The sequence below is a fragment of the Sphingomonas sp. CFBP 13728 genome, from assembly GCF_014841895.1.
GTDB lineage: Bacteria > Pseudomonadota > Alphaproteobacteria > Sphingomonadales > Sphingomonadaceae > Sphingomonas.
In genome coordinates, this window is sequence record NZ_JACYUS010000003.1 from 399376 (window position 1) to 511812 (window position 112437).

Consider the following 112437-nt stretch of genomic DNA (forward strand, 5'->3'; position numbering starts at 1 on the left):
TTCGACGGTGTGGGGAAAGGGACGACGCCCATCAGTTATCCACCATCATGCGCGGTCGCGGCGGTCCTCTGGATGCTCGTCGGCGAGCAGCGCGTCGAGCCGCTTGCGCATCGTCTCCAGCTCGCAACGCATGATCTCCATCTTCTGCGTCGCGGGATCGAACATCTCGCTGCACGGCGTCCCGTAAGGCACGAAGCGCGGCACCTCGGGTGCGTTGCCGCCCTCGATCGTCGTCGCGCGCGCAGGAATACCGACGACCGTCGTGCCCGCAGGCACGTCGCGCGTGACGACCGCGTTGGCGCCAACGCGCGAGCGCTTGCCGAGGGTGATCGGGCCGAGCACCTGCGCGCCCGAGCCGATGATCGCGCCGTCGGAGATGGTCGGATGGCGCTTGCCCTGCACGCCGTTGTCGGGGCTGGTGCCACCGAGCGTGACGCACTGGTAGATCGTCACGTCGTCGCCGATCTCCGCGGTCTCGCCGATCACGACGAAGCCGTGGTCGATGAAGAAATTGCGGCCGATCGTCGCGCCCGGATGGATGTCGATCGCGGTCGTGAAGCGCGACCAGTGGTTGACGCAGCGCGCGAGGAAATAGAGTTTCGCCTTGTACAGGCGGTGCGCGATGCGGTGATAGCCGAGCGCCCAGACGCCCGGGTACAGCATGATTTCGGCGCGCGAATGCGGGGCGGGATCGCGGGCGCGGATCGAATCCAGATAGGCCAGTAATCCGCTCGACATCCGCAGTCCCCTTCGCGATTTCCGTATCTAGGGTATCGAACGACCGATTTCTAGAACCGCGCGCATGGGCGCCTCACCCCGTCAGGATCGGGGTAAAGCCTATCTTTGTTGTGGGATAAGCCCGCGCGTTGCACTCTGCGCGCGATATTGAGGGGATGCCGATGTTCGACCTGACGACCTTGAGCTTCGAGACGCTGTTGCCGTTCATCCTGGTCGGGTTCGCCGCGCAGATCGTCGATGGCGCGCTGGGGATGGCGTTCGGGGTGATTTCGAACACTCTGCTGCTGTGGGTCGGCGTGCCACCGGCCGCGGCGTCGGCGGGCGTGCATACCGTCGAGACCTTCACGACCGCGGTGTCGGGCATCAGCCATGTGCTGCACAAGAACGTCAACTGGACGCTGTTTCTGCGGTTGATGATCCCGGGCGTCATCGGCGGCGTGCTGGGCGCGTACGTGCTGTCTAACATCGACGCGAGCACGGCGAAACCGTTCATCCTCACGTATCTGACGTCGATCGGCGTGTATCTGCTGTACCGCGGGCTGCGCTATCCGCCGAAGCAGAAAGAGCCGAAGATCGTCGAGCCGCTCGGGCTGGTCGGCGGGTTTCTCGATGCCGCGGGCGGTGGCGGCTGGGGGCCGGTGGTGACGTCGAACCTGCTGGTGCAGGGCGCAAGCCCACGGACCACGATCGGGACGGTGAACACGGCCGAGTTCTTCCTGACCGCGACGATCTCGGCGACGTTCATTACCCAGCTTGGCTGGGCGGCGTTCACGCAGGCGACCGTAGGTCTGCTGATTGGCGGCGTCATGGCCGCCCCGTTCGGGGCGATGCTGGCGAAGCGCGTTCCGGCGAAGACGCTGATGGTGCTCGTCGGCGTGATCCTGACGATCACGAGCCTCTTCGGCCTGTACCGCGCGATCTGGCACTGACCAAACTCCCCTCCCGCTTACGGGAGGGGGCGGGGGAGGGCGTGCCAAATATGACGCCGTGCTTGAGGCCAGCCCCTCCCCTAACCGCTCCCGCAAGCGGGAGGGGGACAGAAGGTCACAGCGTCGCGTGGACCGTCGCGACCGCGGCCATCACCGCGCCGATCCGCACCGACGTCTGGATCGCCTCCGCCGTAACGCCGGCCTTCTTCAAAATCTGCTCGTGGCTGTCGATGCACATGCCGCAGCCGTTCATCGCCGACACGGCAAGGCTGAACAGCTCGAAATCGACCTTGTCGATGCCGGGCTGGCCGATCACGTTCATCCGCAGCTTGGCGGGCATGTTGCGGTATTCCTGGTTGCCGGCAAGGTGCGTGAACCGGTAATAGACGTTGTTCATCGCCATCACCGCAGCCGCCGCACGCGCTGCGTTCGCGGCCTCGGGCGAGAGCTTCGGCGCGCATTCGGCCTCGGCGGCTTCGACCAGCGGCTTGTAGCCCGAGCCGTGTGCGCAGGTCAGCAGCAGGCCGTATTTGCGCTGGTCGGTGAGATGTGTCTCGTTCAGCAGCGAGCCGACGTTGAGGCGGATGTCCTTGGCGTAGTCCGGGAGTGTCCCGGCGAATTCCTTGAGCGACATATCTTACTTCCTTCTGCTCCCCTTCCGCCTGCGGGAGGGGTCGGGGGAGGGACTGGAGACAAAAAGAGAGGGCGGCCCGTATGGACACGCCCTCCCCCAACCCCTCCCGTGAACGGGAGGGGAGTTTCAGTTACGCAGCGAGCTGGAGGACGTCGTCGCCCTTGTTCCAGTTGCACGGGCAGAGCTCGTCGGTCTGCAGCGCGTCGAGCACGCGGAGCGTCTCGGCGGGGTTGCGGCCGACGTTCAGGCCGTTGACCTGGACCGCCTGGATGACGTTGTCGGGATCGATGATGAAGGTCGCACGGAACGCGACATGCTCGTTCTTGTCGACGATGCCGAGCGCGTCGGCGAGCTTTGCGCCGTTATCCGCCAGCCACGGGAAGTCCGCGGCGGCAAGGTCCGCGTCCGACTTGCGCCAGGCGAGGTGGACGTGCGCGGTGTCGGTCGACGCGCCGATCAGCACGGCGTCGCGGTCCTCGAAATCGCCGCGGATGTCGCTGTAGCCGACGATCTCGGTCGGGCACACGAACGTGAAGTCCTTCGGCCAGTAGAACAGCACCTTCCACTTGCCGGGATATGCCGTCGTCAGGTCGAGCGTCTCGCCGGCGGGCAGCGCTGCGGTGCCCTGCTGGACGGGAATGGTCATCAATGGGAACTGGTCGCCGATGGTCAACATGATGGAAGCCTCCTGGAAATAAACTTGGCTCCAAGCATCCTCAAAGGCAGCGGTTGTCCCGCTCGGTCGTTGTGCAATGCGGTATATGGGGGCTGGTGTAATCGATCCAACGCTCTATTTATCATCTGATGATCGATAGAGGCGATTAATGGCTGCGACCTACCTACCTACGTTGAAACAGTTGCAATATCTTGTTGCGCTGAAGGACCACGGCCATTTCGGACGTGCCGCGGAGGCGTGTTTCGTGACGCAATCGACGCTGTCGGCGGGCCTGCGCGAGCTCGAAACGCTGATCGGCGTGGTGCTGGTCGAGCGGACCCGTCGAGTCGTGCGGTTCACGCCGCTGGGCGACGGGATCGCCGACAAGGCGCGGCGCGTGCTGCGCGAGGCGGAGGAACTGGGCGACATGGCGCGTGCCGCCGGCCAGCCGCTTTCGGGCGACATGCGGATGAGCGTGATCCCAACGATCGCGCCGTTCATGCTGCCGAGGATACTGCCTCGGTTGCGGAAGGACTATCCGGACCTGAAGCTGTTCCTGCGCGAGGAGCCCAGCGGTCCGGCATGCGAGGGACTGCACAACGGCCGCACCGACTGCGTGCTGCTCGCCCTCCCCTATGCGTGCGGCGAGGTGACGTCGGAGACGCTGTTCGAGGATCGCCTGTTCGTCGCCTATCCGTCTGGCGAAGAGCCGACCGCGCTGCCTGCGATCCCGGCCTCGGCGATCGACGAGACGCGATTGCTGTTGCTCGAGGACGGACACTGCCTGAAGGATCATGCGCTCGGCGCGTGCAACCGGCCGGAGTTGCGCGCGGAGGCGACGATGCTCGGCACGTCGTTGCACACGATCGTGCAGATGGTCGACAACGGGCTCGGCATCACGATGCTACCCGAGATGGCGCTGAAGGCCGGCATCCTCGACAACACCAACATCACCGCCCGCCCGCTCGACGAGATCAACGCGGTGCGCAAGATCGCGCTCGTATGGCGCCGGGCGAGCCCGCGCGAGAAGGACTTCCGGTTGATGGCGAAGGCGCTGGCCGACGTTCAGTAACCGGCTCCGCTCGGCGCGGGATTGGCACGGATGCGCAACCAACTCCGCGTTCGATCGTATGGTTCGCGAGTTCCCGCTGGAGACCCGATGATGTCGAAGACGCTTCCGCTACTGCTGATCACGAGCGCACTGGCGCTCGCTGCGTGCAGTAGCAAATCGAAGGACGACGTGGCCAGTGCGTCGACCACGCCCGCCAATCCCGCGCTTGCCGTGCCGAATGGCCCGCCCGCAGTCGCCAATCCAACCGTCGGCGGCGTGCCGATGATGGCGACGCGGACGATCGTCGACAACGCGTCGGCCGCACCGAACCTGTCGACGCTGGTCGCCGCGGTGAAGGCCGCCGGCCTCGTCGGGACGCTGTCTGGCCCCGGCCCGTTCACGGTATTCGCGCCGACCAACGACGCCTTCGGACGCCTCGCGCCGGGCATGGTCGACACGCTGTTGAAGCCCGAGAATAAGGCATCGTTGACCAAGGTTTTGACGTATCACGTCGTACCGGGCGTCATCACCGCGGACGATTTGCGCCAGCGGATCACCGCTGGTGGCGGCACTGCGACCTTGACCACGGTCGAGGGCGATCCGATCACCGCGACGCTGGTCGGCGCAGTGATCGCGCTCACCGACGTCAACGGTAACAAGAGTTACGTCGAGACCGCAGATGTGCGTCAGTCGAACGGCGTCGTGCACGTCGTAAACGGCGTGATCGTGCCAAAACTAAGCTAGTTTGCAGGCCGTCAGGCTCAGTTCATCGCAGCGATGCGACGCTTTGTCTGCAAAATGATTGAGCCGGATTTACGCACTACCCAAATCTTTCCGTTCGAGTTTCGCAAGTCCCATTCACAATCTCTGGAGTCGCAGATGACTGTCAAGACCAACCTCATGATCGCAGCCGCATCAAGCCTGCTCCTCGCCACCGGTGCGACCGCACAGACGACCGCCCCGCAGACCGCAGCCCCGACCACGCCAGCAACGCCGGGCACGACCGCTGTGCCAGCCGCGCCGGCCTCCGCCGCTACCACGACGATCGCCGCTGCGCTGCCGACGCTGCCGAACCGCGCGACACTGGCCAAGCTGGTGACCGCCGCGAAGTTGCAGACGACGCTTGCGGGCCCTGGCCCGTACACGCTGTTCGCGCCCAGCGACGAAGCGTTCACTCGCCTGCCGGCCGGTGCGCTCGACACGCTGCTCAAGCCCGAGTCGTCGCCGACGCTCGCCACGATCATCAAGTATCACGTTGTTGCAGGCGCGATCACGGCGGAACAGCTGAAGGCACAAATCACCGCAGGCGGTGGTAAGGCCACGCTGACCACGCTTGCCGGCCAGCCGCTGGTCGCATCGCTCGAGGCGAACGGCAACATCGCGCTGACCGATACCGCCGGGATCAAGTCGTTCGTCGACACTGCGGACATCAAGGAGACGAACGGCGTCGTTCATCTCACCAATGGCATGAGCGTCCCGAAGCTCGGCTAATATGATTGCGGGCCGCGATCTCCAGTGAGGTCGCGGCCCGCTTCTTGTTTCCTCGCGAAGCCGGGAAATCGGACCTTCGCTAAGAGCCCGACTTATCCCAGCGAGCAGCGGCGGCGTGATCGTTATCCCGCGCTTCGACCCAGCTAACCTCGACCCCACGCGTTTCGCGCTTCCAGAACGGAGCGTCGGTCTTCAGCCGGTCGATCAAGTACGCGCAGGCCTCCAGAGCGGCGCCACGATGTGCCGCCGTCGCCGCAACGAACACGATCCGCTCTCCCGGATGCATCGGTCCGACACGGTGCACGATGATCGCGGCACTCAGCGACCAACGCTCGATCGCGCCCTCGGCGACATTGAGCAACGCCGCCTCTGTCGCACCGGGATAATGTTCGAGCTCGAGCGTCCCCACGCCGTCGTCAGCACGCACCAGCCCGGTGAACGTCGCCACCGCGCCCGCCCCTGCCGCCTCAGCGCGCGTCATCTCCGCGGCGATATCGATCGGCGATTGCTGGACCGAGATGTGGATCATCCGCCGGTCACCGGTGGGAAGATCGCGATCTCCTGTGCGCGACCGATCGGCGTATCGAGTGGCACGAAATCCTGATCGATCGCCGCGCGCAACCGCGATCGGTTCTCGAAAGCCCCCGCATGCGCCGGGCTGGTCTCGGCCAACCAATCGACCAGGTCCGCCACCGTCACGACGCTCGCCGGCGGTTCGACCGACTCTTCACCCGTGCCGATACGCTCGCGCACCCAGGCGAAATACACCATCCGTATCGTCATGATCAGTCCATGTGCTTCAGGCCGACGCGGAGATAATCCCATCCAGTCAGCAACGTAAGGACGGCCGCACCCCACAGCGCGACGATGCCGACGGTATGCACCCAGACCATCTCGGGCACCGACCCGCCAAGGATGATCCCGCCGAGCGACACAAGCTGCAGCGTCGTCTTCCACTTGGCAAGCTGCGACACCGGCACCGAAACCTGCACCTGCGCCAGAAACTCGCGCAGGCCGGACACAGCGATCTCGCGCAGCAGGATCACGAGCGCGGCGATAACATGGATGCCGGCGATATCGCGCGTGCCGACCAGGATCAGGATCACCGCGGCGACCATAATCTTGTCGGCGATCGGATCGAGAAAAATCCCCAATCGCGACACCGCGCCGCTCGACCGCGCGAGGTATCCGTCGAAATAATCGGTGATGCCCATCAGGCAATACAGCACGAAGGCGATGCCGTACCCAGCCTCCCAGTCGGGCCACCACAGGAACCAGACCAGCAGGGGTACCGCGACGATCCGCGACAATGTCAGGAGGTTAGGCAAGCTCAGCACCCACTACCTCTATACCGGTCGGTCGCGAGGCGAAACCGGTTTAACGTTGGCGTGCGGATGACGCTCGGCTAAGGGTTCGACATATTACTGCAACGATCAGGGCTATTTCCCGTCATGCTCAATGCCCTCGGGTTGCTGAAGCAACGTCGCTTCCTGCCCCTGTTCACCACGCAGTTTCTCGGCGCGTTCAACGATAATCTGTTCAAGACCTCGATGGTCCTGTTCGCGACCTATGCCGTCTTCAACGATCCGAAGATGGAGGCCAATTTCAACGCGCTGGCGACGGGACTCGGCATCCTGCCGTTCTTCCTGCTGTCCGCGCTCGCCGGGCAATTGGCGGACAGTCACGACAAGGCGCGGATCATCCGGATCGTGAAGACGGTCGAGATCGGCATCATGCTGCTCGGCGCGACCGGGCTGATGGTCGCACGCGCAGGGCACCCGTCGCTGGGGATCGGGCTGATGCTCGGCGCCGTGCTGTGCCTCGGCGTGCACTCGACGTTCTTCGGGCCGATCAAATATGCGATCCTGCCGCAGCACCTGAAACCGTGCGACGTGCTCGGCGGCACGGGCCTCGTGGAGGCCGGGACGTATCTCGCGATCCTGCTGGGCACGGTGACGGCAGGCTGGATCCCGATCGAGGGTGCGGCTGCCAGCGTCTTGATCGTTGCCGTGATCGGCTGGTTCTCCGGCCGCCAGGTGCCGCCGGCACCGCGCGAAGGCCCGCCGCTGAAGCTCGACTACAACCCGTTCACCGCATCGTGGCGGCTGATCAGCGCGACGCTGCACATCCCGCGGCTGTTCCTGGCGATCGTCGCGATCAGCTTCTTCTGGACGATCGGCGCGGTGCTGATCATCGTCTTCCCGCCGCTGGTCAAGAACGTGCTGACCGCCGACGAGCGAGTCGCGAGCTTCGTGATCGCGGTGTTCTCGGTCGGGGTCGCGATCGGATCGGTGGTGATCAACTCGATGCTGCGCGGGCGAATTTCCGCGAAGTTCTCGCCCGCGTCGGTGATCGCGATGGGCGGCTTCGTCGTGCTGTTCTCGTTCCTCGCGCGCAACTGGACGCCTGCGGCTCCGGGGCATTATTACGATTGGGCCGGCTTCATCCATCAGCCCGGAGCGATCCCCGTGCTGGCGACGCTGCTGGCGATCGCGATCACCGGCGGGATGTTCGTCGTGCCGCTCTATGCGTTCCTCACGACGACCGTCGAGAAGGACCAGACCGCGCGCACCGTAGCGGCGAACAATGTCGTCAATTCGGGCGCGATGACGGTCGGCTCGATCCTCGTCATCGGCATCACCGCGATGGGCGTGACGCCGGAGGATATGCTGTTCCTCGTGGCGGCGATGTGCCTCGTCTCGGCATGGCTAGCGCAGAAGCTGCACCGGGCCTGCGACGACGACGCGATCGGGTGCTTGCCGACGCTTCGAGGTTAAGTCTGCTCCCCCGCCAAGGGGAGAATTACGCCGGGCGCTCTCAGAAAATGAAGCTGTAGAAGCACGTGAAAAACGCCGCGAAGCTCAGCAGGAACAGCTTCACGTCCTGGTCGTCGTTCTTCGTGTTCGCGATCACCGGCGGCGGTAACGAACGGCGCAGCGGATGGCGGGCGGCTTCGTTGGATAGGACTAGGCGTCTGGTCATGATGCAAACGTTAACGTCGCGTTTACCAATTCGACCAGTGGCAAAAGTGGTTAAGCTGGCGGCGTCCGGCAATGGGACAGAAATGGCCCCGCGGTAACGGTCCGAAAACTCTCCGCTGCGCCGCTATCCTTGCGTAAAAACCGGGTATAAGCTCGTCGTTTTCCCCGCGTTTCTGCGGGCGCAAGGACCCTGACCATCGAGCAGATCGGCGCACTTCCCTATGTAATCGACGAGGCCGGACATGCGCGCGTGATGCTGATCACGTCGCGCGATACCGGTCGCTGGGTGATCCCCAAGGGCAACCCCATCGTAGGTCTCGCGAGCCACGAGGCCGCCGCGCAGGAGGCCTATGAGGAGGCCGGCATTCGCGGCATCCCCTGCCCCTCGCCTGTCGGGCAATTCGCGTACCGAAAACGCCGTCGCACCGGCCGTTACCGCGACATGATCGTCACCGTGTTTCCGCTCGCTTTCGTCGAGCAGGTCGACGACTGGCCCGAACGTCATCAGCGCGACACCCGCTGGTTTACGCTTGATCGCGCGGCGGAGGCTGTCAATGAGCCCGGCCTGAAGGCGCTGATCGCTGCTTTCCGTGAGCCGCCAATCCCGGCGTCGCTCGCGCAACGTATCTTACCCGTCGTGCGCGGAAGCGCGAAAAGGAGAATTCCGATGCTGGGCTGGTTCCAGTCGCTGATGCCGAAGCAGGGACGGTTCTTCGAACTGTTCGACGCGCATGCCGCGACCCTGGTCGCCGGCGCCGATGCGCTTGCACGGCTACTCCACGGCGAAGGCTCGATCGAGGGTCAGATCGCCGAGATCGTCAAGCGCGAGCACGAGGCCGACGATATCACGCGCGAGGTCCTGCAAGACGTCCGCCGCGTGTTCGTGACGCCGTTCGACCGCAGCGCGATCACCGACCTGATCGGCGTGATGGACGACGCGATCGACCAGATGAACGGCACCGCCAACGCGATCGCGCTGTACGAGGTGACCGAGTTCTCGGCCGAGATGCGCGACATGGCCGGCATCATCGTCGAGGCCGCACGGATCACCGCGGAGGCGATCCCGCTGCTCCGCTCGCTCGGCACCAACGCAGGCCGGTTGCACGACCTGACCGCACGGCTGATCCAGATCGAGGGCCATGCCGACGACATCCACGATACGGGTCTGCGCGCGCTGTTCCAGGCCTCGAAGATCAGTGCGGATCCGATGACGTTCATCATCAACCGCGAGATCTACAGCAGCCTGGAAAAGATCGTCGACCGCTTCGAGGACGTCGCGAACGAGATCCAGGGGCTGGTCATCGACCATGCTTGATGTGTCGCTTGAGCCCGCGACCTCCCGCAGAGCTCCCCCCCGGCGAAGGCCGGGGCCCAATTGGGGGACGGCAATAACGAAGGACCGGGCGCCGTTATTGCGACCTCTCCAATTGGACCCCGGCCTTCGCCGGGGGGGTGAAGCGGCAGCGGATAGGGCAGCAGTCGCATGATCCTCTCCCTCCCGCTCCTCATCGGCCTTATCGGCATCGCGCTGCTGTTCGACTTCCTGAACGGCCTCCACGACGCCGCGAACTCGATCGCCACGGTCGTCTCCACGCGTGTCCTCAAACCCCAATACGCAGTCCTCTGGGCAGCCTTCTTCAACTTCATCGCGTTCGCCGTCTTCGGCCTCCACGTCGCGCAGACCGTCGGCACCGGCATCGTCCAGGCGCACGTCATCGACGCGCAGGTGATCTTCGCCGCGCTGATGGGCGCGATCGCGTGGAACGTCATCACCTGGGTGCTCGGCATCCCGTCGAGCAGCAGCCACGCGCTGATCGGCGGGCTGCTGGGCGCCGGCATCGCCAAGATCGGCTTCGGCGCGATCGTCTGGAGCGGCGTCATCAAGACCGTGCTCGCGATCTTCGCCTCGCCCGCGATCGGCCTGATGCTCGCGCTCGTGCTGGTGCTCATCGTTGCGTGGACGAGCCTAAAGCTCACCCCGCTCGGCGTCGACAAGCGTTTCCGCAAGCTCCAGCTGATCTCCGCCGCGCTCTATTCGCTCGGCCACGGCGGCAACGACGCGCAGAAGACGATGGGGATCATCGCCGTCCTGCTCTATTCGCAGGGTCTGCTCGGGGGTGAGTTCCACGTCCCGCTCTGGGTCGTCCTATCCTGCCAGGCGGCGATGGCGCTCGGCACGCTGTCAGGTGGCTGGCGGATCGTCCACACGATGGGCTCGAAGATCACGCGCCTTACCCCCGCACAAGGCTTCTGCGCGGAGACCGGCGGCGCGATCACGCTGTTCGCCGCGACGTTCTGGGGCATTCCCGTATCGTCGACGCACACCATCACCGGCTCGATCGTCGGCGTCGGCGCCGCGCGGAGGTTGTCCGCCGTCCGCTGGAACGTCGCCAGCAACATCGTCGTAGCCTGGACGCTCACTTTGCCCGCCGCGGGGCTGATCGGCGCCGGCACGTACTGGCTCGTCGGACTGTTCGTCTAAGCCGGAAATAGTTGAGGCTGGTCCGCCGCCGCTCCGTCATCGTATCGGAGCGGCGGCGTTCTTGCTCGTCCGTACGCCGCTCCACCCGAAACAGAGGACGGCGTATTCGCGGGACGGCTTACTTGATCCCGCCGCCCTGCAACGGCGCGACCGCGTCCTTGCCGAACTTCATGATCAGCTCGCCGATCTCGCGCGCTTGGCTCATGCTCCGCTGGCTCTGTTCGCGCAGATAATCACCCTGGATCTTCATCACCTGGGTCAGGTCGCTGGCGCTCGCCGCCTCGCGCATCGCCGCGAAGGCCTCGCGCGCATTCTGCTCGGCCTGGTCAATCATCGCCTTGCCGATCGTCGCGCCGCCCTCGGCGATCTTGCCGCCGGATTCCTTAATAGCCTCGCCCGCGCGCCGCGCCGGATCGACCACCTTCTCCGAGAACGCATCGCGCGCCTTCCCGGCATTCTCGCGCATCGTGTCCGCCGCGCCCTTCGCCGCATCCGCTGCGCGGTCGGTCGCCGCCTTGCTCGCGTTCGCACCATCATCGACTGCCTGCTTGAAGTCGTCCGCCACCATCTCTCTCCTGTGTTGCACTATCGGTCGTGGTTTTAACCGGCATACCCGGCTTTGGTTGCAGCCGCTCCGGTCAGCGGATCGCCGTGATCGACACGGACAGTTCGGCCGTCTTCGCCCCCGATAGCTGCAACGCATAGCGCCCCGCCGGCAACGCGAAGTCGACCATCTTCTTGACCGGCGAACAGACCGGTCCATGCGCGTGCGCGGTCGACGTCAGCACCTTGCGCGACTGGACGACATCGATCCACGCCGCTCCGCCAAGCGCCACGCGGTATGTTCCCGCCTTCGCGACGCCGAACCGGACGACGCCGGAAAACGTGTCAGCCGGGGGTGTCTTCGCCGGCGTGACCTCGAACGAAACCCCAGCCGACGGCTTCAACGCCAGCCGACCCACCGGGCTGATCGGAAGCACCCCGCCCGGCGCGACCGAAGCCGGCTTGCTCCATCCCGCGAACTCGGTCGCAACGGTAGCCGGGCACGACGGAGCCGCCGCCTGCTGTGCCGCGACTCTATCCGCGGAAACAAACATCACAGTCGCTACCAACGCCCAGCCTGCCATCGTCGTCCGCATATCCGCCTCCATTATCAGAACCATGATGCGCGCAATGTGGCGGGTTGCCTACCGTCGAAAGCTGCAGAGTAGCTGGCGCAACGACACCGGTCAGGCATCGCCAGCTTGCACGCGCGCGCATTACTCACGATAGGTCGCGCGGCTTTTACGAGGAACGTCCATGCGCATCACGATGATCGGTTCTGGCTATGTCGGCCTGGTGTCCGGCGCCTGCTTTTCGGATTTCGGCCATGACGTGATCTGCGTCGACAAGGACCAGTCGAAGATCGACGCACTGCTCGCCGGTCGCATGCCGATCTTCGAGCCCGGTCTCGACCAGCTCGTCGCGTCGAACGTCGCCGCAGGCCGGCTGACCTTTACCACTGATCTCGCCAGCGCGGTCGCAGGCGCCGATGCGATCTTCATCGCGGTCGGCACGCCGTCGCGGCGCGGCGATGGCCATGCCGACCTCAGCTACGTGTTCGCCGCGACCGAGGAGATCGCCGCGGCGGTCACCGGACCGACCGTCGTCGTAACCAAGTCGACCGTCCCCGTCGGCACCGGCGACCGCGTCGAGGCGATCTTCCGCGAGAAGCGTGCGGACGTCGACGTGGCGGTCGTCTCGAACCCCGAATTCCTCCGCGAAGGCGCCGCGATCGGCGACTTCAAGCGCCCCGACCGCATCGTCATCGGCACCGAGGACGAGCGCGCCAAGCAGGTCATGCGCGACGTCTATCGGCCGCTCTACCTCAACGAATCGCCGATCCTGTTCGTCGGTCGCCGCACGTCCGAGCTGATCAAATACGCCGCCAACGCGTTCCTCGCGACCAAGATCACCTTCATCAACGAGATCGCCGACCTGTGCGAGGCGGTCGGCGCGGACGTGCAGGACGTGTCGCGCGGGATCGGGCTCGACAACCGGATCGGCAAGAAATTCCTCCACGCCGGGCCGGGCTATGGCGGCTCGTGCTTCCCCAAGGACACGCTGGCGCTGCTCAAGACCGCCGAGGATTACGACACCCCGGTCCATATCGTCGAAGCCGTCGTGAAGGTGAACGACAGCCGCAAGCGCGCGATGGGCCGGAAAGTCCTGCACGCACTCGGCGACAATCCGCGCGGCAAGACGGTCGCGCTGCTCGGCCTCACGTTCAAGCCTAACACCGACGACATGCGCGACGCCCCTAGTCTCGCGATCGCGACCGCGCTTGCGGACGCCGGCGTGACGGTCCGCACGCACGATCCCGAAGGCATGGCGCCCGCCAAGGCGATGATGCCCGACCTCGTCTACTGCACGGATGCCTATGACGCCGCGGAGGGTGCCGACGCAGTCGTGATCGTGACCGAATGGGATGCCTATCGCGCGCTCGACCTCGCGCGGTTGAAGCGCGTGATGGCCGGGCCGGTGATGGTCGACCTCCGCAACGTCTATCAGCGCGCGGACGTCGAACAGGCCGGGTTCGCCTACACCGCGGTCGGTCGGTGAGCGTCCCCGGCAACATATTCCAGTCACTGGACCTTTTGCGCGCTCTCACTATATACCGAACGGTATGAATAGGCTTTGCACGCTCACCGCCCCTAAGGGCCGCCCCCGCGAGTTCGATCTCGACGAAGCGCTGGCGGGTGCGCTGCGCGTGTTCTGGCGCAACGGGTATGAGGGTGCATCGATGGCGGAACTGACCGCCGAGATGAAGATCACCAAGCCCAGCCTGTATGCCGCGTTCGGTAACAAGGAGGCGCTGTTCCACAAGGCGCTCGACCTCTACGAACGCGAGAAGCTCGCGTACATGACGTATGCGCTGGATGCGCCGACCGCGCGTGCCGTAGCGGAAAACCTGTTGCGCGGTGCGCTCCAGATGCAATCCAGCACATGCGATCCCAAGGGTTGCCTCAGCGTCATCAGCAGCGTCGCGTGCAGCCCGGAAGCCGAGCCGATCAAGGCCGAGGTGGCGAAGCGCCGCGCGTCGTCCCAGGCTGCCTTGATCCGCAGGTTCGACGAAGCCAAGGCCGCGGGCGAATTTCCCGAGGGCCTCGAGTCGGACGCGCTGATGCGGTATCTGTTCGCGATCATGCAGGGTCTGACGATCCAGAGCGGATCGGGTGCGACCTGCGCCGAACTGAACCAGCTCGTCGAGACCGCCATGTCGGTGTGGCCGACCAAATAGGCGAGCCGAGACCGGTAAAATTGTCACGCATCGCGATGCGCTGAAATTTAAAATACCGGCCGGTACAAAAGTCTGTTGACTAGATGAACGTCAGGTTTATATACCGACTGGTATCGAAGCTCTCTCCTACTTCGGATGGGGCAGCCGGGGACACCAACCCATGACCACGGTTCAAACCTAAGACGGCTTCGGCCTGATTTTCGACAATTCCAAGCGGGCAAGCGCGGCACGGTGATGTGCCGGCAACGACCGCGCACGCCTCGCGACCAGCTGACGTCGGTGGACCGTCCACCGACGAAGGCCAGCGCTTGCCCAAGATCAAAAGGGGGACAATCCCATGGCTTATCTCGACCTCGACAACATGTTCGCTTCGCCCGTCACCAGCCGCGTCCAGGCCGTGGCAGCCCCTGCCCCGACCAGCTTTTCTGCGCTGGAATGGAGCGTCATCGCGCTCGCCAAGCGCGATACGTTGCGCAGCCTGTCCGGCCCGAGCCGCATGTCGCGGGCGATGGGCAGCCTGTTCGGCCTGAGCACCGCATCGCGGCTCGCCGACCCCCGGCTCGAAGCGTTGCGGCGGATGGCGGTGTACGCCTGGCGTCGCGGCTTCGCGCTGCCGATGGCCGAGATCCAGGGCTTCCTCGCCGCCGGCTTTGCGGAGGCTCAGATCGAAACGCTCGTCGAGAGCGTGACCGGCATGCGCGTCGGCATCCAGCAGAAGCGGAGCATCGCAGCGTGAAAAAACTTACCACGATCACGGCTGCGAACGACGCCGACGTCGTCGCGTCGCCGCCCGCGGACCGTCACCGACGGCCGGCATGGCAGCGCGGCGCGATGGTACTCGTGCCGATCGCGCTGCTCGGTGCGGTCGGCGTTAAGCTGTTCGACCATCCCGACGCGGCGATGGCGGCACCCCCGCCCGCCTCCGTCACGGTCGCGTCGCCGCTCGTCCGGCAGGTCAGCGAGTGGGACGATTATGTCGGCCGGTTCGCACCGAGCCGCACCGTCGAGATCCGTCCGCGCGTCGCGGGCGAAGTCACCGGCATTCATTTCCGCGACGGCGAAATCGTCAGCAAGGGGCAATTGCTCTTCACGATCGATTCCCGTCCGTTCGCGGCTGCTCTGGCCGAGGCGCACGCCAACGTTGCGAGCGCCCGCAGCGCTCTGTCGCTCGCCCGCACCGATCTTGGTCGCGCCCAGCGACTGGTCGCTGACGAAGCGGTCTCCGCAGGCGAAGTCGACGCCCTGCGCGGCCGGCTCGAAGCAGCCCAGGCTGCACTCGCCGCGGCACAGGCTCGCGAGCGCGCCCGTGCCTTGGACGTCGGTTTCACGCAGGTTCGCGCCCCGATCGGCGGTCGGATTTCCGATCGTCGCGTCGATGCGGGCAACCAGGTTGCGGGCGGCGAAGGTACCGGCGGCACGGTGCTGACGACGATCAACGCGCTCGACCCGATCTACTTCACGTTCGACGGCTCCGAGGCGCTGTATCTCAAGACGCAGCGCGCACGTCAGCCCGGCGCCACGCCAGCGGCGGTCGAGATCCAGTTGCAGGACGAGACCGAGCATCGCTGGAAGGGCAAGCTCGACTTCACCGACAACGGCCTCGACCAGCGCTCGGGGACGATCCGCGGTCGCGCGGTGCTCGCCAACCCGGGCTATTTCCTGACGCCGGGGATGTTCGGCAACATGCGCCTCGCAAGTGCGGGGACGCGGCAGGCGCTGCTGGTGCCCGACGATGCGGTGCAGACCGATCAGGCGCGGAAGGTTCTGCTGACGATCGATGCGAAGAACGTCGTGAGCCAGAAGCCGGTCGAACTCGGGCCGGTGGTCGATGGCCTGCGGATCGTGCGCTCGGGGATCGGGCCGAACGATCGGATCATCATCCAGGGTACGCAGATGGCGATGCCGGGCGCCACGGTTGCGCCGAAGGTCGGCCGGATCGTGGTTGCCTCGGGTACGAGTGCGCCGGCGTCGGTCCAGCCGATCTCTGGTGAGGCCACGCTCGCCAAGTAACATCGTTACCCCGACCAAAATTCCGTCATCCTGACGAACGTCAGGACCCAGAGTTCGAGACGTCCCGCTGAGTAACCCTGGGTCCTGACTTTCGTCAGGATGACGGGGCGTGCGCGGACGGATCGCCCCTCTACCGAGGAAATTTCCCATGCGCTTCTCGCGCTTCTTCATCACCCGGCCGATCTTCGCGGGCGTGATCGCGGTGATCATCACGATCGTCGGTGCGATCGCCTACATGACGCTGCCGGTGTCGCAATATCCCGACATCGTCCCCCCCACCGTCACCGTCAGCGCGACCTATCCCGGCGCCTCCGCCGAGACGGTCGCCGAGACCGTCGCCGCGCCGATCGAGCAGGAGATCAACGGCGTCGACAACATGCTGTACCAGTCGTCGCAATCGACCGGGGACGGCAAGGTCACGATCACCGTCACCTTCAAGATCGGCACCAATCTCGACGCCGCGCAGGTGCTCGTCCAGAACCGCGTCGCCGTCGCCGTCCCGCGCCTGCCCGAGGACGTCCAGCGTCTCGGCGTCGTCACGCGAAAGACGTCGCCCGACTTCCTGATGGTGGTGAACCTCGTCTCGCCCGACAACTCGCTCGATCGCGGCTATATCTCCAACTACGCGCTGACGCAGGTCCGCGATCGCCTCAGCCGCATCGACGGCGTCGGCGACGTGCAGCTGTTCGGCGCACGCGATTACTCCATGCGCATCTGGATCGATCCCGGCCGCGCCGCCGCGCTAGACCTCACCGCCGGCGAGATCGTCGCCGCGTTGCGTGCGCAGAACGTCCAGGTCGCCGCGGGTACGCTCGGCCAGCCGCCCTATGACAAGGGCAACAGCGCGTTCCAGCTCAACGTCGAGACGCAGGGCCGCCTGACCGATCCCAAGCAGTTCGCCGACGTCGTCATCCGCACCGACGCACAAGGCCGCCAGGTCCGCGTCTCGGACGTCGCCCGCGTCGAACTCGGCGCGCAGGATTATGGCGCGAATACCTATCTCAGCGGCAAGCCCACGGTCATCGCCGCGGTCTTCCAGCGTCCCGGCTCGAACGCACTCGGCGCGGCACAAGCCGTCACCGCCGAGATGGAAAGCATGTCGAAGCGCTTCCCCAAGGGCCTCGAATACAAGGTCATCTACAACCCGACCGAGTTCATCGCGCAGTCGATCGACGCGGTGAAGCACACACTCTTCGAGGCGATGGTCCTCGTGGTACTGGTGATCCTCGTATTCCTGCAGAAGTGGCGCGCGGCGATCATCCCGATCGTGGCGATCCCGGTCTCGCTGATCGGTACCTTCGCGGTGCTCGCCGCCGCCGGGTACAGCCTCAACAACTTGTCGCTGTTCGGCCTCGTCCTCGCGATCGGGATCGTCGTCGACGACGCGATCGTCGTGGTCGAGAATGTCGAGCGCAACCTCGAACACGGGCTCTCCCCCTTGGAGGCGGCGCGCACGTCGATGGACGAAGTGTCCGGCGCGCTCGTCGCGATCGTGCTCGTGCTGTGCGCGGTGTTCATCCCGACCGTGTTCCTCACCGGGCTGTCAGGCGCGTTCTACCGCCAGTTCGCGGTGACGATCTCGACCGCGACGATCATCTCGCTGCTGATCTCGCTGACGCTGTCGCCAGCGCTCGCCGCGATGCTGCTCAAGCCGACCGCCCCTGCGGACTCCGGCAACCGCCTGACCCGCACGGTGCGACGCGCCGGCGACGCCTTCAACCGCGGGTTCGAGCGGATGAGCGAGAGCTATGCCCGCCTCACCGCGCGCCTAGTCACCGCGCCGCGCCGGATGATGATCGCCTATGCCGCGCTGATCGCGGTCACCGTCGGCGTGTTCACGATCACCCCGTCGGGCTTCGTTCCCGCACAGGACCAGGGCTACTTCCTGACCGTCATCCAGCTTCCGCCCGGCTCGTCGGTCGAGCGCACCGACGCGGTCATGCAGAAGGTCGCGAAACGCATCCTGCCGCTCGCCGGCGTCAAGGGCGCGGTCATGCTCGCGGGCTTCGATGGTCCTTCGCAGACGCTCGCCCCCAACTCGGCGGCCGCGTACATCCCGCTGAAGAGCTTCGAGGAACGCAAGAAGCTCGGCGTCACGCTCGCCAGCATCATGGCGGAATCGCAAAAGGCGACCGGCGACATCACCGAAGCGCGGCTGCTGATCGTCCCGCCGCCGCTGATCCAGGGGATCGGCTCGGCCGGTGGCTATCGCCTGATGGTGCAGGACCAGGGCGGCCACGGTTACGCCGACCTCGGCAAGACGAGCTACGCGCTGATCGGCCAGGCGAACCAGACCAAGGGTCTCGCCCAGATCTACACGTTCTTCGACACCGCCACGCCGCGCATCTTCGCCGATGTCGACCGCGCCAAGGCCAACCTCCTCGGCGTTCCCCCGGAGCGCGTGTTCGAGGCGTTGCAGGTCTATCTCGGCTCGGCGTTCGTCAACGACTTCAACCTGCTCGGCCGCACCTACCGCGTCACGGCACAGGCCGACGCGCCGTTCCGCAACACCACCGCGGACATCGCCAACCTGAAGACTCGCTCCAACTCGGGCCAGATGGTCCCGGTCGGCTCGGTCTCGACGTTCAAGGACAAGACCGGCCCGTACCGCGTGGTCCGCTACAACCTCTTCCCCGCGGTCGAGGTCGATGGCGACACCGCTAAGGGCTATTCCTCCGGCCAGTCGCTGGTCGCGATGGAGAAGCTCGCCGATGCGTCGCTCCCGGCAGGCTACGCGCATGAATGGACCGGCATCGCCTACCAGCAGAAGGCCGCCGGCAGCACCGCCGCGCTCGTCTTCGGCATGGCGGTGGTGTTCGTCTTCCTCGTGCTCGCCGCGCAATATGAGAGCCTGACATTGCCGCTCGCGATCATCCTGATCGTGCCGATGTGCCTGCTCGCCGCGATGACCGGCGTGAACCTGCGGGGCATGGACAACAACGTCCTCACGCAGATCGGCCTGGTCGTGCTGATTGCGCTCGCCGCGAAGAACGCGATCCTCGTGGTCGAGTTCGCCAAGCAGGCCGAGGAACAGGACGGCCTTACCCCCGTCGAGGCGGCGGTGCGCGCGGCGAAGGACCGGTTGCGGCCAATCCTGATGACGAGCTTCGCGTTCATCCTCGGCGCGGTGCCGCTGGTGATCGCGACCGGTGCCGGTGCGGAACTCCGCCAGGCGCTCGGGACTGCGGTGTTCTTCGGGATGATCGGCGTGACCGGGTTCGGGCTGCTTTTCACACCTACCTTCTATGTCGTCGCACGGGCGCTGGCACTGCGGTTCGAACGCCGCCGTCCAGCCCCAGCCGCGACCCTTCAGCCAGCCGAATAGGACCAGCATCATGAAGTCCGTCCTCCTCGCGAGCCTCTCGGCGCTGACGCTCGCCGCCTGCGCCGCCGGCCCCGACTATGTCGCGCCGATCACCCCACCCAAGGCGGCGGCGTCGTTCGTCACCGCCAACGCAGCCACCGTCGCTACCGCGCCCGACAACGACTGGTGGCGGATGTACCGCGACCCGGTCCTCGACAGCCTTGTCGCGGACGCGTTAGCAGCCAATACCGACCTCCGCGTCGCCGTCGCCCGCCTCGACAGCGCCCGCGCGTCGTTGCGCGGTGCGAAGACCGACCGCGAGCCGCAGGTAAACGCGGGCGCGAGCGGCAATTACGCGCGCAACTCGCAACTCCAGAACCTGCCCGGCCTCGACCGCGAGCGCGCCACCTACGACGTAGGCCTGGACGTCAGCTACGAGGTCGATCTCGCCGGCCGAGTCCGCCGCAACGTCGAAGCCGCCCGCGGTGACGTCGGCGCGGCGCAAGCCGATGCGGACGCCGTCCGCGTCTCGATCGTCGCGGCAACAACCCGCGCCTATGTCGATGCAGCCTCGTCCGCCGAACGTCTCGCGGTCGCGCGGCGGATCGTCGACCTGCTCGACAAGTCGAACACGCTGACCGGCAAGCGCGTCGACGCCGGTCGTGCCGCCCGCCTCGACCAGGTCCGCATCGCAGCCCTGCGTGACCAGCGGGCCGCCAATATCCCGCAGATCGAAGCCGAGCGCCAGGCCGCACTCTTCCGCCTCGCAACGCTCACCGGCCGCACCCCGCAGGACCTGCCCGCAACCGCCGGCGCGCGCACCACCACGCCGCGCCTCGACCAGCCGATCCCGATCGGTGACGGCGCAGCGTTGCTAGCGCGCCGCCCCGACGTCCACGCCGCGGAACGTCGGCTGGCCGCGGCCACCGCGCGGATCGGCGTGCAGACCTCGCAGCTCTATCCACAAATCTCGCTCGGCGGTTCGATCGGCTCGACCGCGCTCAGCGTCGGCGACATCTTCACCGGCGGCCCGATCCGCTGGCTGCTCGGACCACTCCTGAACTGGTCGCTAAACCAGTCAGCCGCGCGCGCGAGGATCGCCGGCGCCGAGGCGGACTCACGCGGCGCACTCGCCAATTTCGACGGTAGCGTCCTCACCGCGCTCGAGGAAACCGAGACCGCGCTGTCGAACTACGCCCGCGAACTCGATCGCCGCACGCAGCTACAGTCCGCGCACGACAACGCCGCCACCGCCGCCCGCATTACCCGCGCCCGCCAGCGCGAAGGCCAGATCGACTTCCTCGACGTCCTCGACGCCGAGCGGACTTTGGCGGATACCGATACGGATCTGGCCGCCGCGGACGCGCGGATCGCCGGTGCGCAAGTCGACCTGTTCCGCGCGCTCGGTGGCGGCTGGCAGGGCGCACCCAAGCCCGTTTGACGACCGGACCGACGCATTAACCACCTTCTGCAACAGGCGAGAAACTAAAACGCATCAATCCGGTCATGCCGATGGAGATCATCATGAACGACAACACTCTACCGACTGCGAACGCGGAAGCGTGGCGTGCGCAGGTCCAGTATCATCAGGATCGGGCCGAGCAGGAAAAGGCGCTCGCTCGCCGTTCGCAGTCGGACGCGGGTCGCGCGGCGCATCTGCTGCTGAGCGAGAACCATCTGCAACTCGCGGCGTCGGCCGAACTGGTCGCGGACATGCCCGACGCCGAACCGCCGCAGAGTTCGTCGTTGCAGCATACCGGCTGGTTGATGCGCGAGAGCTACGGCGACGCCACGTAAGACACCGGCATGACGCCTCGGCTCAGGCGATATCCGCCTTGCCCAGGTTGATGCCGTCGTACAGCGCCAGCAACGCGGTCACTTCCTCGACGACGGTTTCCTGTTCGGCGCGCCAGCGGGCGGTCGCATCGTGCTGCGGTACGCCGTCCTGACCGTCATGCAGGGTAAAGCCCTGTTCTATCAGCCATATCGCGTCCGTCGCCCGCGAACGCTGCCGTCGCAGGTGATAGACCCATTGCTCGATGATCCCCGAAGGAACCAGTCTATCCAGATCGCCCATGGTGTCGCGGTAGGCCAAGGCCGACGGCAACGCCAGCCCGGGAAACGCGCTTTTGGTACGGAATTGCAGGGCGTTAACCGTCTCGCGAAATTCGACCGAAACATAACGGGTCCAACACGGGCGGAGATGGATATGCTTCCGCCGCCTTCCGTGATCGAGCGCCGTATGGACGACCAGTCCGTCCTCGCCCGCCGCGCACCGAACGCCGGCGTCGCCCGGATGCACGAAGAGCTCGCCCTGCTGTACCGCGAGCAGCTGATCGGGCTGTTGAGGGTCTGAACGTCGACGTGCGGCCGGCGTGTGACGACGCCGCGAAACGGCGTTAGGGACGGCGGCATGATCGAACCCGAGACGTCGCCCGCCTTCAACGACTGCCGCTGGATCGGGACCTATGCTGGCGGTGGCGGGGCCGGTCTCTATCCGCTGCTCGATCACGACGATGGGCTGGCGATCGGCGCTGCCTGTCTCGACGCATCGAACGCCTCGTTCGGCGCGTACGCGTCACGGTTCGATCTGCACTATCTGGTCGACGAGCGCGACGACGGGACCCTCGGCGTACACCGGTACGGTGACCGGGAGTGGCGACGTCTCGCGCAAGTCACGACCGGCGGCGCGGCGCCCTGCCACGTCGCGCTCGACGCCACGCAATCCTGGGTCGCGGTCGCCAACTACATGAGCGGCAGCGTCGCGTTGTACCGGCTGGATGCCGGCGGACTGCCGATCGCCCCGCCCTTCGTGCACGCCAACAGCGGCAGCGGACCCAATCCCGAACGCCAGCTTTCGCCGCACGCGCATTGGGTCGGGTTCGGGCCGGACAACCGTACGTTGTACGTCACGGACCTCGGCACGGATGAATTACTGGCATTCCCGTTCGACGCGGACCTAGGGATTCTCGGCACGCCGTACACCGCGTTTGCCGCGCCACCGGGGTCTGGCCCGCGGCATATGCTGTTCCACGCGCGTCACCCGCGCACGGCGTATCTCGCCTGCGAACTGACGAACACCCTGGTGGTCCTGGACGCCGAGGATACCGGCCTCAGCGAACGCGCCACGCTGTCGACGCTTCCGCCTGCGTGGCACGGCGCGAATATCGTCGCGCATATCGGCGCGAATGCCGCCGGCGATCGGCTGTACGTGTCCAATCGCGGCCATGAGAGCATCGCCGTCTTCGCGCTCGATCCGCACGGCGACGCGACACCGATCCAGCATGTCGCCAGCGGTGGCCTGTCGCCGCGGTTCTTCATGATGTCGCAGGACGAGCGCCGGATGGTCGTCGTCCACGAACGCGATCACCGCGTCACGGTGCTCGATATCCTACCGGACGGGACGCTCGCCCCGACCGGCCTGGCGGTCACCGTTCCCGGCGCCGCATTCGCCTTTGTCAGCTGACGCTAGCGATCAGCAACGTCAGTTCGTCGCGAACCGGGTTCGCGTCGGTGCGCAGCGGCTTGAGGTTACGCCGCTTGACCGGATAGGATGCGCGAACCGCCTCGCACAGGTCCCTGACCGATACGCGGATGCAGGCCCCCTCGTCGCACACCAGTCGTGGCTTGCTGACGGACTGTATGCACGTCACCGGCGCACCGGCCCAGGCGGGCGCAGCGCTCGAAAAAAGGCATACGGCAGCGATCCGCAAAGCGGTGTTCTTGATCATCATGGTATCTGGCCCCCCACAGGCATTTCGTATCTGGTAAATGCAGCGTTAGGGGCCAAGTGGTTGCGATAACGTTTCTAATATCGAGAAATCGTACGACCGCCTGCCGGTCGTAAGAAAACGACAATCGACCGATCAGTCCGCCGCGATCGGCCCCTGCGGAGGGCTCGCGCGTCGCGTGAACCAGACGATGATCACCATCGCGAGGCAAAGCCAGGCCGAGACGCGGAACAGGTCGGTCGACGCGAGCAGATACGCCTGCGCCACCATCTGCCGCGTGATCGCGCCCGCCGCCTGCACGTCGGTCAGCCCCATCCGGGTCAGCGCACCCTGCGCCATCTGGTAAGGCGAACCGGTTCCAATCGCTTCCGACAACCGGCTCTGGTGGAGCGTCTCGCGACGATCCCAGGCGGTCGTGATGATCGACGCGGCGAAACTGCCCGAGGTGATGCGCGCGAAGTTCGAGATGCCGGTCGCCGACGGCAGCCGCTCGGCCGGGATACGATCAAGCGAGATCGTCAGCATCGCGAGGAAGAACGTGCTCATCGCGATCCCCTGCACCATCAACGGCAGCATCAGGTCGTAGAAGCTCGCACCCGTCGTGTAGCCCGAGCGGAGGTAATAGGAGTAGCCGAACGACGCGAACGCCACCGTGGCGAGGATGCGCGCGTCGATCTTGCCGCTAAGTCGCGCGACGAACGGCGTCAGGATCACCGCCACCGCCCCCGATGGTGCGGCGACCAGTCCCGCCCAGGTCGCAGTGTAGCCGAGCTGCGTCTGCAACCAGAGCGGCAGCAGCAGCGTGTTGGCGAAGAACACCGCATAGCCCAGGCAGAACGCGATCGTCCCGATCGTGAAGTTGCGGCTCTTGAACAGCGACAGGTTCACCGCCGGGTTGGCGTCGGTCAGCTCCCAGATGATCCAGCCGACAAAGCCGATCGCGGCGACGACCGCGGCGATGACGATGCGGTCGGCGGCGAACCAGTCGTCGTTCTTGCCGAGATCGAGCACGATCTGCAGCGCACCGACCCAGATCACCAGCAGGATCAGCCCGACCTGGTCGATCGGCAGCTTCCGCGTCGGCGTGTCGCGCTTGCCGAGCTTGTTCCAGCACACGAACGCGCAGAACATCCCGAACGGCACGTTGATCAGGAAAATCCAGCTCCAATGGTAGTTGTCGGAGATGTAGCCGCCCAGGATCGGCCCCATGATCGGCGCGACCAGCGTGGTCATCGACCAGATACCGAGCGCGGTAGAGCGCTTGTGGACCGGGAAGATCGCGATCAGCAGCGCCTGGCTGCCCGGGATCATGGGTCCGGACACCGCGCCCTGGAGAATGCGGAAGCCGATCAGCGACGGCAGATCCCACGCGATCCCGCACAGGAACGACGCGATCGTGAACAGAAACACGGACACGCAGAACGTCCGCACCACGCCGAACCGCCCCATCAGCCACCCGGTCAGCGGCACCGCGACTCCGTTGGCGACCGCAAACGCGGTAACGATCCAGGTGGAGTTGTCGCTGGAAACGCCGAGATTGCCGGCAATGGTGGGCAGCGAGACGTTGGCGATCGTCGTGTCGAGCACCTGCATGAAGGTCCCGAGCGCAAGCGCGAATGCGGTGAGCGCGAGCGAGCCGCCGACGAGGGGGGCGGGGCCGGTGCCGGCGCTGGATGGGGCGGCCATTACAGGGTGCTCGCCTGAGAGGGGATGCCCCAACCAAAGCCATCACCCCGGCGAAGGCCGGGGCCCAGTTGGGGAACGCTGGTGATGAAAGACAGCGCGTCGTTACGACCACCTTTCCGACTGGGCCCCGGCTTCCGCCGGGGTGGTGCACCCTGAAGCGCGGTGGGCAGCGACAAGCTTGTTTCCCCGCGAAGGCGGGGACCCAGACTGGGCTCCCGCCTTCGCGGGAGAACAAGGAGAGCAGGACCGCACCTGAGTAATGGCCACCGCAAAATCATCATCGGTTAGCCGCGATGATCTGGCGGATCTTCGCATCGACCGCGGCATCGCCCTGCCCGGTCGCCAGCCCCTTGTACGCCGCCACCGCGGGCCGCCCGACCATCGTCCCCGACTTGTCCGCCGTATCGACGATCGCGTTCACCGACAGCCCGACCCGCAACGGATTGCGCCGCAGCTCGCCCTTGTCGAGCGCGATCCGCACCGGCACGCGCTGCGTGATCTTGATCCAGTTCCCGCTCGCGTTCTGCGGCGGCAACAGCGCGAACGCGTTCCCGCTCCCCGCGCCAAGCCCGACCACATGGCCGTGATAGACCAGGTCGTCCCCGTACATGTCCGCCGTCACCGTCGCCGCCTGCCCGATCCGCAGATCACGCAACTGAGTCTCGCGGAAGTTCGCGTCGACCCAGACCCGGTCGAGCGGCACCACCGCCATCAGCGGCAGCCCAGCCGAAACCTGCTGCCCAAGCTGCACCGTACGCTGCGCGACCACACCATCGATCGGCGCGACGACGTGCATGTGGCTCCGCGTGATCGCCGCGCGTCGATACGCCGCGATCGCCGCCAGCACCGCCGGGTTGTTCGACACCGTGGTGCCGACGACCCCGTTGCGCGACTGCGCCTGCTGGCTGCGTGCGAGTTGCAGCGTCGCGCTCGCGACCTTCACCTGGTCCGCGGCATGGCTCAGCTCCTCGCCCGAGATCGCGCCCTCGGCGGCCGCCCCACGACGACGTGCGAGATCGTTCCGCGCGCGCGCCAGTTCGGCCTCCGCCTGCACGACCGCGGCCCCGGTCTCGTTCACCTTCGAGAAGTCCGACCGCGTCGCGCGCACCGCCCGTGCGAGTTCCGCCTCCGCCGACGCCACGCCGACATCGGAGGTCGCGGCGTCGAGGTCGATCAGCGGCTGGCCCGCCTTCACGACCTGCGTATTGTCGGCATGGATCGCGGTCACCTGCCCCGGATCGCGCGCGGTGATCGCCACCACGTCGCCCGCGACATAGGCATCGTCGGTCTCCTGCTCGGGTGCGGCGAGCAGGAAGTGGAACACCGCCCACACGATCGCACCGATCACCACCACCACGCCGAGGATCGTCAGCGCGCGCTTTCGTGCGCGCGGATTGCCGGTCGGAGCCGCTGCGGGCGCCGGCGTTTGCGTATCGGTCATCGCGTCATCCCCTGAAAATCGTAACCACCACCTAGCGCCAGCACGAGCTGCACGCGCTGTTGCGCGGCATCGGCGGCGAGGTCGGCATCGGCCTGTTCGGCGGCCAGCGTACGGACGTCGTTGTCGACCAGATCGAGCCGGCTATCGAGGCCGCTCGACACGCGGATCGCGTTCAGCCGCCCGGTCTCGGCATAGCCGCGCACCACCTCGCGCTGTCGCTGCCGGTCGGCGTCGAGCGCCCCGATCCGCGCAACTGCGTCGCCCGCCTCGCGCACCGCGCCGATCACCCGGTCGTTATAATCCGCGGTCGCCAGGTCGAGCGCAGCGGTCGCGCCGGCGAGGTCCGCCTTCAACCGGCCATTGTCGAAGATCGGCAGATGGACCGCCGGCCCGACGCCGACCGTGCCCGCATCGAGCGAGAACAGATTGCCGAGTCCGACCGCCTGAAACCCCGCCAGCGCCGCCAGATTGACGTTCGGATAGAACGCCTTCCGTGCGACCTGACGCCCGGCGGCCGCAGCCTCGATCCGCGCCTGCGCCGCCGCGATATCGGCACGCCGCGCGAGCAGGTCGGCGGGTACGGTCTTCGGTAACGGCAGCGCCGCGTCGAGCCGCAACGCCGTCGCACCGATCGTCGCCGGATAATCCGCACCACGCCCGGCAAGCGCCGCCAGCGCATTCTTCGCGAGCACCTGCGCCGCCTGCGCGCGCAGCAACGCCTGCCGCGCCTGCGCCAACAACGTCGTCGCAGCCTGCGCGTCGAGCTTGCTCGCCAGGTTGTTGCGGATCCGCACGTTCACCAGCTTCAGCGAATTCTGCCGCGTCGCGATCGTCCGCTGCGCGATGCCAGCCTGCGCCTCGGCGCGCTCGAGATCGATATAGGTCTGCACCACCGCCCCCGACAGCGCCATCCGCGCCGCCGCGACGTCGAGCGAAGCCGCACGCACCGACGCCCGCGCACCTTCGATCGCAGCCTTTTGCCGTCCGAACAGATCGAGGTTCCAGCTGAGGTTCGCCGCGGTCGACCCGACGAACCGCGTCGACCCGGCATAAGGCGGCGGGATCGTGTAGCGACCGCTAAGCCGCGCCAATTGCTCCTGCGCATCGAGCGTCACGTCGGGGCCATTGTCCGCCCGCCGCGTCGACAGCACCGCCTGCGCCTGCGCGACCCGTGCCAGCGCCGCATCGAGCGACGGACTGTCCGCGACCGCATCGCGTACCAGCCGATCGAGCTGCGGATCGCCGAACGACCGCCACCAGTCGGCCGCGATCACCGGCGCCGCATCCGGCGCCAGCCCGAGCGCCGTGGCCGATACCGGCTCCACCACGGTCTTCGACGCCGGGATCGCGCACCCCGCGAGCAGCCCCGCCACCGTGATCGGGGCCAGGGCAGTGCCAATCTTCATGCGCGGCGTCCTTCGGTCAGAGCGTCGTCCAGCGTCGTGCGGAGTTTCTGCATAAGCTCGATCAGCGTCTCGATCTCGGCGCGGTCCCAGCCCGTCAGCAGGGTGTTCCAGTATTCGATGATCCGGTCGCGACACCGGATCGCGACCGCCTCGCCGTCGGGCGTCAGCTCGAGATTGAGCACCCGCCGGTCATCGCTCGCGCGCGACCGCGTGACCCAGCCGCTCTGCTCCATCGCGTCGACCAGCCGCGTCGTCGCACCCTTGTCGTGCGACAGATCCCGCGCGAGGTCGGCACACGTCGCCGCCCGACCCGCCATCATCGACATCAGCGCGGACCATTGTGTCCCCGACAGGCCCTCAGCCGCGAACACCGGCTCGATCAGGCTCTGCCCGATCTGATGAATCCGCCGCGCGAGGTAGCCGAGCGAACAGTCCGGCCCGAATTCCGATTTGGTGTAGAACGTCATATAGTTGCCATGGCAACCATTGCTTAGGCAGTCAATTGCGCGTTTTGCATGTTGAGCTGAGGACGGCGGACGTTCGCGGTGCGCGCGTTAGCCTGATGTGGCACTACCCATTCGACCTGGTCCGACGGCAGCCCGGCCATCGCTAGCGACGCGGCACGATAGGTCGTCCACGCGCGCTTCCCCCTCCGTCATCCTGACGAAAGTCAGGATCCAGGGTAACGGAGGACCGCCCCTCACGGCGCTGGATCCTAAATTTCGCCAGGATGACGGACTTAGGGATGGCCGCGCCCTGGAAGCGCTCGGTCCCCCGGACCTCAGGCAGGCTCGGCCGCGAATACGAAAAAGGGCCACCCGCACGAGCGGATGACCCTTTCGCCATTCCAACGAACTGGAACTGCTCCCGATCAGAAGCGGATCTTGATCGAACCCTTGTACGACTGGTTCGACACGTCCTTGCGCTCGACGGTGGTGTCCGCACCGACCGAGATGTCGACGCTGTCACCGACCAGCGTCAGCCCGGCGCTGATCTCGCCCCAGTTCTTGTCCTGCCCGGCCAGCCCGAACAGCGCGTTCGGACCGATCCCGCCGACGAAGTTCGCACCGAACACGCCCGGCGTCGACTGGAAGTCATGGACGTAGTTCGCGGCGGCATAAGGCCGGAACGAACCACTGCCGCCGAGCACCAGCCCGGCACGACCCTGCAGGCTGTCGAAGCTGTCGCGATCGACGAACAAAGCCGGTCCGCCGCCATTCTCGATCGCCTTGCCGAAGCCGATATGGCTCGCGCGCATCGACACGCGCGGGCCGACCTTGAGCATCGACAGGTCGAACGCCTTGCCGAGACCGATCTCGCTGACGACCGTCAACGCATTGTCGGTGCCGCGCAGGCGGTAGTTAGTGCCGACGAAGCCGACGGTGCGATCGGTCTTGGCGACGAACGCGCCTGCGCTGAACTGCGTATCGAGGATGATCCCCGATGCCGTCTCCAGCTTGCCGTACAGCGTGCCCTGGAACAGCTCGCCCTTGGCGCGCTGCGCGATCCCGCCGGTGGTGCCGTCGGTGTTGGTGTACGAGAACGAGAAGCCGATCACGCCACCCTCGCCCGCCTGCTTCTCAAGCCCCACAGCCGCGAAATAACCGTCGAACTTGTCGTGCCCGCCGAACGGATTGGTCCCCGGCATCGACCGGCTCTTGCCGTCGATATAGCCGCCCGCGATGAAGCCGCTCATGTCGTCGGGCAGACGACCCTGCTGCAACACGGTGCCGCTCGAATCGCTCATCGTGTCCTGCCCGCCGGGAAGGTCGCTCGCCATCAGCGAGGCGACCTGGACCGGCTTGCCGATCAGCGCGAGCGTACCGCCGAGCCCGCCACGCGTATCGATCTGCGCGATGTGATCCCGGTAGAAGCGCGACATCGTGTCGATCGACGCGACGCCGAGGCTCGACTTCAGCGTTTCCGCCCGCGGTGCGAGGCCCTCCAGCGTCGAGCGGATCGTCGCCGCGTTCTGCAGGTCGAGCGAACCATAGACGTTGCTCAGCGCCGCATAGTTGGACCGGTTCTGGTCGAGCAGCCCGGCATAGGCCGACTGGACCGGCGTCGCGGCCACGACGTTGCGGTACTGACCCGCGAGGATCCGGACCTGCACCGCGTTGGCACTATAGACATAGCTCGGCGTCAGGATCGCGCTGAGCGGTGTCGCAGCGGCGAAGCTGCCGGTGATGCCACCCTGCGCGGTCACGATCGTGTACAGGTCGTTGTACCGGATCGTCTGACCGGTGGCCGGCGCGAAACCGACGCGACCGCCGAGATTGGCGATGCCGTTGGTCGCCACGCCCGCCGCGTTGAACGTCGTCGCCGCGAAGGCGAGCTTGTCGGACGTACCGTTCGGTCCGAGATCGATCAGCAAGTTGGTACCCGAGGCGAGCACGCCGTTGCCGCCGATCGTCAGCGTGCCGATCGTCCCCGTCGTGCCGGGCGCGATCATCCCGGCGACGCTGGTGAAGAACGGCGTGTTGATCCGGCCCGAGCCGGTCAGCATGCCCGACAGCATGAAGTAATCGCCCGGCGTCGAGATGACGCCGTCGTTCTGGACGACGCCCGTGACCTGATTGATGGTCATCAGGCTCCGCAGCGACCCCGCCGACGTCACCGCCAGCTTCGCCGTGCTGCCCGCAACGGTGAACTTGTCGACCGTCACCGACGAACCGAGTGTGGTCGTGCCCGCCGCCGACAGCGTCACGTCGTAATAGCGCGCGCTACGCTGGATCGTGCGATCCGGATCGATGTTGTTCGGCACGAAATTGGTCGCGCCGGGCAAGCCGTTCGCCAATGTCGGCGACAACACCGCGAGCGCCACCGCATCGCCAGCCGCCTGCGCGACATCGTCCGCGCCCGCCAACAGCGTCGCGCTGCCCTTGCCCGAATGCGCGACGGTTTCGAGGATCAGGCCTTCGGCGGCCGCGCCGGGTGCCGCAACCGTGTTGACGACCGCCGCAACGGCTGGCGTGCCCGTGCCCGTCGTCACCGGAACCCCGTCGACCGACGCGACGCCCGTCTTCACGTCGACGCAATCGCTCTGGAAACAGACCTGGCCGAACTTGTTGCCATCGCCGGCAATGCCCGCGCCGGTCGTGGTCGGCACCCCGTTGACCAGCTTGCCGTCGACGATGATCTGATAGTTGGGATCGAGCGCGGTCACCCAGTGCGCAGCATCGGTCCACTGCCCGTCACCCGCCCTGGTCTGCGCATACCGATACGGATTGTTCGCCGCGATATAGTCGGAGAACAGATACAGCGGCTGATAGAAGCTCTCGGTGCCGTACGCGCCGAACGGCTGCGCGGCGAAGAAGCGGCTGCCACCCGACAGAACGCCGATCACGACCTGCTTGGCAAAGGTACGATCGAGGATCAGCGGACCACCCGAGTCTCCGCCGGCGGTCGTGCCTTCCTTGGGAAGCGCGTTATCCTTGAACAGGTTGAAGTCGAACGGGCTCGCCGCCGCGGTACCACGGCGAGGATCGTCGAAATCGAGCTGGTACAGGTTCTGCGGCAGGCCGCTGGTCGAGCCGAACAGGAATGCGTCGCGGTCGTCGAACGAGCCGAGGATGCCGATCGTGTTCTCGGCGATGCGGCGACGGTAATCGACGCCGTTGGTGTCGCCCGTCAGCGTGCCGCCCTGCCCGTTGCGGCCATAGCCGGTGATCGTCACGTGATAGCCGGTGCCGGTCGTCTCGCTGATCGTCGCAGGCGCGGGCAACGCCGACAACAACAATGCCCAGGTCGGCACGTTGGCGGCGGGCGTGTCGAGCGTCGCGATCGCGACGTCGGCCTGAAGAAAGTTCTGCGCCAGCCCGAGCTTCAGCGAGTCGGCGTTATAGACGACCTGATTGACATTATAGAGGAAGTTGGCGGTGTTGGTCTTGTACTGCTGCGTATTGGCCGCGCCGGTCGCGGTGGTCGGCAGGAACCAGTCGAGCAGCGCCGGACGGTTGTTCTGCGCAAAACCGAACGCGATCGGAATGCCGCCGCCCTGCGCGCCGTAGCCCCAGGGGTTCTGCGCGCCCGTGCCGGCGCTGTTCTCGTTCACGCAATGGGCGGCGAAGATGACGGTGCGCGGATTGATCAGCGTCCCCGTGCACAGGCCGATGCCGCCGCCACCCGTCGAGATCGTCATCTGGCCGACGCCGTTCACGCCGCCGGCGATATCCTGCGCGGTCGTCGGCGTACCGGGTGCCGAGATGACGATGCTGGGCGTATTGACGAGGTCGGCCGGATTCAACGAACTGCCATAGCCGATCGATTCCGCGCCGGTGGGTCGATCCTGCGCCGCAGCGATCGTCGGCAGCGCGGCCGAGGCCAATAGAGCAGTGGACGCGAGCAGGCCCGAACGAACATGGCGAAGCATCGAACGCGTGGAAGCGAATATCATCAATTATGTCCCCCGTGCGTGCCGCCCTCCCCGGGACGTGCACCACAACGGAAGACTATTCAGACCATTTTGGGAACGCAATCAGCGAAGGGTCGACAATGAGGTCGGTGTAACAATCCGTCACGGATGCGCCAAAAATGCAACACTTCCACCAACTTAGGACAGAAAAGGTGCCTCAGCATGGTGACGGACGAACGGCTAGGGAGATGACCAGATCCCGCTAGCCGGAGCGTACCGCGACAAAGAACGTCGGACGCCAAGGTGCACGCGCGGCCTGGATATGGGCGTGCCGGTCAACCGTCCCATGCCAACGGCCGGTCGAGCTCATCGAGGCACTGGGCAAGCAGCGCACCGACAAGGTGATCCCGTCGCTCGTCGGCGATCAGCAGCGCTCGTGCGACCGCATCGCGCAACGCCTCGGCATCTTCTCGCTCAACCGCCATGCGTCCTGATCGGCGCTCCGCCGGGAGGCCGCAATACACCAGGTTATAGCGGCGCCAACTGACTTGGATCAGCCACAAAATTGCCCTTTCCGCTATGGCGTGCCGACTTCGTCGCGCTTAGCATCCGCCATGGCAAACAAAACCGAATCGGCACAAACAACGTCCGCACAAACCGCCGAGAACCTCATCCACGTACGCGCCTTGCGGTCGGAGGTGTTTCCCAGCGAGATCTTCGACGAACATGCCTGGAACATGATGCTGCGCCTGTTCGTCGCGCAGGCGAAGGGCGATACTCTGTCCGAGACGCAACTGATTACGCTGACCGGAACGCCGCCGGGCGTCGGCCAGCGCTGGCTCGCGCACCTCGTCGCCGACGCGCAGGTCGCGCCCTATCCGGAGGGTGGCGCGGTAACGCTGACGCCGTCCGCGCTGGACCGCATGGAAGCGTTCCTGCGCGACGCCAGCGGCATACACCAGACCGACGGACCGGCCTGACTCTAATAGCGCGCCGCCGAAAGCCCGACGCCGCACGCGAGCCGGGCCGGGCCGAGCCGTGGGGGGCGCGAAGATTACCGTGTCGCACAGGCACCCGTGCCCTTCCCCGATGCGCTCCCCCTTGCTAAGGCCCCTCCGGTAACAGCATTTTTCGCTCGGTCCCCGACGCGCCCGCGTGGCCTATACGGCTGCTTTCCCCTCGGCGCCCGGCGGCCCGACGCCCACGGGAAGGACCCCTATGACTGCCATCGGCCAGGACACCCTCAAGACCCGCACCAGCCTCTCCACCGGCGGCAAGTCGTACGACTATTACAGCCTCGCCAAGGCGTCGGAACAGCTCGGCGACATCAGCCGCCTGCCCTTCTCGATGAAGGTGCTGCTCGAGAACCTGCTGCGCTTCGAGGACGGCGTGACCGTCACGCGCGAGGATATCCAGGCGATCGTCGACTGGCAGAAGGAGCGTCGCAGCGACCGCGAGATCCAGTATCGCCCCGCCCGCGTACTTATGCAGGATTTCACCGGTGTTCCCTGCGTGGTCGACCTCGCCGCGATGCGCGACGCGATGACCAAGCTCGGCGGTAACCCCGAAAAGATCAACCCGCAGGTCCCCGTCCATCTCGTCATCGATCACTCGGTGATGGTCGACGAGTTCGGCACCCCGCAGGCATTCCATGACAACGTCGACCTCGAATACGAGCGCAACATCGAACGCTACGAGTTCCTGAAGTGGGGCAGCAAGGCACTCGACAATTTCCAGGTCGTTCCCCCCGGCACCGGCATCTGCCATCAGGTGAACCTTGAATATATCGGCCAGGCCGTCTGGTCGTCGGCGTCGTCGGGTGACCACGGCGACGGCACGATGATCGCGTATCCGGACACGCTGGTCGGCACAGACAGCCACACCACGATGATCAACGGTCTCGGCGTGCTCGGCTGGGGCGTCGGCGGGATCGAGGCCGAAGCCGCGATGCTCGGCCAGCCCGTGTCGATGCTGATTCCCGAAGTCGTCGGCTTCAAGCTGCTCGGCAAGCTGAACGAAGGCATCACCGCCACCGATCTCGTGCTCACTGTCACGCAGATGCTGCGCGCCAAGGGCGTGGTCGGCCGCTTCGTCGAGTTCTTCGGCCCCGGCCTGTCGTCGATGACGCTCGCCGATCGCGCGACGATTGCCAACATGGCGCCTGAGTACGGCGCAACCTGCGGCTTCTTCCCGATCGACGACAAGACGCTCGATTACATGCGCCTAACCGCGCGTTCGGACGAGAATGTCGAGCTGGTCGAGGCGTACGCCAAGGCCAACGGCTTCTGGCGCGACGAGAACGCCGAGGACCCCGTCTTCACCGACACGCTCGAGCTCGACATGGGCACCGTCGTCGCCTCGCTCGCCGGCCCGAAGCGCCCGCAGGACCGCGTCAGCCTCAACAAGGTCGACGAGGTGTTCAACAGCGACCTCCACAAGCTGTACCACAAGGAGCAGCCCGCCCGCGTCGCGGTCGAGGGTCGCGAGCATGACATCGGCGACGGCGACGTCGTGATCGCCGCGATCACCAGCTGCACCAACACGTCGAACCCGTCGGTGCTGGTCGCCGCAGGGCTCGTCGCGCGCAAGGCGAACGCACTCGGCCTCAAGTCGAAGCCGTGGGTGAAGACCTCGCTCGCGCCCGGTTCGCAGGTCGTCACCGACTATCTCGACAAGGCCGGCCTCACTGCGGACCTGAACGCGCTCGGGTTCAACCTCGTCGGCTATGGCTGCACCACCTGCATCGGCAACTCGGGTCCGCTGGCCCCTGCGATCTCGGCCGCGATCAACGAGAACGACCTCGTCGCCGCGTCGGTGCTGTCGGGCAACCGCAACTTCGAAGGCCGCGTGTCGCCCGACGTCCGCGCCAACTTCCTCGCCTCGCCGCCGCTCGTCGTCGCCTATGCGATCAAGGGCACCGTCACGACCGACATGATCGAGACGCCGCTGGGCCAAGGTTCGGACGGGCAAGACGTGTACCTGCGCGATATCTGGCCGACCAACGAGGAAGTCCGCACGACGATGGACGCCAACATCGACGCCGGCATGTTCGGCGCGCGCTATGGCGACGTCTATGCGGGCGACGCCAAGTGGCGCGAGATCGACGTCACCGGCTCGGACACCTACGCATGGCGCGCAGGGTCGACCTATGTCGCCAACCCACCGTACTTCGAGGGCCTCAGCATGACGCCGTCGCCGGTGCAGGACATCATCGACGCCAAGCCGCTCGCGATCCTCGGCGATTCGATCACCACCGATCACATCTCGCCGGCCGGTTCGATCAAGGCCGACAGCCCCGCTGGTCGCTTCCTGCAGGAGCATCAGGTCAGCAAGGCGGACTTCAACAGCTATGGCGCACGCCGCGGCAACCATGACGTGATGATGCGCGGCACCTTCGCCAACATCCGCATCAAGAACGAGATGGTCCCCGGCATCGAGGGCGGCATGTCGAAGTACGACGGCGAAGTCATGGCGATCTACGACGCCGCCATGCGCTTCAAGCAGGACGGCACCCCGCTCGTGATCGTCGCCGGCAAGGAATACGGCACCGGCTCGTCGCGCGACTGGGCCGCGAAGGGCACCAACCTGCTTGGCGTCCGCGCCGTGATCACCGAGAGCTTCGAGCGCATCCATCGCTCGAACCTGGTCGGCATGGGCGTGCTGCCGTTGCAGTTCGCCGAGGGGACCGACCGCAAGACGCTAGGCCTCGACGGCTCGGAGACGTTCACGATCCTAGACGTGGCCAGCATCCGCCCGCGCCAGGACGTCACCGTGAAGATGACCCGCGCCGACGGCACCAGCGAGACGTTCCAGACCAAGTGCCGGATCGATACCGTCAACGAGCTGGAATATTTCCTCAACGGCGGCATCCTCCACTACGTCCTGCGCAAGCTGGCCGCGTAAGACCGCGTCGTCCCGGAGCGATCCGGGACGACTACGCTGCAGCCCAGACAACTACCGTCATCCCAGCGAAAGCTGGGATATTCCCGTGAGGCTCGCGCCGCCCACCACGAGGGATATCCCTGACTTCGCTGGGATGACGTGTATTTGCGGATGATGAAGGACGATCTGCGCGAGCCAACGAAGGCACCCACTCCCGAACGAAAAAGGCGGGGCGATCGCAAGGATCGCCCCGTAGTTCAGGGAGAAGACCGGGACAGGGGAGACCCGGTCAAATCGCCGTCCACAGGGGAGAGGGAGCGGCGACGCACTCCCCTTCGCCCCGATATGTTGCAGGGATATGTCGAACGCGGCGAATGACGAACTTTTCACGGAGCGCCGCCCAACCTCGTTCTCCCGCGAAAGCGGGAGCCCAGGGTTCCAAGCGCCGACGCCAGCGCCCCCTGCCCTCACCCTCGCCGCCTTCGGCGTCTCTCCCTCTCCCCTCGGGAGAGGGAAGGGTGAGGGCAAGGTCAAGCGTCAGCCCCGAGAAAGCGCCCGCCCCGCCACGGCATCCAGCTTCGCCACCAGCGCCGGATCGCGAGCCTCCCGCGCCGTAATGATCGCGCTATCCAGGCACGTATCAATCGGCGAAGCCTCACGCTCCACCGGCAACGCGCGCAGCAACGCCATCACCATCGCCCGAGCCTTGGCCGCATTCGCGCCAAGCTGCGCCACGACCTGCGCCACATCGACGCCCGCCTCGTCTTCACGCCAGCAATCGTAATCCGTCACCATGCCGACCAGCGCGTACGGAAGCTCCGCCTCCCGCGCGAGCTTCGCCTCGGGCATCGCGGTCATCCCGATCACGTCGCAGCCCCATTGGCGGTAGAGCCGACTTTCCGCCCGCGTCGAGAATTGCGGGCCTTCCATCGCGAGATAGGTCCCGCGGTCGTCGACCTGCGCGCCCGCCTCACCCGCGGCGTCGGCGGCATAGCGCGACAGACGCGGACAAACCGGGTCCGCCATCGACACATGCGCGACGAGGCCCGTCCCGAAAAAGCTAGACGGTCGCCCCTTGGTACGATCGATGAACTGGTCGACCACGGTGAAACTGCCAGGCGGCCGCATCTCGACCAGCGACCCGACCGACGACACCGCCAGTACGTCCGTCACGCCAAGCCGCTTCAACGCATCGATATTCGCCCGCGCGTTCAGCTCCGACGGGGAGATCCGGTGCCCCCGCCCATGTCGCGGCAGGAACGCCACCCCGACATGCCCGACCCGCCCGGTATAGATCGCATCGGACGGCTCGCCCCAAGGCGTCTCCACCGCCCGCCACCGCCCATCCTCGATCCCATCAACTGCGTACAGCCCCGACCCGCCGATGATCCCGATCGTCCAACCGCTCATTCGGCCAGCGCCCTCGGCCGTGCGTAGACGAAGTAGATCACCAGTCCGAGCAGGTTCCACAGCCCGAAATACAGCTGCGTCTTCGAAGGCAGGCTGAAGAACAGGTACAGGCAGCCGAGAATACCGATCGTACCGACCAGCGTCGCAGCCGGTGCCCGGAACGTCCGCAAGGCATCGGGCGCACGGCGACGCATCACCAGCATGCAGGCGCAGACCGCGACGAATGCGGCGAGCGTCCCCGCATTGGCGAGCGCGGCGATCTCGGCGAGCGGCAACAGCCCTGCAATGACAGCAACGATCGCCGCAGTGATCCAGGTAATCCGCACCGGCGCGCCGCGCTTCGAGACCTTTGCAAGACTCAACGGCAGCAACCCGTCACGCGCCATCGTGAAGAAGATGCGGCTTTGCCCGAACAGGAACGCGAGCAGCACCGTCGGCAACGCGATGACGGCGGACGCACCAAGGAAGGTCGCAAACCCGGGGCGGCCGATCTCGCGCAGGATCAGCGCGAGCGGCTCTGCGCTGCCGGCGAACTTGGTGTACGACAGCGCGCCGACAGCGGCGACCGCGACGAGGATGTAGATCGCGATGCATGCTACCATCGACCCGACGATGCCGATCGCCAGATCACGGCCGGGGTTCTTGGTCTCCTCAGCCGCGGTCGAGATCGCGTCGAAGCCATAGAAAGCAAAGAAGATGATCGCCGCCGCCGCCATCACGCCCCGCTCCGCCCCGTCGGGCTGCACGGCCTTGGGAAAGCCGTAGGGCATGAACGGGTGCAGGTTTGCGCTGTTGAAATAGTGCAGCGCGATGAACACGAACACGGTCAGCGCGATCATCTTCACGCCGACGAGCACGGCGTTCAACGTCGCGCTCTCTCGCGTCCCGAACGACAGAACGCCCGCCACGACCGCGATGATGAAGATCGCCGGCACGTTGAGGATACCGCCGAGTTCGGGGCTGAGTGTCAGCGCCTCGGGAAAGCCGAACGCGCCGCGCAGCAACGGCGCGGCATAGCCGGACCAGCCGACTGCGACGGTCGACACCACGAGGGAATATTCGAGGATCAGCGACCAGCCGATCACCCAGGCGATCAGCTCGCCAAGCACGACATAGCTGTAGGTGTACGCGCTGCCCGAGGCGGGAATCATCGTCGCCATCTCGGCATAAGCGAGCGCCGCGCAGGCACAGATCCCGCCGGCGATGATGAAGGACAGAATGACCGCAGGCCCGGCGAGCCCTGCTCCTACGCCGATCAGCGTGAGGATGCCCGTGCCGACGATCCCGCCAACGCCCATCGCAACGAGGTGTGGCCACGACAGCGTTCGCGCTAGCTGATGCTCGGGCGGCTGCTCGGTGACGATTTTTCGGCGAAACAGACTGGCCACGGACATCCCCTCTTGTTGCGCGGGGAGTGGCACAGGTCGTGACCGGGGGGCAAGGCCAGCGGCCAATCGCTACCCGAGCGATAATATCCTCCCCGGCGGAGGCCGGGGTCCAGTTGGCAAGGTGACTGTGACGATGCGCAGCGCAATGTCAGCAGCGTCTCCCAACTGGGCCCCGGCCTTCGCCGGGGTGGTAGAAGGGGTGACGAAATCGAACGGCAGTCCGCTCGTCCTTGTTCTCCCACGAAGGCGGGAGCCCAGTCTGGGTCCCCGCCTTCGCGGGGATACATGCTACCTCGTGGTAGAACTCAGACGGTGAAGCTCTCGCCGCAGCCGCACGCGCCCTTGGCGTTGGGGTTCTGGAATACGAAACCAGCGGTAAAGTCGTCCTCGACCCAGTCCATCGTCGAGCCGATCAGATACAGGATCGACCCGCCATCGACGAACAAGGTACCGCCGGGCGTATCGATCCGCTCATCGAAAGGCTTGGCCTCGGTGACGTAATCCACCGAATAGGCCAGCCCCGAACACCCACGCTTAGGCGTCGACAGCTTCACCCCGATCGCATCCTCCGGAGCCCGAGCCATCAGGTCGGCGATCCGCGCGTGCGCCGTCTCCGTGAGGTTCAGCGCCGCCGGCCGTGCTCGCAATGTCGTCGCCATTACCAATTCCTTCTGCTCCCCTCCCGCCTGCGGGAGGGGTTGGGGGAGGGCTTGAACAGCCGCGTTCCGCTCTCCCCTCCCCTAACCCCTCCCGCAAGCGGGAGGGGAATTGTTACAGCATGCCCAGCTCGAGCTTAGCCTCGTCCGACATCTTCTGCGGATCCCAGGGCGGATCCCATACCAGGTTCACTTCGGCAAACCCGACCCCCGGCACCGACCCGACGCGCATCTCGACCTCCGCCGGCATCGACTCCGCGACCGGACAGTTCGGCGTGGTCAGCGTCATCGCCACCACCGCATGCCCGTCCTCGGTCACCTCGACGCCGTAGATCAGCCCCAGGTCATAGATGTTCACCGGAATCTCGGGATCGTAGATCTCCTTCAGCGCATCGATGATCGCATCGTACACCGCGCCGCCGGGCTCGCCGGGCGAATCCACCTGCGGCTTCTGCGCCAGGAAGCCCGCGAGATAGTCACGCTTGCGCTCCGAATCGGAGTCCGTCCCCATGACGACGCGCGCCTTGGGCGGCGACTGGACCGCATCCACTTCTTCGATCTCGAACCGATCGCTCATCCGAATATCCTCGTTACTCGCTCGATACCACGCACCAGCGCCGCGACGTCCGCCGGCCCGTTATACACGCCGAAACTCGCGCGTGCCGTCGCCTCGACGCCCAGCGCCTCCATTAGCGGCTGCGCGCAATGATGGCCGGCACGGATTGCGACGCGCTCCTCGTCCAATATGGTGCCGATGTCGTGCGGATGAACCCCCTCGATCGTAAAGGAGACGATCCCCGCCGAGTCCGCCGGGCCGTACAGCCGCACCGAATTGATCCCCGACAGCGCCTCGCGCGTCGCGGTCACCAGCGCCGTCTCGTGGGCGTGGATCGCGTCGAGCCCGATGCTCTCGACATAGTCGATCGCCGCATGCAGCCCGAGCGCCCCGACGATATGCGGCGTGCCCGCCTCGAACCGTCCCGGCGGCGGCGCGTAAGTGGTCTTCGCGAACGACACCTTGTCGATCATCGATCCGCCACCCTGGTACGGCGGCATCGCGTCGAGCAGTTCCGGCTTGGCCCACAGCACGCCGATCCCGGTCGGCCCGTACAGCTTGTGCCCGGAGAGCACGTAGAAATCGCAGCCGATCGCCTTCACGTCGACCGTGATCCGCGGCACCGACTGGCAGCCGTCGAGCAGGATCTTCGCCCCAACCGAATGCGCGATCTCAGTCGCGCGTTTGGCGTCGAGCACCGAGCCGAGCACGTTCGAGACATGCCCCAGGGCAACCAGCTTGTGCGCCGGCGTGATCATCCGCTCCATCGCGTCGAGATCGATGCGGTGGTCAGGGGTGAGCGGCAACACATCAATCGCGACGCCGAGGCGTTCCGCGATCATCTGCCACGGCACGATGTTCGAGTGATGCTCGAGCATGGAAAGGAGGATGCGGTCACCCGCCTTCAACTGCGTCCCGGCCCAGCACTGCGCAACCAGATTGATCGCCTCGGTCGCACCGCGCACGAACACGATCTCGTCGGCCGAACCCGCACCGACGAACCGCGCCACGGCTTTGCGCGCGGCCTCATAGGCGACCGTCATGTCGGCGGACCGCTGGTACACGCCGCGGTGCACCGTCGCGTAGGTCTCGCCATACGCGCGCGTAATTGCGTCGACCACGACCTGCGGCTTCTGCGCGGTGGCAGCGGTATCGAGATACGCCCAGCCCTCGGGGATCGCCGGAAAATCCGACAACCGGTCCAAGGGTCGAACGTCGGCGATCACGCTCATAATGCCCGCTCCAGCCACGCATCAGCATCAGCCACGAAAGCCTCGCGTACGGTTTCGTCGGCGATCTGCACGAACGCATCGCCAACGAACGCGCGCGTGAGCAGCGCTTGCGCCTTGGCATGCGGGATGCCGCGGCTCTGCATGTAGAACAGCGCGCGCTGATCGAGTTCGCCGACCGTGGCGCCGTGCGCGCACTTCACGTCGTCCGCGAAGATTTCCAGCTCGGGCTTCAGGTTCACCGTCGCGGTGCGCTGCAACAGCAACCCGCGCAACGACTGCACCCCGTCGGTCTTCTGCGCATCGCGCGCCACCTCGACCCGCGCCGCAAGGCTCGCGGTCGACTTGTCCGCCGCGACCGCACGCCAGATCTGCTTGCTCTGCCCGTTCAGTGCCGCATGCCGCACCGACACCGCGCACTCCTGCCGCTGGTCGTTCCGCGTCAGCAACGCGCCGCCATATTCGGCAAACGCATCGTCTCCCGTCACCGTGATCGACCCATCGATCCGCGTCCCGGCATCGCCCGCGCCCAACACAGTGACGATCAGGCTCGCCTCGGCACCGATCTCGACCTCGTCGCGCAACGACACGAAGCCACCGACCTGAAGCAACCGCACCGCCCGCGTAAGCTTCGCACCATTGCCAAGCATCATTCGCGTCGACCGGTTCGACCAGCCAGCCCCGACATACGTCTCGACCACCGAAGCGCTCGCGCCATCAGCCAGCACGATCTCCGCCGGAAGCTGGTTCTCGCCGCCGGTCGCGATGTGGACGATCTGAAGAAGCTCAACGCTGGCGTTCGCCTCGACTTGTATCGACCAACCGCTACCCGTGGTGCGACGACCAAGCGCATGCTCGCCACCATCGATCGCCGTCATCGTGACATGGCGCAGATCGCTTCGACCCTGATCCAGCACACCGTCGACGAACAGCGCCCGCGCACCCGGCAGGTCCATAAACCACGCATCGGCGTCCAGCGCGGCGCCGCGCGGCAGTCCGGCCGCCGCCGCAATCGCCGCCGGATCACCCCAGCGCCACGATTCCTCGCGCGTCGAGGGAAGGTCGAGCAGCATCGTCACGCGGCGATCCCCACATAGCCTTCGCTCTCGAGCTGCTTGGCGAGGTCCTTGCCGCCCGAGCGGACGATCTTGCCGTCCGCCAGCACGTGGACGAAGTCCGGCTCCACGTAATCGAGCAACCGCTGGTAGTGCGTGATCAGCAGCACAGCCTTGTCGGGCGCGCGCATGATGCGGTTGATGCCGTCGCCGACGACGCGCAGCGCATCGATGTCGAGCCCCGAATCGGTCTCGTCGAGAATCGCGAACTTCGGGTTGACGATGCCCATCTGGACCATCTCGTTGCGCTTCTTCTCGCCGCCCGAAAAGCCGACGTTCACCGGCCGCTTGAGCATGTCGTAATCCATGCCGAGCAGATCCGCCTGCCCACGCGCGAGCTTGAGGAACTCGCCGCCCGACAAAGGCTTTTCGTCCCGCGTCGCACGCTGCGCGTTGAGTGCTTCGCGCAGGAACTGTACGTTCGACACACCGGGGATCTCGACCGGATACTGGAAGCCCAGGAACACGCCCGCCGCGGCGCGCTCATGCGCCTCCAGCTCGAGCAGGTCGACGCCGTCGAACGTCACCGAGCCCGCCGTGACCTCGTAACCGGGCCGCCCGCCGAGCACATAGCCCAGCGTCGACTTGCCCGCCCCGTTCGGCCCCATGATCGCGTGCACCTCGCCCGCGTTAACCGCGAGCGACAGGCCCTTGAGGATTTCCTTGCCGTCGATCTCGGCGTGGAGGTTTTCAATTTTCAGCACGTTAAATAGCCCTACCGCGAACAGTTATGTTTTGGATGATGTCATGTCCGCTGCTGTACAAAAAATGGCGAACTGCGATCACTTCGAATTCGACCTTGGTCCCGTGAACGTAGTTACATTCGACGACGTCCCCGGTGCGTGGGAGAACCGCCAAGTTATCCATTTCCATCGACGTAGCTTCGCCATTAATGTCGATCTCAAACCGGATGCTCAAATTTTCGGTTTCCGACATCACCCCACCGACCCCTCAAGGCTGATCCCAAGCAACTTCTGCGCTTCCACCGCGAACTCCATCGGCAGCTGCTGCAGCACCTCCCGCGCAAAGCCATTCACGATCAGCGCCACCGCCGCCTCCTGATCCAGCCCACGCGACATCGCGTAGAACAGCTGGTCCTCGGAGATCTTCGACGTGGTCGCCTCATGCTCGATCTGGGCAGACGGGTTGCGGACCTCGATATACGGCACGGTATGCGCGCCGCACTGGTCGCCGAGCAGCAGGCTGTCGCACTGCGTGAAGTTCCGCACGCCCTCCGCCGTCGGCGCGACGCGCACCAGCCCGCGATACGTGTTGTCCGAACGCCCGGCCGAAATCCCCTTCGACACGATCGTCGATCGCGTGTTCTTGCCGAGGTGGATCATCTTCGTGCCGGTATCGGCCTGCTGGCGATTGTTGGTCACCGCGACCGAATAGAACTCGCCGACCGAGCCATCACCGAGCAGCACGCACGACGGATATTTCCACGTGATCGCGCTGCCGGTCTCGACCTGAGTCCAAGACACCTTCGAGTTCTTGCCCTGGCACAGCGCACGCTTGGTGACGAAGTTGTAGATCCCGCCGACGCCGTTCTCGTCGCCCGGATACCAGTTCTGCACGGTCGAATACTTGATCTCGGCATCGTCGAGCACGACCAGTTCGACCACGGCGGCGTGCAGCTGGTTCTCGTCGCGCATCGGCGCGGTGCAGCCTTCGAGATACGAGACGTACGACCCCTTGTCCGCCACGATCAGCGTGCGTTCGAACTGCCCGGTATTCTCGGCGTTGATGCGGAAGTACGTCGACAGCTCCATCGGGCAGCGCACGCCCTCCGGGATGTAGACGAAGGTGCCGTCGGAGAAGACCGCCGAGTTCAGCGTCGCGAAGTAATTGTCGCGCTGCGGCACGACCTTGCCGAGCCACTTCCGGACGAGATCGGGATATTCCTTGATCGCCTCGGAGATCGAGCGGAAGATCACGCCCGCGGCCTCCAGCTCCTTGCGGAACGTGGTCGCGACCGAGACGCTGTCGAACACCGCATCGACGGCAACGCGACGCTTGGGCGTGCCGTCCTCGTTCAGCGGATCCTCGACCACACCCGCCAGCATCTTCTGCTCGCCGATCGGAATGCCGAGCTTCTCGTAGACGCGCAGAATCTCCGGATCGACCTCGTCGAGCGACCCGAGCTTCGGCTTCGCCTTGGGCTCCGCGTAATAATAAGCGTCCTGGTAATCGATCGGCGGCACGTTGAGCTTCGACCAGTCGGGCGCCTCCATCGTCTGCCACAACGCGAACGCCTTCAGCCGCCAGTCGAGCATCCACTGCGGCTCGCCCTTCTTGGCGGAAATGAAGCGCACCGTGTCTTCCGACAGCCCCTTGGGCGCGAATTCCTGTTCGATGTCCGAGGAGAAGCCCCACTCGTACGTCTTGTTCGCGGCGGCATATGCCTCTGCGTTCCGGGTAGCCATTATACACTCACTCTCGTTTCCCCGCGAAGGCGGGGATCCAGGGTTACGGGCGATTCGATTGGGGCCTGAGCCGACAGACTGGCGAGCGACACGCCGGCGAGCGCACCGCGGACCGCACCGTTGACGGCGTTCCAGTGCGGCTTCACCTTGCACGTCTGCTCGACGCAGCAATCCTGCGACGCGCCATCGACGCACGACGTCAACGCGATCGGTCCCTCGACCGCCTCGATGATGTCGGCGAGCGAGATCATCGCCGGCGGTCGCGACAGGCGAAAGCCGCCGCCTGTGCCGCGCGTGCTCTCGATCAACCCGGCCGCGGACAGCCGGCTCACCAGCTTCTGCACGGTCGGCAAAGGGACGCCGGTCTCCTCCGCAAGCAGCGTCGCGTTCAGCCGCGCGATACCGCCGCAATGACGCGCCGCGGCGCTCATCATCACGACCGCATAGTCGGCTAGGCTGGAAAGACGCATGGTGGCTTTGGAGTCCAATCGGACCGATATGATCCGATTGGTCAAATGGGCTTTGTGCAGTGCATCGTCAACCCGCGGAGCCGTGCTAACGACTCGCAACTGGAGGCCGTTTTTCTTGCCGCTCATGCCCCGATCCGGCCCGCTCCCTTACAACCCGTCACCCCAGCGAAAGCTGGGGTCTCTCGGTTTGGGTCGGGCGCCTCGAACGGGGAGACCCCAGCTTTCGCTGGGGTGACGGGGAACGTGGGGTGACGGAAGAAGGATTTGGCCGGCGGGATCGTTCTGCCTAAGAGCGCGCATGGCCTTCTACCACCCGATCCTCTTCCGTCTCGACGCCGAGCGCGCACATACCCTCACCATCGCCGCGCTCGGCGCATGGGGCAAAGCCGGCACGCCGCTCGCCCCCAGCGTACCACGGCTCGCGACGACCGTGGCGGGGATCGCCTTCCCCAACCCGATCGGCCTCGCGGCGGGCGTCGACAAGGACGGCCGTGCTATCGACGGCTTCTTCGGCCTCGGCTTCGGCAGCATCGAGATCGGCACGCTCACGCCGCTCGCGCAGCCCGGCAACCCCAAACCCCGCATCTTCCGCCTTCCCGAGGACCGTGCGGTGATCAACCGTTTGGGCTTCAACAACGGCGGCCTCAATGGCGCGCTTCCCCGGGCACAGAGCGCAAAGCGGAACGGCGTTCTCGGCATCAACGTCGGCGCGAACAAGGACGCGACCGACCGCACCGCCGACTACGTCCACGGCGTTACCAGAGCCGCGCGGCACGCCGATTACATCACCATCAACATCAGCTCGCCCAACACCCCCGGCCTCCGCGACCTCCAGCACGGTGCAGCGCTCCGCGACCTCCTCGCCGCCTGCACCGCCGCCAAGGGCACGACGCCGATCTTCCTCAAGGTCGCCCCCGACCTCGAACCCGCCGACATAGACGACATCGCCCGCGCGGCGATCGACAACCGGATCGACGCGCTGATCGTCAACAACACGACGATCTCCCGCCCCGGCCTGCGCTCGGCCAACGCCAAGGAAACGGGTGGCCTCTCCGGTGCACCGCTCGTCCCACTAGCCCGCCAACGCCTGTCGGACTTTCGCAAGGCCACGGGCGCGGCGATCCCGCTGATCTCGGTCGGCGGCGTAGGCAGCGGCACCGAAGCCTATGCCCGCCTCCGCGCCGGCGCGAGCCTCGTCCAGCTCTACACCGCGCTGGTCTACGAAGGCCCCGGCCTCCCCGCCCGCATCCTGCGCGAACTCGATGCGCTGCTGACCCTCGACGGCTTCGCGACAGTCGCCGACGCGGTGGGCACGGACACCTAACGATCCTCCCCCGCCAGGGGGAGGTGGCTGGCGCTTGCCAGTCGGAGGGGGCGGAAAGGGATAAGCTCTGTTCCGTGTCCTCCCCCTCCGTCGCCTTCGGCGCCACCTCCCCCTGGCGGGGGAGGATCGCAAGGTTGCGAGACGGGTTGCCTCATATCCGAACCGCGCTAGGCTCCGCCGCGATGAAGACCTCACTCCTAGCGCTCGCCCTCCTCGTCCCCGCTGCCACCGAGGCCCGTCAGCCGGCCACGGCAAAAAACCAAGGCATGGTCAGCGCCGCAGACCCCCGCGCCGCCGCCGCCGGCGTCGAGATCCTCCGCGCTGGCGGCAGCGCAACCGATGCAGCGATCGCGACGATGCTCGCCCTCAACGTCGTCGAACCACAAAGCTCGGGCATCGGCGGCGGCAGCTTCTGGATTTCCCACGCGGCCGGCGGCGCGCTCAGCACGATCGACGCGCGCGAAACCGCGCCCGCCGCAGCGGATGCGCGCTGGTTCTACGCCCCCGACGGCACGCCGCTGAGCCACAGCGACGCAGTCCCCGGCGGTCGCAGCGTCGGCATTCCCGGCGCGCTACGCGGCATGGCGCTCGCACACCGCGCCTCGGGCAAGCTGCCCTGGGCGCAACTGTTCGCCCCCGCGATCCGCCTCGCGACCAACGGCTTCAAGGCCTCCCCCCGCCTCGTCAACGGCATGACGGCGTATGGCGACCACATCACGCCCGAGACGCGAAAGCTCTTCTCCGCCCCCGACGGCTCGCCGATCGCGATCGGCGCGGTCATCAAGAACCCGCAGCAGGCGGCCCTCCTCAAGCGCGTCGCCACCCAGGGCCCCGACAGCTTCTACGTCGGTCCCGAGGCGCAGAAGATCGTCACCGCGGTCAACACCGCCGCACGGAATCCGTCGAAGATGACGCTCGGCGACCTCGCCAGCTACGACGCCAAGTCGCGCCCGCCGGTCTGCGTCAAATACCGCGTTTATCGCGTGTGTGGGATGGGCCCGCCCTCGTCCGGCGGCATTACCGTGCTGATGATCCTGAAGCAGCTCGAACGCTTCGACATGGGAAAACTCGGCAAGGATAGCGCGCAAGCCTGGCACCTGTTCGCCGAATCCTCGCGCCTCGCCTATGCCGACCGCGACCTCTACGTCGGCGATCCCGATTTCGTCCGCGTGCCGGTCAAGGGCATGCTCGACCCCGCCTATCTCGCGAAGCGCTCAGCGTTGATCTCGCCCGCGACGACTATTGCCAGCGTTGCGCCCGGCTCGCCTCCCGGCGCACCCGCACGCACCCGCGCACCGGTCAGCGAGGTCCCCGGCACCACCGACATCGCGACGGTCGACGCCCGCGGCAACGTCGTCGAGGTCACCACTACCGTAGAAGGCTATTTCGGCTCCGGCATCACCGTCGACGGTACGGTCCTCAACAACCAGCTCACCGACTTCGACATCGTCCCCGTCAAGGACGGCGCGCTCGTCGCCAACCGCGTCGAGGGCGGCAAGCGTCCGCGCAGCTCGATGAGCCCGACGATCGTCTACGGCCCCGACGGGAAGGTGCGCCTCGCGGTCGGCGCAGCGGGCGGCTCGACGATCATCGCGCAGGTGGCCAAGGCGATCATCGGCGTGGTCGACTGGAAACTGTCGGCACAGGACTCGATCGCACTCGGACTGCTCTACGCCCCCGGCCACGTCGCTGCTGCTGAAAAGGGCACCGAGCGCGAAGCGATGGTGCCCGCGTTGCAGGCGCTAGGCGAGACCGTCCAGGTCGCAGCGCTAGGCCTGAAAGCCAACGCGATCGAACGCGTAGGCGGCAAATGGGTCGGTGCGGCGGACCCACGCAGCGAAGGCGTCGCGATGAGCCAGGACGGCTCGGTTACCAAGATCCAGCGCGTCGGCGCCCTCCAGCGCGCCCCCGAGTAAACCGCCCGCCCCTTCCTTGTTCTCCCGCGAAGGCGGGAGCCCAGTCTGGGGCCCCGCCTTCGCGGGGAAACAAGCTTGGAGCGTGACACGCCAAAGGGCTATACTACCCCAAAGATCGAGCACCCCCGCCAAGGCAAGCTCGCAGAGCAGTTCAGGAGAGACAATGGCCCGCCAGCTCGAACGCTTCCCGAACCTCGTCACGATGTTCTTCACGCGCGCCGCCGAGAAAGGCGACGCCCCGTTCCTCTGGACGAAGACGAGCGGCACGTGGGTCGCCACCAGTTGGGCCGAGGCGTCACGCCAGGTCGCCAGCCTTGCCACCGCGCTAACCGCGATAGGCCTGAAACGCGGCGACCGCGTCATGCTGGTCGCCGAGAACCGCCCCGAATGGTGCCTCAGCGACCTCGCGATCATGGCCGCGGGCTGCATTACCGTGCCGACCTACGTCACCAACACCGAGCGCGATCATCTCCACATCATCGAGAACGCCGGCGCCTGCGCTATCATCGTCTCGACCGCCAAGCTCGCGAAAACCCTCCTCCCCGCCGTCATCCGCTCGAACCAGGCGCAGACCGTGATCGGGTTCGAGGACATGAAGGTCCCCGCCGGGATCGACTTCCACAACTGGCACGCGCTGATCGCCGCGCACCAGACCGCTCCCGAAACCGCCGCCGCCCGCGCCGATTTCACCCGCGAAGACCTCGCCTGCATCATCTACACTAGCGGAACCGGCGGCGCGCCGCGCGGCGTGATGCAGCACCACGGCGCGATCCTCCACAATTGCGCCGGGTGTGCGTCGGTCATCTCGGAGGATTTCGGCTGGGACGACGAAGTCTTCCTCTCGTTCCTGCCGCTCAGCCATGCCTACGAACACACCGGCGGCCAGCATTTCCCGATCTCATTGGGCGGCCAGATCTACTACGCGGAAGGCCTCGAAAAGCTCGCCGCGAACATCGAGGAGACGCGCCCGACGATCATGTTCGTCGTCCCCCGCCTGTTCGAAGTCCTTCGCACGCGCATCTCGAAGACGATCGAGAAACAAGGCGGCGCCTCGGCCTACCTCCTGCGCCAGGCGCTCGACATCGGCAGCAAGCGCTATGCCGGCCGCCTACGCCTGATCGACCGCCCCATGCAGGCCGCCGTCGCCACCCTCTTCAAGCCGAAGATCTCGAAGAAATTCGGCGGCCGCTTGAAGGCGATGATCTCCGGCGGCGCACCGCTCAATCCCGAAGTCGGCCTCTTCTTCGAGGCGCTCGGCCTCACCTTCCTGCAAGGCTATGGCCAGACCGAAGCCGCCCCCGTCATCTCGTGCAACCGCCCCAAGGCCGGTGTGCGGATGGACTCGGTCGGCCCCGCGCTCAACGACACCGAAGTCCGCATCGCCGAGGATGGCGAGATCCTGGTGCGCGGCGAACTCGTCATGCACGGCTATTGGCGCAACGATGCCGAGACCGCGAAAGTGCTCAAGGACGGCTGGCTCCACACCGGCGACATCGGCGAGATCGACGACCGCGGCCGCATCCGCATCACCGACCGCAAGAAGGACCTCATCATCAACGACAAGGGCGAGAACGTCGCCCCGCAAAAAGTCGAGGGCATGCTCACGCTCCAGCCCGAGATCGCGCAGGCGATGATCGCCGGCGACAAGCGGCCGTACATGGTGGCACTGATCGTGCCCGATCCGGAATGGACGCAAGAATGGTGCGCGGGCAATGGCGACGCCTGCAGCTTCGCGCGGTTAGCGGAGAACAGCGAGTTCCGGACGGCGATCGGGCATGCGGTCGAGCGGGTGAACAAGGACCTGACGGTGACAGAGCGGGTGCGGCGGTTCCTGCTCGCGGATGGCCCGTTCACGATCGAGAACGAGCAGCTGACGCCCAGCCTGAAGATCCGCCGCCACGTCCTTAAGCAGGCTTACGGCGAACGTCTGGACGCGCTCTACAAATAACCCTCTCCCCCACGGGGAGAGGGAGGGGCCCGCGCGCTCTTGCGCGTGGGAGGGTGAGGGGCGTGAGGCTCGGAACGCCTCCGCCAACGCCCCTCACCCTTCCGTCGCCAAGCGGCTCCTCCCTCCCTCTCCCCGGCGGGGAGAGGGACTAGGCGATCACTTCTTCGCAGGCGTCGCAGCCGGCACCACCGCCATGGTCCAGTCCTTCTCCGGCCGCAGATACTTCGCCGCCGTCGCCTGCAACTCCACCGGCGTCGTCGCCACCAAATCGCTCGCGATCCGCTGCGTCGCCGCAATCCGCCGCGGATCGAACGTCGCGCCGCCGAGCTGCTGCAACCAGAACTGGTTCCCGGTCGAGGCGCGCAGGATATACTGCCCCATCGGCTTCTTGATCCGGTCCAGCTCGTCCGCCGCGATCGGCGTCGACACCAGTTCCGCCGCGATCTGCCGCGCGATCTGGAAGAAGAACGACACCTTGTCCGGCGCGACCTGCCCGATCGCGACCATCCGCCCGCCGGTATTCATGCCAACCGGCCACTGGCTCGACACGTTCGGGCTGTAGCTCGCGCCCGCCGCCTGCCGGAGCCGCTCGAACAGCCGATCGCTGAACACCTGCGCCAGCACGTCGAGACGCCGCGCCTCGACGATGTTGTCGATCCCGCCACCCGTCGGCCACGCGATCACCGCCGCTGCCTGGTTCTCAGGCCCGGTATGCGCACGCATCACCGGCGTCGCGTTGTGCGCGGGGAAGCCGACCGGCGCGCCGACCGTCGACACCGCCGTCCGCGGCTTCATCGCCCCGAACGACTTCGCCACCGCCGCGATCGCATCCTCGGTCTTCACGTCGCCGAAGATCGAGACTTCGATCGGCCCGGTCTTCAGGATCGGTTCCCAGAACGCGCGGAAGTCCTTCGCATTCAGCGCCTCGACGGTCGGCTTCGACGGCGTCCCCCAACGCGGATCGCCTGCCCGCAGTAGACCTTCGAGATCGCGCGACAACACACCGTCCGGCGACGAATCATACCCGGCAAACCCAGCCAACGCTGCCACCCGAGCACGCGCCACCGGCGCCGGATCCCAGGCCGGGAACGCGAGTTTCGCCGCCATCAGCCGCAACTGATCCGAATAATCCGCCGGCGAGGTGATCGCGCTCAGCGTGAACGCATCGTCGTCGATCCCGAAGTCGAGCCCGATCCGACGCCCCGCCGTCAGCTGGTCGAGATCGCCCTGGTCGAGCTTGCCGATACCCCCCGCGACCAGCGCGAGATCGCCCGCCCAGGCCGGCGTCGGCCGGTTCGACGGGATCGCGGTATAGCCGCCGCCGAAGCGCACGCGCACATACACGCGCCCGGTCTCGCCCGCGTTCGGGAACAGCAGCACGCGCGTGCCGTTGGCGAAGTTCACCTGCTCCATGTCGAACGCAGCGATCTTCTCGCGGCTCGCGACGACGCCCGGCTTGCCGAGCGACGGCAGCTTCGAGAAATCGACCGCGGCCTGCGCGCGGCGCTTGCCAGCAAGACCCGAAACGTCCGCCTTCAACGCGGTCGCAAGCTTCGCCGCAGCCCCCGCATCAGGCGTCTGCGTATTCACGAGAGCGCGCGTCGTGCCCTCGAAGATCGCCTTGCTCGACGCGAGTAGCGTGGCGGGCGTGAACATGCCCTTCGCCTTGGCGTCCTGCAAAATCTTGTACGACGTCTCGGGCCCCGCCACCGTCTCGCGGATGTCGAGCGCGCCGACCATGTCGTCCGCCTGCTTCGACCCCGCCTCGACCTTTGCCGTTTCGACGCTGGTCCGCATGATCGTGTCGAAATCGGCGTATTCGCGGTCGACTTCGGCCTGGCTTGGGGCGTTGGTTTGCGCATCGGCGATCACCGCGCGGACGTCCTTCAACGCCGCTTCCCAATCGGTGCCGATCGGCACGATATTGACGCTGGTCAGGTTCGCCGAGCGCGAGACGTCGTCGATCGACACGCCCGCCTGCAGGAAACTCCCGCCAGCCCGAGCGCGCGTTTCCAGACGACGACTGATTAGCCGGGTGGCCAACACGTCGACCAGCCGCTTCTGGTTCATGATCGCGGTGTCGTCCTTATACTCCCAGGGCCGCACCACGCCGAGCGTCACCACCGCCGGGATCGCCGGCTCGGCGATCGTCGCGGAAACCGGCGCCTTCGGATCGGGCTTGCCGAAATCGGGCGCAGGCACGACCGGGCCAACGCCCTTCCAGTCCGCGAAATTCTTGACGATCAGTCGCCCGAACAGCGCCGGATCCATGTCGCCCGAGATGATGACGACGGTGTTCTCCGGTCGATACCAGCGATCGTGGAACGCCTTCACCGTAGCGCCGGTCGCCGCCTCCAGCGTCTTGATGTTGCCGATCGGCGAGCGATCCGCCAGCGGCTGGCCGGCGAAGAAGGTCGCGCGGATCGCATCGCCGAACCGCACCTGCGGCCCCGGCTGCTCGCGCTGTTCGGCCAGCACGACCGGACGCTCGGCGGTGACGGAGGCATCGGTGATGACCGGTTTCTCCATCATCCCCGACATGATCTTCAGGCTCTCGTCGAGGCCGGATTCAGTCGCGGACGGCAAGTCGAGCTTGAAGGTGGTCGAAGTCGGCGTCGTCTGCGCGTTGGTATCAGACCCAAAGGTCGCCCCGAACCGCTGCCACACGCGCTTGGCCTCACCGTCCGGCACGTATTCCGAGCCGCGGAACGACAGATGCTCGATGAAATGCGCGAAGCCCCGCTCGCTGTCGGTCTCGTTCAGCGAGCCCGCGTCGATCCGCACGCGCACCGACACCTGGCCCGGTGGCACGCCGTTCTTGCGCACCGCAAAGCGCATGCCGTTGGGCAACGTGCCGAATTTCCACTCCGGATCGCGCGTGAGATCGCTGCCCTTGTAGAGCCATGCGGTCGTATCGATCCCCGGCAGTTCGGGAAGCGTCGGCGCTTCCTTGGCGCCCTCCTTGATGGGGGTGGATACGGCCTGCTGCGTCGCCATCTGGCCGCTCGCCGGAATGGCGAGGCCGAGGATGACGGGGATGAGGACGGGAGCGCGGTACAAGCGCGAAAAGGACACCATGGTTCACCTGTAGCGGTCGCGGGCGTCGCTCGCCAGTGCCCTGCCTCCGCACCGGGCGCGCGGTGCCATCATTTCGTCCAACACTGCCGGTATATCGTGTCCGAACAAGGGGATCGGCGCCACCGCGCGCCTGGATGCAGGGTAGAGATGACGGTCGAAGCCGAACTGGGGCACGAACTGGGCCACGAACTGGGCCACGAACTGGGCCACGAACTGGGCCACGAACTGGGGCAGTGTTCATTGTGGCGGGATTCGGGCGAACCGGTGGTACGCCGCGGCGCCCGCGTGCCCGATCTGAACGTCATATCCGGCGCACCCAGACCGGGCGCGCCGATGGTGGCCGAAGCCAACCGCCCGCTGATCATCCGCGTCGGCAAGCATCTGCGTGGCGTGTTCGACCGCATGATCGCGTCGTCCTCGCTGGTCGCCAACGATCCGGTACTCGACGTCCGCGACTTCGCCTGGACCGCAGGTCTGCGCGAGAACTGGGCCGCGATCCGCGACGAGGCGGTCCGCGTCGCTCTGCAAGGCGAGGCATCGCCCAGCCTCGCGACGATCTCGCCCGATCATCGCTCGATCGCCGAAGTCGACAAATGGCGCTCGTTCTTCCTCTACGGCTATGGCTATCCGATCGAGGAAAGCCTCGCGCGCTGCCCCAATACCGCCGCCGCAGTGGCGCGCATCCCCGGCCTCAACAGCGCATTCTTCTCGATCCTCGCGCCCGGCACGCACATCCCCGAGCATCGCGGCGTGACCAAGGGCCTCATCACCTGCCACCTCGGCCTGATCGTGCCCCGCGACGGCGACGTCCGCATGCGCGTCCACGACCGCACCGTCCGCTGGGCAGAAGGCGAGACGCTCGTGTTCGACGATACCTACCAGCACGAGGTGTGGAACGACACATGCGGTACGCGGGTCGTGTTGTTGATCCAGTTCGAACGTCCGTTGCGCAATCCGGGCAAGTGGATCGCCGACCTGTTCCTGGGCGTCGTTCGCCGTTCCGCGTTCGTCCAGGACGCGGTCCGCAACATCGGCAGCTGGAACGCGGCAGTAAAACAGCTCGACGTTTGAAATATCCGTCACCCCAGCAAAAGCTGGGGTATCCCTGTTGGGATGCGACCGGCTCGAACCGGGATACCCCAGCTTTCGCTGGGGTGACGGACCTGTAGGTTGGACTAATACGCAAGCATGTTCTCCCGCCTCTGCAGGATAACAGTCTATCTGGTCGGGTATCTCTCCACCCTACCCCCCGAAAGAAACCGTTTCCCGTTCCGCGCTTGATCCCCCGCCCCCTTCGGGCCACATGCCCCTCATGCTCATCGAAACGGAATCCACTCCCAACCCGTCGACGCTGAAGTTCCTCCCGGGACGCACCGTCATGGAAGCCGGCACGCGCGACTTCGCCACGCCCGAGGAAGCCGAGGTGAGTTCGCTCGCCGATGCGATCTTCGGTCTCGGCGACGTCACCGGCGTGTTCTTCGGCCGCGATTTCGTCTCGGTTACCGCCGCGCCCGGTACCGCCTGGTCGGACCTGAAGCCCGACGTGCTCGCGATCCTGCTCGATCACTTCTCCGCCGCGATGCCGCTGTTCAAGCCCGCGCGCGCCGGCTTCTCGGTGCCGTCGGACGAGCCCGCGCTGTCGGACGATCCCGCCGATGCCGATATCGTCGCGCAGATCCGCGAACTGATCGACACGCGCGTCCGCCCTGCGGTGGCGAACGACGGCGGCGACATCGTCTATCGCGGCTTCGACAAGGGCAAGGTCTTCCTCCAGCTGCAGGGCGCCTGCGCCGGCTGCCCGTCGTCGAGCGCCACGCTCAAGAACGGCATCGAACAGCTGCTGAAATACTACGTCCCCGAAGTCACCGAAGTGAGAGCCGTCTGATGCGTCAGAAACTCGACGACACCGTCCTCGACGCCGTCTTCCGCGATGCCCGCAGCTATAACGGCTACACCGATCAGCCGGTCGCCGAGTCCGAGCTGCACGCGATCTGGGACCTGATGAAGTGGGGCCCGACATCGGCCAACCAGCTCCCCGCGCGCCTGATCTGGTGCGTCAGCGACGGATCGAAGCAGAAGCTCGCCGATGCCTGCAGCGCGCAGAACCAGCCGAAGATCCTCAACGCCCCCGTGTCGGTGATCATCGGCATGGACACGAATTTCCACGAGCATCTGCCCGAGCTGTTCCCGCACGCCGATGCGAAGTCGTGGTTCGACGGCAACGCCGAACTGCGCGAGGCCTCCGCGTTCCGCAACTCGACATTGCAGGGTGCGTATTTCATCATCGCCGCGCGGATGCTCGGGCTCGATACCGGGCCGATGTCGGGCTTCGACGCGGGCAAAGTCGATACGGCGTTCTTCCACGACACGCCTGCGGTGCGGACCAATTTCATTTCGACGCTCGGCCACGGCGATCCCGCGACGATCCACGCCCGCTCGCCCCGTCCCGACTTCGCGAAGTTCAACAGCATCGCTTGAGGCGGGACCTGCTCCCTCTCCCCTGCGGGGAGAGGGTCGGGGCGAGGGGCAGTTGGGAAGGGCAGCGCTCGCGGCGCCCCTCACCCTGCCCTCTCCCCTGAGGGGAGAGGGTAAGAAGTAATGCGCACGTTAGTCATCGAAACATCCACCACCGCCTGCTCGGTCGCCCTCATCGAAGACGGCGCCATCATCGCCCGCGCGCACGAAGTCGTCGGCCGCGGCCACGCCGAGCGCCTCATCCCAATGATCGCCGAACTCCCTAACGGTGGCCGAGCCGACCGCATCATCGTCGATTGCGGCCCCGGCAGCTTCACCGGCGTCCGCGTCGGGATTGCCGCCGCGCGCGGCCTCGCACTCGGCTGGGGCGCGGAAATCGCCGGCTTTTCCTCGCTCCCGCTCATCGCCGCCGCCGGTTTCGCCGACCGCTTAACCGACGATATTGCGGTGATCATGGAAGGCGGGCATGGCGAGGTCTTCATGCAAGCGTTCTCCGCCGATCTGTCGCCGCGATCCGACATGGTATCGCTGAAGCCCGACGCCGCGCTCGCCGCGCTGGCAGGACGGCGCGCGGTCGGCAACGGCGTGCGCTGGCTCGCCGCGCTCGACGACGGCTTGGACCTGACCGAAGCACTTCCGGGCGCAGCCTCCGCGATCCTGCTGCCCGCAGCACTGACTGCCCTCGCGCCAAGCCCGATCTACGGCCGCGCGCCCGACGCCAAGCCATCGGTCCCGAAATAATGGCCACCCGCCAGGCCGCCACGCGCACCGTCACGCTCCGCACCGGCGACGCGCGCGATTTGGCGATCGTCGACGCGCTGATGACCGAGGCGTTCGACCCGCGCTACGGCGAGGCGTGGACGCGCAGCCAATGCCTCGGCGTGCTCGCACTGACCGGCGTCCACCTCACGCTCGCGTTCGTCGACGACTTCCCCGCCGGTTTCACGATGACCCGGTCGGTCGCCGACGAAGCCGAACTCCTGCTGATCGCGGTTGCGCCGGACTATCGACGCCGCGGCGTCGGCACGGCGCTCATCCGCGCGGCGATCGCCGATTGCTCGGTCGGTAGCATCGCCAAGCTCCATCTCGAGGTCCGCGCGGGCAACGACGCGGTCAAGATGTACGACGCGCACGGCTTCACCAAGGTCGGCGAACGTCGCGCCTACTACCGCGGCAAGACCGGCGTCGCGTATGACGCACATACATATTCGAAAGATATCAACAGTTAAGGCTTATTGCGAGTCACTATCCCTTTTCGCAACAGCGCGGAGGCCCTACATGGCACTCAACGAGGGAACGACACATGCCGCGCAAAATCGATCTGGAAGCACTCTGCAACGAGAAGGGCCTGCGCATTACCGAGCAGCGCCGCGTCATCGCGCGCGTGCTGTCCGAGGCGGACGATCATCCCGACGTCGAGAAGGTCTATGAGCGCGCGTCGCAGATCGACCCCGGCATCTCGATCGCGACGGTGTACCGCACGGTCCGGTTGTTCGAGGAGGCCGGCATTCTCGACCGCCACGATTTCGGCGATGGCCGTGCCCGCTACGAGCCTGCGCCCGAGGCGCATCACGATCACTTGATCGACGTCGAGAGCGGCAAGGTGATCGAATTCGTCGATCCCGAACTCGAGCAGTTGCAGAAGGCGATCGCGGAGAAACTTGGCTTCCGGCTGGTCGATCACCGCATGGAACTCTACGGCGTCGCGCTCACCCGCAAGGACTGACGCGATCGGCCGGCTCCGCTTTGGCGCGCGGCTGGCGGCGCTGCTGGTTGCGCTGATCCTGGCGCTGCCATTGCACGGTATGTGGCGGCTGTTCGGCCGCAAGTCGCCCTGGCCCCCACGGTTCCTAGGGCTGGTTGCGCGCATAGTCGGCGCCCGCCCCCGCGTCGTCGGCACGCCGCTTCGCCATGACGTCGTCTTCGTCTCGAACCATCTGAGCTGGATCGACATCCTCCTCCTGTCCGGCGCGACCGGCACCGCGTTCGTCGCCAAATCCGAACTCCGCAGCGCCCCGCTGGTCGGCTGGCTGTGCACGCTCAACCACACGATCTTCGTGAGCCGCGCCGACCGCATGGCCGTAACCGCCCAGATCGCCCAGATCCGCGACACGTTGGCGGCCGACTGGCCCGTAACCCTCTTCCCCGAGGGCACGACGGGAGACGGCACCACGCTCCTTCCCTTCAAAGCCGCGTTGCTGGCAGCGCTCGATCCGCCCCCGCCCGGTGTGAAGGTCCAACCGGTCCGCATCGATTATGGCGCGGCCACCGACGAACTCGCCTGGGTCGGCGACGAGCCTGGCCAACACCACGCCGCCCGCGTCCTGAAGCGCCGGGGCAAATTCGTCGCGACGCTGCACTTCGCCGAACCCTTCGACCCCGCGGAATACGGCAACCGAAAAGCCATAACCGCCGAAGCCCGCCGCCGCATGGTAGCGCTGTAAGCCGCGAATTAAGAGTGTTTCCCCGCGAAGGCGGGGACCCAGTCTGGACTCCCGCCTTCGCGGGAGAACAAGGGAGGGATGCTCCACCCATCCCCAACCGAGGAACACCACCCCGGCGAAGGCCTGGGCCCAATTGGAAAAGTCGCTGTAACGGAGGGCAGACCGCAGTCAGGGACGTCGCCCAATTGGGCCCCGGCCTCCGCCGGGGTGGTGCACTTCTAGCATCGACGCCCTGTTAGCGGCAGCAACAACGCCCCCCTCCCCCCACGCACACAAATTTGGTAGGGCCTCCCGCATGTCTCCCCCCAAAACCTTCCACGTAAAATCCTTCGGCTGCCAGATGAACGTCTACGACGGCGAGCGCATGGCCGAGCTGATGGCCGCCCAGGGCCTCACCCAGGCCGACGCGGTCGACGCCGACGTCGTCGTCCTCAACACCTGCCACATCCGCGAACGCGCCACCGAAAAGGTCTATTCGGACATCGGCCGCCTCCGGAAGGACCAGCGCCGCAAGTCGGGCAAGACCCCCATGATCGCCGTCGCCGGCTGCGTCGCACAAGCCGAGGGCGAGGAGATCTTCACTCGCGCCAAGGTCGACATCGTCGTCGGCCCGCAAGCCTATCACAACCTGCCCGAACTCGTCGCGAAGGCCGCCGCCGGCACGCCCTCGCTAGACACCGACATGCCGCTGCTGTCGAAGTTCGGCGCGCTGCCCTCGCGTCGGAAGGTCGCCCCCTCGGCGTTCCTCACCGTGCAGGAAGGCTGCGACAAATTCTGCACCTACTGCGTCGTCCCCTACACGAGAGGCGCAGAAATCAGCCGACCGTTCGCGGCGATCGTGGACGAAGCCAAGGCGCTGGTCGACGCCGGCGCGCGCGAGATCACGCTGCTCGGCCAGAACGTCAACGCGTGGAGCGAAAACGAGCGCGGCCTCCACGACCTGATCCGCGATCTCGACCGCATTCCCGGCCTCGCGCGCATCCGCTACACCACCAGCCACCCCAACGACATGACCCAAGGCCTGATCGACGCGCACCGCGACATCGAGAGCCTGATGCCGTTCCTCCATTTGCCCGTGCAAGCCGGCAGCGACCGCGTCCTCAAGGCGATGAACCGGAGCCATACCCGCGACTCCTACCTCCGCCTCCTCGACCGCGTCCGCGAAGTCCGCCCCGACATCGCGCTGTCCGGCGACTTCATCGTCGGCTTCCCAGGGGAGACCGACGCCGAATTCGAGGACACGCTAAGCCTCGTCGACGCGGTAGGCTACGCGCAAGCCTATAGCTTCAAATACAGCCCCCGCCCCGGCACGCCTGCCGCCTCGATCGTCGAACAGGTCCCGGAATCGGTCATGGACGAGCGCCTCCAACGTCTCCAGGCCGCGCTCAACCGCGATCAGCACGCCTTCAACGCCGCCACCGTCGGCCGCACCTGCACCGTCTTGCTCGAACGCGCGGGAAAACTCCCCGGCCAGTTGATCGGCAAGTCCCCCTGGCTGCAATCGGTCCACCTGATCGGCAACCACGCGATCGGCGACCTGGTGGAAGTGACGCTGGCGGCTGCCGGCCCGAACTCCCTCACCGGCATCGAGCGGGTCGCCGAAGCCGCCTGAGCCCCCTCCTAATCCTCCCCCGCCAGGGGGAGGTGGCAGGCACTTGCCTGACGGAGGGGGAGGCAAGCGCCGACGCCTGATCCGTGTCCTCCCCCTCCGTCACCTGCGGCGACACCTCCGCCTTGCAGGGGAGGATCGCAACGGCGTCCCCAAGGCGTCAGAACGATACGCGGGGCTCGTGAAACCACCCCCCGCGATTTTGCTGTCCTACATCCGGATCGCCTGTCACACTCACCTCCGATGCAGCTTCGCCCACGCGACTCGAATCATCTCTTGGCCAGCGCTCCGGCGCGGCTTGAACGCGTCGCCCGCGATGCTCATCTTCCTTTCAAAGGTTACGGTTTGACGCTTCCAGGCGTAACCTTTGACACCCTGAAAGGACCGTATGAGCCGTAAACCCGTTCCCGCCCAGTCCGGTGACCGCGCCCGAGTCGAGCTGCTGTTCGACAAGCCCCAATTGCTCGTCCGGCTCTTCGGCCAGTACGATCAGAACCTGGTAGCGCTCGAGAATCGCCTCGGCGTCTACATCACCGCACGAGGGAACAAGATCGGCCTGGAGGGCACCGCCGAACAGGTCGCCAAGGCTCGCGATGTGCTCCACGATCTCTACGCCCGCATCCAGCGCGGCGAAGACGTCGACGCAGGCTTGGTCGACGCGTCGATAGCGATGGCGGACGAACCCGTTCTCGAAGGCATCATCCGCGCTGATGCCGGCGGTGGCGCCGCACCCCCGATCATGATCCGCACCCGGAAAAAGACGATCGTGCCGCGCACGCCGGCGCAGGCGCACTACATGCGCGAGCTCGCCAACAACGACATGATCTTCGCGCTCGGGCCGGCGGGCACGGGCAAGACCTATGTCGCGGTCGCGCAAGCCGTGCAGCAGCTCATCAACGGCAGCGTCCAGCGGCTGATCCTGTCGCGTCCCGCTGTCGAAGCCGGCGAACGCCTCGGCTTCCTCCCCGGCGACATGAAGGAGAAGGTCGATCCGTATCTTCGCCCACTATACGATGCGCTTTACGACTGCCTCCCCGCCGAGCAGGTCGAACGCCGCATCGCATCGGGCGAAATCGAGGTCGCCCCGATCGCCTTCATGCGCGGCCGCACATTGGCAGACGCATTCGTCATCCTCGACGAAGCGCAGAACACCACGCCCGCACAAATGAAGATGTTCCTCACCCGCTTCGGCCAGAACAGCCGCATGGTGATCTGCGGCGACCCGAAGCAGGTCGACATCCCCGGCGGCGTCGCGGCGTCAGGTTTGGCGGATGCGGTCCGGCGGCTGGAAGGCGTCGAGAGCATCTCGATGTGTCGCTTCACCGTCGGCGACGTCGTCCGCCACCCAATCGTCGGCCGCGTCGTCGGGGCGTACGAAGGAACCGATGGTTGATGCATGGGATATCCCGGAGTATTATCCGGGATATCCTAGGAGGATGACGATGGCGTCGCTCTACATCAAGGACAACGAAACCGCCGAACTCGCGACTGAGCTTGCGGCGCGTCTGGGCGTCACCAAGACGGAGGTCGTTCGTGATTTGCTGCGTCGCCAGAAGGCAGAATTGACACCGTCGGTTTCGGTGCCGAGCATGCGCGAACGCCTGGACGCATGGCGCAAGGCTCACCCCCTAGGTGAGCCGACTGGCCTGAAAGCCGATAAGGCGTTTTTCGACGAATTATGGGGCGAGGAACCGGATTGACCGTGTTCGTCGATGCATCCGCGCTTGTAGCGATTATTACAGGTGAACCGGAGCGCGATACTTTCATCACGCGTGTCGAACATGACGGAAATGCCCTGTGGTCGGCGATGTCATGCTGGGAGACGGTGTCCGCTCTTCGTAGCTCCTATCGGTTTGATATCGATGTGGCTCGCAGTGAAGTGGAAAACACCGCTCCGGTGTTGGCTCTTCGCCTTATCGCAATTGGAGAGAGCGAATTATCTACGGCCCTCGACGCCTATCAAATCTACGGCAAGGGCCGCCACCCCGCAAAGCTCAACATGGGCGATTGTTTCGCCTATGCCTGCGCGAAAACCCATGGCGCGGAACTTCTCTACAAGGGTAATGATTTCGCCCTGACCGATCTCGCCTGAAGGACCTGCATGCTCGAACTCGCGCTCTCTTCCGACGCCCCCTGGCCCGAGCAGGATTGGGACGCTCTCGCCCTTCGTGCAGCGACCGCGGCAATCCAGCGGACCCCGCACGGTGAATTGCTGACCAGCGCCGCGACGGTCGAGATCTCGATCCGGCTCGCGTCGGACGACGAGGTCCACACACTCAACAAGCAGTATCGCCAGAAGGACAAGCCGACCAACGTCCTGTCCTTCCCGATGGTCCAGCCCGACCTGCTCGCCACGGTCAGCCAGAATTCGGACGATGGCGAAGTCCTCCTCGGCGACATCATCCTCGCGCACGGCGTCTGCGTCGCGGAAGCGGCCGAGCGCGGTATCTCGGTCGAGGATCATGCGATGCATCTGATGGTGCACGGCACGCTGCATCTGCTAGGCTATGACCATATCGACGACGACGAGGCCGAGGGCATGGAGCAGATCGAACGCGACGCGCTCGCCGCTTTGGGCCTCCACGACCCCTATCTGATAACAGAGGACTGACGACCACGATGGCCGATGGCCCCAATGCCGGTAACGGCGATAGTAGCGACAGTATCTGGCGCGGGCTCAAGGGCCTGATCTTCGGTGCTCAAGACGAATCCCTTCGCGACCAGCTCGAGGATGCGATCGACCGGCACGAGGGCGATCCCGCCCCCGATGCCAAGGGCGATCTCACCCCGCTCGAGCGCCAGATGGTCCGCAACCTGCTCCACTTCAGCGAACGTGATGCCGGCGATGTCGGCGTGCCCCGCGCGGACATCATCGCGGTCGAGGAGGAGACGCCGTTCGCCGACCTGGTGAAGCTGTTCGCCGAAGCCGGCCATAGCCGCCTGCCGGTGTACCGCGACAACCTCGATACGATCATCGGCATGGTCCACATCAAGGACGTCTTCAACATCCTCGCGACCGGCGCGGAGCATCCGACGTCGATCGCTGGGCTGATCCGCGAGCCGCTCTACGCGCCGATGTCGCGCGGGGCGCTCGATCTGCTCGCGGACATGCGGCAGAAGCACGTCCACCTGACGATCGTGCTCGACGAATATTCGGGGACGGAAGGCCTGGTCACGTTCGAGGACCTGATCGAGGAGATCGTCGGCGAGGTCGAGGACGAGCATGACGAGGCGCCGCAGGTGCTGATGACACCGATCGAAGGTGGTGCCTGGGATGCCGACGCACGCGCCGAACTCGAGGACGCCGCAGAACTGATCGATCCGCGCCTGGCGGAGGTCGACGGCGATATCGACACGCTGGGCGGCTTGGCAGCGCTTCTAGCAGGGCATGTCCCGCAGATAGGCGAATGCGTCGATCATCCGAGCGGCTGGAAGCTGGAGATCATCGACGCCGACGAACGCCGTATCAATCGCCTGCGCCTGCATCCGCCGGTGGTGCCGGTCGAGGACGACGACTGATACAGCCTACGCAATGGATCGACGGGCCTTTTACCCATGATCCATTGCCCCGGCCCTGCCTCCGTTCTAACTTCCCTTCATGCGCAAACACATCCTCATCGTCCTTGGGTTGATCCTGCTCGTGATCGCCGCGGGCGTCACCTATCTCGCCTGGCCCGACACGGCGGAATTGTCGGTCGACCAGGTCGCCGGCAAGCTGCCCAAGATCACCGATCCCCGCATCCAGACGATCCCGACCGTCAAGGTCGCCAAGGTCGTCGGCTGGCAGAACGGCGCGATGCCGACGCCTGCCGCCGGCCTTAAGGTCCAGCCGTTCGCGACCGGACTCGATCACCCGCGCTGGATGTACCGCCTCCCCAATGGCGACGTGCTGGTCGCCGAGACCAACTCGCCCCCGCGCGACGGCGGCGGGATCACCGGCTGGGTGATGAAGGTGCTGATGGGTCGCGCCGGCGCCGGCGTGCCGTCGGCGAACCGCATCACGCTGCTGCGCGACGCGAACGGCGACGGCGTGGCGGAGACGAAGTCGGTGTTCATGACCGGGCTCAACTCGCCGTTCGGCATGACGCTGCTCGACGGCCAGCTCTACATCGGCAACACCGACGCGCTGGTCCGCGTGCCGTATACCGACGGGGCGACCAAGATCACCGCCAAGCCCGAGCTCGTCATCAAGCTCAACCCGGGCGGCAATCACTGGGCACGCAACGTCATCGCTGCGGCGGACGGCAAGACGCTCTATGTCGGCGTCGGCTCCTCTTCGAACATCGCCGAGAACGGCATGGACGCCGAGAAATACCGCGCCAACATCCTGCAAGTCTGGCCGAAGGACAAGAACTGGCGGATCTACGCGGCCGGCCTGCGCAACCCCAACGGCATGGCGATCAACCCCAAGTCGGGCGGGCTTTGGACCGTCGTCAATGAGCGCGACATGCTCGGCTCCGACCTCGCGCCGGATTACCTGACTCAGGTCGAGTTCGGCGATAACTTCGGTTGGCCCTGGTATTATTGGGGTGGCTATCCCGACACTCGCGTCGAACCAAAGAACCCTGCGCTACAGCAATACGCGAAGCGCCCCGACTATGCGCTGGGGCCGCACGTCGCCGCGCTCGGCCTGACCTTCTCCGCGGACGCGAAGCTCGGCGCGAAGTTCGCCAATGGCGCGTTCGTCGGCGAGCACGGCTCGTGGAATCGCAAGCCAGTCTCGGGCTACAAGGTCGTCTACGTGCCCTTCGGCGACACTGGCTTCCCGGCGGCAAACGCGAAGCCGGTCGACGTGCTCGGCGGGTTCCTGAACAAGGATGGCGACGCGCAAGGCCGCCCGGTCGGCGTCATCACCGACAAGACCGGCGGCCTGCTGGTCGCCGACGACGTCGGCAACGCGATCTGGCGGGTCAGCGCTGGGGGATGATTTCGGTGGGGGGCATCGAAGGCCCCGCCCTCTATACAAAAGGCGTACGAATCCAACTTGTCGTCATCCCCGCGGAGGCGGGGACCCATATGCGCAAGGGCTATCGATTAACTCGCGAGCTTTGCCAGTATGGGTTCTCGCCTGCGCGGGAATGACGATCCGGGAGTTAGGTCGGCGGTTTCCTGCCAGCGCCTAACGCACCCTCTCACCCCGCCAAAATCCCCCGAGCCTCGTCGAGATCATCCTCGTCGACCATCACGCGAACCGGGATCAGCAACCAGCTCCCCTCCATGATCGACGTCCCGCCATCGAACGCGATCGCGAGGATGCCTTCGCTCTCAAGCCGCCCAACGATGATATGCGCCTCGTTGCGCCCGTACCGCCCGAGTTCGACCAGGCTCACGCGCCAACTCGGTCCGGCAGGACGGTGCCGAGCCGAACCGGCAACCCGTCGATGCTCGCTACTGGCCCCGCCCATTCCTCGATCCGCTCGGCGTCGGACTGCCTGGCGTGATATTTCGACAAGGTCTGCCGTTCACGGTCCAGCGTCATGAACGGCACGCCCCACCCGCAACTCGTCTGCACCTCGTCGACATCGATCACGAAGATCTGCCGCGTCCCCGGCAACGGCGTGAACTGCGCGTAGAGGTCAGCCCAGCCGTCGTCCTGCGGCAGCACCGCACGCCCCTTGCCATAGATGCGGAAGATCAGCGCAGGCTGGTCGAACGCGCAGAACATGATCGTGATGCGACCATCGGCGCCCAGATGCGCGTTCGTCTCGTTCCCCGACCCACCGACGTCGAGATACGCGACCGTCTTCGGATCGAGTACGCGAAAACTGTCCATGCCCTTGGGACTGAGATTGATCCGCGCGCCTTCCGCGGCTGTCGCAACGAAGAATACCGGTTGCCGCATCACGAACGCGCGATGATCGTCGGTGAGCGCGGGGAAGAAGTCCATCGTTCGGCTCCGAATTGACGCGCGTCGTCAACGCGCATATTCTGTGCGCATGAAACATGATCCTATCGCTACCGGCAAGCGCAAATCGGTAAATATGTCCGTTGATACCGGCATTGTCGCCGCTGCCAAGGAAGCGGGCGTCAACCTGTCGCGCGTCACGGAAGCCGCACTCCGCGGCGCAATCAAGACCGAGCGCGAACGGCGGTGGAAGGAGGAGAATCGACAGTGGATCGAAGCGCAGAACCGATGGATCGACGAGAACGGAATTCCGCTTTCCGGCCTCGAGCCGCTCTAAATGGCGCAATTCGACGTCCATTCGATCGACGGTCACGGACTTGTCGTGAATTGCCAGAGCGATCTTCTAAGCGACTTGCGCTCGCGAATCGTTGCCCCATTACGCCAGCCTGACGAACCGTCGGTTTCGCAGTCTAGGCTCAATCCACTCGTGACGGTGCATCAGACGGAATATCGCGTTGCCGTCCAGTTTCTACGCGCCGTCGACAGCCGGCAACTCGGTGAAAAGATCGGTTCGCTTCTCGACTACGAATATGATCTGAAGGCTGCAATCGACATGGTCGTCGGCGGACTTTAAGCCGCCGTCCCCCCGACCGTAAGACCATCGACCAGCAACGTCGGCTGCCCCACGCCAGCCGGCACCGACTGGCCGCCCTTGCCGCAGATCCCGATGCCCTCGTCGAGCGCGAAGTCGTTGCCGATCCCACGGACCTTGGTCAGCGAACTCGGGCCATCGCCAATCAACGTCGCGCCCTTGATCGGCGCACCGAGCTTGCCGTCCTCGATCAGATACGCCTCGGTGCAGCTGAACACAAACTTGCCCGAGACGATGTCGACCTGCCCGCCGCCGAACGCCTTGGCGAAGATGCCCTTCTTCACGCGCGACAAAAGCTCCGCGGGATCGTCGTTGCCCGCCTTCATGAAGGTGTTGGTCATCCGCGGCATCGGTGCGTGCGCATAGCTCTCGCGGCGGCCGTTGCCGGTCGCCTCGACGCCCATCAACCGCGCGTTGAGGCGGTCCTGCATATAGCCCTTGAGGATGCCATCCTCGATCAGCACGGTCTCGCGCGTCGGCGTACCTTCGTCATCGATCGTCAGCGATCCGCGGCGATCCTGAAGCGAGCCGTCGTCGACCACCGTCACGCCCTCAGCCGCGACGCGCTCGCCGATGCGACCCGAGAAGGCCGACGTACCCTTGCGGTTGAAATCGCCTTCGAGCCCGTGACCGATCGCCTCATGCAGCAGGATGCCGGGCCAGCCATTGCCGAGCAGCACGGTCATCTCGCCCGCCGGTGCCGCGATCGAGTCGAGGTTCACCAAGGCCTGCGACAACGCCTCGTCGATCGCGCGGTTGTACGTCGCCGGCTCGAACAGGTCGTTGTAAAGATAGCGGCCGCCGATCCCGTAGCTGCCCGTCTCACGACGCCCGTTCTGTTCGGCGACGATCGAAACGTTGAGGCGGACGAGCGGACGCACGTCGGTCGCGACGAAGCCGTCCGCGCGGACGATCTCGACCACCGACCATGTCCCCGAAAGGCTGACCGAGACCTGCGCAACCCGCGGATCGCGGGCGCGCGCGGCAGCGTCGATCGTCTGGCAAAGGTTCACCTTGTCCGCGAACGGCACCAAATCGAGCGGATCGGCAGCGGTGTAGCGGCGCTGGTTGGTGCCCTGCGGCGGACCAGCCTTCGCGGCGACACCCGGTTCGATCAGCGCCATCGTCTCGGCGGCACGTCGGATCGCGGCGGGGGTCATCTCGTTCGAATGCGCGAACGCGGTCATCTCGCCCGAGACGGCGCGCAGGCCGAAACCCGAGCTCGTATCGTAGGACGCAGTCTTCAGCCGGCCGTCGTCGAAGCCGAACGCCTCGGCCTTGCGGTACTGGAGATACAGCTCGCCGTCATCGGCCTTGCCGAGCGCCTTTGCGGTCAGCGCCTGCGCCTGTTCGGGGTCCAGGGTATCGCGGTAGAGGAACGAACGGGGGTCTGCTGCTATCGTCATCCGATAGATATAAGCGGCTTAGCGCCCTGCGCCATCCCCGTGATCGCGCAAAGTCGCCTGGTCCGCGCCATCGGCGGCACCGCCAACGAGGATGAAGCGCCGGTCGCAATAGCCGCAATCGACATAGCCGGTCTCGTCGATCTGCAACCAGACGCGTGGGTGGCCGAGTGCCGCACCGCCGGGAATGTCGGTGGCGCCGTCGCAGGCGACGCGGGCGTGGGTGACGCGGGTGGTTTCGAGCGGCGGATGCATGAGGGGGCGATAGCAAGCGCGCGCCGGCCGGGCAATTGGTTCTTCGGCGTGGCAAGAAGGAAGAATGGGTTCACGCGGAGACGCGGAGACGCGGAGGTGTTGCATCCAGCCCATCGGTCGGGAGACATCATGATCTGTTCCGCAGGTAGGTGATCGAGCGGTCGCTACGCGACAAGCGCAACACCTCCGCGTCTCCGCGCCTCCGCGTGAACAAATATTCTTTGCAACGCCCGAGGGGATGACCAGCCCCGCCCGCCCCGCTATGCCGCAGCCATGACCGAAGCTGCGATCGCAATCTCGAACCTTTGCAAGACATACGCGCCCGTCGGCACCGCCCCGCCCAAGCGTGCGCTCGACGGGGTGACGTTCGACGTCCCTCGCGGCCAGATCTTCGGGCTGCTCGGCCCCAACGGCGCAGGCAAGTCCACGCTGATCAACATCCTCGCCGGGCTGGTCAACAAGACCGACGGCAGCGCCGCGATCTGGGGGTTCGACATCGACGAACACCCGCGCAACGCCAAGGCGTCGATCGGGATCGTCAACCAGGAGATCCTGTTCGACCCCTTCTTCTCGCCCTTCGAGACGCTCGAAATCCAGGCCGGCCTCTACGGCGTTCCCAAGGCGAAGCGCCGCACGATGGAACTGCTCCGCGCGGTCCATCTCGAGGACAAGGCGCACGCTTACGCCCGCACGCTGTCCGGCGGCATGAAGCGCCGCCTGATGGTGGCGAAAGCGATGGTCCACTCGCCGCCCGTCCTCGTCCTCGACGAGCCGACCGCAGGCGTCGACATCGAACTGCGCCAACAGCTCTGGACCTATGTCCGCAGCCTCAACCAGGCCGGCGTAACGGTCGTCCTCACCACGCATTACCTCGAGGAAGCCGAGGAACTCTGCGACCGCATCGCGATCATCAACAACGGTCGCCTGATCGCGAACGAACCGACCCGCGAACTCGTTGGCAAGGCGCAGGAGAAGATCGTCGCCGTCACCGTCGATCGCGACGTGACCGACATTCCCGCCAACGCCTGCTTCCAGAAGATCACGCTTAAGGGCACGCGGACGCTCGAGATCACCTACAAGAAGGACCGCGTAAACGCCGGCGAAGTCCTCGCCGCGATTCAAGGCAGCGGCTTCGGCATCGTCGACGTCTCGACCAAGGAACCCGATCTCGAGGACGTCTTCCTCAGCCTGACCCGCGCCGCCAACGCATGACGAGCGACATCCTGATCGTCGGCTCGGGCGCCGCAGGTCTCACCGCGGCACTCAACCTCGCCGACCGCTTCAAGGTCACGGTGTTAGCGAAGGGCGCGCTGAACGAAGGCTCGACCGCCTGGGCGCAGGGCGGGATCGCCGCCGTGCTCGAACCCGGCGACACGTTCGAGAACCATGTCGAGGACACGATGGTCGCCGGCGCCGGGCTCAACGACCGCGCGATCGTCGAGATGGTCGTCGAGGGCGCCCCCGCCGCGATCGAGCGCCTCACGCATCTCGGCGTGCCGTTCGAGACCGAAGGCAACGCGCTGCACCTGACGCGCGAGGGTGGGCACTCGCATCGCCGCATCGTCCACGTCGCCGACGCGACCGGCTGGGCAGTGCAGGAAGCGTTGCAGAAGGCCGCCGAAGCACACCCGAACATTACGCTGGTGCCCGACCAGATCGCGATCGACCTCGCGACCGGCCGCCACGAGGAACGCTATTCGGGGTCCGGCAACGTCTGGGGCGTCTACGCGGTCGACCGCAAGACCGAGCGCGTCGCCCTCTACACCGCGCGCGCGACGATCCTCGCGACCGGCGGTGCGGGACGCACCTACCTGTTCTCGACCGCCCCCCGCGGCGCGACCGGCGACGGCATCGCGATGGCATGGCGCGCGGGCGCGCGCGTCTCCAACATGGAGATGATGCAGTTCCACCCGACCTGCCTCTACAATCTGGAGGTCAAGAATTTCCTGATCACGGAAGCGGTCCGCGGCGAAGGCGGGCGGTTGATCAACCCGTCGACCGGCAAGCGCTTCATGACCTATTACGACCCCGCGCGGATGGAGCTCGCCCCCCGCGATATCGTCGCGCGTGCGATCGATGCCGAGATCAAGCGCTACGGGCTCGATTACGTCCATCTCGACATCAGCCACATGCCCGCCGAGTTCATCCGCCATCACTTCCCGAACATCCACGAGAAGCTGCTGACAGTCGGCATCGACATGACCACGCAGCCGATCCCGGTCGTCCCCGCGCAGCACTATACCTGCGGCGGCATCGTCATCGACGAGCACGGCAAGACCGACCTTCCCGGGTTGTACGCGGCGGGCGAATGCACCGAATCCGGACTTCACGGCGCCAACCGGCTCGCGTCCAATTCGCTGCTCGAATGCTTCGTGTTCGGCGAAGCGGCGGCGGACAGCATCGCAGCCGCGTGGGACTCGCTGCCCCCGCCCCCACCGATCCGCCCCTGGGACGAAAGCCGCGTCACCGATTCCGACGAAGAGGTCGTGATCAAACAGACCTGGACCGAAATCCGCCGGTTCATGTGGAATTACGTCGGCATCGTCCGCACCACCAAGCGGCTCGAACGCGCCAAGCACCGCATCGAACTGCTCAACGACGAGGTCGCCGAATATTACCAGCACTTCCGCGTCACGCCCGACCTGATCGAACTGCGCAACCTGCTCCAGACCGCCGAACTGATCGTCCGATCCGCGTTGCACCGGCATGAAAGCCGCGGGCTGCACTTCACGCTCGACTACCCTGAGACGCTGCCCGAGGCGGTCGATACGGTTCTCGTTCCATAGCATGATGGCGACTCGGCGCATCGTCGTCGCGCTTCGTCGCAGCGACGTGCTGCCGCAGTTTCGCGTGGCCGATCAACGGATAAGGATCGATGCTTCAGTGCAGGGCGTTCAATCCATCATGACATCGGCGAGTGCGTTCAAGCGTCTTCTGGCAACCGCCTTGTTCGGCACGGCGCTCGCCGGATGCGGATCGGCGTCGCGACCGACCCCGCCCGCCGTCTCCCCGGTGCATCAGTCCGAGGGGTTCGTGTCGATCCCCGTGCCGCCGCCCCTGCCGCGTACGCCGCGCCCCGCGCCCGCCGGTCTCGTCAACGCGATCTCCGAACTGCAGAGCGGGTTCCAGGGCAAGGCGGGGATCGCGATACGCGCGGTCGACGATGGCTGGACGGTCGAGGCCGGCGGTCGCCAGTTGCTGCCGCAGCAGTCGGTCAGCAAACTCTGGGTCGCGATGACCGTGATGGACCTGCGCGACCAGGGCAAGATCCGCCTCGACGAGCCGATCGTCGTGCGGCCGCAAGACCTCACGCTGTTCCACCAACCGATCGCGATGCTGGTCAAGGGCGACGGCTACCGGACGACGGTCGGCGAGCTGCTGACGCGCGCGCTGACGCACAGCGACAATACCGCGAACGACCGGTTGCTCACGCGTGTCGGTGGGCCATCCGCGGTGCGGTCGATGATCGCGCGCAAACAACTCGGCGCGATCCGGTTCGGGCCGGGCGAGCGGTTGTTGCAGAGCGGCACGGCGGGGCTCGTCTGGCAGCCGTCCTACGCGGTCAATGGTGGTTTCATGACCGCACGCAACCGGCTGTCGCCCGCGGTGCGCGAGGCTGCGCTGAACGCGTATGTGCGCAATCCGCCCGACGGTGCCGCGCCGATCGCGATCGCCGATGCGATCGCTCGGCTGGCGAAGGGCGACCTGTTGTCGGAGACCTCGACGAAGATCCTGCTCGACACGATGGGCCGCTCGGTCACCGGCCGCGCTCGCCTGCGCGCCGCGCTCCCGGGCGGCTGGGAGATCGCGCACAAGACCGGCACCGGCCAGGACCTCGGCCGCCGCAACGCCGGCTTCAACGACGTCGGTCTGCTCACCGCCCCCGATGGACGTCGTTATGGCATCGCAGTGATGATCGGCGATACTATCCGGCCGATGCCCGAACGCCAGAAACTGATCCAGGCGGCCGCGGCGGCAGTGGCCAACTATGCGGGCACTACACGCCCAAGAGGCTGATGTTCCCGTGCTGCAGTGCAGCATGGGGTGGCCGAGACCGTGTGCCAGTGCACTACTCGGACGCAGCCTCAAACACCGTCTTGGTGTGACTTTATCGTAACCTTTGGGACCACGCGGGATGGCCAGCCGCGAGCGGCTCGGCCTAAACCGCCACGTCCGGCCGTTCCACGCAGTCCACGGCCACCGCCTCTCAGTCGAACCCGTTCGCCAGGAACCGCTCCGCCACCGCGCAGTGCATCGCTATCCCATGCGCCATCACGCGCTCGTCGATCGTCATCTTCGTGTTGTGGAGCGGCGGGTTGGTGCGCGGGTCGCTACCCTCGGGCGCAGCACCGATGAACGCCATCGCGCCGGGCAGCTTCTGGAGCACGTACGAGAAGTCCTCCGCGCCCATCATCGGCGGCATCACCTGATACGCGCCCTCGCCACCGATCGCGGTCGCGCACGCCTTCATCAGATCGGTCGCACGCTCGTCGTTGACGGTAACCGGATAGCCTTCCTCGATCGTCGGCGTCCCGACGGCGCCATGCGCGGCGGCGATGCCCTCGACCATGCGGATGAACGCCGCGCGGACCTGCTCGCGCGTACGCTCCGACAGCGTGCGCATCGTGCCGAGCATCTCGACGGTCGACGGGATGACGTTGTGCGCGGAGCCCGCGTTGAGCTTGGTAATCGAAAGAACGGCAGGGTCGGTGACCGCGACCTGACGCGCAACATAGGTCTGGAGCGCGGTAACGATTTCGCAGGCGATCGGCAGCGGATCGAGGCAGTCGTGCGGCATCGCCGCGTGCCCACCACGACCGGTGATCGTCGCGCGCAGCGTGTCGGTCGAAGCCATCAGCGTACCTGTACGGCTGACCACATGCCCCATCGGCATGTTCGGCGAGATGTGAAGCGCGAAGCCAGCCTCCGGCAGGGGTGAGTCGAGCAAGCCGTCGGCGATCATGTGGCGCGCGCCGTGATGCCCCTCCTCGCCCGGCTGGAACATGAAGACGACCGTACCGGGAAGTTCGTCCCGCCGTGCGCACAACGCCTTCGCGGCACCAACCAGCATCGCGGTATGCGAGTCATGCCCGCAAGCATGCATAGCGCCGTCGATCTTCGACGCGAACGAGAGGCCGGTCTCCTCCTGCATCGGCAGCGCGTCCATGTCGCCGCGGAGCAGGACGGTGCGGCCGTTGCCGCCGGCATTGCCTGCACGCCCGCCGCGGAGGATCGCGACGAAGCCGGTTGTCGAGGTCCCTTCGCGGATTTCGAGCGGGAGGCCGGCGAGCGCAGCCTTCACCTTGTCCGAGGTACGCGGGCAGCGGAGACCGACTTCAGGATCGGCGTGGATCGCGCGACGGAGGGTGATCGCGTCGTCGAGACTGTCCTCGCCGACTACTGTCCAGTCAGTTGGAGTCCAGTCGGTGGTGGATTCGAAATCGAAGGACATCGTCTGACTCCTTGAGTGACTTAACTACCACCCCGGCGGAAGCCGGGGCCCAATTGGGAAGGTCGATGTAACGGAGCGCCGTCCGACGTTACCTCCGTTCCCCAATTGGGCCCCGGCCTTCGCCGGGGTGGTATTTGGTTGGGGGGTAGCTCTCCCCCAGTCATGTAAGCAGCCTAGCCCCGGAAGAGCCCGCCTAAAACCCCGCGCAGCACCGTGCCGACCAGACCACCGCTCGACGACGAACGGCGGGACTTGGTGCCAAAGACCTGCTTGCCAATCTCGTTCGCCACCTGCCGCCCGATCGAAGAACTCGCCGCGCGCGTCGCCGAGGAAGCCATCTTGGTCCAGGGCGAATTCGCCGCCTCGCGATCAGCTTCACGCTGCTGCCGATCAGCCTCGCGCTGGTCCGCAATGCGCGCGCGTTCCGCCTCTTTCGCCGCCTTCGCATCGAGCTTCGCCTGCGCCGCCGCGGCCTTATCCGCCTCGGTCGTCGCCTTAGCCTCAGCCGCCGCAGCACTCGCCTCCTGCGTCTTCGCCGCCAGCAACTCCTCCGCCGACTCGCGATCGACCAGCGTGTCGTATTTCGCGCCGACCGCATCGGTCTCGATCATCACCTTCCGCTCCGCCGGCGTGATCGGCCCGACGCGCGAGGCAGGGGGCTTGATCAGCGTGCGCTCGACGGGCGTCGGCGCGCCATCCGCCTGGAGCAGCGACACTAGCGCCTCACCGACCTTCAATTCGGTGATGATCGTCGCGACGTCGACGCCGGGGTTCGCCCGGAACGTCTCCGCCGCGGAGCGCACCGCAGCCTGATCGCGCGGGGTAAACGCGCGCAACGCGTGCTGGACGCGGTTGCCGAGCTGTCCTGCGACGGTGTCGGGAACGTCGATCGGGTTCTGCGTGATGAAGTACACGCCCACCCCCTTCGAGCGGATCAGGCGGACGACCTGTTCGATCTTCTCCAGCAGCGCCTTCGGGGCCTCGTCGAACAGCAGATGCGCCTCGTCGAAGAAGAAGCACAGCACCGGCTTGTCGGGATCGCCGACCTCGGGGACATGCTCGAACAATTCGCTCATCAGCCACAGCAGGAACGTCGCATACAGTTTCGGCGAGGCCATCAGCTTATCCGCGGCGAGGATGTTGACGATCCCCCGCCCCTTGTCGTCGACGCCGATGAAGTCGTTCATCTCGAGCGCCGGCTCACCGAAGAAATTCTCCGCACCCTGCGTGCGCAACTGGAGCAGCGAGCGCTGGATCGCGCCGATCGATTGCTTCGAGACGTTGCCGTACGTGACCGTCAGCTCATCCGCGCGGCCGGCGCATTCGGTGAGCATCGCCTGGAGATCGTCGAGGTCGATCAGCAGCAGCCCCTCCTTGTCTGCGACGTGGAAGGCGATCGTCAGTACGCCTTCCTGCACCTCGTTGAGGTCCATCAGCCGTGACAGCAGCAGCGGCCCCATCTCGCTGATCGTGGTGCGGATCGGATGGCCCTGCTCGCCGAAGAGATCCCAGAACTGCACCGGATTGTCGGCATAGGCCCAACCATCGTCGCCGATCGCCTTCGCGCGCTCGGCGAAGGTCGCGTGCGTCTTCGCGGTCGGCGAGCCGGCCATCGCGAGCCCGGACAGGTCGCCCTTCACGTCGGCGACGAAGCACGGCACGCCGTTTGCCGAGAAGCCCTCGATGATCCCCTGCAACGTCACCGTCTTGCCGGTACCGGTCGCCCCCGCGATCAGGCCGTGGCGGTTCGCCCGCTTCAGTTCGAGCGTCTGCGGCTTGCCGTCCACGCTGGCGCCGATGAAGATGCCGTCGGTCATGGGTCTCGTCCTCTGTATGCGGCGCCGACCCTAACCTCGCGCGCCACGAAGAAAAAGGACCGCCGCTCACAGGAGCGACGGTCCCTTATAATCGGTCGTGTCGGTCGTGGATTACTTGATCTTGACCGGCAGGAACTGCGCCGGGGTACGTCCACGCTTGACCTGCAACAGGACCTGCGGGCGACCAGCCGCCTTGGCAACGTTGACCGCGTTCTGGACGTCGACCGCAGTGCGGACGGGCGTGCCGTTGACCGAGATGATGACGTCGCCGCGCTTGAGCTTGCCGAACGCATCGCTGGTCTGCGCGACCACGGCAATGACGACGCCCTGCGTGCTGGCTTCGACGCCGACCGCCTGCGCGATCGCAGGGGTCAGCGGCTGGACACCGATGCCAAGCGCTGCACCGGCCACCGGTGCGGCGGGCGTTGCCGAGTCATCGCCGTCGTCACCGTCGTCTGAGCCGAAGCCTTGCGCATCGCCGCCGACCACAGCCGCCAGCTTGTCCGCGCTTGGACGCGGCACCACGACCACGTTTGCCGAAGTCGGCTTGCCGTTGCGCAGGATGTCGAGACGCGCGGTCTGACCGGGCTTCACGTTCGAGACGAGGTAGGACAGCGACTGGTCGACCGTCACCGGCTGGCCGTTGACCTTGGTCACGACATCGCCAGCGCGCACGCCGGCCTTCGCCGCCGGGCCGCCCGCAGTCACATCGTTGATCAGCTCGCCCTGGTTCTTGGGAATGCCCAGCGCCGCGGCGGTATCCTCGTTGATCGTGCCACCCGGCTGCAGTTGGACGCCGATATAGCCGCGCTCGATCGTGCCGCCCTTCATGAAGGTCGCGATGATCGGCTTGGCGACGGCAGCCGGGATAGCGAAGCCAATGCCAATGTTACCACCCGACTGGCTGAAGATCTGAGAGTTTACGCCGATCACGTTGCCGTTGAGATCGAACATCGGTCCACCCGAGTTGCCCTGGTTGATCGACGCGTCGGTCTGGATGAAGCGGTCATATGCGCCGCCCTGGCCGGTGACGCGGTTGATCGCCGAGACGATGCCCGCGGTCACGGTGCCGCCGAGGCCGAACGGCTCGCCGATCGCCACGACCCAGTCGCCGACGCGAGCGCCGTTGGAGTCGCCGAACTTCACGAACGGCAGGTTCGCCGCGTCGATCTTCAGCAGCGCGAGATCTGACTCCTGATCCTTGCCGATGACCTTGGCGACATATTCCTTCTTGTCGCTGAGCGTCACCGTGATCGAATCGACCGTCGCACCCTGCGCGCCGGGCGAGATCACGTGGTTGTTCGTGACGACATAGCCATCGGGCGAGATCAGGAAGCCCGACCCGAGCGATGCGCCTTCGCGCTTCACCGGCGCGCCACCCTGACCGCCGCCGCCCATGCCACCGAACAGGTCGCCGAACGGCGTGCCCGCGAACGGATTGGCCTGCTGCTTCTGGACGATCGTCTGCTTGGTCGAGATGTTGACGACCGCGGGCTGGAGCCGCGCGACCATGTCGGCGAAGCTCATCGGCGCGCCGGGCTTAGGCGAGACGGCCTGGATTGCACCGGGTTCGTTCTGCGCGACCTGCGCGCCGCTTGGCTGAAGCGCGAGCGTCGCGGTCGCGCCGCCGAGGAGAAGAGCACTGGTAATGGCGTAGGCGTAACGCACTAGATGTTGTCCTCTCGTTTCATCAATCGAAACAGATGGCGGTTAGGCACATCGTTCTGAACAATGCTTGAATATGAACGCGGGACGGAAGGTTCCGCGAGCTTAACGCCCGCGGCCCTCGAATTCCCGCAGATAGCTGTTGTTGGGCGAAAGAATGATTGAGGTCGATCCTTCAGGTGCCGGGCCACCATCCGCACCGAAGGTGTGACGATACGACTGCATTGCACGGTAGAAGTCGTAGAAGTCGGCGTCCTTGCCGAAGCTCTCGGCATATATCTTGGCCGAATCCGCATCGGCCTGCGCACGGACGATCTGCGCCTGCTTCTGGCCCTCGGCGCGGATCGTGATCGCCTCCTGCTGGCGTGCGCTAGACATGCGCTTGAGCGCGCTCTCGAGCGGCAGGCCGACGGGAAGGTTTGCCTGTTTGATACGGACGTCGACGATCTCGACGCCGTACTGGCTGGCGACGCGCTGGAGACCCTTCTGGATGTTGTCCATCAACTCCGACCGCTCGGGGCTCAGCAGTTCGACGAAGCGCCGCTTGCCGAGTTCGTTGCGCAGCGCAGAGCCCAAGATCGGGCGAAGCTGATCGGGGATCCGGTCCTCGCTGCCGACCGCATTACGCATCTTGCGCGGATCGACGATCCGGTAGCGCGCATACGCGTCGACCTCGAGCCGGAGCTGGTCGGTCGACAGCACCAGCGTGTTGTCGAGTTCCAGATCCTGCACGCGCTTGTCGATCCAGACGATCCGATCGACGAACGGGATACGCGCGATCAGCCCCGCGCCGGTCTGGCCGAACGGCGTGTTCGGCTGCCACGCGTTTACCGTGCGGATCGGCTGGCCGAAACGCAGCATCACCGCCTGCTTGGTCTCGGGCACGATCGCAAACGTCGACGCGGCGAGGATCACGAGCAATAGCGCGATGATCCCGGCGACGATCGGGTTGCGGAAACTCACGGCGTTCACTGGGCAGCTCCAGGCTGGGGGGCAGCCGCCGCCGCAGCAGGCGCTGGTGTCGACTGGACAGCCTCGGGGTTCGGCAGACGCTTGGCGTTCGACAGCGGCAGATACGGCACCACCCCACCCGGCGTCTCGACGATCGTCTTGTCGCTCTTGGCGAGCACCGCCTCCATCGTCTCGTAATACATGCGGCGACGCGTCACTTCGGGCGCGAGCTTATACTGCTCGTAGACCTTGTCGAACGACGCGGCCTCACCTTGCGCGCGTGCCACAACCTGTTGCGCGTACGAGCGCGACTGGTTGAGGTTGGCGATCGCCTCCTGCTGCGCGGCGGTAACCGCGTTGAAATCCTCGACGATCCTTGCGGGCGCGGCGGCCTGCTTGATCGCAACGCCCTGAATCCGGACGCCCGACTTATAGTCGTTGAGGATCTGCTGCGTGAGTTCGGCGACACGCTGCTCGATCACGGTACGGCCAGTGCCGATCGCCTGATCGAGCGTCGTCGTGGCGACCACCGCGCGCATGGCACTCTCGGCGGCGGCGCGGACGGTCTCGTTCGGCTCTGCAAGCTGGAACACGTAATCGCGCGGATCGGCGATGTCCCAGCGTACCGAATACGCCAAATCTATTATGTTCTGGTCACCAGTAAGCGTCAGGTTCTCGCCGTCACCGACGGGAAAATTGTCCGTGCGGATCTTCTGCACATCGACCACCGTCACGTCGGCGATCGGCGCGGGCATCGTCAGGCGAACGCCCGGATCGAGCGTGCCGGCGTATTTGCCGAAATAGGTGACGACGCCGCGCTGCTGCGGGCCGATCTGATGGACCGAGGTGAAAAGGATCCAGACGACTGCGATGATCGCGACGCCGATCGCCCAAAGCGCGCGGGCGTTGGCGCCCGACGGCAAGCCACCGAAGCCGCCAGTGCCGCCGCCACCACCACCCGAGCCGCGCGCTTTACGCAGGAACTCGTCGAGCGCGGTCGGCTTGGCGGCAGGCTTGCGGCCACCTGGAGGTTGCGCCCAGGGATTGCGCGGGCCGCTGTTACCGTCGTCGCCCGAGCCGCCCCAAGGGCCTTTCGGTGTTTCGGTGGCGAGGATATCGGGGCGCCGGAACCAGCGCGAGAAGATCGTCATACCAACCTTTATAGGTGTGCGCTGGCGGAAAAACAGTGCCAAGCGGCCTTAGCGGTCCTATCTGGCGCGGATGATCGACATCGAAGGCGTAAAGGCGGCGGTTGCTGCAGTAGCGGGCAAGCGGGCGACCGTCCGGCTCGAAGGGACGCGGGCGGGCATCATCATCGATGCAACCGGGCTCGACCCGCAAGCACGTGATGCGCTGGAAGCGACCGTGCGGATGGCCGCGACCCAGCCCGGCATCTCCGAAGTACGGATCGCCGTAACGGCGGAACGCTCCACGCGGAGGCTTATCGCGGTTGCCAGCGGCAAGGGCGGCGTCGGCAAATCGACGCTAGCCGCCAACTTGGCCATCGCGATGTCGCGCGCCGGGCGGCGCGTCGGGCTGGTCGACGCCGATATCTACGGACCGTCGCAGCCCCGGTTGATGAACGTCGAGGGCACCCGCCCGACCGCGAAGGACAAAGTACTCGACCCCGTCCCCACCCCGTACGGCGTACCGCTATTGTCGATGGGCCAGCTCGTCGAGCCCGGCAAGGCGATCGCGTGGCGCGGGCCGATGGCGGCGGGTGCGCTCGGCCAGCTGGTCGAGGCGGACTGGGGCGTGACCGATACGCTCGTGCTCGATCTCCCGCCCGGCACTGGCGACGTCCAGCTGACGATGGTCCAGAAATACCGCCCCGCGGGCGCAGTGATCGTCTCGACCCCACAGGATCTCGCTCTGATCGACGCCCGTCGCGCGATCGACCTGTTCGAGAAGGCCGGCATCCCGATCATCGGATTGGTCGAGAACATGGCGGGCTATATCTGCCCGCATTGCGGCGAAGCGTCGGACCCGTTCGGCAATGGCGGCGCGGAAGCGGCGGCGCGCGAACTTGGCATCCCGTTCCTCGGCCGCGTTCCGCTGACGATCTCGATCCGCACCGCCTCCGATGCGGGCACCCCGCCCGCCTCGAACCCCGACGATACGGTGTTCATGCCGATTGCGGCTCAGGTCGTCGCATGGCTCGGGAAACTGTGAAACCCACGAGCCTGATCTACGTTGTCTGATTACCGGTCGTACCCGACGTGTTGAGTTGCGGTACGAGCGGACCAGGTTTCTTCTTGCAGGAGGCATCGATGCCATTGACCGCCGATGCCGATATCAAGGCTTTGCTTGAAGGCGCGCGAACGATCGCGTTGATCGGCGCCTCCGACCGCCCCGATCGCCCCTCCTACGGCGTAATGGCCGAGCTCCAGGCGCATGGCTACCGGGTGATCCCGGTCAACCCGCAGATCACCGGCGAGCATGTCCACGGCGAATTCGTCTTTCGGGACCTGTCGCAACTCGGCGACCCGATCGACATCGTCGACATCTTTCGCAACTCTGTTGCCGCCGGTGAAGCAGTAGATCAGGCCATCGCGGTAGGAGCGAAGGCGGTGTGGATGCAGCTTGGCGTCGTCAACCAGGAGGCCGCGGCGCGTGCGGAAGCTGCCGGGCTGCAAGTCGTGATGGACCGGTGTCCGGCGATCGACATTCCTCGGCTCGGGGTCGCCAAGATCGAGCAATGACGCTTGCCCTTACCGGCGATCGCGGCCAGTCTGCGAGCCTGTCCGGGAGGCGCCGATGCTCGCGATGCTGCTGTCGATGGTGATTGAAGACCCGCTGATGGCGACTGCGAAGGCGCGGATGGCTGCCGAGCAACCCTGTATCCAGAGCGCCGACGAGACCGATATCACGGTCTGCGGGATGCGCACCGCCGACCGGTATCGCGTGCCGTTCTTGGTTCATGACGCTGGCGACCCCAAGCACGAGAGTGTCCGCGACGAACGTACTCGTCTACTACATCGCACCTCTCCGCTCGCCGATCTCGGTCCATTCCAGGTCGGTGGCGGGATGGCGGGCGTCACCATGACGGTCGGCGGCGGAGACAACACGTCGTTCCGCAAGCCTGCGCCGTAAGGACCTGATCATGTTTGCAATAATCCTGTCCGCGCTGCTTCAGGTGTCGGCCCACACCGCCGCCCCGGCGGCGCCGCCCTTGCCGGAGCATTTCTCGATCCTCGTCGATCCGTGCGCGACGCAGACGCAGGACGGCAACGAGATCATCGTCTGCGGTAAATCCGCGACGACGACCCCACGCCTGCCGATGCGCGACGATCGCGGCCCGTCCGATCACGCGGTTGCCTTCAATCCAGACCTCAGCGCCGCGCGTGCATTGCAACTGGAAGGGACACCATGCGCGGCCAGCCAATGGGGATGCCAGGTGGGCTTCGGCCCGCCGATCGCCCCAATCGCGAAGGCCGCAGTAGGGTTGATCAAAAGCGCCCTCGCCAAGAAGCCCGACAAGCGCGGCCGCGTGCCGATCGATCTCGACGGTCCCGTCGGTACCGTGAACTAGGCGGAAGGCTGCATAGCCCCGTTCACCCTGCTTCGGGCGGCCTTCCTGACGCCACGCCGATTGTCGCGCCGCTGCGGCATTGCTGTTCGCTGGTCTAGAAAGTGGATGAAGTCGCAATCGGTACGACGGACTGCCGATAGAGAGATGTCCTCCCCTCCCTAAAACGGGAGGGGAGCATAAGTGCTATTAATCTAGGATATGCATCCACATCGGCTGCCCTACGAGACTCTGCGACCCGCGCAGTTTCTCCAGCGCCTGCGCGATCGAGCGTTCCGGGCTCTCGTGAGTCACGATCGCCACCAGCACGCTGCCATCGGCGATCGCGCCGCGCTGGATCAGGCTCTCGATCGAGACACCCGCATCGCGCATCGCCGCCGCGATCTCCGCCAGCACGCCGACCCGATCCGCGACGGTGAACCGCAAATACGCACGCCCCCGCCGCTCGCCGCTGTCCGCCTTAGGTGCCGCCGTGAGCGAGACCACCGGCATTGCGAACGGCGGACCGAACTCGCCACGCGCGATGTCGATGAGGTCGGCCACTACTGCGCTCGCAGTCGGGCCATCGCCCGCGCCGGCCCCCTGGAACAGCAAGCGGCCGACGAAATTGCCCTCTGCGACCACCGCGTTCAGCGATCCGGTAACGTGCGCGAGTGGGTGATCGATCGCTACCAGATGCGGATGCACGCGCTGGAACAGCCCGTCCGTGCCCGCTTCCGCCAGCCCAAGCAGCCGGACGCGGTAACCCAAAGCCGCCGCTTCTGCGATGTCCGCGCCCAGCAGATGCCGGATGCCGCTGATCGCAACGTCGTCGAACGCCGGCTGAGTCCCGAACGCGACCGCCGCGAGGATCGACAGCTTGTGCGCCGCGTCGACACCGTCGATGTCGAAGCTTGGATCGGATTCGGCGAACCCCAGAGCCTGCGCTTCCGCCAAAACCTCGGCAAAATCGCGGCCCTCCGACTCCATCTTCGACAGGATGAAATTGCAGGTACCGTTGAGGATCCCGTACACGCGGGCGATCTCGTTCGCCGCAGCACCTTCCCGCAACCCCTTGATAACCGGAATGCCGCCCGCGACCGCCGCCTCGAATTTCAACGCGACGCCTGCCCCTTCGGCCGCCTGCGCGAGTTCGAGCCCGTGATGCGCGATCATCGCCTTGTTCGCGGTGACGAAGTTACGCCCGGCCGCCAGCGTGCTGCGCGCCAAGGTCAACGCGGGGCCGTCCGATCCGCCGATCAGCTCGACCACGACATCCGCACCCGGCTGTTTCGCCAGTGCGGTCGTATCGTCGACCCACGCGAACCGCGACAGGTCGACGCCGCGATCCTTGCCGCGATCTCGCGCGGAAACCGCGACGATCTCAATCGGCCGGCCGGCCCGCTTGGCAATCAACTCGCGGTTCGCATCCAGCAATCGGATCACACCGCCGCCGACGGTTCCCAGCCCCGCAAGGGCTACGCGCAATGGTTCGCTCATTTTCGTCCTCCACTCGCGCGTCCGGTTACGTTTCGGCGGGCGTTTGCGCAATCCTGATGACGCACGCGCGCGGCGCCCCTATCTGGGCGCTATGTCCGGCCGCTTCGATCACCTCCCCAACCGTCGCGCGATCATCGATCGCCGCGCCGTCGCCGAAACCATCGCCGCGCTGGAGGGTGTCGACCCCACCGCGCTACGCCGAGAAGCGACCACGCTTCTGAAGGCCGCGCTTGATAAAGGCCGGGTCGAGGTCGAACGCCGCCTCGTCGAACATCCATCCCGCGGGCTCGAAGCGTCGGGGGCGCAAGCGTATCTGATCGACGCGCTGCTCCGCATCCTGTTCGATTTCACCACGCAGCGACTGTACCCGTTGCCCAACCCGACGATCGGCGAGCGCCTCACGCTGATCGCGGTAGGTGGGTATGGCCGCGCGGAAATGGCACCGCATTCGGACGTCGATATCGGCTTTCTCACACCGGGCAAGCAGACGCCGTGGGCCGAGCGCGTGATCGAATCGATGCTGTACGCGTTGTGGGATCTCGGGCTGAAGCTTGGCCAATCCAGCCGCTCGCTCGACGAGATGGTCCGCCAAGCGAAATCAGACGTCACTGTCCGAACCGCGCTGCTCGAGGCGCGCTACGTCTGCGGCGATACCGAACTGTACGAGCAGGCGTCGCACCGCTTCAAGACCGAAGTTCAGGCCGATACCGCGCGCACCTTCATCGCCGACAAGCTCGCCGAGCGTGACGCGCGCCACCGGAAGATGGGCGACACGCGCTATGTCGTCGAACCCAACGTCAAGGAGGGCAAGGGCGGCCTCCGCGATCTTCACGCATTGTTTTGGATCGGCAAATACATCTACGACGTCCAGCGCGCTGCCGAACTGGTCGAGGTCGGGCTGTTCACCAAGGCCGAATACCGCCTGTTCCACCGCGCCGACAATTTCTTCCAGGCGGTGCGCTGCCATCTGCACAGCATTACCGGGCGCGCCGAGGACCGGCTGACGTTCGACCTGCAACGCGAGATCGCCGACCGGATGCGGTTCTCCGACCGACCCGGCAAGTCGAAGGTCGAGCGGTTCATGCAGTTCTATTTCCTGCAGGCAAAGACCGTCGGCACGCTCAGCGGCGTCTTCCTCGCGCATCTCGACGAGAAGTTCGCGGCGCGCGGCCGGCGTTTCGGGTTGCCGACGATCCGACGCTCTCCGCGCAAGCTGAACGGCTTCGTACTCGATCGCGGGCGGCTCGCGCTGCCCAGCGACGACTTCTTCCGGGCCGATCCCAAACGCCTGATCGAGATCTTCCAGCTCGCCGACAAGCACGGCGTCGAGATCCACCCGCTCGCGATGCGCGCCGCTGCGCGGGATGCGAAGCTGGTCGACGACGTCCGCAACAGCCCGACCGCGAACGCGCTGTTCCTAGACGTGCTGACCTCGCCCCGCGATCCCGAACTCGTGCTGCGCTGGATGAACGAGGCGGGCGTATTCGGTCGGTTCGTGCCCGATTTCGCGCGCGTCGTCGCGCAGATGCAGTTCGACATGTACCATCACTACACCGTCGACGAACACACCATCCGCGCGATCGGCCTGCTCGCGCGAATCGAGAGTGGCGTGCTGAAGGAAGAGCATCCGCTCGCCAGCGCGATCTTCGAACAGATCGTGTCGAGGCGTGCGCTGTATGTTGCGGTGCTGCTCCACGACATCGCCAAGGGACGTGGCGGCGATCATTCGATCTTAGGCGCGGAGGTGGCGCAACGGCTTTGCCCACGCTTCGGCCTAACACCCGCCGAGACAGAGACGGTCGCGTGGCTGGTGCGCTGGCATCTGCTGATGTCGGCAACCGCGTTCAAACGCGATCTCAGCGACTTCAAGACGATCCTCGATTTCTGCGATGTGGTGCAGAGCCCGGAGCGGTTGCGCCTGCTGCTGACGCTGACGATCGTCGACATCCGTGCGGTCGGGCCGGGAGTGTGGAACGGCTGGAAACGCCAGTTGCTCGGCGATCTGTACGAGGCGGCGGAGGAAGTCCTGCGGCTCGGTCACAAACAAAAGGGTCGTGCCGAGCGGATCGCGGCCAAGCAGGCACATCTTCGCGACGAACTTGGCTGGACCGAGGAAACCTTCGCGACGCTCGTGCACCGCCTCCCAGAGGCCTATTGGATCGCCGAACCCGAGGATGTGCTGGCGCACAATGCCCGTTTCCTTGCGACCACGGGCGATGCGCAACTCGCGATCGACGCCCATGTCTATCCGGGCCGCGGCGCGACGCTGGTAACGATCTACGCGGCCGATCACCCGGGGCTGTTCTACCGCATCGCCGGCGCGATCCATGTCGCTGGCGGCAACATCATCGATGCGCGCATCCACACGACGCGTGACGGCATGGCGATCGATAATTTCCTTGTGCAAGATCCGTTCGGACGGCCGTTCGACGAGTCTGGTCAGCTTTCGCGGCTGAAGACCGCGATCGAGGATGCACTCGCCAACCGCGGCAAGCTCGCCGATCGGCTGGTGGCGAAGCCCCTGCCCCGCACGCGGGCGGAGGCGTTCGATATCGTTCCGAATGCGCTGGTCGACAATAAGGCATCGAACCGGTTCACGGTGGTCGAGGTCAATGCGCGAGACCGCCCGGCACTGCTCAACCAGCTCGCGAACGCGCTGTTCCAGTCGAAGGTGACGATCCACTCCGCGCATGTCGCGACGTACGGCGAGCGCGCGGTCGACACGTTCTACATCACCGACCTGACGGGCGACCGGATCACGCAGCCCGCGCGGTTGAGGACGCTGGAGCGACGGCTGCTGGCGGCTGCAGCGGGCGAAGAGATCGATCTGGCAGCATAGCGCCACCGTGTTTTCCCGCGAATGCGGGAGCCCAGGGTAAAGGAACGCAGCGCGTGGTATCCTGGACTCCCGCGTTCGCGGGAGAACGAAGGAGTGTGAGAGCGATGCCTCTTGCCACGAAAAAGCCGGCCCGCAGCGAACTGCGAACCGGCTCTTCACACAGTCTCCCGATCAGAAGCGCGAGCGCAGCGTCAGGCCGTAGGTGCGTGGCTCGGCAAGGAATGCCGAGTAGAGCGCGTTGCCGGTGCCGCCATACGCCGCAACGTTGGCCGACGAGCCGGCACCCTGGAACGGCGTGTTGAACGCCACCTGGATGTAGTTCTTGTTGAACACGTTCTGCGCCCAGAACTCGAGTGCCCAGACCTGGTCCTTGCCGCGCAGACCGACGCGCGCGTTGACCACCGCGAAGCCGTCCTGCTTCTTCTCCGGGGCCAAATCCGATCCCGTATTATAGTCGGATGACAGGCGGCTATCGACATAGAACAGGCCCGACATGCCGTTAGCACCGATATCCGGCGTCCAGGCGAACGACGTCGTCACTACGTTCTTTGGCGCATTGGACAACTGGCTACCCGGCAGCAGGAAGAGTGCCCGGTCGAGTGCCTCGCCGGTGGTCGAGCTGCCGATCAGGTTCTTGCGGAAATGCGTGTCGGCATAGGTGTAGCCTGCGGTGAACGTGACCTGCTTGATCGGCGACATCGTCGCCTCCAGCTCGACACCCTGCGAGATCACGCCCGGCTTCTTCGAGCGGTTCGTCGGGCATGTCCCCGTCTGTGCGCCAGTAACGGGGTTGAAGCCGTTGTCACTGTCGAGCCCGTTGAGATTGTCCTTACACGCCTCGATGTTCTGAACGACGAAGATCGAACCGTTGAAGGTGTTGAGCTGAAAATCGGTGAACTCTTCACGGAACGCAGCGACGTTGAACGTGAAGCCACGCGTGTTGAACTTCGCGCCGATCTCGTAATTGTTCACCTTCTCGGCGTTGAAGCGCAGGCCGGGTGCATCGGCGTTGGTGCGCGGTGTCAGCACACCGTTTACACCGCCAAGATCCGATCGATCGAGATTGTAGCCACCCGCCTTGTAGCCCTTCGCGTAGGACGCATAGGTCAGCAACTTGGTGAACGGCTTCCACGACAGGACCGCCGTGCCGGTGAATTCGCCGTCGCCGAAGCTGTCGTTCAGGTTCAGGGCGTTGAGTGCGGGGCTGGAGTTACCCGTGCACGTCAACGTGACGATACCCTGCGCAAACGCCGTGGCGCCGCTCTGCGACTGTGTCAGCGGCGCAAGCGCCGCCTGCTGGATCGGGCAAACCGTGTTGTTGTTGTTGAACTTCGCGTTGAACTTCTTGGTTTCATGCGTGTAGCGAAGACCGCCGGTCAGCGACAACGTATCGGTCAGGTGCAGGATGTTGTGCGTGAAGAACGCGTAGTTCTCACTCTTCTGCCGGTAGATCGAGCCGGAATCGCCGACGTTGTTGACCCCGCCACCGAGACCGACCCCACCGGTCAGGCGATCGAGCGCCGACGTGATCAGCGGTCCCGCCTGCGGACCGAATGCGCCGTTAAGCGTAGCACGACCCGCTGCACTCAGGCAGCCAGGTGCATTCTGGTTCTGAAGCGCAGCAACCGGGCTTACCGTCGCGACCAGGCGGCAGGCAGCGAACTGCCCGTACTGGGCGCCGAAGACGACGTTATCGACGAGCTTTAGCTTCTCGTTCGAGTAGAAGCCGCCGACCAGCCAGTCGAGCTTGTCGTTGAACAGCGAACCCTGGAGGCGCGCTTCCTGCGTGAACGTCTTGAACTGGCGGTAGGCGTTGCCGTCCGACGCGCGATGCGTGAGATCGACATTGGTGTAGTCGACATCGCCCGCGTTGCCCGACTTGTACTGGCGATACGACGTGATCGACGTCAACGTCGCGCCGCCGAGATCCCAGTCGGCCTGCAACGAGCCGCCGTAATCCTTGGTCGTATTCCGGAAGGTCTGGCCCGGCGTGATCGCGACGTCGCGGCTGAACGGATCGGGCGTGTTGCCGGCCAGTGGGAATACCGCACCCTGACGACGCAGGATGTTGACGATGCGGTTCGTGGCGTTGTTGACCACTGCACCATCGGTGTTGACGGTTCCGAAGAACGGCGCGACGCCCGCCGCGTTCGGCGTTGGATCGGTCGTCTCGACCTGGTTGTAATAGACCGCGCCGCAGCAGCTTTCCTTGCGATGCGAATAGTCGCCGATCAGGCGGAAGCTCAAGGTATCGGTCGGCTTGAACAGCAACTGGCCGCGGACGAAGTAGCGATCGCGGTCGTTGACGCGGCTTTCGCTGCCGTTGGCGGCCGTGACGTTCTTGTAGAAACCGTCGCGGTTCACGTAGACGCCGTCGACGCGGAAGGCGAGTTTGTCGGCAATCAGCGGGCCGGTGATGCCACCGGCGAGGCGCTTCTGATCGTAATTGCCATAGGTCGCCTCGGCGTTGCCGTGCCAGTCGAACTCGGGTGAGCGCGTGATGATGTTGATCAGGCCGGCGGACGCATTGCGACCAAACAAAGTACCCTGCGGTCCGCGAAGCACTTCGACGCGGTCGATCTCGCCCAGCTCGTTGAGGCCGACACCGGTACGGCTACGATAGACGCCGTCGATGAACACCGCGACCGAGCTTTCGAGGCCGGGATTGTCACCGACCGTACCGATTCCGCGAATACGGGCAGAGGCGTTGGATTCGTTACCCGTCGACGAGATGAGCAACGACGGCGCAAGCTGGTTGAGCGAGCGGATGTCGCTGCCGCCCGAATTCTGCAAGGCTTCCTGACCGACTGCGGAAACCGCGATGGGCACGTTCGACAGACGCTCGGAGCGACGCGTTGCGGTGATGACGATGTCGCTGGCGTTACGACCATCATCCGCCGCGGCACTCGCGCTAGCCGCCTGCGTGGTGTCGGCATCGGTCGCAGCGCTGGTCTGGCCAGCGACCGACGCGTTGGCGGTACCCTGTGATGGAGAAGCCTGCGCTTCGACGGTGCTAGTCGCCTGCTGCGCGAATGCCGGCGTGACGATCGCCGCGGTCGCAACGGCGGACAACAGATATGCGGTCATACGCATCGGCATTCTCTCCCTGAACATTCGAATTTTTCGAATTTATGGTTTGGACGTTAGATAGAGATATCTCCGTTCCTACGTCTAGTAATTTCCGCATACGGAAAGAGATTTTTGAACATCGTGTCTCAAAAACGCCACACAGCGACATAGACCAAACCCTAGTTTCAAATCGCAACTGTTTGGGGGAGCGGAGGAGCCGAGCCCACCTCTCCATCGACGAGACGCCCGCGTTTCAGCGCCCGTACAAGAGGCATGCTACTTCGGCGAAGACCGGGGGCGACCGCACTGACGCGGCAAGGGAGGGCCGTCGCAGTTGTCCGCGCCTGCTCTAACTGGGCATTGTGGTGAGCGGGGTCGCTCATCAGGCGAGCTAGCTCCGCTGCTTGCATGGCCGGGTGGCAGGCAGGCCGCTCCTTTGCCTGCCAGGAGAATGGCCGACGGAGCCGCCATCTGGCTGGAGCGCCATGAGCAACCCAGAACGTGAAAAAGGCTGGCCAGTCCTGTGGGACCGACCAGCCTCAAGGCTCACATCGCTGAGGGCAAAGCCCTTCTCACCGTTACTTCGGTGCGAGCACCATCAGCATCTGGCGGCCTTCCATGCGGGGATACGCCTCGATCTTGGCGATCTCCGCGACGTCGTCCTGGACGCGCTTCAACAAATTCATGCCCAGCTGCCCATGGCTGAGTTCGCGACCGCGGAAGCGCAGCGTGATCTTGACCTTGTCGCCCTCGCCGATGAAGTCGTTCACCTTCTTCATCTTCGTGTCGTAGTCATGGTCGTCGATGTTCGGACGCATCTTGATCTCCTTGATCTCCTGCGTCTTCTGCGACTTGCGTGCGAGGTTCGCCTTCTTCTGCGCCTCGTACTTGAACTTGCCGACATCGAGGAACTTGGCGACGGGCGGATCGGCGTTAGGCGACACTTCGACCAGGTCGAGGCCATGCTCGGCTGCCTGCTCGATCGCTTCGCGCGTGTACATCACGCCCAGATTCTCGCCCTCGTGATCGATCACGCGGACCTTCTGGCTCTGGATGAATTCGTTGAATCGCGGGCCGTTCATTGCGGGCGTCTGCATCGGCCGGCGCATCGTGGGAGGACGTATGGGGTTTGCTCCTGAAGTTTCTGACAATATTTGGGCCGGCGTATAGCGCAGAAACCCGCGCTCGGAAAGCCGGCCCCGTTGGATCACATATCGGGTGCGCGAGCCTCGTCCGCAAGACGCGCGATCGCCTCGTCGAGCGTCAGGATGGTCTGCGCCTGGCTGCCGAGCGTGCGGAGTGCCACCTTGCCCTCCTCGGCCTCGCGCTTGCCGACGACCAGCAGGTTCGGCACCTTCGCCAGCGAATGTTCGCGCACCTTGTAGTTGATCTTCTCGTTGCGCAGGTCCGTTTCGACGCGAATGCCCGCCGCCTTCAGCTTCGCCGCAACTTCGAGCGCATAATCGTCGGCATCCGACACGATCGTCGCGACGACCGCCTGCACCGGCGCGAGCCAAAGCGGGAAGCGGCCGGCATGATGCTCGATCAGGATGCCGATGAAGCGCTCGAACGTGCCGAGAATCGCGCGGTGCAGCATCACCGGGCGATGCCGCTCGCCGTCCGCGCCGACGTACGACGCGTCGAGTCGTTCGGGCAGCACGCGGTCCGACTGGATCGTGCCGACCTGCCACGTCCGGCCGATCGCGTCGGTCAGATGGAATTCGAGCTTTGGCGCGTAGAAGGCACCCTCGCCCGGCAGTTCCTCGAAGTTCGCCTTGATCGTGTCGCTGAGGCCCGACTGCATCACCGCTTCACGCAGCTCCGCCTCGGCCTTGTCCCACATCGAATCTTCGCCGAACCGCTTCTCGGGGCGCAGCGCGAGCTTCACCGCGTAATCGTCGAAGCCGAGGTCCTTGTAGACACTGTCGAGCAGCTCGCAGAACTTGCGCACTTCCTCGACAAGCTGATCCTCGCGGACGAAGATATGCGCGTCGTCCTGCGTGAACTGGCGGACGCGCATGATGCCGTGCAGCGCGCCGTGCGGCTCGTTGCGGTGGCAGCAGCCGAACTCAGCCATCCGGATCGGCAGATCGCGGTACGACTTGATCCCCTGCTTGAAGATCAGCACGTGCGCCGGGCAATTCATCGGTTTCAGCGCCATCAGGTCGCCTTCGCCCGACAGCACGGCGCCCTCATCCTCGACGTTCGGGATCTCGTCCGGCACGACGAACATGTTCTCGCGGTACTTGCCCCAGTGGCCCGACTGCTCCCACTGCTTGGCGTCCATCAGCTGCGGAGTCTTCACCTCGGCATAGTCGGCGGCATCGAGACGGCGGCGCATATACGCCTCCATCTGGCGCCAGAGCACGAAGCCCTTGGGATGCCAGAACACCGAGCCCTGCGCTTCGGACTGGAGGTGGAACAGGTCCATCTCCGCGCCGATCTTCCGATGATCGCGCTTGGCGGCCTCCTCGAGGCGGAAGAGATGCTGGTCGAGCTGCTTCTTGTTGAGCCAGCCGGTGCCGTAAATGCGGCTCAGCATCGCGTTCTTCTGGTCGCCGCGCCAATAGGCGCCCGACACGCGTGTCAGCTTGAAAGCAGCGGGGTCGAGCTTGCCGGTCGACGCCATGTGCGGGCCGCGACACATGTCGAGCCACTCGCCCTGCCGGTAGATCGTCAGTTCCTCGCCCTCGGGGAGTTCGGCGGCCCATTCGGCCTTGAAGCTCTCGCCCTGCTGCGTCCAGCGGTCGATCAGCTGCTGGCGCGACCAGACCTCGCGCAGGAACGGCTCGTTCCGGGCGATGATCGCGCGCATCTCGGCCTCGATCGCGGGCAAGTCCTCCTCGGTGAACGGGCGGTCCTTCGGCGCGAAGTCGTAATAGAAGCCATCGTCGGTGGCGGGACCGAAAGTGATCTGCGTGCCGGGGAAGAGGTGCTGCACCGCTTCGGCCATGACATGCGCGAGATCGTGACGGACGAGCTCCAGCGCATCGGCCTCGTCGCGCGCGGTCACCAGCGCGAGCGCGGTGTCGCCCTCGAACGGCCGGTTGAGATCGCGCACCTGACCGTCGATGCGCGCGGCGAGCGCGGCCTTGGCGAGGCCCGGCCCGATCGCAGCGGCGACATCCGCGGGGGTAGTCCCGGGCGCAACCTCGCGGACGGAACCGTCGGGCAGCGTGATTCGGAACATGGCGGACATGGAGGACTTTCTGGTGTTGGAAGAGGCGCGGCTTATGCCGTCGCACACCCTATATAGGCAAGCCGGCGTCGAACGTCACGCCACCCCGAACGGGACGACATGGTTTGCCTGTGTGTGGCCGACCTCGGCGCGGCCAAGATAAGGCACGCCCATGTCACGGCTCCACCGCACCATCATGTAGTCGAGCGTCTCGCCCCAGGGTGGATCGTTCTCCTGGACCGCGGTCACGGCGCCGAGGCGCAGGCCCGCGATACCCTTCAACTGCGTGGCGTTGGCGACTTTGAAGAGCATGCGGTCGATCGCGTACAGGGGCTCGGACACCTCCTCGACGATCAGGACGTGGTCGGTCAGGTCGGGCAGCCACGGCGTACCGATCAGCGAGGTGATGATGCTGAGGTTGAACGCCGCCGACGGGTGCCCGTTCAGTCCCGGCTCCAGCCCCGCCCGATCGCCACGCACCATCCAGCCAAGCGAGCGAGCCACCGTAGCCTCGCCGTCGTGGCGGTTGATGTCGCTGACCATCGGGCCGTGCACGGACCTGCCGATCCGCCGGGCGTAGAGTGCGCCGAGCAGGAAGCCTACGTCCGAATAGCCCAGATAGGTTTTGTGGCGAGCGGCGCGGCCGAGTTCGGGCATGACCATCGCCAGGATGCGGTTCGAGCCATAGCCGCCGCGCAAGAACCAGAGCGCATCGAACGCCGGATCGTTGGCATATTCGAGGAATGCCGCCGCCCGTCGAAAATCGGAACCGGCGAAGTGGCCGTCGGTCTCCAGGCATTGCGGGTGGAAGACGAGTTCGACCTCGGGGAACGCAGTGGCCGCGTAGGCGGTCATCTTGGCGATCGCCGCGGGATTGGTCCGGCTCGACGCGGCGAGGACACCGATGCGCATTGTTCGTGTTCCCGACCTTGCCCCGTTACCAAACCGCCCATATCGCGGGCCGATGGATATCAGCAAACCCTGTTTCTTCGTCGGCATCGGCGGCAGCGGCATGATGCCGCTCGCGATGATCCTCGCCGGCCGTGGCGCGACCGTCGCCGGCTCGGACCGCAACCTTGACCAGGGCCGCGTGCCTGCCAAGTTCGACGACCTCGCCGCGAAGGGCGTCGCGCTGTTCCCGCAGGACGGCAGCGGGATCGTCTCGGCCGACCAGCTCGTCATTGCCTCGGCGGCGATCGAGGCGACCGTACCGGACATGATCGCGGCGGATGCGCTCGGCTGCACTCGCTCGACCCGCGCGGCAATGCTGGCGTCATTGTTCAACGACAGCCGGTTGCCGATTGGTGTCGCGGGGACGAGCGGCAAGTCGACCGTCACCGGGATGATCGGCTGGATCCTGCACGCCGTCGGGCGCGATCCGACGGTGATGAACGGCGCGGTGATGAAGAACTTCGCCACGCCTGACGCCCCGTTCGCGAGTGCGCTGGTCGGAGAAGGCGAGGCTTTCGTCAGCGAGGTCGACGAGAGCGACGGATCGATCGCCAGCTATGCGCCGAAGATCGCGGTGTTGAACAACGTCAGCCTCGACCACAAGTCGTTGGAGGAACTGCGCGTGCTGTTCGGGGACTTCATCGCGAAGGCCGAGACGGCGGTGGTGAACGCGAACGATCCCGATGCGGCGGCACTCGCCTCGCGGCTGCCACGCGGTCAGGTGACGACGTTTGCGATCGATGCGTCGGCCGATCTGCGTGCCGAGAATTTGAAGCCGGAGCCGTTCGCGATCCGCTTCGACATCGTGTCGCGCGGCGTTCGGACGCCGGTAAAGCTGGCGGTGCCCGGGCGGCATAACGTGGCGAATGCGCTGGCTGCGATCGGTGCGGCGATGGCGGCGGACGTATCGTTGGCCGATGCAGTGAAGGCGATCCCCGGGTTCACAGGTCTGCGTCGCCGCTTCGACCTCGTTGGCGAGGCAGGCGGGGTCGCGGTGATCGACGATTTCGGGCACAACCCGGACAAGATTGCCGCGACGCTCGATACGCTCCATGCGTTTCCGGGGCGGCTGCTCCTGTTCTTCCAGCCGCATGGCTATGGGCCGTTGAAGGTCATGGGGCGCGAGTTGGTCGCGACGTTCGTCGAGCGGATGGCGGAGGGCGACGTGCTCGTTCTGCCCGACCCGGCCTATTATGGCGGGACGGTCATGCGGGAGGTCACCAGCGCGGACATCGTCGGGCAGATCGTCGAGGGCGGTCGGGACGCGCGGCATGTCGCCGACCGCGCAGAGGCCGCCGCGGCGCTGGTCGCGGAGGCGCGGCCGGGCGACCGGATCGTGGTGATGGGCGCGCGCGACGACACGCTGAGCGTGCTGGCGGCGGGAATGGTCGACGCCTTGGCCGCTACCTGATACAGGGCAGGACAGGAGACTGCCCATGTTCCGCCGCCTGTTCCTCGACCACCCTGCCACCGTCGGGGAGAGCTATGTCGAGCATTTCGGCGTCGCCGGGCGCTTCGGCATGACGATGATCAAGGGCGGCCTCGGTGCGCTGGTCCATGCGGTCGTGCCGGCGTTGTGCAAGACGCGCGGGAGCGACACGGTCGCCGATCTGCACCGCCAGATGGTGCTGAAGCGCGGCGCTGTCGCGGCGGATCAGACGCAGATGAAGACGGTGGAATTCATCATCTGACCTCTGCCGGGAAGCCCGCAGGCTTCCAAAGGTTACGATAAGGTCACACTCAGGACGCGTTGCGGCCACGTCTGGCCCGCGTCCTCCCCCTCCGTCACCCTCCGTACCATCTCTTCCCGGCGGAGAAGGAAAGCGCGGCCATGTAAAGCGTCATTGACTCTGCCTAGGCATAGCGACAAGTTCCCTTTACTGATTCGAAAGGGTGCTTTCCATGGCTTACAGTGCAGCGGTCCGCCAATATAGTCGGCGGGTCATCGTGTTAATGATCCTGTACGCGGCGAGCCTGATGACGGTCGTCTACAGCTTCAGCCGGCATCTTTTGACGGGTCCCCCGGCCTATGTGGCGGCGATCCTGCCCGCTCTGCCGATTATCGGCATATTCGCCGCGATCGGCCGCTACCTGATCGAAGAAACCGACGAATATATGCGCATGTTGATGATCCGGCAGTCGTTGATCGCCAGTGGCTTCATGCTCAGCATCGTCACGGCCTGGGGGTTTCTCGAAGGGTTCGGCCTCGTCCCGCACATCGTTTCCTACTACGCCGCGGTGCTCTGGTTCGCGGGCATGTGGGTCGGCTGGGGGTACAATATCGTGGTGACGCGGCGCGCAGCATGAAGAACCGCCTCAAGGTGCTGCGTGCCGAGCGGGACTGGAGCCAGGGCGATCTGGCCGACCGTCTCGGCGTCTCGCGGCAGAGCGTGAATGCGATCGAGACGGGGCGCTATGATCCGTCGCTGCCGCTCGCGTTCAAGATCGCCGAACTGTTCGACCTCAGCATCGAAGACATTTTCACTAGCCCGTCGAAGGAGTCGTGACATGATTTCGCACTTCAAAGCTCGCCTTGCCGCTACCGCCGTGACGCTGATGATCGGCTTGAGTCCTGCCGCGAGCCACGCGCAGGCTGCGACGGCCGCCGCGCCGAAGGTCGATGCGGCCGAGACTCAAATGCCGCACATCTCGGTGCAGGCCATCGGCAAGGGTACGCCAGTGATCCTCGTTCCAGGGCTGTCGTCGCCTCGCGCGGTGTGGGCGGGCGTCGTGCCCACACTCGCCAAGTCGCACCGAGTGTATGTGGTGCAGGTCAACGGCTTCGGTGGCGACGATCCGCGCGCGAACCTGTCGCCCGGCATTCTCGATGGCATCGTCGCCGATCTGCACACGCTGGTCGCCCAGTCGAAACTCGGCAAGCCGGCCATTGTCGGGCATTCGATGGGCGGCCTGGTCGCGCTGATGCTGGCCAAGGCGCATCCGGAGGACGTCGGCAAGCTGATGATCGTCGATTCGCTGCCGTATATCGGCGAGATATTCGCACCCGGCGCGACGGTGGCGGCGCTCGAACCTCAGGCCAAGGCGATGCGCGTCGCCATGGCCGCGGCGTACGGCAAGCCGGCGAACCCGGCGGCGAACGAGGCGCTCGCCGCGCGCATGGCACTGAAGCCGGACTCACGCGTGGCGGTTGCCGGCTGGGCAGCAAAGGCGGATGCGCGCGTCTCGGCACAGGCGATGTACGAGGACCTGACGACCGACCTTCGCCCCGACATGGCGTCGATCGCTGCGCCGATCACCTTGGTCTATCCGTGGAACGCGACGGGGCCGACCAAGCCCGATGCCGATGCGCTTTATCGGAAGGCTTACGCGACGGCGCCGCACGTAACCTTGGTCGATATCGGCGATGCCGCGCATTTCGTGATGCTCGACCAGCCTCCCGCGTTCCAGGCTGCACTCGACGCCTTTCTCCAGCGCTTAGGCGCGGCTAAGGTGCCGGCATGACCGATACCGCCACGCCGCCTGCACCGACGGCCCTCGCCAAGGAGCGCCCTCGCCTCGCCTATCACCATACGCCCGCGGCCGAGGGCGTGACCGGACCGACGATCGTGTTCCTGTCGGGCTATGCGTCCGACATGATGGGGACCAAGGCCGTGACGCTGGAGGCGTGGGCAAAGTCCGAGGGGCGCGCGTTCCTGCGGTTCGACTATGGTGGCTGCGGGCAGAGCGAAGGCGCGTTCGAGGACCAGACGCTGGCCGACTGGCGCGACGACGCGCTGGCGATGATCGATGCGCTGGTTGAAGACTCCGCGGTGATCGTCGGGTCGTCGATGGGCGGATGGCTGATGCTGCTGGTGGCCAAGCTGCGGCCCGATCTGGTGAAGGGTCTGGTCGGAATCGCGCCGGCACCCGACTTCACCGACTGGGGCTTCACCACCGACGAGAAGATGGCGCTGCTCAGCAACGGGCGGATCGAGCGCAAGAACCCCTATGGTCCCGAGCCGACGGTCTATACCCGCGCGTTCTGGTCGTCGGGCGAGGCGAACCGGCTGATGTTCGGCGAGATCGCGTTCGATGGTCCGGTCCGACTGATCCAGGGGCAGCGCGATCCGGACGTGCCGTGGCACCGCACCGCGCGGCTGGCCGAGCTGTTGCGTTCAGCCGACGTGCAGACGTGCCTGGTCAAGGACGGCGACCACCGCCTTTCGCGCGATCCCGATATCGCGCTCATCATCCGGGCGGTCGAGGATGTGATCGCCGCCTTATGATCCTGACGTTGTTGCTGATCGCCGCGCAGGCCTCGCCCGTTGCCGGGCCTGCCGTTTCCCGCCCGGATCGCGCCGCACGCTGTGGCGCGCTGGCGCAGACCGATCCGACAGCCGCACGTGCGGAAGCAGGCCGATGGCGGATCGGCGGTGGCGGCTATCTCGCGCGTCAATGCGCTGGGCTGGCATTCGCGGCCGAGAAGAACTGGTCGTCCGCGGCGGCGGAGTTCGAGGAAGCTGCGCGTGAAGCGCAGGTCGCCAAGGACGCAAGCGCGGCAAATTACTGGGCGCAGGGCGGGAACGCATGGCTCGCGGCGGGCCAGCCGGCCAAGGCACGCGCCGCGCTCGATTCAGCGCTGGTAGCGGGAACGCTGACCGGATTGCCACTCGGCGAAGCGCAACTCGATCACGCGCGCGCGCTGGTCGCGGCGGGTGAGCTGAACGCGGCGCGTGGCGATCTGGATCGGGCGCTGAAGAACGCGGGGGATGATCCGTTGGCGTGGCTGTTGTCGGCAACGCTTGCCCGGCGGATGAACGACCTGCCGCGGGCCAAGACCGATATCGCCGAAGCCTTGAAGCGTTCGGCGGACGATGCTTCGGTGCAACTCGAGGCGGGCAATATCGCTGCGGCGCTTGGCGACGAACCCGGTGCGCGGGCGAGCTGGGGAACTGCCGTGCGGCTGGCTCCGACCAGCAACGCGGGCCGCAATGCCGCGGCCGCGTTGAAGCAGTTCGACGTTTCCAAATGACGGTCCGGGCGATGTGCCCGGACCCTCGTGTCAGCGACGGACCATCGTGCTGCGGGCGATCTTGCTGACCAGCCCCGGCAGCCCCGGATAGCTCGCCTTGTGATATGGCGACATCGCGTCGAGTTCCGCCGAGATCCGGCGATGTGCCTCGCCCAGCGCGTGATAGGGGAGCCCCGGCAACAGGTGGTGCAGCGCATGATAGCGCAGCCCGACCGGCGCCCAGAGCGCCGGCAGCAACGCCGGCGGCGGCACGTTGACGGTGTCGAGATACTGCGCCGTCACGGTCATCGGTTCGCCGTCATTCTCCCAGAGATGCGCGACCAGCGTACGGACCTGATTGAGCACTGCGAAGGCCGATGCGATGCCAAGGATCGTCAGGAAAGCGCGGAGCGGGAGGACGCCCGTTACCGTGATCGCGATCAGCGTGATCGCCCAGAGACTGGCGGCGATTTCGAGCCGATCCCAATAGGCCTTTGCCTCGCCTTCGGGTGCGCGACGGCGGAACTGCGGGTTGATCGCCAGCGCCGAATAGCGCTCGACCACCATCGTCCGCAGCTTCGGGGACAACAGCGACACGGGCGACAGGATCGCGAACCGGACGAGCAGCGCGATCGGTGCCAGCGCCGAGACGACGATGAACAGCGGCAGCGTCCACGGCTTCATCAGCGCGAGCGGCAGATATTCGGGATCCTCGACCGTGCCATAGCGAGTCTTGGCGTGATGGAGGTTGTGGACGCCCTCGTACATGAACGACGGAGTCAGCATCGGCACGCCGACCAGCACGTTCCAGCCGAGCCGGAAATTGGGCACGGCGGCATGCTTCATGTGGCTGACCTCGTGGATGAAGCTGAGGCCACGATACAGGCCGAGCACCGATGCGATCGCCGCGACGATCGCAATCGCGGTCGAGTCCGACGTCGCGGCGACGAAGAGCGCGCCATAGCCGAGGACCATCGACGCGATCAGGTCGCCCCAATAGACGGCAGGCCGCGGCTTCACCAGATCGCGCGTGAGATCGGCGGCGGCGCGCAACATCGCCTTGTCGTCGGCAACGCGCACGAGGCCACCCGCCGGAGAACCGGCCACCGGAGGGGCTGGAGCGGCCGGGCCGCGGGCTAGGCTGAGCGATGTGTCCATGGGTGTATCCTTTGCCCGAAGATAGTGGCCGCAGCGTGGCATTTACAGGTTTGACGCGCTCCTCACCCGCCGAGGAAACACGATCACCGTGACAGAGCCCGGCGATGACGCATGTGTTGCTCGCCTTTACGCGTGATGCTGGATAGATACGCTCGACTGCGCTTTCGGGAACGACACATGGCCAAGCTTACCATCCGTCCGGTCGAGACGAAGAAGGATCGCAAGATCTTCATCGACTTGCCGTTTCGCCTGTACGCGGACGATCCCAACTGGGTGCCGCCGCTGAAGTCGGAAGCGCTCGGGCTGATTACGCCCGAGAAGAACGGCTGGTTCAGCCATGCCAAGGCGCAATTGTTCCTCGCCGAGGAGGACGGCCGCGTCGTTGGGCGGATCTCCGCGCATATCGATACGCTGGCGCTGACGATGCCGCCCGAGCAGGGCTTCGGTCCCGGTGTCGGCCAGTGGGGGCTGATGGAGGCGGAGCGGCAGGACGTCTTCCAGGCGCTGCTGGCGCGTGCCGAGGCGTGGCTGCGCGAGCAGGGCATGACGCGGGCGCTCGGACCGATCAGCATGTCGATCTGGGAGGAGCCCGGCCTGCTCATCGACGGCTACGATCATCCGCCGACGATCATGATGGGCCACGCCAAGCGCGAATATCGCGGCTGGATCGAATGGGCGCAATATCGCCCGATCAAGCAGCTGATGACGTACGAGGTCGACGTCACCAAGCAGTTCCCGCCGATCGTCCAGCGCATCATCAAGTCGGGCGAGAAGAACCCGCGGATCGTCATCCGCAACGTCGACAAGACAAAGTTCGAGGAAGAGGCGGCGATCATCCTGTCGATCCTCAACGACGCGTGGAAGGACAATTGGGGGTTCGTGCCGCTCACCCCGCCCGAGATCAAGGACGTCGGCGTCAAGCTGAAGCCGATCGTGTTCAACGACCTGATCCGGATCGCGGAGGTCGACGGCGTACCCTCGGCCTTCATGATCACGCTCCCCGACATGAACGAGGCGATCAAGCCGCTCAACGGCAACCTGCTGCCGTTCGGCTGGGCCAAGCTGTTGTGGTGGTTGCGCAAGCCCAAGGTGCGGACCGTGCGCGTGCCGCTGATGGGGGTGGTGAAGGAGTTGCAGGCGTCGCGGATGGCGAGCCAGCTGGCCTTCATGATGATCGAATATATCCGCCGTGCCTCGGTCGAGCATTACGATGCGAAGCGCGCGGAGATCGGCTGGATCCTGGACGACAACCAGGGGATGCGGTCGATCGCCGAGACGATCGAGAGCCGGGTGAACAAGGTGTATCAGGTTTACGAGCGGGTGCTGTAGGCCAAGCGCCTGCGGAGTTCGGGAGGGAGCGGCGGGCCTGCCACCGCCTGAAGCGGAAGCAGCCCGGCCGGCATCTAGAACCTGCGCGATATCCCTGCATAGACCCGCGCATCGGGCGTATGATCGTTGAGGCCAGCCGCGCCGAGCACGTCGAACTGGAGATCTTCGCTCGCCGCCCACGCCAGCGACAGCGCTGCGACCGTCTGCGTCGCATGCCCCTCGGGATCGTCGTCGCGCAGCGCCTGCATCTCGCCGGTGAGCGTGAAATCCTTGTTGAGCTTGTACGCCAGACCGGCCGCCGCGCTGTAGGCGAGATGCCGGCCGTTACCGTCCTGATCGACCGCGGCGTCGATTTCGGGGGTGAGATCGAGCGAAAGCGTATCGGAGAGCTCGTACGTCACCGGGACCAGGAACCCCGTACCCCAGTCGCCCGCGCCGATCGACGAGCGTCCGACCGGAAGCGTGACGAAGGGCAGCACCGCGACCGAGAAACCCGAGCCGTCGGGATCGTGCAGGTTCGCCTTGAGCCCCAGCGACACGTCACCGATGCCGTTGACCGTATCGACGCCGGTATCGTCACGCATCCGGTCGTGACCGAACGGCGTCCAGCCGACCCGCGCCTCGATCGTATCGCTCAGGCCGACGCGCACCAGCGTGTCGCCGAACAGGATATTGTCCTCGCGCGAGCCCGGCTTGTCGTCGCGGGTCCAGTCGGCGATCGCGGTCTCGACCGAGATCTTGCCGGGCGCCATCGTGCAGGCGGGCGTGTCGATCCCCGGCCGCTCGGGGCAATATTCGCGCTCCTGTGCGCTGGCACCGGTCGCATACAGCGCGGCGATCGACACCAGCGCGACGGCGAACGTCTTCATCGCAACCGGACCCAGGTCGGCGCGTGATCGCTGGCCTTTTCGCGGCCGCGATAGGCCTTGTCGACGCCGGCATCGATCATCCGGTCGGCGGCCTGCGGGCTGAGCAGCAAGTGGTCGATCCGGAACCCGGCGTCGCGCTGCCACGCGCCCGCCTGGTAATCCCAGAACGTCCAGACGCCGCCCTTGGGGAATTGCGTGCGGAGTGCGTCGGTCCAGCCTTGTGCGACGAGCGCGCGGTAATGCTCGCGGCTTTCCGGCTGCATCAGCGCATCGTCCTGCATCGCGCGGACCGAGAAGGTGTCGTCGTCGTTGGCGATGACGTTGTAGTCGCCCGCCAGGATGGCCGGCTTTTCCTCCGCGAGCAGGACGCGCGCGCGGGCCGCGAGGCGGTCCATCCAGCGGAGTTTGTAGTCGAACTTCGGGCCGGGCTGCGGGTTGCCGTTGGGAAGGTAGAGCGCGGCGACGATCAAACCGTCTATCTCCGCCTCGATGTAGCGGCTGTGCTCGTCCTCGGGTTCGCCTTCGAGACCGCGCTGGCGCACGACGGGCGTGCCGCTCTTCGCGAGGATCGCAACGCCGTTCCAGGCCTTCTGGCCATGCCAGACCGCGCCGTAGCCGGCGGCTTCGATGTCGGCGATCGGGAAGGTATCGTCGCTCGACTTTAGTTCCTGGAGACAGACGATGTCAGGCTGGTCTTCGGTGAGATACTCGATCAGCCGCGGCAACCGCGCCTTGATGCCGTTGACGTTGTACGTGACGATTTTCATGGGCTGGTCAGACCGAGAAGCTGGAGCCGCAGCCGCAACCCGACGCGGCATTGGGGTTCTCGACCTTGAACGCGGCGCCGGCGAGCGACTCGACGTAATCGACCGCGCAGCCGCGAACGAGATCGATGCTGACGCTGTCGACGACGAGCTTCACGCCGTCATGCTCGGCGATCACGTCATCGGCCTCTACCGAGTCGGCGAACCCGAACTTGTACTGGAACCCGGAACAGCCGCCGCCGTCGACCGAGAGACGCAGGATCGCCGGCTTCCCCTGCTTGACGGCGATCGCCGCGACGCGCGCCGCAGCGGAGGGGGTGAGGATGATGTCTTGGACCAGCGTTGCCATGCGCTGGAGATAGGAGGTTGCGCTATCCGCGGCAACCTTGGGGTTCGAGCCGCGTGAGGGAACGCACGCTCGCATTGCCCGGTCGCGTACGAACAACGGCCTCTACAACAGCCGCCGTCCCGTCATCCCAGCGAAAGCTGGGATCTCATGCTGATAGTCCGTCCCTGTGGAGGGATATCCCAGCTTTCGCTGGGATGACGGGGAACATGGATGACGGGGAACATGAGACGACGGGGGGTGTGGCCGTCATTACCGTGTGGATTGCGGCCGCGTGTCAGTCCTGTGCGGCGGGGCCGCTGGTCGAGACGGGGATGGCGTTCACGGCGCGGTCCTGCGCGGCGAGCAGATAGTCTGCGGTCGTCAGGAACGGGACCGGGTTTACGGCGTGGCCGTCGATGCGGACTTCATAGTGAAGATGCGAGCCGGTCGAGCGGCCGGTCGAGCCCATCAGTGCGATCAGCTGGCCGCGGGTGACGCGGGCGTTGTCGGCGACGAGGATCTTGGAGAGATGGCCGTAGCGCGTCGCGATGCCCTTGCCGTGGCTGATCTCGACCATGTTGCCATAGCCGCCCTGGCGACCGGCGTGCGCGATGATGCCGTCTGCGGTGGCATAGATCGGCGTACCGATCGGACCGGGAATGTCGACGCCGGCATGCATCGCCGCGGTGCCGCGGAACGGATCGGAGCGGATGCCGAAATTGCTGGTGAACGACAGCGAATGCACCGGCTGCACCGACGGGATCGCGATCACGCCCTGCTGCAACGTGTCGAGCTTCTTCCAGGTCTGGAACAGCGTGCGGAACTGCGCGTCGGCGCGGAGATCGGCGGTAGCCTCCTCGCTGTTCGCGGCGATCAGCGGACCACCCATTGCCGTGGCGCGCTGATGCTTGGCGACACGCTCCGGACGCAGACCGAGCTGCCGTACGGTGGCGGTGGTGTCGGCATAACGCTGGTCGAGCAGCTTCTGCGCGACGCTGGCGAGCTGGACCTGATGGCCTTCGACCTTGACGAACGGCTTCACGACGTCGGCAGCGAGCTTGTCGGCGGCGGGATCGATCGACGGGGTCGCGAGTGCCAGCGCCTTCGCGTCGCCCGTGCCGGTCAGTGCGGCGGCGATCAGTGCCTGGCGGTGATCGACGCGCTGGGCATGCGCCTGCGCGGTGTCGCGGATCGTCGCGACGCGCTGCTGCATCTGGCCGATCTGATGCTGCATCTGCGCAATCTGCGCATCCGTGTCGGCGGGCTCGACCGCACCGGCCGCCGCGACTGCGCCGTAACCGGAAAAGCCCAGTGTGACGGCGCCGATCGCGGCCATCGCGGCCTGACGCTTTGCGCCGAGGCTGATTCGACGGAGCGAATTGCCGTCATGAAACAGAAAATCGCGCGTCGCGAACACGGCCTTGAGACGCGTCACTATCACCGATACGGCGGCTGCTGCGGTAAATTCGACCATTGGTCCCCGACACAAAAATACAGGGCCGTTCGCTCCCAAAGCGGACGGCTCCCAAACTCTGTCCTGACTCGCAGCCCCTCCGCGCCCCAGACATTGTGGTTAGGCCGGACGCCGCCGACTTGGGCAATAGCGCGAGCGCGGTGACGCGGCGGAGCGGCATACCGGTGCGGCGAGTTGATGCCGGAGCGACGGAACGATGACGTCAGATCGCGAAAAACAGCGAATCCCCAACGGCTTCAGAGCGCCTTTGCAGTTGCCAGCACAGCATCCGCATGACGCGCGACGCGGACCTTGCGCCACGTCTTTGCGAGCGTGCCATCGGCGCCGAACAGGAAGGTCGCGCGCTCGATCCCCATATATTTGCGGCCGTACATCGCCTTCTCTACCCAGACGCCGAATGCCTCGCACGCCGCGCCGTCGACATCGCTCGCGAGCTGGACCGCAAGCGCGTGCTTGGCCGTGAACTTGGCATGCGCGGCGGGCGTATCCTTCGAGACCCCTACGACGGTGACGCCGGCGGCGGCAAAATCGTTCGCAAGCGCGGTAAAATCCTTCGCCTCGGTCGTGCAGCCGGCAGTATCGTCCTTCGGGTAGAAATACACCACGAGCGGCGTTCCCAGACTCGCGAGCGATACGGGCGCATCGTCGATCGTCACCGTCACGTCCGGAACCTTCGATCCCTCATCCATCCTGCTCTCCCGTCACCTGCATCCAGAACCGGCGGACCTCCTGTAACGTCGATTCGAGCGTGGCAACCACCGCCGACCAGTCCGCGACGCCGATCGCGCGCGCGATCAGCTCCTCGGACGCATGCCCCGGCGGCGTGGCATCGGGTGCAACCAGGCGCAACGTGACGAGCAGGCGAGTCAGCACGTCGTGCGCGGCTCGGATGGTGGGCGGAACGAGCTGCAGACCGATCAGGCTGTCGATCGCAGTGCCGAGATTGGGCGCGAACCCAGCGCGGTTCACCAACTGGACGACGTGAATCGCGAATTCGAGATCGACGAGTCCGCCGGGGAGCAGCTTGGCGTCGAGGGGCCCCTTGGGTGGCTTGTGCGCCGCCATGTCGGTGCGCATCGTGCGGGCCTCTGCAATGATGTCGCGGTCTGGCCGATCCCCTTCGAGGACATCGCGGACGATCCCGGCCACCGCACCGCGTGCGTCGTCCGATCCGAACACCGGACGCGCCCGGGTCAGAGCCATATGCTCCCAGGTCCACGCGTCCTCGCGCTGATACCGCGCGAAGCTGTCGAGCGTGACGACGAGCGGCCCCTGCCCGCCGGACGGCCGCAACCGCGTGTCGATCTGATAGAGCGGACCTGCCGCGGTCGCGACCGAGAGCGCAGCGGTGACGCGCTGCGCGAGGCGGTTGTAATAGAGCGTGGCGCCGAGCGGCTTGGCACCGTCCGACTCTTCGGCGAAATCGCCGGTGAACAGATAGATCAGGTCGAGGTCGGAGGCGTGCGTGAGCATAGCGCCGCCCATCCGGCCGAGCGCGAGTATGACGAGTTCGCTGTCCGGTACGCGGCCGTGCGTCTTGACGAATTCTTCGATCGCCGCGCTAGCGAGCACGCCGATCGCGGCTTCGGCGACGCGTGCGTAGCCCGCCGCGACGTCGAGCGGATCGGATGCGCCGGCGATAACCTGCGCACCGAGTGCGAACCGCAATTCGCCGACGACGCGGCGGACATGATCGAGGCGCGCTTGGTAATCGCCCCCGGCGTCGCCGGCGCGCATCGCTGTCTCCAGCGCCGCGATGTCGCCAACCGGCTCGAACGCAGTTGCATCGATCAGACCGTCGAGCAGGTCCGGGCGTCGTCCGAGATCGTCGGCGAGCGTCGGCGCGTGGCTGAGGATCGCCGCGAGCAACGTCGCCAGACCCGGCCGCGCCTCCAGCAGGCGGAAGATGTTGATCGCGCTCGGCAGCCGTTCGAGCAGCGCATCGAGCCGGAGCAACGCCGCCTGGGGAACGGGCGCAGTCGCGAGTGCCGGGACGAGCGTCGGCAGCACCGCCTCCAGTGCCTCGCGCGCGGCGGGGCTGCGCAGCGCGGGATAGGCCCCGCCCCGCCACGCCTCGATGCGCTGACGGGCATGGTCGGGCTCGTCGAAGCCGGCCGCGGCGAGGTCGGCCTCCAGCGTTACCGCATCGTGGGAGAAGGCCGGCCGCGTATTGTCGTCGAGCGCGTCGTAGATCCGCCCGGTGGCCGCGACGCGCGGTGCCAGTAGCGCGAGCAACGCGCCGGCGTCCTCCAGACCGTGCAATTTGGCGACCCGGTCGAGCGCGTCGCCGGTCGGCAAGGCGTGCGTCTGGCGGTCGTCGATCATCTGCACGCGGTGCTCGATCGTCCGCAGCAGCGTGTAGCCGTCGATCAGTGCGCGCGATTCGTCGTCGCCGATCCACCCTGCCTGCGCCAACCGCGCGAGTGCATCGCGGGTGGCCGGAACGCGCAACGCAGGGTCGCGACCGCCGTGGATCAACTGGTGGATCTGCGCGAAGAACTCCGCCTCGCGAATACCGCCGCGGCCGCGCTTCAGATCGTAGCCGGGGCCGAACGCCTGCCCCTGCGAATGATGATCTCGGATGCGGGCGGAGATCCCGCGAATCTCGCCGATCGCGCCGAAATCGAGCGCGCGTCGCCAGACGAACGGGCGGATCGCGGCGAGGAAACGCTGTCCCAGGGCGATGTCGCCTGCGGCGGCGCGGGCGCGGATGAAGGCGGCGCGCTCCCACGGCAGCGCCTGCGCCTCGTAATACCCGATCGCGGCCTCGACCGGCAGGACGATCGGCGTGATCTCCGGCGAGGGCCGCAACCGCAGGTCGACGCGCAGGACATAGCCGTCGCCGTCGCGGGCCTGGAGTAGTTCAACGACCCGTTTGCCGATGCGGATCGCCGCCTCTTCCGGCTCCTCGCGCGGGCGGCGCGGCAGGGTGGCCGGATCGAACAGCAGGATCGGATCGATGTCCGACGAATAATTGAGCTCGCGGCTGCCCTGCTTGCCGAGCGCGATGCCGACGAAGCCGACCGGCTCGGCCCCCGGCGTGCGCTCCTCGATCGCGGCGCGGATCGCGGTGTCGAGCGCGCGATCCGCGAACCCGGACAGCGCACCGGTCACCGCGGTGAGATCCAGCACGCCGGCCAGATCGCCGATCGCGACGTTCAGCGCCATCGCGCGCCGTTCGATCCGGAGCCGTTTCGCGGTCGGCATGTCGGGTGTGGCGCTCGATGCGGCGAGATCGAGCCGCCCCGCCGCCAGCGATTCCGCCAGCACCGGTTCGCGATCGAGGATCATCGCGAGAAAGGGCGACCATGACCGCGCACGTGTCACGGCAGCTGCGATCGGGCTGCCGGAGCCGTCGAGCGTGGCAAGAGATGGGATCGTTACGGGCATGACCAGATACTACAGAATCCGGTCATACTATGACACGAGAAAGCAACGAATAGCGATGTCAAGCGTTATCGCGTCATGACCTATGCATTTCTCTCGATCAAACGCGAACAAGACGGCCAACAGGTCGTTCGCCGCCCGCGCGTGACCGATGTCGTCGGCCATTCGTTGCGTAGCGCCTTCGACGGATGCGGTGGTGTACCCGACGATATGGCGTCGATGCTACGCAGGCTCGATGCGATACCGCACCGGCACAACTAGTTCAGGAGCGGTCGATCGTAATCGAAGCGCGGTGGGTGAGACGCCGGAGTCTCAGCGACCCCGGCTCAACTCCTCGACGTCGCCCATGATCGAATCGAGTGCGGTCTTCGTCGTGTCTGTCTCGTGATCGCGACGTGACGGCAGCGAACCGTCGTTGAGTATCGTCTCCAACGCCACGCGGCCACGCGCAACACGGCTCTTGATCGTGCCCACTGCAACGTTGCAGATCTCGGCGGCCTCTTCGTAGGCGAAGCCACCTGCGCCGACCAGAATGAGCGCCTCGCGCTGCGGCTGCGGCAAATGCATCAGCGCACGCTGCATGTCCCCGAGCTCTACGTGCCGATCCTGGCTGGCAGGTGCTGCAAGAATGCGGTCGGCGACCAGATCGTCCCACTCGCCCTTGAAGCGCGCACGGCGCATCTGCGACAAATACAGGTTGCGCAGAATGATGAAGGTCCACGCCCGCATGTTCGTGCCCGCCTGAAAGCGGAGACGCGCGGCCCATGCCTTGAGCAGCGTTTCCTGGACGAGATCGTCGGCGAGATCGCGGCTGCCCGAGAGCGAACGACCGAACGCGCGCAGATGCGGAATGACCTGTGCGAGCTGCACCTTGAACTCGGCGTCCGAGAGCGAGACATGCTCCACCGGCTCGACGACTTCGTCGATATCGTCCTCGGCGTCGACACGCGGAGCAGGCTGGGTCATGGAAATCCGATCAATCCCGATAGAAGACTGTCGTCGACGTGCGACGAACATAAGCGTCCGAACCGGCCATTGCCAGTAAAGTACGCCTGATAGAGGTTAGCGGAGGATGATAAATCCGAAGATGACGATGACGAGTACCAGCGAAATCGCCAATATGTACCGTGTCATATGCGGAGTCGCGCCCGCCCGAGCGTCTTCGGTATCGATGTGGATGCGTTCGTTCGGGTCAGCCATGATATGTTAAACCCCCGAAAACCGTTTTGGGTCCGCAACCATTACGGACACGGACCCAGAATGCAGCGAGAACGCGGCACAATCAAGCGGTTGGCTGTTATTCCCCAAGCAATCAGGTGGCTGGAACAGTTGCCTGATCGAAGAACAACGCCTGGCTGATCGCAGCCTTCACGGTCGAACGCTGGAACGGCTTGGTGATCAGGAACGTCGGCTCGGGACGCTCGCCGGTCAGCAGGCGCTCGGGGAACGCGGTAATGAAGATCACCGGGACCTCGAATTCGGCCAGGATGTCCTTGACCGCATCGATGCCCGAGCTGTCGTCGGCAAGCTGGATGTCCGCGAGCACGAGGCCGGGACGCGTTTCCATCGCCAGCGCGACCGCTTCGTCACGCGTGACTGCAACGCCGGTGACGTCGTGGCCGAGATCGCGGACGATCGTCTCAATATCCATCGCGATGATCGGCTCGTCCTCGATGATCAGGACCTTGGCGCGGGTCTGGTTCTCGATTTCCGACAGCGCTTCGGCGACGAGATCGTCGACTTCGCTCGTCTCGACTTCGATCAGATACGCTGCGTCCTCGGGCGTGAACCCTTCCATCGCGGTGAGCAGGAGCGCCTGACGCGACAATGGCGTCATCCGGGCGAGACGCGCACGCGCGACGGCCTCATGACCTTCCGTATCACCGGCGGTCTCGTCGGCGACCTCGTCGAAGTTCGCCGAGTTCCAGATCGCCTGAAACATCCGGTACAGGCCGAGACGCGGATCGACGTCGCGGGGAAATTCTTCTGGTGCCGCGACGATCGCCTCGAGCGTGGCGCGGACGTATTTGTCGCCGTGCATCTGGCTGCCGGTCAGGGCCCGGCCATAGCGCCGCAGGAATGGAAGGTGCGGTGCGAGTTGCTGTCCAAGAGACATGGGTAACGAATACTCCCTGATCCTACGCGGCCCCTCATGTGTCGGGTGGCTCGCGTCATTGCAATGGTAGTGGCCGAAAAACCCGCCCCGTCGTTTCACCGCGACATGCACCGAATGGGCGCATTTCGACGCGACCGGTCGACGCGGCCGTGCACACGGTGATACGAAGATGCGGATTATTCGCTCGGACGTGGAACTATCGAGATGCTATTTGGTTTCACGAGCATCTTTTCGCGAGTGTGTGTGCCCCGATATCAGGGTGCGCTCGACCATTTGCGTTCACATGAGTTTGCGTCGTGCAGGGGGAAGTTTTGAGTTTGGGCCACGACACGGAGAAGACAGTGCCTGCCACGAAGCCCGCAAATGGTCCCGATAAGGATCGTCAGATGGGATCGGCACTGCGATCGGTTTACCAGAAGACCGTCGACGAGGCGATTCCCGACGATCTGCTCGACCTACTCGGCAAGCTCGACTGACGGCGGGCCAAATGGCCATGCCCCCCGCACCGGACGCCGCCGCAATCGCGTCCGCACATGATGTTTCCGCCATCGGTTCGAACGGTGGCGACGGCGCGGTCCAGCCAATGAAGCCCGACGGACGCATCGTCTCGTCGTTGCGGCGTTTGACGACGGGCGCCAAGCTGTTCCTGATCCTTAGCGCCGCCTTACTTCCGCTGGCGTTGATCGCGGTCTTCGCGACCTTGCAGACGACGCGGCTGGCCGATGCCGAAGCGCGTGCGCGGTTGCGCGTCACCGCGAACGAAAGTGCGCGCGCGCTCGCGATCGAACTCGTCGGCGACATGACCGCGCTGCGGGTCGCGGTAAACGCGCTTGGCAATGATCCTGCCGATGCCCCCAGCTGCGCACGCGCGCAGGGCGTATTTGCGCAACAATCGTCGGCGGGCACCCGGTTCGTCATCGCCGAGCGCGACGGCACCGTCCTGTGCGGCATGCCCTTGCCGGAACGCGTCGTGATCAACCAGGACGACATGCCGATCGCTGCCGCGATCGTGCCCGAGCGCGGTCTGGTCCTCGCGATCTCGGGCCCGGGCGGTCATACCTCGGCACGCGCCTATTTCCCGCGACCGTTTCTGGAAAAGATCGGTCGTCCGACGAGCCGGGCGCTCGAACTGAGCAGCGCGATCGTGCTCGACGACGACGCGCTGTATCTCGAGCGGATCGAAGACGAGCGTCCGCTCGACCGGATGGAGACGATGCGGACCGATCTGGGCGTCGCGGGGCTCGCGTTGCGGACCAGCATCCGCAGTGCGCCGGTGACGTCGTCGCTGGTCATCGCGCTGCTCCTGCCGCTGCTGATGTGGCTTGCCGCGGCGAGTATCGCCTGGTTCGTGGTCGACCGGTTGCTGATCCGTCCGCTGCGGCAGTTGCGCGGTTCGGTCGCCACCTTCACGCCGGGCGAGGAGATCGACTTCGGCGCGGTTCGCACATTGCCGGCGCAGGAAATTCGCGAGCTGGGCGAGACGTTCCAGGCGATCAGCCGAACCGTCGCGTTGCATGAGGCCGGTCTCGCCGAGGGACTGGTCCGCCAGACCAAGCTGACTCGCGAAGTGCATCACCGCGTGAAGAACAATCTCCAGGTCATCTCCAGCCTGATCAACTTCCACGCGCGCAGCGCTCGCAGTGCGGATGCCACCGATGCGTATTCGTCGATCCAGCGCCGCGTCGATGCGCTCGCGGTCGTCCACCGCAATCATTTCGCGGAGCTCGAGGAAAACCGCGGCCTGAACCTGCGCACGATGATCGGAGAACTCTCCGCCAATATCCGCGCCACTGCAGCAGATCGCTCGCATGGGCTGGGCATCACGCTCGATATCGATCCGTATCTGGTCAATCAGGACGTTGCGGTCGCGATCGCGTTCCTCGCGACCGAGACGATCGAACTGGCGATGACGTGCGATCCGGCCGCGCAGATCCGCGTCGTGGTCAAGCCATCCGAGATACCCGGTCGTGCGGTGCTTCGCGTGGTGTCCCGCGCGCTCGTGGAAAGCGACATCCTGCGCGAGACGGTGACGCGCTACGGCCGTGTCATGGAAGGCCTCTCGCGCCAGTTGCGGTCGCCGTTGCATCACGATCCGCTGGCAGGGGCTTACGAGATCGCCTTTGCGGTCGTCGGTCGCGATTGATCGAAATAAGGTTCCGGGCGCGAGTCCGCCCGGGTCTTCATCAGATCGAATCTTTTTATCGCTTGAGCGCAAAAAAGCGGGAACGGACCTTCGCGATCACCGTTGGATACTTCGGATAGCGACTTTATGCCCCCCCGCTCTCGCTATCCAAGTCATAGGCCCGGAAGCATCACCCTCCCCCCCCCCGGTGATGCTTCCGGGCCTTTATCTTTTTCCGGTATTAGTCCGGGGCGCGCGCCGTCGTCTGATGCAGTGGCCTGACAAGGCGAGAGGTTTTCAGTTCCGCAAACGGAACGAATGCCCTCCCCGAACATTCCCTCCACCGTGGCATTCAAGCCCTTCTTGGAGGAAGTATTATGCGTAAGTTGGTTGGATTGGCGATTGTCGCGAGCGCTCTGATGGTTTCGGCATGCAACACGGTCGAAGGCGCCGGCAAGGACGTCAGCTCGGCAGGCAAGACCGTCGCGAAGACCGCGAACAGCGCCAAGTAAGCCTCTGCGCTTGATCGTGAAACAGGGCCCGGTGCACATGCACCGGGCCCCGTTTTCGTTTCAGCTCTCGACGATGTCGGTGGAATCGCCCTCGATCGCCTTCGACTTCGCCCGGCTACGCTCGGTAAACCAGATGCCGATCAGCGCCATTTCGTACAGGATGACGAGCGGGATCGCGAGCAACAGCTGCGAGCCGATATCCGGCGGCGTCAGCACCGCCGCAATCGCGAACGCCGCGACGAT

110 protein-coding genes (2 of these 110 cut by a window edge) are annotated in these 112437 nt (G+C 65.8%); 57 read left to right on the forward strand and 53 right to left on the reverse strand.

Features of this window, described 5'->3' with window-relative positions; genetic code table 11:
• Positions 1-32 carry the beginning of a DUF2794 domain-containing protein gene (locus IFT67_RS14750; protein ID WP_056051400.1) on the reverse strand. 307 nt of this gene lie to the left of the window's left edge, so only the first 32 of its 339 coding nucleotides appear in the window; it begins with the start codon at positions 30-32; the stop codon falls past the left edge of the window.
• A 13-nt stretch (positions 33-45) separates the two neighbouring features.
• Complete coding sequence (epsC, locus tag IFT67_RS14755; protein WP_056057758.1) at positions 46-738, reverse strand: serine O-acetyltransferase EpsC; 693 nt, start codon at positions 736-738, stop codon at positions 46-48.
• 161 nt (positions 739-899) lie between these two features.
• On the opposite strand from epsC, the gene IFT67_RS14760 reads away from it, so the two are divergent.
• A complete protein-coding gene (locus IFT67_RS14760; protein WP_446740820.1) occupies positions 900-1667 on the forward strand; it encodes a sulfite exporter TauE/SafE family protein in 768 nt (255 codons plus the stop codon).
• 115 nt (positions 1668-1782) lie between these two features.
• On the opposite strand, the gene ahpD is transcribed toward IFT67_RS14760, so the two are convergent.
• A complete protein-coding gene (ahpD, locus tag IFT67_RS14765) occupies positions 1783-2301 on the reverse strand; it encodes an alkylhydroperoxidase, AhpD family (protein WP_056057750.1) in 519 nt (172 codons plus the stop codon).
• Positions 2302-2431: 130 nt separating this feature from the next.
• Entirely contained in the window at positions 2432-2977 is a 546-nt protein-coding gene (locus IFT67_RS14770) for a peroxiredoxin (protein WP_192238960.1), read from the reverse strand.
• 148 nt (positions 2978-3125) lie between these two features.
• On the opposite strand from IFT67_RS14770, the gene IFT67_RS14775 reads away from it, so the two are divergent.
• The 3 genes from IFT67_RS14775 to IFT67_RS14785 all read left to right on the forward strand — a co-directional run bounded on the left by IFT67_RS14775 (position 3126) and on the right by IFT67_RS14785 (position 5498).
• Positions 3126-4028, forward strand: coding sequence for a hydrogen peroxide-inducible genes activator (locus IFT67_RS14775; RefSeq protein ID WP_060526661.1), 903 nt, complete (start codon positions 3126-3128; stop codon positions 4026-4028).
• Between the two features lie 90 nt (positions 4029-4118).
• The gene (locus IFT67_RS14780) at positions 4119-4751 is read left to right on the forward strand and encodes a fasciclin domain-containing protein (protein ID WP_192239156.1); all 633 of its coding nucleotides are present in this window, start codon (positions 4119-4121) and stop codon (positions 4749-4751) included.
• Between the two features lie 135 nt (positions 4752-4886).
• Positions 4887-5498 (forward strand): fasciclin domain-containing protein, encoded by a 612-nt coding sequence (locus tag IFT67_RS14785; protein WP_192238961.1) that lies wholly within the window; start codon positions 4887-4889, stop codon positions 5496-5498.
• Positions 5499-5577: 79 nt separating this feature from the next.
• Here IFT67_RS14785 and IFT67_RS14790 read toward each other — a convergent pair whose 3' ends face one another.
• Genes IFT67_RS14790 through pgsA form a run of 3 tightly spaced genes read right to left on the reverse strand, consistent with a single transcriptional unit; the run spans position 5578 to position 6835 of the window.
• Entirely contained in the window at positions 5578-6027 is a 450-nt protein-coding gene (locus IFT67_RS14790) for a molybdenum cofactor biosynthesis protein MoaE (protein ID WP_192238962.1), read from the reverse strand.
• On the reverse strand, positions 6024-6281 hold the full coding sequence (gene moaD / locus IFT67_RS14795) for a molybdopterin converting factor subunit 1 (RefSeq protein WP_056489288.1): 258 nt from the start codon (positions 6279-6281) through the stop codon (positions 6024-6026). The genes IFT67_RS14790 and moaD overlap by 4 nt, the downstream gene beginning before the upstream one ends.
• Positions 6282-6283: 2 nt before the next feature.
• On the reverse strand, positions 6284-6835 hold the full coding sequence (pgsA, locus tag IFT67_RS14800) for a CDP-diacylglycerol--glycerol-3-phosphate 3-phosphatidyltransferase (RefSeq protein ID WP_056489286.1): 552 nt from the start codon (positions 6833-6835) through the stop codon (positions 6284-6286).
• 114 nt (positions 6836-6949) lie between these two features.
• On the opposite strand from pgsA, the gene IFT67_RS14805 reads away from it, so the two are divergent.
• On the forward strand, positions 6950-8275 hold the full coding sequence (locus IFT67_RS14805) for an MFS transporter (protein ID WP_192238963.1): 1326 nt from the start codon (positions 6950-6952) through the stop codon (positions 8273-8275).
• A 40-nt stretch (positions 8276-8315) separates the two neighbouring features.
• Here the strand turns inward: IFT67_RS14805 and IFT67_RS14810 are convergent, their stop codons facing one another.
• A complete protein-coding gene (locus tag IFT67_RS14810) occupies positions 8316-8480 on the reverse strand; it encodes a hypothetical protein (protein WP_192238964.1) in 165 nt (54 codons plus the stop codon).
• Between the two features lie 195 nt (positions 8481-8675).
• Between IFT67_RS14810 and IFT67_RS14815 the strand changes: the two genes are divergently transcribed.
• Together IFT67_RS14815 and IFT67_RS14820 are read left to right on the forward strand one after the other, a co-directional pair.
• Entirely contained in the window at positions 8676-9794 is a 1119-nt protein-coding gene (locus IFT67_RS14815) for a DUF47 family protein (RefSeq protein ID WP_192239157.1), read from the forward strand.
• Positions 9795-9962: 168 nt separating this feature from the next.
• Entirely contained in the window at positions 9963-10961 is a 999-nt protein-coding gene (locus IFT67_RS14820; protein WP_056057726.1) for an inorganic phosphate transporter, read from the forward strand.
• A 118-nt stretch (positions 10962-11079) separates the two neighbouring features.
• Here the strand turns inward: IFT67_RS14820 and IFT67_RS14825 are convergent, their stop codons facing one another.
• Together IFT67_RS14825 and IFT67_RS14830 are read right to left on the reverse strand one after the other, a co-directional pair.
• Entirely contained in the window at positions 11080-11529 is a 450-nt protein-coding gene (locus IFT67_RS14825) for a phasin family protein (protein WP_244647406.1), read from the reverse strand.
• Positions 11530-11599: 70 nt separating this feature from the next.
• Positions 11600-12124, reverse strand: a complete 525-nt coding sequence (locus tag IFT67_RS14830) for a hypothetical protein (RefSeq protein ID WP_244647407.1) — start codon at positions 12122-12124, stop codon at positions 11600-11602.
• A 136-nt stretch (positions 12125-12260) separates the two neighbouring features.
• Here IFT67_RS14830 and IFT67_RS14835 point away from each other — a divergent pair, with 136 nt between their 5' ends.
• The 7 genes from IFT67_RS14835 (at position 12261) to IFT67_RS14865 (ending at position 21352) form a co-directional block, all read left to right on the forward strand.
• Positions 12261-13562: a UDP-glucose dehydrogenase family protein gene (locus tag IFT67_RS14835; RefSeq protein WP_192238965.1), complete on the forward strand. Its 1302-nt coding sequence runs from the start codon at positions 12261-12263 to the stop codon at positions 13560-13562.
• A 64-nt stretch (positions 13563-13626) separates the two neighbouring features.
• Positions 13627-14241 (forward strand): TetR/AcrR family transcriptional regulator, encoded by a 615-nt coding sequence (locus IFT67_RS14840; protein ID WP_192238966.1) that lies wholly within the window; start codon positions 13627-13629, stop codon positions 14239-14241.
• Positions 14242-14578: 337 nt separating this feature from the next.
• Positions 14579-14977, forward strand: a complete 399-nt coding sequence (locus IFT67_RS14845; RefSeq protein WP_192238967.1) for a hypothetical protein — start codon at positions 14579-14581, stop codon at positions 14975-14977.
• Entirely contained in the window at positions 14974-16251 is a 1278-nt protein-coding gene (locus IFT67_RS14850) for an efflux RND transporter periplasmic adaptor subunit (RefSeq protein WP_446740818.1), read from the forward strand. The genes IFT67_RS14845 and IFT67_RS14850 overlap by 4 nt, the downstream gene beginning before the upstream one ends.
• Before the next feature lie 148 nt (positions 16252-16399).
• The gene (locus IFT67_RS14855) at positions 16400-19576 is read left to right on the forward strand and encodes an efflux RND transporter permease subunit (protein ID WP_192238968.1); all 3177 of its coding nucleotides are present in this window, start codon (positions 16400-16402) and stop codon (positions 19574-19576) included.
• A 10-nt stretch (positions 19577-19586) separates the two neighbouring features.
• Complete coding sequence (locus IFT67_RS14860) at positions 19587-20996, forward strand: efflux transporter outer membrane subunit (protein ID WP_192238969.1); 1410 nt, start codon at positions 19587-19589, stop codon at positions 20994-20996.
• Between the two features lie 83 nt (positions 20997-21079).
• Complete coding sequence (locus IFT67_RS14865; RefSeq protein WP_192238970.1) at positions 21080-21352, forward strand: hypothetical protein; 273 nt, start codon at positions 21080-21082, stop codon at positions 21350-21352.
• A gap of 22 nt (positions 21353-21374) precedes the next feature.
• Here IFT67_RS14865 and IFT67_RS14870 read toward each other — a convergent pair whose 3' ends face one another.
• Positions 21375-21632: a hypothetical protein gene (locus IFT67_RS14870; RefSeq protein WP_107962997.1), complete on the reverse strand. Its 258-nt coding sequence runs from the start codon at positions 21630-21632 to the stop codon at positions 21375-21377.
• Positions 21633-21764: 132 nt separating this feature from the next.
• Here IFT67_RS14870 and IFT67_RS14875 point away from each other — a divergent pair, with 132 nt between their 5' ends.
• The gene (locus tag IFT67_RS14875; protein WP_181321158.1) at positions 21765-21911 is read left to right on the forward strand and encodes a hypothetical protein; all 147 of its coding nucleotides are present in this window, start codon (positions 21765-21767) and stop codon (positions 21909-21911) included.
• A 57-nt stretch (positions 21912-21968) separates the two neighbouring features.
• Positions 21969-23021, forward strand: coding sequence for a lactonase family protein (locus tag IFT67_RS14880; protein WP_192238971.1), 1053 nt, complete (start codon positions 21969-21971; stop codon positions 23019-23021).
• On the opposite strand, the gene IFT67_RS14885 is transcribed toward IFT67_RS14880, so the two are convergent.
• The 7 genes from IFT67_RS14885 to IFT67_RS14915 form a co-directional block, all read right to left on the reverse strand.
• Positions 23014-23289, reverse strand: coding sequence for a hypothetical protein (locus tag IFT67_RS14885; protein WP_192238972.1), 276 nt, complete (start codon positions 23287-23289; stop codon positions 23014-23016). The genes IFT67_RS14880 and IFT67_RS14885 overlap by 8 nt on opposite strands.
• A gap of 132 nt (positions 23290-23421) precedes the next feature.
• Positions 23422-24972, reverse strand: a complete 1551-nt coding sequence (locus tag IFT67_RS14890) for a DHA2 family efflux MFS transporter permease subunit (protein ID WP_192238973.1) — start codon at positions 24970-24972, stop codon at positions 23422-23424.
• A 277-nt stretch (positions 24973-25249) separates the two neighbouring features.
• Positions 25250-26413, reverse strand: coding sequence for an HlyD family secretion protein (locus IFT67_RS14895; protein ID WP_107962792.1), 1164 nt, complete (start codon positions 26411-26413; stop codon positions 25250-25252).
• Complete coding sequence (locus IFT67_RS14900) at positions 26410-27819, reverse strand: efflux transporter outer membrane subunit (RefSeq protein WP_192238974.1); 1410 nt, start codon at positions 27817-27819, stop codon at positions 26410-26412. The genes IFT67_RS14895 and IFT67_RS14900 overlap by 4 nt, the downstream gene beginning before the upstream one ends.
• Complete coding sequence (locus IFT67_RS14905) at positions 27816-28286, reverse strand: MarR family winged helix-turn-helix transcriptional regulator (protein WP_192238975.1); 471 nt, start codon at positions 28284-28286, stop codon at positions 27816-27818. Before IFT67_RS14905 ends, IFT67_RS14900 begins: the two co-directional genes overlap by 4 nt.
• Positions 28287-28690: 404 nt before the next feature.
• On the reverse strand, positions 28691-32215 hold the full coding sequence (locus IFT67_RS14910) for an autotransporter outer membrane beta-barrel domain-containing protein (protein WP_192238976.1): 3525 nt from the start codon (positions 32213-32215) through the stop codon (positions 28691-28693).
• Positions 32216-32508: 293 nt separating this feature from the next.
• Complete coding sequence (locus IFT67_RS14915) at positions 32509-32658, reverse strand: hypothetical protein (RefSeq protein WP_192238977.1); 150 nt, start codon at positions 32656-32658, stop codon at positions 32509-32511.
• 129 nt (positions 32659-32787) lie between these two features.
• On the opposite strand from IFT67_RS14915, the gene IFT67_RS14920 reads away from it, so the two are divergent.
• Positions 32788-33153, forward strand: a complete 366-nt coding sequence (locus tag IFT67_RS14920; RefSeq protein ID WP_107962787.1) for a hypothetical protein — start codon at positions 32788-32790, stop codon at positions 33151-33153.
• 238 nt (positions 33154-33391) lie between these two features.
• Complete coding sequence (gene acnA, locus IFT67_RS14925; protein ID WP_060526615.1) at positions 33392-36076, forward strand: aconitate hydratase AcnA; 2685 nt, start codon at positions 33392-33394, stop codon at positions 36074-36076.
• A gap of 516 nt (positions 36077-36592) precedes the next feature.
• On the opposite strand, the gene IFT67_RS14930 is transcribed toward acnA, so the two are convergent.
• The 9 genes from IFT67_RS14930 to IFT67_RS14970 form a co-directional block, all read right to left on the reverse strand.
• Positions 36593-37465: an S-methyl-5'-thioadenosine phosphorylase gene (locus IFT67_RS14930; protein ID WP_192238978.1), complete on the reverse strand. Its 873-nt coding sequence runs from the start codon at positions 37463-37465 to the stop codon at positions 36593-36595.
• Positions 37462-38859, reverse strand: a complete 1398-nt coding sequence (locus tag IFT67_RS14935; protein ID WP_192238979.1) for an amino acid permease — start codon at positions 38857-38859, stop codon at positions 37462-37464. Before IFT67_RS14935 ends, IFT67_RS14930 begins: the two co-directional genes overlap by 4 nt.
• Positions 38860-39158: 299 nt before the next feature.
• Positions 39159-39512, reverse strand: a complete 354-nt coding sequence (locus IFT67_RS14940) for a HesB/IscA family protein (RefSeq protein WP_060523833.1) — start codon at positions 39510-39512, stop codon at positions 39159-39161.
• 112 nt (positions 39513-39624) lie between these two features.
• Entirely contained in the window at positions 39625-40086 is a 462-nt protein-coding gene (locus tag IFT67_RS14945) for an SUF system Fe-S cluster assembly protein (protein WP_192238980.1), read from the reverse strand.
• Positions 40083-41297 (reverse strand): cysteine desulfurase, encoded by a 1215-nt coding sequence (locus tag IFT67_RS14950; RefSeq protein WP_192238981.1) that lies wholly within the window; start codon positions 41295-41297, stop codon positions 40083-40085. The genes IFT67_RS14945 and IFT67_RS14950 overlap by 4 nt, the downstream gene beginning before the upstream one ends.
• Entirely contained in the window at positions 41294-42367 is a 1074-nt protein-coding gene (locus IFT67_RS14955) for a SufD family Fe-S cluster assembly protein (RefSeq protein WP_192239161.1), read from the reverse strand. The genes IFT67_RS14950 and IFT67_RS14955 overlap by 4 nt, the downstream gene beginning before the upstream one ends.
• A gap of 2 nt (positions 42368-42369) precedes the next feature.
• A complete protein-coding gene (gene sufC / locus IFT67_RS14960; protein ID WP_121903654.1) occupies positions 42370-43113 on the reverse strand; it encodes a Fe-S cluster assembly ATPase SufC in 744 nt (247 codons plus the stop codon).
• Between the two features lie 231 nt (positions 43114-43344).
• Positions 43345-44835 carry a Fe-S cluster assembly protein SufB gene (gene sufB, locus IFT67_RS14965; RefSeq protein ID WP_056057660.1) on the reverse strand — a complete coding sequence of 497 codons (1491 nt, stop codon included), beginning with the start codon at positions 44833-44835 and terminating at the stop codon, positions 43345-43347.
• Positions 44835-45305: an SUF system Fe-S cluster assembly regulator gene (locus IFT67_RS14970; protein WP_192238982.1), complete on the reverse strand. Its 471-nt coding sequence runs from the start codon at positions 45303-45305 to the stop codon at positions 44835-44837. Before IFT67_RS14970 ends, sufB begins: the two co-directional genes overlap by 1 nt.
• Before the next feature lie 298 nt (positions 45306-45603).
• On the opposite strand from IFT67_RS14970, the gene IFT67_RS14975 reads away from it, so the two are divergent.
• The 3 genes from IFT67_RS14975 (at position 45604) to IFT67_RS14985 (ending at position 50493) form a co-directional block, all read left to right on the forward strand.
• Positions 45604-46629 carry a quinone-dependent dihydroorotate dehydrogenase gene (locus tag IFT67_RS14975; protein WP_192238983.1) on the forward strand — a complete coding sequence of 342 codons (1026 nt, stop codon included), beginning with the start codon at positions 45604-45606 and terminating at the stop codon, positions 46627-46629.
• Positions 46630-46811: 182 nt separating this feature from the next.
• Positions 46812-48545 carry a gamma-glutamyltransferase gene (gene ggt, locus IFT67_RS14980; RefSeq protein ID WP_244647408.1) on the forward strand — a complete coding sequence of 578 codons (1734 nt, stop codon included), beginning with the start codon at positions 46812-46814 and terminating at the stop codon, positions 48543-48545.
• Positions 48546-48708: 163 nt separating this feature from the next.
• A complete protein-coding gene (locus IFT67_RS14985) occupies positions 48709-50493 on the forward strand; it encodes an AMP-dependent synthetase/ligase (RefSeq protein WP_192238984.1) in 1785 nt (594 codons plus the stop codon).
• Between the two features lie 156 nt (positions 50494-50649).
• On the opposite strand, the gene IFT67_RS14990 is transcribed toward IFT67_RS14985, so the two are convergent.
• The gene (locus tag IFT67_RS14990) at positions 50650-53571 is read right to left on the reverse strand and encodes a M16 family metallopeptidase (protein ID WP_192238985.1); all 2922 of its coding nucleotides are present in this window, start codon (positions 53569-53571) and stop codon (positions 50650-50652) included.
• A 147-nt stretch (positions 53572-53718) separates the two neighbouring features.
• Here IFT67_RS14990 and IFT67_RS14995 point away from each other — a divergent pair, with 147 nt between their 5' ends.
• The 14 genes from IFT67_RS14995 to IFT67_RS15060 all read left to right on the forward strand — a co-directional run bounded on the left by IFT67_RS14995 (position 53719) and on the right by IFT67_RS15060 (position 65026).
• A complete protein-coding gene (locus IFT67_RS14995) occupies positions 53719-54642 on the forward strand; it encodes an aspartyl/asparaginyl beta-hydroxylase domain-containing protein (protein WP_244647409.1) in 924 nt (307 codons plus the stop codon).
• Between the two features lie 241 nt (positions 54643-54883).
• On the forward strand, positions 54884-55456 hold the full coding sequence (locus tag IFT67_RS15000) for a NifU family protein (RefSeq protein WP_093398839.1): 573 nt from the start codon (positions 54884-54886) through the stop codon (positions 55454-55456).
• A complete protein-coding gene (locus IFT67_RS15005; protein ID WP_192238986.1) occupies positions 55456-56049 on the forward strand; it encodes a malonic semialdehyde reductase in 594 nt (197 codons plus the stop codon). The genes IFT67_RS15000 and IFT67_RS15005 overlap by 1 nt, the downstream gene beginning before the upstream one ends.
• Positions 56050-56169: 120 nt before the next feature.
• On the forward strand, positions 56170-56787 hold the full coding sequence (gene tsaB / locus IFT67_RS15010; RefSeq protein WP_192238987.1) for a tRNA (adenosine(37)-N6)-threonylcarbamoyltransferase complex dimerization subunit type 1 TsaB: 618 nt from the start codon (positions 56170-56172) through the stop codon (positions 56785-56787).
• Complete coding sequence (locus tag IFT67_RS15015; protein WP_192238988.1) at positions 56787-57275, forward strand: GNAT family N-acetyltransferase; 489 nt, start codon at positions 56787-56789, stop codon at positions 57273-57275. The genes tsaB and IFT67_RS15015 overlap by 1 nt, the downstream gene beginning before the upstream one ends.
• A 74-nt stretch (positions 57276-57349) precedes the next feature.
• Entirely contained in the window at positions 57350-57772 is a 423-nt protein-coding gene (locus tag IFT67_RS15020; RefSeq protein WP_056047123.1) for a Fur family transcriptional regulator, read from the forward strand.
• Positions 57708-58490, forward strand: coding sequence for a lysophospholipid acyltransferase family protein (locus IFT67_RS15025; RefSeq protein ID WP_244647410.1), 783 nt, complete (start codon positions 57708-57710; stop codon positions 58488-58490). The genes IFT67_RS15020 and IFT67_RS15025 overlap by 65 nt, the downstream gene beginning before the upstream one ends.
• Before the next feature lie 295 nt (positions 58491-58785).
• The gene (gene miaB, locus IFT67_RS15030; RefSeq protein WP_192238989.1) at positions 58786-60102 is read left to right on the forward strand and encodes a tRNA (N6-isopentenyl adenosine(37)-C2)-methylthiotransferase MiaB; all 1317 of its coding nucleotides are present in this window, start codon (positions 58786-58788) and stop codon (positions 60100-60102) included.
• 385 nt (positions 60103-60487) lie between these two features.
• Positions 60488-61492, forward strand: a complete 1005-nt coding sequence (locus IFT67_RS15035) for a PhoH family protein (protein ID WP_192238990.1) — start codon at positions 60488-60490, stop codon at positions 61490-61492.
• A 49-nt stretch (positions 61493-61541) separates the two neighbouring features.
• Entirely contained in the window at positions 61542-61799 is a 258-nt protein-coding gene (locus tag IFT67_RS15040) for a type II toxin-antitoxin system VapB family antitoxin (RefSeq protein WP_192238991.1), read from the forward strand.
• A 2-nt stretch (positions 61800-61801) separates the two neighbouring features.
• On the forward strand, positions 61802-62191 hold the full coding sequence (locus IFT67_RS15045) for a type II toxin-antitoxin system VapC family toxin (protein WP_342450634.1): 390 nt from the start codon (positions 61802-61804) through the stop codon (positions 62189-62191).
• A 9-nt stretch (positions 62192-62200) separates the two neighbouring features.
• On the forward strand, positions 62201-62710 hold the full coding sequence (gene ybeY / locus IFT67_RS15050) for an rRNA maturation RNase YbeY (RefSeq protein ID WP_192238993.1): 510 nt from the start codon (positions 62201-62203) through the stop codon (positions 62708-62710).
• An 8-nt stretch (positions 62711-62718) separates the two neighbouring features.
• Positions 62719-63618 (forward strand): hemolysin family protein, encoded by a 900-nt coding sequence (locus IFT67_RS15055; protein WP_107962772.1) that lies wholly within the window; start codon positions 62719-62721, stop codon positions 63616-63618.
• Positions 63619-63697: 79 nt separating this feature from the next.
• Entirely contained in the window at positions 63698-65026 is a 1329-nt protein-coding gene (locus IFT67_RS15060; RefSeq protein ID WP_192238994.1) for a PQQ-dependent sugar dehydrogenase, read from the forward strand.
• Positions 65027-65231: 205 nt separating this feature from the next.
• Here the strand turns inward: IFT67_RS15060 and IFT67_RS15065 are convergent, their stop codons facing one another.
• Positions 65232-65429: a putative signal transducing protein gene (locus tag IFT67_RS15065; protein WP_192238995.1), complete on the reverse strand. Its 198-nt coding sequence runs from the start codon at positions 65427-65429 to the stop codon at positions 65232-65234.
• Positions 65426-65986 (reverse strand): pyridoxamine 5'-phosphate oxidase family protein, encoded by a 561-nt coding sequence (locus IFT67_RS15070; RefSeq protein WP_192238996.1) that lies wholly within the window; start codon positions 65984-65986, stop codon positions 65426-65428. Before IFT67_RS15070 ends, IFT67_RS15065 begins: the two co-directional genes overlap by 4 nt.
• Before the next feature lie 49 nt (positions 65987-66035).
• Between IFT67_RS15070 and IFT67_RS15075 the strand changes: the two genes are divergently transcribed.
• The gene (locus tag IFT67_RS15075; protein WP_056047063.1) at positions 66036-66281 is read left to right on the forward strand and encodes a type II toxin-antitoxin system CcdA family antitoxin; all 246 of its coding nucleotides are present in this window, start codon (positions 66036-66038) and stop codon (positions 66279-66281) included.
• Positions 66282-66578, forward strand: coding sequence for a CcdB family protein (locus tag IFT67_RS15080; protein ID WP_192238997.1), 297 nt, complete (start codon positions 66282-66284; stop codon positions 66576-66578).
• Here IFT67_RS15080 and tldD read toward each other — a convergent pair.
• Together tldD and IFT67_RS15090 are read right to left on the reverse strand one after the other, a co-directional pair.
• Positions 66575-68002: a metalloprotease TldD gene (tldD, locus tag IFT67_RS15085; protein ID WP_120299871.1), complete on the reverse strand. Its 1428-nt coding sequence runs from the start codon at positions 68000-68002 to the stop codon at positions 66575-66577. The two genes, IFT67_RS15080 and tldD, sit on opposite strands and share 4 nt — an antisense overlap.
• 18 nt (positions 68003-68020) lie before the next feature.
• Positions 68021-68254 carry a zinc-finger domain-containing protein gene (locus IFT67_RS15090; protein ID WP_093398825.1) on the reverse strand — a complete coding sequence of 78 codons (234 nt, stop codon included), beginning with the start codon at positions 68252-68254 and terminating at the stop codon, positions 68021-68023.
• Between the two features lie 273 nt (positions 68255-68527).
• On the opposite strand from IFT67_RS15090, the gene IFT67_RS15095 reads away from it, so the two are divergent.
• The 3 genes from IFT67_RS15095 to IFT67_RS15105 all read left to right on the forward strand — a co-directional run bounded on the left by IFT67_RS15095 (position 68528) and on the right by IFT67_RS15105 (position 72271).
• Complete coding sequence (locus IFT67_RS15095; protein WP_192238998.1) at positions 68528-69466, forward strand: ABC transporter ATP-binding protein; 939 nt, start codon at positions 68528-68530, stop codon at positions 69464-69466.
• Positions 69463-71040, forward strand: coding sequence for an L-aspartate oxidase (gene nadB / locus IFT67_RS15100; protein WP_192238999.1), 1578 nt, complete (start codon positions 69463-69465; stop codon positions 71038-71040). Before IFT67_RS15095 ends, nadB begins: the two co-directional genes overlap by 4 nt.
• 118 nt (positions 71041-71158) lie before the next feature.
• A complete protein-coding gene (locus tag IFT67_RS15105; RefSeq protein ID WP_192239000.1) occupies positions 71159-72271 on the forward strand; it encodes a serine hydrolase in 1113 nt (370 codons plus the stop codon).
• A 190-nt stretch (positions 72272-72461) separates the two neighbouring features.
• Here IFT67_RS15105 and IFT67_RS15110 read toward each other — a convergent pair whose 3' ends face one another.
• The 5 genes from IFT67_RS15110 to hflK form a co-directional block, all read right to left on the reverse strand.
• Entirely contained in the window at positions 72462-73706 is a 1245-nt protein-coding gene (locus tag IFT67_RS15110; protein WP_192239001.1) for a M20 metallopeptidase family protein, read from the reverse strand.
• Positions 73707-73879: 173 nt separating this feature from the next.
• Entirely contained in the window at positions 73880-75523 is a 1644-nt protein-coding gene (locus tag IFT67_RS15115; RefSeq protein WP_192239002.1) for a helicase HerA-like domain-containing protein, read from the reverse strand.
• A gap of 111 nt (positions 75524-75634) precedes the next feature.
• Positions 75635-77191 (reverse strand): Do family serine endopeptidase, encoded by a 1557-nt coding sequence (locus IFT67_RS15120; RefSeq protein ID WP_192239003.1) that lies wholly within the window; start codon positions 77189-77191, stop codon positions 75635-75637.
• Positions 77192-77293: 102 nt separating this feature from the next.
• Positions 77294-78160, reverse strand: coding sequence for a protease modulator HflC (gene hflC / locus IFT67_RS15125; RefSeq protein WP_342450626.1), 867 nt, complete (start codon positions 78158-78160; stop codon positions 77294-77296).
• The gene (gene hflK / locus IFT67_RS15130) at positions 78157-79290 is read right to left on the reverse strand and encodes a protease modulator HflK (RefSeq protein ID WP_192239004.1); all 1134 of its coding nucleotides are present in this window, start codon (positions 79288-79290) and stop codon (positions 78157-78159) included. The genes hflC and hflK overlap by 4 nt, the downstream gene beginning before the upstream one ends.
• A 70-nt stretch (positions 79291-79360) precedes the next feature.
• Here hflK and IFT67_RS15135 point away from each other — a divergent pair, with 70 nt between their 5' ends.
• The 4 genes from IFT67_RS15135 (at position 79361) to IFT67_RS15150 (ending at position 81671) form a co-directional block, all read left to right on the forward strand.
• Positions 79361-80311, forward strand: a complete 951-nt coding sequence (locus tag IFT67_RS15135) for an Mrp/NBP35 family ATP-binding protein (RefSeq protein ID WP_192239005.1) — start codon at positions 79361-79363, stop codon at positions 80309-80311.
• A 98-nt stretch (positions 80312-80409) separates the two neighbouring features.
• Positions 80410-80841 (forward strand): CoA-binding protein, encoded by a 432-nt coding sequence (locus IFT67_RS15140; protein WP_192239006.1) that lies wholly within the window; start codon positions 80410-80412, stop codon positions 80839-80841.
• A gap of 55 nt (positions 80842-80896) precedes the next feature.
• Positions 80897-81232 (forward strand): hypothetical protein, encoded by a 336-nt coding sequence (locus IFT67_RS15145; RefSeq protein ID WP_192239007.1) that lies wholly within the window; start codon positions 80897-80899, stop codon positions 81230-81232.
• Between the two features lie 10 nt (positions 81233-81242).
• A complete protein-coding gene (locus IFT67_RS15150) occupies positions 81243-81671 on the forward strand; it encodes a hypothetical protein (protein WP_192239008.1) in 429 nt (142 codons plus the stop codon).
• A 186-nt stretch (positions 81672-81857) separates the two neighbouring features.
• On the opposite strand, the gene IFT67_RS15155 is transcribed toward IFT67_RS15150, so the two are convergent.
• Entirely contained in the window at positions 81858-83147 is a 1290-nt protein-coding gene (locus IFT67_RS15155; protein WP_192239009.1) for a homoserine dehydrogenase, read from the reverse strand.
• Between the two features lie 91 nt (positions 83148-83238).
• Between IFT67_RS15155 and IFT67_RS15160 the strand changes: the two genes are divergently transcribed.
• Positions 83239-85986 (forward strand): [protein-PII] uridylyltransferase, encoded by a 2748-nt coding sequence (locus tag IFT67_RS15160; protein ID WP_192239010.1) that lies wholly within the window; start codon positions 83239-83241, stop codon positions 85984-85986.
• Positions 85987-86157: 171 nt separating this feature from the next.
• Here the strand turns inward: IFT67_RS15160 and IFT67_RS15165 are convergent, their stop codons facing one another.
• From IFT67_RS15165 to IFT67_RS15180, 4 genes are all read right to left on the reverse strand, one after another.
• Positions 86158-89079, reverse strand: coding sequence for a TonB-dependent receptor (locus tag IFT67_RS15165; RefSeq protein WP_192239011.1), 2922 nt, complete (start codon positions 89077-89079; stop codon positions 86158-86160).
• A gap of 554 nt (positions 89080-89633) precedes the next feature.
• Positions 89634-90164, reverse strand: coding sequence for a translation initiation factor IF-3 (infC, locus tag IFT67_RS15170; RefSeq protein ID WP_031396176.1), 531 nt, complete (start codon positions 90162-90164; stop codon positions 89634-89636).
• A gap of 98 nt (positions 90165-90262) precedes the next feature.
• A complete protein-coding gene (thrS, locus tag IFT67_RS15175) occupies positions 90263-92254 on the reverse strand; it encodes a threonine--tRNA ligase (protein ID WP_192239012.1) in 1992 nt (663 codons plus the stop codon).
• 75 nt (positions 92255-92329) lie between these two features.
• Complete coding sequence (locus IFT67_RS15180; protein WP_192239013.1) at positions 92330-93145, reverse strand: LD-carboxypeptidase; 816 nt, start codon at positions 93143-93145, stop codon at positions 92330-92332.
• A 52-nt stretch (positions 93146-93197) separates the two neighbouring features.
• Between IFT67_RS15180 and IFT67_RS15185 the strand changes: the two genes are divergently transcribed.
• The 7 genes from IFT67_RS15185 (at position 93198) to IFT67_RS15215 (ending at position 98156) form a co-directional block, all read left to right on the forward strand.
• Complete coding sequence (locus tag IFT67_RS15185) at positions 93198-94595, forward strand: glutamate ligase domain-containing protein (protein ID WP_192239014.1); 1398 nt, start codon at positions 93198-93200, stop codon at positions 94593-94595.
• 25 nt (positions 94596-94620) lie between these two features.
• Positions 94621-94875, forward strand: coding sequence for a DUF6356 family protein (locus tag IFT67_RS15190; protein ID WP_192239015.1), 255 nt, complete (start codon positions 94621-94623; stop codon positions 94873-94875).
• 211 nt (positions 94876-95086) lie between these two features.
• Entirely contained in the window at positions 95087-95491 is a 405-nt protein-coding gene (locus IFT67_RS15195) for a hypothetical protein (RefSeq protein ID WP_107962749.1), read from the forward strand.
• Positions 95488-95691, forward strand: coding sequence for a helix-turn-helix transcriptional regulator (locus IFT67_RS15200; RefSeq protein ID WP_107962748.1), 204 nt, complete (start codon positions 95488-95490; stop codon positions 95689-95691). The genes IFT67_RS15195 and IFT67_RS15200 overlap by 4 nt, the downstream gene beginning before the upstream one ends.
• Position 95692: 1 nt before the next feature.
• Entirely contained in the window at positions 95693-96646 is a 954-nt protein-coding gene (locus IFT67_RS15205) for an alpha/beta fold hydrolase (protein WP_192239016.1), read from the forward strand.
• Positions 96643-97410 carry an alpha/beta hydrolase gene (locus tag IFT67_RS15210; protein WP_192239017.1) on the forward strand — a complete coding sequence of 256 codons (768 nt, stop codon included), beginning with the start codon at positions 96643-96645 and terminating at the stop codon, positions 97408-97410. The genes IFT67_RS15205 and IFT67_RS15210 overlap by 4 nt, the downstream gene beginning before the upstream one ends.
• Complete coding sequence (locus IFT67_RS15215) at positions 97407-98156, forward strand: tetratricopeptide repeat protein (protein ID WP_192239018.1); 750 nt, start codon at positions 97407-97409, stop codon at positions 98154-98156. Before IFT67_RS15210 ends, IFT67_RS15215 begins: the two co-directional genes overlap by 4 nt.
• 30 nt (positions 98157-98186) lie before the next feature.
• On the opposite strand, the gene IFT67_RS15220 is transcribed toward IFT67_RS15215, so the two are convergent.
• Entirely contained in the window at positions 98187-99293 is a 1107-nt protein-coding gene (locus tag IFT67_RS15220) for a fatty acid desaturase family protein (RefSeq protein ID WP_192239019.1), read from the reverse strand.
• Positions 99294-99470: 177 nt separating this feature from the next.
• On the opposite strand from IFT67_RS15220, the gene IFT67_RS15225 reads away from it, so the two are divergent.
• The gene (locus IFT67_RS15225) at positions 99471-100622 is read left to right on the forward strand and encodes an N-acetyltransferase (RefSeq protein ID WP_107962743.1); all 1152 of its coding nucleotides are present in this window, start codon (positions 99471-99473) and stop codon (positions 100620-100622) included.
• A 74-nt stretch (positions 100623-100696) separates the two neighbouring features.
• On the opposite strand, the gene IFT67_RS15230 is transcribed toward IFT67_RS15225, so the two are convergent.
• The 6 genes from IFT67_RS15230 to IFT67_RS15255 all read right to left on the reverse strand — a co-directional run bounded on the left by IFT67_RS15230 (position 100697) and on the right by IFT67_RS15255 (position 107447).
• A complete protein-coding gene (locus IFT67_RS15230; RefSeq protein ID WP_192239020.1) occupies positions 100697-101491 on the reverse strand; it encodes a transporter in 795 nt (264 codons plus the stop codon).
• Positions 101488-102258 carry an exodeoxyribonuclease III gene (gene xth / locus IFT67_RS15235; protein WP_056057510.1) on the reverse strand — a complete coding sequence of 257 codons (771 nt, stop codon included), beginning with the start codon at positions 102256-102258 and terminating at the stop codon, positions 101488-101490. Before xth ends, IFT67_RS15230 begins: the two co-directional genes overlap by 4 nt.
• 7 nt (positions 102259-102265) lie before the next feature.
• Positions 102266-102604 (reverse strand): iron-sulfur cluster insertion protein ErpA, encoded by a 339-nt coding sequence (gene erpA / locus IFT67_RS15240; RefSeq protein WP_107962740.1) that lies wholly within the window; start codon positions 102602-102604, stop codon positions 102266-102268.
• Between the two features lie 274 nt (positions 102605-102878).
• Positions 102879-104057, reverse strand: a complete 1179-nt coding sequence (locus IFT67_RS15245; protein WP_192239021.1) for a M23 family metallopeptidase — start codon at positions 104055-104057, stop codon at positions 102879-102881.
• A gap of 236 nt (positions 104058-104293) precedes the next feature.
• A complete protein-coding gene (locus IFT67_RS15250) occupies positions 104294-104746 on the reverse strand; it encodes a peroxiredoxin (RefSeq protein ID WP_192239022.1) in 453 nt (150 codons plus the stop codon).
• Complete coding sequence (locus tag IFT67_RS15255) at positions 104739-107447, reverse strand: bifunctional [glutamine synthetase] adenylyltransferase/[glutamine synthetase]-adenylyl-L-tyrosine phosphorylase (RefSeq protein WP_244647411.1); 2709 nt, start codon at positions 107445-107447, stop codon at positions 104739-104741. Before IFT67_RS15255 ends, IFT67_RS15250 begins: the two co-directional genes overlap by 8 nt.
• A 75-nt stretch (positions 107448-107522) precedes the next feature.
• Between IFT67_RS15255 and IFT67_RS15260 the strand changes: the two genes are divergently transcribed.
• A complete protein-coding gene (locus tag IFT67_RS15260) occupies positions 107523-107705 on the forward strand; it encodes a hypothetical protein (protein ID WP_192239023.1) in 183 nt (60 codons plus the stop codon).
• Positions 107706-107756: 51 nt separating this feature from the next.
• On the opposite strand, the gene IFT67_RS15265 is transcribed toward IFT67_RS15260, so the two are convergent.
• The 3 genes from IFT67_RS15265 to IFT67_RS15275 form a co-directional block, all read right to left on the reverse strand.
• On the reverse strand, positions 107757-108410 hold the full coding sequence (locus IFT67_RS15265) for a sigma-70 family RNA polymerase sigma factor (protein ID WP_192239024.1): 654 nt from the start codon (positions 108408-108410) through the stop codon (positions 107757-107759).
• A 96-nt stretch (positions 108411-108506) separates the two neighbouring features.
• A complete protein-coding gene (locus IFT67_RS15270; protein WP_181321155.1) occupies positions 108507-108644 on the reverse strand; it encodes a hypothetical protein in 138 nt (45 codons plus the stop codon).
• A gap of 112 nt (positions 108645-108756) precedes the next feature.
• A complete protein-coding gene (locus tag IFT67_RS15275; protein ID WP_192239025.1) occupies positions 108757-109560 on the reverse strand; it encodes a response regulator in 804 nt (267 codons plus the stop codon).
• A gap of 386 nt (positions 109561-109946) precedes the next feature.
• On the opposite strand from IFT67_RS15275, the gene IFT67_RS15280 reads away from it, so the two are divergent.
• The 3 genes from IFT67_RS15280 to IFT67_RS15290 all read left to right on the forward strand — a co-directional run bounded on the left by IFT67_RS15280 (position 109947) and on the right by IFT67_RS15290 (position 112194).
• Positions 109947-110036 (forward strand): NepR family anti-sigma factor, encoded by a 90-nt coding sequence (locus tag IFT67_RS15280; protein ID WP_162233433.1) that lies wholly within the window; start codon positions 109947-109949, stop codon positions 110034-110036.
• Between the two features lie 107 nt (positions 110037-110143).
• Positions 110144-111703 carry a sensor histidine kinase gene (locus IFT67_RS15285; protein ID WP_107962734.1) on the forward strand — a complete coding sequence of 520 codons (1560 nt, stop codon included), beginning with the start codon at positions 110144-110146 and terminating at the stop codon, positions 111701-111703.
• Between the two features lie 356 nt (positions 111704-112059).
• A complete protein-coding gene (locus IFT67_RS15290) occupies positions 112060-112194 on the forward strand; it encodes an entericidin A/B family lipoprotein (RefSeq protein WP_197978278.1) in 135 nt (44 codons plus the stop codon).
• A 60-nt stretch (positions 112195-112254) separates the two neighbouring features.
• Here the strand turns inward: IFT67_RS15290 and tatC are convergent, their stop codons facing one another.
• Positions 112255-112437, reverse strand: the 3' end of a protein-coding gene (gene tatC / locus IFT67_RS15295; protein ID WP_192239026.1) for a twin-arginine translocase subunit TatC. It continues 600 nt past the right edge of the window; only the last 183 of its 783 coding nucleotides appear in the window; its start codon lies beyond the right edge, outside the window; it ends in the stop codon at positions 112255-112257.

Bases quoted from the DNA above. Each gene is read 5' to 3' on its own strand.
- epsC (WP_056057758.1), bottom strand. From the start codon at position 738: ATGTCGAGCGGATTACTGGCCTATCTGGATTCGATCCGCGCCCGCGAT.
- IFT67_RS14760 (WP_446740820.1), top strand. From the start codon at position 900: ATGTTCGACCTGACGACCTTGAGCTTCGAGACGCTGTTGCCGTTCATC.
- ahpD (WP_056057750.1), bottom strand. From the start codon at position 2,301: ATGTCGCTCAAGGAATTCGCCGGGACACTCCCGGACTACGCCAAGGAC.
- IFT67_RS14770 (WP_192238960.1), bottom strand. From the start codon at position 2,977: ATGTTGACCATCGGCGACCAGTTCCCATTGATGACCATTCCCGTCCAG.
- IFT67_RS14775 (WP_060526661.1), top strand. From the start codon at position 3,126: ATGGCTGCGACCTACCTACCTACGTTGAAACAGTTGCAATATCTTGTT.
- IFT67_RS14780 (WP_192239156.1), top strand. From the start codon at position 4,119: ATGTCGAAGACGCTTCCGCTACTGCTGATCACGAGCGCACTGGCGCTC.
- IFT67_RS14785 (WP_192238961.1), top strand. From the start codon at position 4,887: ATGACTGTCAAGACCAACCTCATGATCGCAGCCGCATCAAGCCTGCTC.
- IFT67_RS14790 (WP_192238962.1), bottom strand. From the start codon at position 6,027: ATGATCCACATCTCGGTCCAGCAATCGCCGATCGATATCGCCGCGGAG.
- moaD (WP_056489288.1), bottom strand. From the start codon at position 6,281: ATGACGATACGGATGGTGTATTTCGCCTGGGTGCGCGAGCGTATCGGC.
- IFT67_RS14805 (WP_192238963.1), top strand. From the start codon at position 6,950: ATGCTCAATGCCCTCGGGTTGCTGAAGCAACGTCGCTTCCTGCCCCTG.
- IFT67_RS14810 (WP_192238964.1), bottom strand. From the start codon at position 8,480: ATGACCAGACGCCTAGTCCTATCCAACGAAGCCGCCCGCCATCCGCTG.
- IFT67_RS14820 (WP_056057726.1), top strand. From the start codon at position 9,963: ATGATCCTCTCCCTCCCGCTCCTCATCGGCCTTATCGGCATCGCGCTG.
- IFT67_RS14825 (WP_244647406.1), bottom strand. From the start codon at position 11,529: ATGGTGGCGGACGACTTCAAGCAGGCAGTCGATGATGGTGCGAACGCG.
- IFT67_RS14830 (WP_244647407.1), bottom strand. From the start codon at position 12,124: ATGGTTCTGATAATGGAGGCGGATATGCGGACGACGATGGCAGGCTGG.
- IFT67_RS14835 (WP_192238965.1), top strand. From the start codon at position 12,261: ATGCGCATCACGATGATCGGTTCTGGCTATGTCGGCCTGGTGTCCGGC.
- IFT67_RS14840 (WP_192238966.1), top strand. From the start codon at position 13,627: ATGAATAGGCTTTGCACGCTCACCGCCCCTAAGGGCCGCCCCCGCGAG.
- IFT67_RS14845 (WP_192238967.1), top strand. From the start codon at position 14,579: ATGGCTTATCTCGACCTCGACAACATGTTCGCTTCGCCCGTCACCAGC.
- IFT67_RS14855 (WP_192238968.1), top strand. From the start codon at position 16,400: ATGCGCTTCTCGCGCTTCTTCATCACCCGGCCGATCTTCGCGGGCGTG.
- IFT67_RS14860 (WP_192238969.1), top strand. From the start codon at position 19,587: ATGAAGTCCGTCCTCCTCGCGAGCCTCTCGGCGCTGACGCTCGCCGCC.
- IFT67_RS14865 (WP_192238970.1), top strand. From the start codon at position 21,080: ATGAACGACAACACTCTACCGACTGCGAACGCGGAAGCGTGGCGTGCG.
- IFT67_RS14870 (WP_107962997.1), bottom strand. From the start codon at position 21,632: ATGGGCGATCTGGATAGACTGGTTCCTTCGGGGATCATCGAGCAATGG.
- IFT67_RS14875 (WP_181321158.1), top strand. From the start codon at position 21,765: ATGCTTCCGCCGCCTTCCGTGATCGAGCGCCGTATGGACGACCAGTCC.
- IFT67_RS14880 (WP_192238971.1), top strand. From the start codon at position 21,969: ATGATCGAACCCGAGACGTCGCCCGCCTTCAACGACTGCCGCTGGATC.
- IFT67_RS14885 (WP_192238972.1), bottom strand. From the start codon at position 23,289: ATGATGATCAAGAACACCGCTTTGCGGATCGCTGCCGTATGCCTTTTT.
- IFT67_RS14890 (WP_192238973.1), bottom strand. From the start codon at position 24,972: ATGGCCGCCCCATCCAGCGCCGGCACCGGCCCCGCCCCCCTCGTCGGC.
- IFT67_RS14895 (WP_107962792.1), bottom strand. From the start codon at position 26,413: ATGACCGATACGCAAACGCCGGCGCCCGCAGCGGCTCCGACCGGCAAT.
- IFT67_RS14900 (WP_192238974.1), bottom strand. From the start codon at position 27,819: ATGAAGATTGGCACTGCCCTGGCCCCGATCACGGTGGCGGGGCTGCTC.
- IFT67_RS14905 (WP_192238975.1), bottom strand. From the start codon at position 28,286: ATGACGTTCTACACCAAATCGGAATTCGGGCCGGACTGTTCGCTCGGC.
- IFT67_RS14910 (WP_192238976.1), bottom strand. From the start codon at position 32,215: ATGATATTCGCTTCCACGCGTTCGATGCTTCGCCATGTTCGTTCGGGC.
- IFT67_RS14915 (WP_192238977.1), bottom strand. From the start codon at position 32,658: ATGGCGGTTGAGCGAGAAGATGCCGAGGCGTTGCGCGATGCGGTCGCA.
- IFT67_RS14920 (WP_107962787.1), top strand. From the start codon at position 32,788: ATGGCAAACAAAACCGAATCGGCACAAACAACGTCCGCACAAACCGCC.
- acnA (WP_060526615.1), top strand. From the start codon at position 33,392: ATGACTGCCATCGGCCAGGACACCCTCAAGACCCGCACCAGCCTCTCC.
- IFT67_RS14930 (WP_192238978.1), bottom strand. From the start codon at position 37,465: ATGAGCGGTTGGACGATCGGGATCATCGGCGGGTCGGGGCTGTACGCA.
- IFT67_RS14935 (WP_192238979.1), bottom strand. From the start codon at position 38,859: ATGTCCGTGGCCAGTCTGTTTCGCCGAAAAATCGTCACCGAGCAGCCG.
- IFT67_RS14940 (WP_060523833.1), bottom strand. From the start codon at position 39,512: ATGGCGACGACATTGCGAGCACGGCCGGCGGCGCTGAACCTCACGGAG.
- IFT67_RS14945 (WP_192238980.1), bottom strand. From the start codon at position 40,086: ATGAGCGATCGGTTCGAGATCGAAGAAGTGGATGCGGTCCAGTCGCCG.
- IFT67_RS14950 (WP_192238981.1), bottom strand. From the start codon at position 41,297: ATGAGCGTGATCGCCGACGTTCGACCCTTGGACCGGTTGTCGGATTTT.
- IFT67_RS14955 (WP_192239161.1), bottom strand. From the start codon at position 42,367: ATGCTGCTCGACCTTCCCTCGACGCGCGAGGAATCGTGGCGCTGGGGT.
- sufB (WP_056057660.1), bottom strand. From the start codon at position 44,835: ATGGCTACCCGGAACGCAGAGGCATATGCCGCCGCGAACAAGACGTAC.
- IFT67_RS14970 (WP_192238982.1), bottom strand. From the start codon at position 45,305: ATGCGTCTTTCCAGCCTAGCCGACTATGCGGTCGTGATGATGAGCGCC.
- IFT67_RS14975 (WP_192238983.1), top strand. From the start codon at position 45,604: ATGGCCTTCTACCACCCGATCCTCTTCCGTCTCGACGCCGAGCGCGCA.
- ggt (WP_244647408.1), top strand. From the start codon at position 46,812: ATGAAGACCTCACTCCTAGCGCTCGCCCTCCTCGTCCCCGCTGCCACC.
- IFT67_RS14985 (WP_192238984.1), top strand. From the start codon at position 48,709: ATGGCCCGCCAGCTCGAACGCTTCCCGAACCTCGTCACGATGTTCTTC.
- IFT67_RS14990 (WP_192238985.1), bottom strand. From the start codon at position 53,571: ATGGTGTCCTTTTCGCGCTTGTACCGCGCTCCCGTCCTCATCCCCGTC.
- IFT67_RS14995 (WP_244647409.1), top strand. From the start codon at position 53,719: ATGACGGTCGAAGCCGAACTGGGGCACGAACTGGGCCACGAACTGGGC.
- IFT67_RS15000 (WP_093398839.1), top strand. From the start codon at position 54,884: ATGCTCATCGAAACGGAATCCACTCCCAACCCGTCGACGCTGAAGTTC.
- IFT67_RS15005 (WP_192238986.1), top strand. From the start codon at position 55,456: ATGCGTCAGAAACTCGACGACACCGTCCTCGACGCCGTCTTCCGCGAT.
- tsaB (WP_192238987.1), top strand. From the start codon at position 56,170: ATGCGCACGTTAGTCATCGAAACATCCACCACCGCCTGCTCGGTCGCC.
- IFT67_RS15015 (WP_192238988.1), top strand. From the start codon at position 56,787: ATGGCCACCCGCCAGGCCGCCACGCGCACCGTCACGCTCCGCACCGGC.
- IFT67_RS15020 (WP_056047123.1), top strand. From the start codon at position 57,350: ATGCCGCGCAAAATCGATCTGGAAGCACTCTGCAACGAGAAGGGCCTG.
- miaB (WP_192238989.1), top strand. From the start codon at position 58,786: ATGTCTCCCCCCAAAACCTTCCACGTAAAATCCTTCGGCTGCCAGATG.
- IFT67_RS15035 (WP_192238990.1), top strand. From the start codon at position 60,488: ATGAGCCGTAAACCCGTTCCCGCCCAGTCCGGTGACCGCGCCCGAGTC.
- IFT67_RS15040 (WP_192238991.1), top strand. From the start codon at position 61,542: ATGGCGTCGCTCTACATCAAGGACAACGAAACCGCCGAACTCGCGACT.
- ybeY (WP_192238993.1), top strand. From the start codon at position 62,201: ATGCTCGAACTCGCGCTCTCTTCCGACGCCCCCTGGCCCGAGCAGGAT.
- IFT67_RS15055 (WP_107962772.1), top strand. From the start codon at position 62,719: ATGGCCGATGGCCCCAATGCCGGTAACGGCGATAGTAGCGACAGTATC.
- IFT67_RS15060 (WP_192238994.1), top strand. From the start codon at position 63,698: ATGCGCAAACACATCCTCATCGTCCTTGGGTTGATCCTGCTCGTGATC.
- IFT67_RS15070 (WP_192238996.1), bottom strand. From the start codon at position 65,986: ATGGACTTCTTCCCCGCGCTCACCGACGATCATCGCGCGTTCGTGATG.
- IFT67_RS15075 (WP_056047063.1), top strand. From the start codon at position 66,036: ATGAAACATGATCCTATCGCTACCGGCAAGCGCAAATCGGTAAATATG.
- IFT67_RS15080 (WP_192238997.1), top strand. From the start codon at position 66,282: ATGGCGCAATTCGACGTCCATTCGATCGACGGTCACGGACTTGTCGTG.
- tldD (WP_120299871.1), bottom strand. From the start codon at position 68,002: ATGACGATAGCAGCAGACCCCCGTTCGTTCCTCTACCGCGATACCCTG.
- IFT67_RS15090 (WP_093398825.1), bottom strand. From the start codon at position 68,254: ATGCATCCGCCGCTCGAAACCACCCGCGTCACCCACGCCCGCGTCGCC.
- IFT67_RS15095 (WP_192238998.1), top strand. From the start codon at position 68,528: ATGACCGAAGCTGCGATCGCAATCTCGAACCTTTGCAAGACATACGCG.
- nadB (WP_192238999.1), top strand. From the start codon at position 69,463: ATGACGAGCGACATCCTGATCGTCGGCTCGGGCGCCGCAGGTCTCACC.
- IFT67_RS15105 (WP_192239000.1), top strand. From the start codon at position 71,159: ATGACATCGGCGAGTGCGTTCAAGCGTCTTCTGGCAACCGCCTTGTTC.
- IFT67_RS15110 (WP_192239001.1), bottom strand. From the start codon at position 73,706: ATGTCCTTCGATTTCGAATCCACCACCGACTGGACTCCAACTGACTGG.
- IFT67_RS15115 (WP_192239002.1), bottom strand. From the start codon at position 75,523: ATGACCGACGGCATCTTCATCGGCGCCAGCGTGGACGGCAAGCCGCAG.
- hflK (WP_192239004.1), bottom strand. From the start codon at position 79,290: ATGACGATCTTCTCGCGCTGGTTCCGGCGCCCCGATATCCTCGCCACC.
- IFT67_RS15135 (WP_192239005.1), top strand. From the start codon at position 79,361: ATGATCGACATCGAAGGCGTAAAGGCGGCGGTTGCTGCAGTAGCGGGC.
- IFT67_RS15140 (WP_192239006.1), top strand. From the start codon at position 80,410: ATGCCATTGACCGCCGATGCCGATATCAAGGCTTTGCTTGAAGGCGCG.
- IFT67_RS15145 (WP_192239007.1), top strand. From the start codon at position 80,897: ATGCTCGCGATGCTGCTGTCGATGGTGATTGAAGACCCGCTGATGGCG.
- IFT67_RS15150 (WP_192239008.1), top strand. From the start codon at position 81,243: ATGTTTGCAATAATCCTGTCCGCGCTGCTTCAGGTGTCGGCCCACACC.
- IFT67_RS15155 (WP_192239009.1), bottom strand. From the start codon at position 83,147: ATGAGCGAACCATTGCGCGTAGCCCTTGCGGGGCTGGGAACCGTCGGC.
- IFT67_RS15160 (WP_192239010.1), top strand. From the start codon at position 83,239: ATGTCCGGCCGCTTCGATCACCTCCCCAACCGTCGCGCGATCATCGAT.
- IFT67_RS15165 (WP_192239011.1), bottom strand. From the start codon at position 89,079: ATGCGTATGACCGCATATCTGTTGTCCGCCGTTGCGACCGCGGCGATC.
- infC (WP_031396176.1), bottom strand. From the start codon at position 90,164: ATGCGCCGGCCGATGCAGACGCCCGCAATGAACGGCCCGCGATTCAAC.
- thrS (WP_192239012.1), bottom strand. From the start codon at position 92,254: ATGTCCGCCATGTTCCGAATCACGCTGCCCGACGGTTCCGTCCGCGAG.
- IFT67_RS15180 (WP_192239013.1), bottom strand. From the start codon at position 93,145: ATGCGCATCGGTGTCCTCGCCGCGTCGAGCCGGACCAATCCCGCGGCG.
- IFT67_RS15185 (WP_192239014.1), top strand. From the start codon at position 93,198: ATGGATATCAGCAAACCCTGTTTCTTCGTCGGCATCGGCGGCAGCGGC.
- IFT67_RS15190 (WP_192239015.1), top strand. From the start codon at position 94,621: ATGTTCCGCCGCCTGTTCCTCGACCACCCTGCCACCGTCGGGGAGAGC.
- IFT67_RS15195 (WP_107962749.1), top strand. From the start codon at position 95,087: ATGGCTTACAGTGCAGCGGTCCGCCAATATAGTCGGCGGGTCATCGTG.
- IFT67_RS15200 (WP_107962748.1), top strand. From the start codon at position 95,488: ATGAAGAACCGCCTCAAGGTGCTGCGTGCCGAGCGGGACTGGAGCCAG.
- IFT67_RS15205 (WP_192239016.1), top strand. From the start codon at position 95,693: ATGATTTCGCACTTCAAAGCTCGCCTTGCCGCTACCGCCGTGACGCTG.
- IFT67_RS15210 (WP_192239017.1), top strand. From the start codon at position 96,643: ATGACCGATACCGCCACGCCGCCTGCACCGACGGCCCTCGCCAAGGAG.
- IFT67_RS15215 (WP_192239018.1), top strand. From the start codon at position 97,407: ATGATCCTGACGTTGTTGCTGATCGCCGCGCAGGCCTCGCCCGTTGCC.
- IFT67_RS15220 (WP_192239019.1), bottom strand. From the start codon at position 99,293: ATGGACACATCGCTCAGCCTAGCCCGCGGCCCGGCCGCTCCAGCCCCT.
- IFT67_RS15225 (WP_107962743.1), top strand. From the start codon at position 99,471: ATGGCCAAGCTTACCATCCGTCCGGTCGAGACGAAGAAGGATCGCAAG.
- IFT67_RS15230 (WP_192239020.1), bottom strand. From the start codon at position 101,491: ATGAAGACGTTCGCCGTCGCGCTGGTGTCGATCGCCGCGCTGTATGCG.
- xth (WP_056057510.1), bottom strand. From the start codon at position 102,258: ATGAAAATCGTCACGTACAACGTCAACGGCATCAAGGCGCGGTTGCCG.
- erpA (WP_107962740.1), bottom strand. From the start codon at position 102,604: ATGGCAACGCTGGTCCAAGACATCATCCTCACCCCCTCCGCTGCGGCG.
- IFT67_RS15245 (WP_192239021.1), bottom strand. From the start codon at position 104,057: ATGGTCGAATTTACCGCAGCAGCCGCCGTATCGGTGATAGTGACGCGT.
- IFT67_RS15250 (WP_192239022.1), bottom strand. From the start codon at position 104,746: ATGGATGAGGGATCGAAGGTTCCGGACGTGACGGTGACGATCGACGAT.
- IFT67_RS15255 (WP_244647411.1), bottom strand. From the start codon at position 107,447: ATGCCCGTAACGATCCCATCTCTTGCCACGCTCGACGGCTCCGGCAGC.
- IFT67_RS15260 (WP_192239023.1), top strand. From the start codon at position 107,523: ATGACCTATGCATTTCTCTCGATCAAACGCGAACAAGACGGCCAACAG.
- IFT67_RS15265 (WP_192239024.1), bottom strand. From the start codon at position 108,410: ATGACCCAGCCTGCTCCGCGTGTCGACGCCGAGGACGATATCGACGAA.
- IFT67_RS15270 (WP_181321155.1), bottom strand. From the start codon at position 108,644: ATGGCTGACCCGAACGAACGCATCCACATCGATACCGAAGACGCTCGG.
- IFT67_RS15275 (WP_192239025.1), bottom strand. From the start codon at position 109,560: ATGTCTCTTGGACAGCAACTCGCACCGCACCTTCCATTCCTGCGGCGC.
- IFT67_RS15280 (WP_162233433.1), top strand. From the start codon at position 109,947: ATGGGATCGGCACTGCGATCGGTTTACCAGAAGACCGTCGACGAGGCG.
- IFT67_RS15285 (WP_107962734.1), top strand. From the start codon at position 110,144: ATGAAGCCCGACGGACGCATCGTCTCGTCGTTGCGGCGTTTGACGACG.
- IFT67_RS15290 (WP_197978278.1), top strand. From the start codon at position 112,060: ATGCGTAAGTTGGTTGGATTGGCGATTGTCGCGAGCGCTCTGATGGTT.